This window comes from Streptomyces siamensis, assembly GCF_039543605.1.
Classification (GTDB): Bacteria; Actinomycetota; Actinomycetes; order Streptomycetales; family Streptomycetaceae; genus Streptomyces; species Streptomyces siamensis.
Window position 1 is genome coordinate 1 of the sequence record NZ_BAABKB010000019.1, and the last position, 113277, is coordinate 113277.

104 protein-coding genes, 1 tRNA gene and 1 pseudogene (1 of these 106 only partly in view) are annotated in these 113277 nt (G+C 71.4%); 67 read left to right on the plus strand and 39 right to left on the minus strand.

Annotated elements, in window-relative coordinates; all coding sequences use genetic code 11:
* Together ABEB03_RS23920 and ABEB03_RS23925 are read left to right on the plus strand one after the other, a co-directional pair.
* A pseudogene (locus tag ABEB03_RS23920) lies at window positions 1–382 on the plus strand (glucose-6-phosphate isomerase); the annotation flags it as partial.
* A gap of 96 nt (window positions 383–478) precedes the next feature.
* A complete protein-coding gene (locus ABEB03_RS23925; RefSeq protein ID WP_345653042.1) occupies window positions 479–1468 on the plus strand; it encodes a hypothetical protein in 990 nt (329 codons plus the stop codon).
* Window positions 1469–1474: 6 nt separating this feature from the next.
* Here ABEB03_RS23925 and ABEB03_RS23930 read toward each other — a convergent pair whose 3' ends face one another.
* Genes ABEB03_RS23930 through ABEB03_RS23940 form a run of 3 tightly spaced genes read right to left on the minus strand, consistent with a single transcriptional unit; the run spans window position 1475 to window position 5052 of the window.
* Window positions 1475–3760 (minus strand): ABC transporter permease, encoded by a 2286-nt coding sequence (locus ABEB03_RS23930; protein WP_345653044.1) that lies wholly within the window; start codon window positions 3758–3760, stop codon window positions 1475–1477.
* A 6-nt stretch (window positions 3761–3766) separates the two neighbouring features.
* Complete coding sequence (locus ABEB03_RS23935) at window positions 3767–4549, minus strand: ABC transporter ATP-binding protein (RefSeq protein WP_345653046.1); 783 nt, start codon at window positions 4547–4549, stop codon at window positions 3767–3769.
* A complete protein-coding gene (locus ABEB03_RS23940; RefSeq protein ID WP_028803429.1) occupies window positions 4546–5052 on the minus strand; it encodes a PadR family transcriptional regulator in 507 nt (168 codons plus the stop codon). The genes ABEB03_RS23935 and ABEB03_RS23940 overlap by 4 nt, the downstream gene beginning before the upstream one ends.
* 124 nt (window positions 5053–5176) lie before the next feature.
* On the opposite strand from ABEB03_RS23940, the gene ABEB03_RS23945 reads away from it, so the two are divergent.
* The 5 genes from ABEB03_RS23945 to ABEB03_RS23965 all read left to right on the plus strand — a co-directional run bounded on the left by ABEB03_RS23945 (window position 5177) and on the right by ABEB03_RS23965 (window position 11830).
* A complete protein-coding gene (locus ABEB03_RS23945) occupies window positions 5177–6448 on the plus strand; it encodes an ABC transporter substrate-binding protein (RefSeq protein ID WP_345653049.1) in 1272 nt (423 codons plus the stop codon).
* A gap of 130 nt (window positions 6449–6578) precedes the next feature.
* Window positions 6579–8252, plus strand: a complete 1674-nt coding sequence (locus tag ABEB03_RS23950; RefSeq protein ID WP_345653052.1) for a glycoside hydrolase family 13 protein — start codon at window positions 6579–6581, stop codon at window positions 8250–8252.
* Window positions 8253–8307: 55 nt separating this feature from the next.
* Window positions 8308–9630 carry an ABC transporter substrate-binding protein gene (locus ABEB03_RS23955; RefSeq protein ID WP_345653055.1) on the plus strand — a complete coding sequence of 441 codons (1323 nt, stop codon included), beginning with the start codon at window positions 8308–8310 and terminating at the stop codon, window positions 9628–9630.
* A gap of 5 nt (window positions 9631–9635) precedes the next feature.
* Window positions 9636–10994, plus strand: a complete 1359-nt coding sequence (locus ABEB03_RS23960) for an ABC transporter permease subunit (protein ID WP_345653057.1) — start codon at window positions 9636–9638, stop codon at window positions 10992–10994.
* Complete coding sequence (locus ABEB03_RS23965; RefSeq protein WP_095933532.1) at window positions 10991–11830, plus strand: carbohydrate ABC transporter permease; 840 nt, start codon at window positions 10991–10993, stop codon at window positions 11828–11830. Before ABEB03_RS23960 ends, ABEB03_RS23965 begins: the two co-directional genes overlap by 4 nt.
* Before the next feature lie 66 nt (window positions 11831–11896).
* Here ABEB03_RS23965 and pgl read toward each other — a convergent pair whose 3' ends face one another.
* Genes pgl through tkt form a run of 5 tightly spaced genes read right to left on the minus strand, consistent with a single transcriptional unit; the run spans window position 11897 to window position 18529 of the window.
* Window positions 11897–12679: a 6-phosphogluconolactonase gene (gene pgl / locus ABEB03_RS23970; RefSeq protein WP_028803423.1), complete on the minus strand. Its 783-nt coding sequence runs from the start codon at window positions 12677–12679 to the stop codon at window positions 11897–11899.
* Window positions 12676–13764 carry a glucose-6-phosphate dehydrogenase assembly protein OpcA gene (gene opcA, locus ABEB03_RS23975; RefSeq protein ID WP_345653062.1) on the minus strand — a complete coding sequence of 363 codons (1089 nt, stop codon included), beginning with the start codon at window positions 13762–13764 and terminating at the stop codon, window positions 12676–12678. The genes pgl and opcA overlap by 4 nt, the downstream gene beginning before the upstream one ends.
* On the minus strand, window positions 13761–15284 hold the full coding sequence (gene zwf, locus ABEB03_RS23980; protein ID WP_345653065.1) for a glucose-6-phosphate dehydrogenase: 1524 nt from the start codon (window positions 15282–15284) through the stop codon (window positions 13761–13763). Before zwf ends, opcA begins: the two co-directional genes overlap by 4 nt.
* A gap of 4 nt (window positions 15285–15288) precedes the next feature.
* Window positions 15289–16407, minus strand: a complete 1119-nt coding sequence (gene tal, locus ABEB03_RS23985) for a transaldolase (RefSeq protein ID WP_345653068.1) — start codon at window positions 16405–16407, stop codon at window positions 15289–15291.
* 34 nt (window positions 16408–16441) lie between these two features.
* On the minus strand, window positions 16442–18529 hold the full coding sequence (tkt, locus tag ABEB03_RS23990) for a transketolase (protein WP_345653071.1): 2088 nt from the start codon (window positions 18527–18529) through the stop codon (window positions 16442–16444).
* Between the two features lie 355 nt (window positions 18530–18884).
* On the opposite strand from tkt, the gene ABEB03_RS23995 reads away from it, so the two are divergent.
* The 4 genes from ABEB03_RS23995 to ABEB03_RS24010 all read left to right on the plus strand — a co-directional run bounded on the left by ABEB03_RS23995 (window position 18885) and on the right by ABEB03_RS24010 (window position 22343).
* On the plus strand, window positions 18885–19871 hold the full coding sequence (locus ABEB03_RS23995) for a heme o synthase (protein WP_345653300.1): 987 nt from the start codon (window positions 18885–18887) through the stop codon (window positions 19869–19871).
* A 95-nt stretch (window positions 19872–19966) separates the two neighbouring features.
* Window positions 19967–20323, plus strand: a complete 357-nt coding sequence (locus ABEB03_RS24000) for a hypothetical protein (protein WP_095933526.1) — start codon at window positions 19967–19969, stop codon at window positions 20321–20323.
* Window positions 20324–20422: 99 nt separating this feature from the next.
* Entirely contained in the window at window positions 20423–21529 is a 1107-nt protein-coding gene (locus tag ABEB03_RS24005; protein ID WP_345653075.1) for an amidohydrolase family protein, read from the plus strand.
* A gap of 46 nt (window positions 21530–21575) precedes the next feature.
* Window positions 21576–22343 carry a nucleotidyltransferase domain-containing protein gene (locus ABEB03_RS24010; protein ID WP_345653077.1) on the plus strand — a complete coding sequence of 256 codons (768 nt, stop codon included), beginning with the start codon at window positions 21576–21578 and terminating at the stop codon, window positions 22341–22343.
* Window positions 22344–22403: 60 nt separating this feature from the next.
* Here the strand turns inward: ABEB03_RS24010 and ABEB03_RS24015 are convergent, their stop codons facing one another.
* The 4 genes from ABEB03_RS24015 to ABEB03_RS24030 form a co-directional block, all read right to left on the minus strand.
* Complete coding sequence (locus ABEB03_RS24015) at window positions 22404–23411, minus strand: COX15/CtaA family protein (RefSeq protein ID WP_345653079.1); 1008 nt, start codon at window positions 23409–23411, stop codon at window positions 22404–22406.
* Window positions 23412–23465: 54 nt separating this feature from the next.
* A complete protein-coding gene (locus ABEB03_RS24020) occupies window positions 23466–24182 on the minus strand; it encodes an ABC transporter permease (RefSeq protein ID WP_257004661.1) in 717 nt (238 codons plus the stop codon).
* Window positions 24183–24324: 142 nt separating this feature from the next.
* Window positions 24325–25248: an ABC transporter ATP-binding protein gene (locus ABEB03_RS24025; RefSeq protein ID WP_345653083.1), complete on the minus strand. Its 924-nt coding sequence runs from the start codon at window positions 25246–25248 to the stop codon at window positions 24325–24327.
* Between the two features lie 11 nt (window positions 25249–25259).
* On the minus strand, window positions 25260–26096 hold the full coding sequence (locus ABEB03_RS24030; protein WP_345653086.1) for an AAC(3) family N-acetyltransferase: 837 nt from the start codon (window positions 26094–26096) through the stop codon (window positions 25260–25262).
* A gap of 161 nt (window positions 26097–26257) precedes the next feature.
* Here ABEB03_RS24030 and ABEB03_RS24035 point away from each other — a divergent pair, with 161 nt between their 5' ends.
* The 9 genes from ABEB03_RS24035 to ABEB03_RS24075 all read left to right on the plus strand — a co-directional run bounded on the left by ABEB03_RS24035 (window position 26258) and on the right by ABEB03_RS24075 (window position 34023).
* A complete protein-coding gene (locus ABEB03_RS24035; RefSeq protein ID WP_345653089.1) occupies window positions 26258–26986 on the plus strand; it encodes a helix-turn-helix transcriptional regulator in 729 nt (242 codons plus the stop codon).
* Window positions 26983–28404, plus strand: a complete 1422-nt coding sequence (sufB, locus tag ABEB03_RS24040; RefSeq protein ID WP_028803409.1) for a Fe-S cluster assembly protein SufB — start codon at window positions 26983–26985, stop codon at window positions 28402–28404. The genes ABEB03_RS24035 and sufB overlap by 4 nt, the downstream gene beginning before the upstream one ends.
* 55 nt (window positions 28405–28459) lie before the next feature.
* Window positions 28460–29677 carry a Fe-S cluster assembly protein SufD gene (gene sufD, locus ABEB03_RS24045; RefSeq protein ID WP_345653093.1) on the plus strand — a complete coding sequence of 406 codons (1218 nt, stop codon included), beginning with the start codon at window positions 28460–28462 and terminating at the stop codon, window positions 29675–29677.
* Window positions 29677–30000, plus strand: a complete 324-nt coding sequence (locus ABEB03_RS24050; RefSeq protein ID WP_095933518.1) for a non-heme iron oxygenase ferredoxin subunit — start codon at window positions 29677–29679, stop codon at window positions 29998–30000. The genes sufD and ABEB03_RS24050 overlap by 1 nt, the downstream gene beginning before the upstream one ends.
* 7 nt (window positions 30001–30007) lie before the next feature.
* Complete coding sequence (gene sufC / locus ABEB03_RS24055) at window positions 30008–30772, plus strand: Fe-S cluster assembly ATPase SufC (RefSeq protein ID WP_028803406.1); 765 nt, start codon at window positions 30008–30010, stop codon at window positions 30770–30772.
* Window positions 30769–32025 carry a cysteine desulfurase gene (locus ABEB03_RS24060; protein ID WP_095933516.1) on the plus strand — a complete coding sequence of 419 codons (1257 nt, stop codon included), beginning with the start codon at window positions 30769–30771 and terminating at the stop codon, window positions 32023–32025. Before sufC ends, ABEB03_RS24060 begins: the two co-directional genes overlap by 4 nt.
* A gap of 15 nt (window positions 32026–32040) precedes the next feature.
* Window positions 32041–32514 carry a Fe-S cluster assembly sulfur transfer protein SufU gene (sufU, locus tag ABEB03_RS24065; protein ID WP_028803404.1) on the plus strand — a complete coding sequence of 158 codons (474 nt, stop codon included), beginning with the start codon at window positions 32041–32043 and terminating at the stop codon, window positions 32512–32514.
* Window positions 32511–32849, plus strand: coding sequence for a metal-sulfur cluster assembly factor (locus tag ABEB03_RS24070; RefSeq protein ID WP_028803403.1), 339 nt, complete (start codon window positions 32511–32513; stop codon window positions 32847–32849). Before sufU ends, ABEB03_RS24070 begins: the two co-directional genes overlap by 4 nt.
* Window positions 32850–33009: 160 nt before the next feature.
* Window positions 33010–34023, plus strand: coding sequence for a sulfotransferase family protein (locus ABEB03_RS24075; protein WP_345653101.1), 1014 nt, complete (start codon window positions 33010–33012; stop codon window positions 34021–34023).
* 12 nt (window positions 34024–34035) lie between these two features.
* Here ABEB03_RS24075 and ABEB03_RS24080 read toward each other — a convergent pair whose 3' ends face one another.
* A complete protein-coding gene (locus ABEB03_RS24080; protein ID WP_345653104.1) occupies window positions 34036–35019 on the minus strand; it encodes a DUF7847 domain-containing protein in 984 nt (327 codons plus the stop codon).
* Window positions 35020–35264: 245 nt separating this feature from the next.
* Here ABEB03_RS24080 and ABEB03_RS24085 point away from each other — a divergent pair, with 245 nt between their 5' ends.
* From ABEB03_RS24085 to dapD, 3 genes are all read left to right on the plus strand, one after another.
* Window positions 35265–35585, plus strand: a complete 321-nt coding sequence (locus tag ABEB03_RS24085) for a DMT family transporter (RefSeq protein ID WP_095933513.1) — start codon at window positions 35265–35267, stop codon at window positions 35583–35585.
* Window positions 35585–36121 (plus strand): TetR/AcrR family transcriptional regulator, encoded by a 537-nt coding sequence (locus tag ABEB03_RS24090; RefSeq protein WP_345653107.1) that lies wholly within the window; start codon window positions 35585–35587, stop codon window positions 36119–36121. The genes ABEB03_RS24085 and ABEB03_RS24090 overlap by 1 nt, the downstream gene beginning before the upstream one ends.
* A gap of 257 nt (window positions 36122–36378) precedes the next feature.
* Window positions 36379–37368 carry a 2,3,4,5-tetrahydropyridine-2,6-dicarboxylate N-succinyltransferase gene (gene dapD, locus ABEB03_RS24095; protein WP_095933511.1) on the plus strand — a complete coding sequence of 330 codons (990 nt, stop codon included), beginning with the start codon at window positions 36379–36381 and terminating at the stop codon, window positions 37366–37368.
* Window positions 37369–37417: 49 nt separating this feature from the next.
* Here dapD and ABEB03_RS24100 read toward each other — a convergent pair whose 3' ends face one another.
* Entirely contained in the window at window positions 37418–37921 is a 504-nt protein-coding gene (locus ABEB03_RS24100; RefSeq protein WP_345653111.1) for a hypothetical protein, read from the minus strand.
* 136 nt (window positions 37922–38057) lie between these two features.
* On the opposite strand from ABEB03_RS24100, the gene ABEB03_RS24105 reads away from it, so the two are divergent.
* Window positions 38058–38615, plus strand: a complete 558-nt coding sequence (locus ABEB03_RS24105; RefSeq protein WP_345653304.1) for a SigE family RNA polymerase sigma factor — start codon at window positions 38058–38060, stop codon at window positions 38613–38615.
* On the plus strand, window positions 38612–39814 hold the full coding sequence (locus ABEB03_RS24110; protein WP_345653114.1) for a WD40 repeat domain-containing protein: 1203 nt from the start codon (window positions 38612–38614) through the stop codon (window positions 39812–39814). Before ABEB03_RS24105 ends, ABEB03_RS24110 begins: the two co-directional genes overlap by 4 nt.
* Here the strand turns inward: ABEB03_RS24110 and dapA are convergent.
* Window positions 39801–40751 carry a 4-hydroxy-tetrahydrodipicolinate synthase gene (dapA, locus tag ABEB03_RS24115; RefSeq protein ID WP_345653117.1) on the minus strand — a complete coding sequence of 317 codons (951 nt, stop codon included), beginning with the start codon at window positions 40749–40751 and terminating at the stop codon, window positions 39801–39803. The two genes, ABEB03_RS24110 and dapA, sit on opposite strands and share 14 nt — an antisense overlap.
* A 193-nt stretch (window positions 40752–40944) precedes the next feature.
* On the opposite strand from dapA, the gene ABEB03_RS24120 reads away from it, so the two are divergent.
* The 5 genes from ABEB03_RS24120 (at window position 40945) to ABEB03_RS24140 (ending at window position 44167) form a co-directional block, all read left to right on the plus strand.
* The gene (locus tag ABEB03_RS24120; protein ID WP_345653120.1) at window positions 40945–41079 is read left to right on the plus strand and encodes a hypothetical protein; all 135 of its coding nucleotides are present in this window, start codon (window positions 40945–40947) and stop codon (window positions 41077–41079) included.
* Complete coding sequence (locus tag ABEB03_RS24125) at window positions 41076–41753, plus strand: hypothetical protein (RefSeq protein WP_345653123.1); 678 nt, start codon at window positions 41076–41078, stop codon at window positions 41751–41753. Before ABEB03_RS24120 ends, ABEB03_RS24125 begins: the two co-directional genes overlap by 4 nt.
* A gap of 89 nt (window positions 41754–41842) precedes the next feature.
* Window positions 41843–42547 (plus strand): antibiotic biosynthesis monooxygenase, encoded by a 705-nt coding sequence (locus ABEB03_RS24130; protein WP_345653126.1) that lies wholly within the window; start codon window positions 41843–41845, stop codon window positions 42545–42547.
* Window positions 42548–42700: 153 nt separating this feature from the next.
* Window positions 42701–43423: an ArsR/SmtB family transcription factor gene (locus ABEB03_RS24135; RefSeq protein WP_345653129.1), complete on the plus strand. Its 723-nt coding sequence runs from the start codon at window positions 42701–42703 to the stop codon at window positions 43421–43423.
* A 12-nt stretch (window positions 43424–43435) separates the two neighbouring features.
* Window positions 43436–44167 carry an SRPBCC family protein gene (locus ABEB03_RS24140; protein WP_345653132.1) on the plus strand — a complete coding sequence of 244 codons (732 nt, stop codon included), beginning with the start codon at window positions 43436–43438 and terminating at the stop codon, window positions 44165–44167.
* A 118-nt stretch (window positions 44168–44285) separates the two neighbouring features.
* On the opposite strand, the gene ABEB03_RS24145 is transcribed toward ABEB03_RS24140, so the two are convergent.
* A complete protein-coding gene (locus ABEB03_RS24145) occupies window positions 44286–46112 on the minus strand; it encodes an endonuclease/exonuclease/phosphatase family protein (RefSeq protein ID WP_345653135.1) in 1827 nt (608 codons plus the stop codon).
* A gap of 418 nt (window positions 46113–46530) precedes the next feature.
* Here ABEB03_RS24145 and ABEB03_RS24150 point away from each other — a divergent pair, with 418 nt between their 5' ends.
* The 6 genes from ABEB03_RS24150 (at window position 46531) to ABEB03_RS24175 (ending at window position 53557) form a co-directional block, all read left to right on the plus strand.
* Complete coding sequence (locus tag ABEB03_RS24150) at window positions 46531–47952, plus strand: hypothetical protein (RefSeq protein ID WP_345653138.1); 1422 nt, start codon at window positions 46531–46533, stop codon at window positions 47950–47952.
* A gap of 270 nt (window positions 47953–48222) precedes the next feature.
* Window positions 48223–49674, plus strand: a complete 1452-nt coding sequence (locus tag ABEB03_RS24155; protein ID WP_345653141.1) for an alkaline phosphatase PhoX — start codon at window positions 48223–48225, stop codon at window positions 49672–49674.
* A gap of 71 nt (window positions 49675–49745) precedes the next feature.
* Window positions 49746–49815: transfer RNA gene (locus ABEB03_RS24160), tRNA-Met, on the plus strand.
* A 371-nt stretch (window positions 49816–50186) separates the two neighbouring features.
* The gene (locus ABEB03_RS24165; RefSeq protein WP_345653144.1) at window positions 50187–51770 is read left to right on the plus strand and encodes a TROVE domain-containing protein; all 1584 of its coding nucleotides are present in this window, start codon (window positions 50187–50189) and stop codon (window positions 51768–51770) included.
* 103 nt (window positions 51771–51873) lie between these two features.
* Entirely contained in the window at window positions 51874–52527 is a 654-nt protein-coding gene (locus tag ABEB03_RS24170) for a GntR family transcriptional regulator (RefSeq protein WP_345653147.1), read from the plus strand.
* A gap of 13 nt (window positions 52528–52540) precedes the next feature.
* The gene (locus ABEB03_RS24175; protein WP_345653150.1) at window positions 52541–53557 is read left to right on the plus strand and encodes a 1-aminocyclopropane-1-carboxylate deaminase; all 1017 of its coding nucleotides are present in this window, start codon (window positions 52541–52543) and stop codon (window positions 53555–53557) included.
* Here the strand turns inward: ABEB03_RS24175 and ABEB03_RS24180 are convergent.
* A complete protein-coding gene (locus ABEB03_RS24180; protein WP_345653152.1) occupies window positions 53554–54990 on the minus strand; it encodes an MFS transporter in 1437 nt (478 codons plus the stop codon). The two genes, ABEB03_RS24175 and ABEB03_RS24180, sit on opposite strands and share 4 nt — an antisense overlap.
* A 134-nt stretch (window positions 54991–55124) precedes the next feature.
* Between ABEB03_RS24180 and ABEB03_RS24185 the strand changes: the two genes are divergently transcribed.
* Entirely contained in the window at window positions 55125–55691 is a 567-nt protein-coding gene (locus ABEB03_RS24185; RefSeq protein WP_345653155.1) for a TetR/AcrR family transcriptional regulator, read from the plus strand.
* On the opposite strand, the gene ABEB03_RS24190 is transcribed toward ABEB03_RS24185, so the two are convergent.
* The 8 genes from ABEB03_RS24190 to ABEB03_RS24225 all read right to left on the minus strand — a co-directional run bounded on the left by ABEB03_RS24190 (window position 55688) and on the right by ABEB03_RS24225 (window position 66055).
* Window positions 55688–58315 (minus strand): NACHT domain-containing protein, encoded by a 2628-nt coding sequence (locus ABEB03_RS24190; RefSeq protein ID WP_425589293.1) that lies wholly within the window; start codon window positions 58313–58315, stop codon window positions 55688–55690. The two genes, ABEB03_RS24185 and ABEB03_RS24190, sit on opposite strands and share 4 nt — an antisense overlap.
* 220 nt (window positions 58316–58535) lie before the next feature.
* Window positions 58536–59750, minus strand: a complete 1215-nt coding sequence (locus ABEB03_RS24195; protein WP_345653307.1) for a TerD family protein — start codon at window positions 59748–59750, stop codon at window positions 58536–58538.
* Window positions 59751–59871: 121 nt separating this feature from the next.
* Window positions 59872–60861, minus strand: coding sequence for a zinc-dependent alcohol dehydrogenase family protein (locus ABEB03_RS24200; RefSeq protein WP_345653159.1), 990 nt, complete (start codon window positions 60859–60861; stop codon window positions 59872–59874).
* The gene (locus ABEB03_RS24205) at window positions 60858–61736 is read right to left on the minus strand and encodes a carbohydrate ABC transporter permease (RefSeq protein WP_345653161.1); all 879 of its coding nucleotides are present in this window, start codon (window positions 61734–61736) and stop codon (window positions 60858–60860) included. Before ABEB03_RS24205 ends, ABEB03_RS24200 begins: the two co-directional genes overlap by 4 nt.
* Window positions 61733–62671 (minus strand): carbohydrate ABC transporter permease, encoded by a 939-nt coding sequence (locus ABEB03_RS24210; RefSeq protein ID WP_345653163.1) that lies wholly within the window; start codon window positions 62669–62671, stop codon window positions 61733–61735. Before ABEB03_RS24210 ends, ABEB03_RS24205 begins: the two co-directional genes overlap by 4 nt.
* Complete coding sequence (locus tag ABEB03_RS24215) at window positions 62668–64038, minus strand: ABC transporter substrate-binding protein (RefSeq protein WP_345653166.1); 1371 nt, start codon at window positions 64036–64038, stop codon at window positions 62668–62670. Before ABEB03_RS24215 ends, ABEB03_RS24210 begins: the two co-directional genes overlap by 4 nt.
* A 141-nt stretch (window positions 64039–64179) precedes the next feature.
* Window positions 64180–64950 (minus strand): DeoR/GlpR family DNA-binding transcription regulator, encoded by a 771-nt coding sequence (locus ABEB03_RS24220; RefSeq protein WP_095933490.1) that lies wholly within the window; start codon window positions 64948–64950, stop codon window positions 64180–64182.
* A gap of 295 nt (window positions 64951–65245) precedes the next feature.
* Window positions 65246–66055: an NAD-dependent epimerase/dehydratase family protein gene (locus ABEB03_RS24225; protein ID WP_345653171.1), complete on the minus strand. Its 810-nt coding sequence runs from the start codon at window positions 66053–66055 to the stop codon at window positions 65246–65248.
* 253 nt (window positions 66056–66308) lie between these two features.
* Between ABEB03_RS24225 and ABEB03_RS24230 the strand changes: the two genes are divergently transcribed.
* Both ABEB03_RS24230 and ABEB03_RS24235 read left to right on the plus strand, forming a co-directional pair.
* Window positions 66309–67250, plus strand: a complete 942-nt coding sequence (locus tag ABEB03_RS24230) for a 5-dehydro-4-deoxyglucarate dehydratase (protein ID WP_345653174.1) — start codon at window positions 66309–66311, stop codon at window positions 67248–67250.
* Window positions 67247–68422 carry a hypothetical protein gene (locus tag ABEB03_RS24235; RefSeq protein WP_345653177.1) on the plus strand — a complete coding sequence of 392 codons (1176 nt, stop codon included), beginning with the start codon at window positions 67247–67249 and terminating at the stop codon, window positions 68420–68422. Before ABEB03_RS24230 ends, ABEB03_RS24235 begins: the two co-directional genes overlap by 4 nt.
* Before the next feature lie 171 nt (window positions 68423–68593).
* Here ABEB03_RS24235 and ABEB03_RS24240 read toward each other — a convergent pair whose 3' ends face one another.
* Entirely contained in the window at window positions 68594–69790 is a 1197-nt protein-coding gene (locus ABEB03_RS24240; protein WP_345653180.1) for an MFS transporter, read from the minus strand.
* 151 nt (window positions 69791–69941) lie between these two features.
* On the opposite strand from ABEB03_RS24240, the gene ABEB03_RS24245 reads away from it, so the two are divergent.
* The 15 genes from ABEB03_RS24245 (at window position 69942) to ABEB03_RS24315 (ending at window position 86508) form a co-directional block, all read left to right on the plus strand.
* On the plus strand, window positions 69942–70529 hold the full coding sequence (locus tag ABEB03_RS24245; protein ID WP_345653183.1) for a TIGR03086 family metal-binding protein: 588 nt from the start codon (window positions 69942–69944) through the stop codon (window positions 70527–70529).
* A gap of 178 nt (window positions 70530–70707) precedes the next feature.
* Entirely contained in the window at window positions 70708–71463 is a 756-nt protein-coding gene (locus ABEB03_RS24250) for an MBL fold metallo-hydrolase (protein ID WP_345653186.1), read from the plus strand.
* Between the two features lie 327 nt (window positions 71464–71790).
* Window positions 71791–72447 (plus strand): GntR family transcriptional regulator, encoded by a 657-nt coding sequence (locus tag ABEB03_RS24255; RefSeq protein WP_345653189.1) that lies wholly within the window; start codon window positions 71791–71793, stop codon window positions 72445–72447.
* Window positions 72444–73352 carry a dihydrodipicolinate synthase family protein gene (locus ABEB03_RS24260; RefSeq protein WP_345653192.1) on the plus strand — a complete coding sequence of 303 codons (909 nt, stop codon included), beginning with the start codon at window positions 72444–72446 and terminating at the stop codon, window positions 73350–73352. The genes ABEB03_RS24255 and ABEB03_RS24260 overlap by 4 nt, the downstream gene beginning before the upstream one ends.
* Window positions 73349–75070, plus strand: coding sequence for an L-arabinonate dehydratase (araD, locus tag ABEB03_RS24265; RefSeq protein ID WP_345653195.1), 1722 nt, complete (start codon window positions 73349–73351; stop codon window positions 75068–75070). The genes ABEB03_RS24260 and araD overlap by 4 nt, the downstream gene beginning before the upstream one ends.
* Window positions 75071–75280: 210 nt before the next feature.
* Window positions 75281–76216, plus strand: a complete 936-nt coding sequence (locus ABEB03_RS24270) for a carbohydrate ABC transporter permease (protein WP_345653198.1) — start codon at window positions 75281–75283, stop codon at window positions 76214–76216.
* Window positions 76213–77115, plus strand: coding sequence for a carbohydrate ABC transporter permease (locus ABEB03_RS24275; protein WP_345653201.1), 903 nt, complete (start codon window positions 76213–76215; stop codon window positions 77113–77115). Before ABEB03_RS24270 ends, ABEB03_RS24275 begins: the two co-directional genes overlap by 4 nt.
* Window positions 77112–78308: a Gfo/Idh/MocA family protein gene (locus ABEB03_RS24280; RefSeq protein ID WP_345653203.1), complete on the plus strand. Its 1197-nt coding sequence runs from the start codon at window positions 77112–77114 to the stop codon at window positions 78306–78308. The genes ABEB03_RS24275 and ABEB03_RS24280 overlap by 4 nt, the downstream gene beginning before the upstream one ends.
* Entirely contained in the window at window positions 78305–79147 is an 843-nt protein-coding gene (locus ABEB03_RS24285) for a DUF6807 domain-containing protein (protein WP_345653205.1), read from the plus strand. Before ABEB03_RS24280 ends, ABEB03_RS24285 begins: the two co-directional genes overlap by 4 nt.
* On the plus strand, window positions 79147–80697 hold the full coding sequence (locus ABEB03_RS24290; protein WP_345653208.1) for a glycoside hydrolase family 43 protein: 1551 nt from the start codon (window positions 79147–79149) through the stop codon (window positions 80695–80697). Before ABEB03_RS24285 ends, ABEB03_RS24290 begins: the two co-directional genes overlap by 1 nt.
* A 102-nt stretch (window positions 80698–80799) precedes the next feature.
* The gene (locus ABEB03_RS24295) at window positions 80800–82140 is read left to right on the plus strand and encodes an ABC transporter substrate-binding protein (protein WP_345653210.1); all 1341 of its coding nucleotides are present in this window, start codon (window positions 80800–80802) and stop codon (window positions 82138–82140) included.
* A 125-nt stretch (window positions 82141–82265) separates the two neighbouring features.
* A complete protein-coding gene (locus tag ABEB03_RS24300) occupies window positions 82266–83054 on the plus strand; it encodes a rhamnogalacturonan acetylesterase (protein WP_345653213.1) in 789 nt (262 codons plus the stop codon).
* Window positions 83055–83099: 45 nt separating this feature from the next.
* Window positions 83100–84434 carry a pectate lyase family protein gene (locus ABEB03_RS24305; RefSeq protein ID WP_345653216.1) on the plus strand — a complete coding sequence of 445 codons (1335 nt, stop codon included), beginning with the start codon at window positions 83100–83102 and terminating at the stop codon, window positions 84432–84434.
* A gap of 1 nt (window position 84435) precedes the next feature.
* A complete protein-coding gene (locus ABEB03_RS24310; RefSeq protein ID WP_345653218.1) occupies window positions 84436–85599 on the plus strand; it encodes a pectinesterase family protein in 1164 nt (387 codons plus the stop codon).
* A 117-nt stretch (window positions 85600–85716) separates the two neighbouring features.
* Window positions 85717–86508 carry an HAD family acid phosphatase gene (locus tag ABEB03_RS24315; RefSeq protein ID WP_345653221.1) on the plus strand — a complete coding sequence of 264 codons (792 nt, stop codon included), beginning with the start codon at window positions 85717–85719 and terminating at the stop codon, window positions 86506–86508.
* Between the two features lie 165 nt (window positions 86509–86673).
* Here the strand turns inward: ABEB03_RS24315 and ABEB03_RS24320 are convergent, their stop codons facing one another.
* Both ABEB03_RS24320 and ABEB03_RS24325 read right to left on the minus strand, forming a co-directional pair.
* Window positions 86674–87432 (minus strand): hypothetical protein, encoded by a 759-nt coding sequence (locus tag ABEB03_RS24320; RefSeq protein ID WP_345653224.1) that lies wholly within the window; start codon window positions 87430–87432, stop codon window positions 86674–86676.
* Window positions 87429–87995 (minus strand): SigE family RNA polymerase sigma factor, encoded by a 567-nt coding sequence (locus ABEB03_RS24325; RefSeq protein ID WP_345653227.1) that lies wholly within the window; start codon window positions 87993–87995, stop codon window positions 87429–87431. The genes ABEB03_RS24320 and ABEB03_RS24325 overlap by 4 nt, the downstream gene beginning before the upstream one ends.
* 255 nt (window positions 87996–88250) lie before the next feature.
* Here ABEB03_RS24325 and ABEB03_RS24330 point away from each other — a divergent pair, with 255 nt between their 5' ends.
* Window positions 88251–89702 carry an NCS2 family permease gene (locus ABEB03_RS24330; RefSeq protein ID WP_345653230.1) on the plus strand — a complete coding sequence of 484 codons (1452 nt, stop codon included), beginning with the start codon at window positions 88251–88253 and terminating at the stop codon, window positions 89700–89702.
* A gap of 52 nt (window positions 89703–89754) precedes the next feature.
* Here the strand turns inward: ABEB03_RS24330 and ABEB03_RS24335 are convergent, their stop codons facing one another.
* From ABEB03_RS24335 to ABEB03_RS24355, 5 genes are all read right to left on the minus strand, one after another.
* The gene (locus ABEB03_RS24335; protein ID WP_345653233.1) at window positions 89755–91206 is read right to left on the minus strand and encodes a peptidoglycan D,D-transpeptidase FtsI family protein; all 1452 of its coding nucleotides are present in this window, start codon (window positions 91204–91206) and stop codon (window positions 89755–89757) included.
* A gap of 55 nt (window positions 91207–91261) precedes the next feature.
* Window positions 91262–91936 carry a response regulator transcription factor gene (locus ABEB03_RS24340; protein ID WP_345653236.1) on the minus strand — a complete coding sequence of 225 codons (675 nt, stop codon included), beginning with the start codon at window positions 91934–91936 and terminating at the stop codon, window positions 91262–91264.
* The gene (locus tag ABEB03_RS24345) at window positions 91933–93261 is read right to left on the minus strand and encodes a sensor histidine kinase (RefSeq protein WP_345653239.1); all 1329 of its coding nucleotides are present in this window, start codon (window positions 93259–93261) and stop codon (window positions 91933–91935) included. Before ABEB03_RS24345 ends, ABEB03_RS24340 begins: the two co-directional genes overlap by 4 nt.
* Before the next feature lie 10 nt (window positions 93262–93271).
* The gene (locus tag ABEB03_RS24350) at window positions 93272–94306 is read right to left on the minus strand and encodes a hypothetical protein (protein ID WP_345653242.1); all 1035 of its coding nucleotides are present in this window, start codon (window positions 94304–94306) and stop codon (window positions 93272–93274) included.
* An 88-nt stretch (window positions 94307–94394) separates the two neighbouring features.
* Window positions 94395–95168: an IclR family transcriptional regulator gene (locus tag ABEB03_RS24355; RefSeq protein ID WP_028803360.1), complete on the minus strand. Its 774-nt coding sequence runs from the start codon at window positions 95166–95168 to the stop codon at window positions 94395–94397.
* 131 nt (window positions 95169–95299) lie between these two features.
* On the opposite strand from ABEB03_RS24355, the gene ABEB03_RS24360 reads away from it, so the two are divergent.
* Entirely contained in the window at window positions 95300–96829 is a 1530-nt protein-coding gene (locus ABEB03_RS24360) for an aldehyde dehydrogenase (NADP(+)) (RefSeq protein WP_345653247.1), read from the plus strand.
* 74 nt (window positions 96830–96903) lie between these two features.
* Window positions 96904–97512, plus strand: a complete 609-nt coding sequence (locus ABEB03_RS24365; protein WP_345653250.1) for a DUF1349 domain-containing protein — start codon at window positions 96904–96906, stop codon at window positions 97510–97512.
* A gap of 95 nt (window positions 97513–97607) precedes the next feature.
* Here ABEB03_RS24365 and ABEB03_RS24370 read toward each other — a convergent pair whose 3' ends face one another.
* Window positions 97608–98990: an MFS transporter gene (locus tag ABEB03_RS24370; RefSeq protein ID WP_345653253.1), complete on the minus strand. Its 1383-nt coding sequence runs from the start codon at window positions 98988–98990 to the stop codon at window positions 97608–97610.
* Between the two features lie 70 nt (window positions 98991–99060).
* Here ABEB03_RS24370 and ABEB03_RS24375 point away from each other — a divergent pair, with 70 nt between their 5' ends.
* The 6 genes from ABEB03_RS24375 (at window position 99061) to ABEB03_RS24400 (ending at window position 104504) form a co-directional block, all read left to right on the plus strand.
* The gene (locus ABEB03_RS24375; protein ID WP_345653256.1) at window positions 99061–100035 is read left to right on the plus strand and encodes a GlxA family transcriptional regulator; all 975 of its coding nucleotides are present in this window, start codon (window positions 99061–99063) and stop codon (window positions 100033–100035) included.
* Between the two features lie 20 nt (window positions 100036–100055).
* Window positions 100056–100562 (plus strand): GNAT family N-acetyltransferase, encoded by a 507-nt coding sequence (locus tag ABEB03_RS24380; protein WP_345653259.1) that lies wholly within the window; start codon window positions 100056–100058, stop codon window positions 100560–100562.
* Window positions 100563–100717: 155 nt separating this feature from the next.
* The gene (locus ABEB03_RS24385; protein ID WP_345653262.1) at window positions 100718–101437 is read left to right on the plus strand and encodes a DsbA family oxidoreductase; all 720 of its coding nucleotides are present in this window, start codon (window positions 100718–100720) and stop codon (window positions 101435–101437) included.
* A gap of 95 nt (window positions 101438–101532) precedes the next feature.
* Window positions 101533–102582 (plus strand): aminotransferase class V-fold PLP-dependent enzyme, encoded by a 1050-nt coding sequence (locus ABEB03_RS24390; protein WP_345653265.1) that lies wholly within the window; start codon window positions 101533–101535, stop codon window positions 102580–102582.
* 67 nt (window positions 102583–102649) lie between these two features.
* Window positions 102650–103246, plus strand: a complete 597-nt coding sequence (locus ABEB03_RS24395; protein WP_345653268.1) for an RNA polymerase sigma factor — start codon at window positions 102650–102652, stop codon at window positions 103244–103246.
* 103 nt (window positions 103247–103349) lie between these two features.
* Complete coding sequence (locus ABEB03_RS24400) at window positions 103350–104504, plus strand: maleylpyruvate isomerase N-terminal domain-containing protein (protein WP_345653271.1); 1155 nt, start codon at window positions 103350–103352, stop codon at window positions 104502–104504.
* Window positions 104505–104642: 138 nt separating this feature from the next.
* Here ABEB03_RS24400 and thpD read toward each other — a convergent pair whose 3' ends face one another.
* The 5 genes from thpD to ABEB03_RS24425 form a co-directional block, all read right to left on the minus strand.
* Window positions 104643–105539, minus strand: a complete 897-nt coding sequence (gene thpD, locus ABEB03_RS24405) for an ectoine hydroxylase (protein WP_345653274.1) — start codon at window positions 105537–105539, stop codon at window positions 104643–104645.
* A 5-nt stretch (window positions 105540–105544) separates the two neighbouring features.
* Window positions 105545–105943 (minus strand): ectoine synthase, encoded by a 399-nt coding sequence (locus ABEB03_RS24410; RefSeq protein WP_095933457.1) that lies wholly within the window; start codon window positions 105941–105943, stop codon window positions 105545–105547.
* A 103-nt stretch (window positions 105944–106046) separates the two neighbouring features.
* On the minus strand, window positions 106047–107321 hold the full coding sequence (gene ectB / locus ABEB03_RS24415; RefSeq protein ID WP_345653280.1) for a diaminobutyrate--2-oxoglutarate transaminase: 1275 nt from the start codon (window positions 107319–107321) through the stop codon (window positions 106047–106049).
* A gap of 67 nt (window positions 107322–107388) precedes the next feature.
* Window positions 107389–107934 (minus strand): diaminobutyrate acetyltransferase, encoded by a 546-nt coding sequence (gene ectA / locus ABEB03_RS24420; protein ID WP_345653283.1) that lies wholly within the window; start codon window positions 107932–107934, stop codon window positions 107389–107391.
* Window positions 107935–108374: 440 nt separating this feature from the next.
* Window positions 108375–109475, minus strand: a complete 1101-nt coding sequence (locus tag ABEB03_RS24425; protein ID WP_345653310.1) for a pyridoxal-phosphate-dependent aminotransferase family protein — start codon at window positions 109473–109475, stop codon at window positions 108375–108377.
* 303 nt (window positions 109476–109778) lie between these two features.
* On the opposite strand from ABEB03_RS24425, the gene ABEB03_RS24430 reads away from it, so the two are divergent.
* The 4 genes in view from ABEB03_RS24430 to ABEB03_RS24445 are tightly spaced (at most 35 nt apart) and all read left to right on the plus strand, a layout consistent with a single transcriptional unit that may run on beyond the window.
* Window positions 109779–110624, plus strand: coding sequence for a transporter substrate-binding domain-containing protein (locus tag ABEB03_RS24430; RefSeq protein WP_345653286.1), 846 nt, complete (start codon window positions 109779–109781; stop codon window positions 110622–110624).
* On the plus strand, window positions 110621–111454 hold the full coding sequence (locus ABEB03_RS24435) for an amino acid ABC transporter permease (RefSeq protein WP_345653289.1): 834 nt from the start codon (window positions 110621–110623) through the stop codon (window positions 111452–111454). Before ABEB03_RS24430 ends, ABEB03_RS24435 begins: the two co-directional genes overlap by 4 nt.
* Window positions 111451–112251, plus strand: a complete 801-nt coding sequence (locus ABEB03_RS24440) for an amino acid ABC transporter ATP-binding protein (RefSeq protein WP_345653292.1) — start codon at window positions 111451–111453, stop codon at window positions 112249–112251. Before ABEB03_RS24435 ends, ABEB03_RS24440 begins: the two co-directional genes overlap by 4 nt.
* A gap of 35 nt (window positions 112252–112286) precedes the next feature.
* Window positions 112287–113277, plus strand: the 5' portion of a protein-coding gene (locus ABEB03_RS24445; RefSeq protein ID WP_345653295.1) for an amidohydrolase family protein. The gene runs 101 nt beyond the window's last position; 991 of the gene's 1092 nt are visible here — the first part of the coding sequence; it begins with the start codon at window positions 112287–112289; the stop codon falls past the right edge of the window.

The window sequence follows — 113277 nt, forward strand, 5'->3', positions numbered from 1 at the left end:
CCCCGGCACCAACGGCCAGCACGCCTACTACCAGCTCATCCACCAGGGCACCAAGCTCATCCCCGCCGACTTCATCGGCTTCGCCGACCCGGTGGAGGACCTTCAGCCCGGTCTGGTCGCCCAGCACGACCTGTTGATGGCGAACTTCTTCGCGCAGACCCAGGCGCTCGCCTTCGGCAAGACGCCCGACGAGGTCCGCGCCGAGGGCGTGCCCGAGGAGTTGGTGCCGCACAAGACGTTCCGCGGCAACCACCCCACCACCACCATCCTCGCGCGGGAACTCACCCCCTCCGTCCTGGGCCAGTTGATCGCCCTCTACGAACACANGGACGCGTCGACGCAGGCTCTCGTCGCCAAGTACCGCGAGCTGCGCGGACGGTAGGGCACACCGGATCGCGGGAAGCGGGCGGCGGGAGTCCGTCCGCTTCCCGTAGAATCCCCGGGCGATCATGCAGGCGACGACTCGGGGGAGCAGAAGTTGGCCGGCACGCGTGCACGTTGGACGAGCGAGCGGCTGTCGGCCAGGTCGGTCCTCCAGCCCAAGCAGGTGGCGAAGGCGCTGTTCCACCCGGCGTGGATCCCGGAGTCCCTCGACCCGTCCGTGGACCGGCTCAAGCGCGTACGCGTCATCGCGGGAGCGATCGCCGCCTTCGGTGTGTACACCTTCGTGCAGGGCAGGTTCGACTTCACGGAAGTGCTGGAGAACATGCTCACGGCGTCCGCCGTGCTGCTGTTCATCACGCCTCTGACCGTGGGCGTGATGCTCTTCGTGTGGCGGCGCACGGGAACCGTGCGCCAGCTCAGGACCCCCTTGTTCAACTCGCTCAAGCTGCTGTTGTTCTTCATCGGCACGGTGGTCTTCACGGTCTTCCTGTGGCAGCTGTCCACCTCGCTCGGCATGGCCGCGCTGCTCGTGGTCGGCCTGTCGGCCATGTGGCTGACCGGCGTCGTGGCGTACGGCGCGGTGCAGGTGTCGGGGAACTTCTTCGGCTCCGCCGCCGTGCACCGCTGTCTGCCGCCGCTGCTGGCCACGGTGACGACCTGGCTGATGGCCATCCCCGACCTGGTCACCGGTGATCTGCACGGGCTCAGCCTCACGATGGGCATCGTCTTCATCCTGGGCGCGCCGGTGACGGTCACGGCCATCGCGGTGCTGGAGATGAGCCGGCTGCGCCGCCGGTACGGGATCCGGCTGGGCGCGCATCCCGCGACGCTGCCGACGCCGCGCCCCGCGCAGCCGCCCGCGTACCCACCGCCCGGCGGGTTCGCACCGCCGCCCGGCCGGCCGTACGCGCCGCATCCGCCTCACGGGTCCCCTTACGTGCCGTTCCCGCCTCAGGGACACCCGTACGTGCCGAACCCGCAGGGCAGCCCCTACACGCCGAACCCGCAGGGCAACCCCTACACGCCGGGGACGCCGCACAACCCGCACCCGTATCCCTACGGCCCTGGGGCGTCCGGGTCCTGACCGTGCTCAGGACACCGCGCTCAGCGTGTCCGCCAGCCGTCTGCGGGCGGCGCGGGCGGCGGGCAGGGCGGCGAGGGCCGCGGCGCCCAGGACGGCGGCCACGCCGAACAGCACCAGCAGGACGGGGGACGGTCCCCGCGCGATGCCGGCGCCGATACCGCTGGACCTGCCCTGGGCGTCGATCAGCCAGTGCGCGAGAGGCAGCCCCAGCGCCGTGCCGACGACGACGGCGGCCAGTGCGGTGCATCCGGTGGCCGTCACCGTGACCGCGGTGATCTGCCGCGGGGTCAGCCCGATCGCCTTCAGCGCCAGCAGATCCCGCTCGCCCTCGCGCACGGTCCCGCCGATGGCGGTGAGCAGTTCGATGAGACCGATCAGCGCCAGTACGGCGATCAGCCCCGCGACGACCGCACGCAGCGGCGACAGCCCGTCGGCCGGGTTCGTCACCGCGTGCACGTCGATGTGCCCGTGCCCGGACGCGGTCAGCGCGGCGGCGACACGGTGCTGGTCGGCGCCCTGACGCAGCTGGAGCAGATAGAGGCTCGGCCGCAGCTCCGGGTCGTTCTCGCGCAGCGAGTCCATCGAGGTGGAGATGACCCGTCCGCTGTTCTCCGGCTCGATGCTGCGCCCCACGATGTGCAGGATCTGCGGGCGGTCGCCCACCATCATCCGGATCCAGACACCGACCCGCACGTCCAGCAGATCCAGCAGCCCCTGGCCCGCCACGGCCTCGTCGGGGCCGCTCGGGAGGCGCCCCTCCGCGAGGGAGAACGGGTAGGGGTGCTCATGCGTGCCGAGCCCGCGCAGCGCGATCGTGCCCGTCTGGCCGGGGGCCAGTGCGGCCACCTCGACGCCCGGGTGGACGGCGGTGACCTGCGGATTGCGGGCCAGCAGGGCCCGGACACCGGGCTCGCTCAGACTGTCGTCGGCCCGCACGGTGAGACCGGCGGCGAGACCGATCTGCTCGGGATCGCTGTGGAAGCGGTCCATGGTCGTCCAGGCGCTCATGGCCACCACGATGAGCAGCAGTGGCAGCGCCAGCCGGGCGACGGTGGCCAGCGAGCGGAGCCGCCGGGTGAACGCCTTGTGCCAGCCCAGGACCAGGGCCGACGGCAGCCGCAGCCCGAGCGCCCCGCGTGCCAGTCCCGAGAGCCGCCCGCCGAGCGGTGCCGCGGCGCGCAGTCCCGGAACCGGAGGCACCCGGCCGGCCCGCCATGCCGCGAGCCCGGTCGTCGCGGCGATGAACAACACAGCGGCGACCGGCACCGCGAACAGCGCCGCCGTGTATCCCGGCAGTCCCTGCCACACGCCGACCGCGTCCCCGAGGCGTCCGGGGATCCGGCTGCCCAGGCCCTCGGTGAGCGCCGCCGCGAGCACGGCGCCCAGCAGGGCGAACGCCACGTGCTGGAGCAGGAAGATCCGCACCACCTGGCCGGGGGTGAACCCGATGGCCTTCAGGACCGATATGTCGCGGAGGTGGCCGCGCACCCGGGTGCCGATCGCGCCGTGCACGGCGAGACCGGCGGCGACCAGGGCACCCAGCCCGAACAGGCCGAGGACCTGGCCGAGCAGCCGGTTGTCGCCCTGCGCCTCGGCCCGCGCCTGCTGCCAGGCGGAGACCTCGGTGACCGCTCCGGTGCCGAGCAGGGTGACGGCGCGCTGGACGGCGTAGTCCGTGTCCTCGGGATCGGTCAGCCGCAGCCCTGTCACCTGGCCGCCGGTGGTGCGCGGCAGCGCCGAGGGGAGCGCCCAGACGAGACCCGGTCGTTCCCCGGGGCTGTAGCGGGGCTCGGCGCTGTCGGCGACGCCCCGGACGGTCAGGGTCCGCGACGTGCCGGGCAGGGTGAGGACGTCGCCGGGCTCCGCCCACAGCGCCCGGGCGAGGCTGCTCTCCAGCACCACGCCGTCCGGCGCGCCGACGTCGAGCCAGCGGCCCGCGGTGAGCAGCGGTCGGCCGACGGCGGGAGGCTCGACGGTGCCGCGCAGCTCCACGGAGGCGCGGGTGCCGCGCGACTCAAGGGTGGCGCCGGCCGTCGGATAGGGGCCCGCCACGGACGTGACGCCGTCCACCTCCGCGAGTCTGCGCGGGTCGGCGGAGGGACCGGTGTGGATCCACACGTGCGCGCCCTGCGACTGGGTGAAGACGCGCTGCCACGGGTTGGTCGCGTATCCGAAGAGGGCGGCGGCCAGCAGCAGGGAGGCGACGATGCCCGCGGTGGCGAGGACGATGAACAGCGCCTCGCCGCGATGTGTGCGCAGATCGGCGTGAGCCCAGCGCAGGGTGGCTCGCACGACGGCTCAGTCCTTCAGTTCCAGCACGCCGGATATGCCCGGCGCGCGCGAGGGAGCGCCGCCGAGCTCCGCGTCGTCGGCGATGCGGCCGTCGAAGAAACTGATCACCCGGTCCGCGGCGCTCGCGAGGCGGGCGTCATGGGTGACGAGCACGATGGTCTGGCCCCGCTGGTGGAAGCGGGAAAGCAGCCGGGTCACCTCGCGGGTGCCCTTGCTGTCGAGGCTGCCGGCCGGCTCGTCGGCGAGCAGCAGCGGCGGATGGTTGACCAGGGCGCGGGCGAGTGCCACGCGCTGCTGCTCGCCGCCGGACAGCTCGCCCGGCATGCTGCGTTCCTTGTCCTCGAGGCCCAGCTCGTCCAGCAGCAGCTCGCGTTCGGCGCGGGCCTGCCGGGGGGAGACCCCGGCGAGCAGGGCGGGCAGTTCCACGTTGTCGGCGACCGACAGGTTGGAGACGAGGTTGAAGAACTGGAAGACGATGCCGATGCGGCGTCGGCGCTCCACGGCCCAGCGGGCCTCGCCGTACCCGTCGGCGCACTCGCCGTCCAGCCAGATGCTGCCGGCGTCCGGGCGCTGGAGCCCGCCGAGCAGATGCAGCAGGGTCGACTTCCCGGCGCCGGACGGGCCGGTGACCGCCACGAACTCGCCCTTGCGCACGGCGAGGTCCACACCGCGCACGGCATGGGCGGGGGCGCCCTCGCCGTAGTGCGTCTTGACCAGGCCCTCGGCCCGCAGCAGCGGAACCGGGTCGCTCGTGGTGCGCGGCCCGGGAACGGGATCGGCGGCGTTCATTCCAGCTCCTCCTGGCAGCGCTCCAGCCAGTCGAGGTCGGCCTGCAGATGGAGCATGGCCCCCTCGATGAGCAACTGGGAGATGCGGTTGTCCCGGTTCTCGGCCGCGGCGAGCTTCGACAGATTGCGCATGGTGTTCAGGTACTGGCGCCGCTGCTTGTTGATCAGGGCGATCTGGTCGGCGAGACCGGTCTGCGGTGCGAGCGCGAGCTTCATGAAGAACTCGTCCCGGACGCGCGGCTCGTCCGCCGTCTCCTCGTACCAGGCGCGCAGCGCCTCACGCCCGGCGTCGGTGAGGTGATAGATCTTCTTGTTCGGCCGGCTCGACTGCTCGACTTCCTCGCCCTCGATCAGGCCCGACTTCTCCAGGCGGCCGAGAGTCACATAGACCTGGCCGACGTTCGGCTGAGGGTACGCGGAGCCCAGCAGTTGCTCAAGGTCCTGCTTGAGCTCATAGCCGTGCGCCGGGCCACGCGCCAGCAGGGCCAGGAGGGGCAGCCGCACTCGTGCTCTCCTCCTCGGATCCTTGTAATGTGCCGCAGGCCCTAGTATCGCCCATACCTAACAGGTATACATGGCCTCTGACTCCGGGCGAAGGTGCCCGGCGCCGGTGTACAGGGAGGAACCTATGCGGTGGATGCATGCCGCCGGTAGGGGCCTCCTGGTGATGGCTGTCGTCCTGACCGGTTACGTCGCCTCCGGGGCGCGGGCCGACGGAGGTCGCGGCCCGGGTCGCGGCCCGCTCACCCTGGCCACCGCGGGGGACCTCACCGGCTACCTGGGGCCGCTGCTCGACGGCTGGAACCGCACCCACCCCGGTGAGAAGGTCACCCTCGTCGAGCTGCCGGACTCCGCGGACGAGACCCACGCGCAGATGACCACCGACCTGCGCGGCGGCGACCGCAGCCGCTTCGACGTCCTCAACATCGACGTCAGCTGGACCTCCGAGTTCGCGGCGGCGGGCTGGATCCGGCCGCTGCCGCGCGACCGCTTCCCGCTGAAGACCTTCCTGGACCCGGTGACCGACACGGCCACCTACGACGGGCAGTTGTACGCCGTCCCGTACGTCACCAACGCCGGGCTGCTCCTGTACCGCAAGGACGTGCTGGCCAAGGAGGGAGTCCCGCCGCCGCGCACCTGGGCCGAACTGGAGCGGGACGCGAAAACCATCGCACCGAAGTACGGACTCGACGGCTACGCGGGCCAGTTCCTGCCCTACGAGGGCCTCACCGTCAACGCGGCCGAGGCGGTGTACTCGGCGGGCGGCACGATCCTCGGGGGCGAGGGCACCCGGGTCACGGTGAACTCCGACGCGGCCCGCGAGGGCATCGGCTTCCTCGCGCGCGGGGTGCGCGAGGGCTGGATCCCGCAGCGGGCGCTGACGTACAAGGAGGAGGAGTCCAAGCAGGCCTTCCAGGACGGCCGGCTGCTCTTCCTGCGGAACTGGCCCTACGCGTACGTCGCCGCCTCGGCCAAGGGCTCCGAGGTGGCCGGCAAGGTCGGCGCCGTACCGCTGCCCGGACCGGACGGTCCCGGCAGGAGTGTTCTCGGCGGGTCCAACCTGGCCGTCAACACCCATGCCCGGCATCCCGACTCGGCCGCACGGCTGATCGCGTACCTGACCGGTGAGCGCGTCCAGCGCCAGGTCCTGACCCGCGGCGCGCTGCCGCCCGTCCGCGCCTCGCTCTACGACGACCCCGAACTGATCCGGCGGTTCCCCTACCTGCCGACGCTGCGCGCCGCCGTGGAGACGGCCTCCCCGCGCCCCAAGAGCCCGCACTACGACCAGGTCAGCCTGGTGGTGCAGGCCGTCGTGCAGGACGCGCTGACCGGGCACCAGACCCCCGAGAGCGCGGTGCGCCGGCTGGCGCGGGAGCTGGCCGCCATCTCCCAGCGCTAGTTACTTGTTAAGTAACGCCAAGGTCTCAACCTGTCTCCGGATGCCCGAATAAGTCCGCATATCCAGGGCCAACTTCTCAGTAGCTTGCGCCTCTTCGTTGACACCCTCGCGACACGCCTACTTAACATGCATGCATAACCGTAGGCACGCACAGACAGGTCAACGGGTGACGCTCAACACGCACCGCTGGTGGCGCGACGCAGTGATCTACCAGGTGTACGTCCGGAGCTTCCTGGACAGCACCGGGGACGGCATAGGCGATCTCGCCGGGGTCCGGGCCGGACTTCCCTACCTGAAGAAGCTCGGGGTCGACGGCATCTGGCTGAGCCCCTTCTACCCCTCGCCGCAGCACGACCACGGCTACGACGTCGCCGACTACTGCGACGTGGACCCGCTGTTCGGCGACCTCGCCGAGTTCGACCTGCTGATGACGGACGCCCGGCGGCTCGGCGTCAAGGTCCTCCTCGACATCGTCCCCAACCACTGCTCCAGCGAACACCCGTGGTTCCGGCAGGCGCTGGACGCGGCGCCCGGCAGCCGGGCGCGCGCCCGCTTCCACTTCGCCGAGGGCCGCGGACCGGACGGGGCCGAACCGCCCAACAACTGGCACGCCATGTTCGGCGGTCCCGCCTGGACCCGGACCACCGAGCGGGACGGCACCCCGGGCCAGTGGTACCTGCACATGTTCACGCCCGAACAGCCCGACCTGAACTGGCGCAACCCCGAGGTCGGCGCCCACTTCGAGCACGTCCTGCGGTTCTGGCTCGACCGGGGTGTCGACGGGTTCCGCATCGACGTCGCCGCCGGTCTCTTCAAGCACCCCGATCTGCCCGACTCGCCCGACCCCGAGGCCGACGCCCGTACCCGCGACTCGGTCAACCCGCTCGCCTGGAACCAGCCCGAGGTGCACGACGTATGGCGCCACTGGCGGTCGGTGTGCGAGGAGTACACCGCCCGCGACGGCCACGAGCGGCTGCTGGTCGGCGAGGTCTCCGTGCCGACGGCCCGTGAGCACGCCGAGTACGTGCGCCACGACGAGCTGCACCAGGCCTTCTTCTTCGACCTGCTCAGCGCCCCCTGGAACGCCGACGCCTTCCGCAAGGTCGTCTCCGAGGCCATGCAGGACATCGCCGGCACCGGTTCCACGGTCACCTGGGTGCTCAACAACCACGACCAGGTCCGCACGGTCACCCGCTACGGCGAACCCACCACCGAGGGGAGCGGCCTGGGCGCCGCCCGGGCCCGCGCCGCCGCGCTGCTGATGCTGGCCCTGCCCGGAGCCGCGTACATCTACCAGGGCGAGGAACTCGGGCTCCCCGAGGTCGTCGACCTGCCGGACGACGTGCTCACCGACCCGATCTACCGCCGCACCGGGAGCCGCGCCCGCATCCGCGACGGCTGCCGTGTGCCCCTGCCCTGGTCGGGCGCCGCCTCGCCCTTCGGCTTCACCTCCGGTGTCGAGGGCGCCAAGCCCTGGCTGCCGCAGCCCGCCTACTTCGCCGAGTACGCCACCGACCGCGCCCTCGCCGACACCCGCTCCTTCTGGCACCTCTATCGCGACGGTCTCCAACTGCGCGCCGGACTGCCCCAGTTGGGCGAGGGCACGCTGCGCTGGCTGGAGACACCGCCCGGCGTCCTCGGCTTCGTCCGCGGCGACGGCCTCGTCTGCGCCGTCAACTTCGGTACGGCGCCCACCTCCGCGCCGGTCTCCGGCACCCCCCTGTTGTCCAGCGGTCCCTGCGCGCCCGGCGTCCTGCCCGGTTCGACGGCCGCCTGGTGGATCAGCGACTGCACCAACCCCTGAGTCGCCTGCTCTTTGCACGCACGTCAATCCTCCTGCCCTCGAAGGGACATCAACGATGATGCGACGACGTACGACCCTGCTCGCGAGCTGCACCACCCTCGCCCTGGCCCTCGGCGCGACCGCGTGCGGCGGCGGCCCCGTCTCCGCCGGCGGCGGCAAGTCGCTGAGCGGACAGACGATCTCCGTGGCCGGTGTCTGGTCCGGCAGCGAACAGAAGAACTTCCAGAAGGTCCTCGACGCCTTCAGCGAGAAGACCGGCGCCAAGACCCAGTTCACCTCCACCGGCGACAACGTCTCCACCGTCGTCGGCAGCAAGATCGAGGGCGGCAACGCCCCGGACGTGGTCATGGTCCCGCAGGTCGGTGTGCTCCAGCAGTTCGCGAAGAAGGGCTGGCTCAGGCCGCTGTCCCAGAAGACCGAGCAGGCCGTGGACGCCAACTACGCGAGCGTGTGGAAGAACTACGGCAGCGTCGACGGCACTCTGTACGGGCTGTACTTCAAGGCCGCGCACAAGTCGACCGTCTGGTACAGCCCCGACGCCCTCGACCAGGCCGGCGTCAAGCCGCCGACGACGTACGACGCGATGCTGAAGGCCGGGCACACCGTCTCCGAGTCGGGCCTCGCGGCCTTCTCCGTCGCCGGACAGGACGGCTGGACCCTCACCGACTGGTTCGAGAACATCTACCTCTCGCAGGCCGGACCCGAGAAGTACGACGCGCTGGCCGCGCACAAGATCAAGTGGACCGATCCGACCGTCGTCGAGGCGCTCACCACCCTCGGCAAGCTGTTCAAGGACAAGCAGCTCATAGCCGGGGGCCAGAAGGAGGCGCTGAACACCGACTTCCCCGGCTCCGTGGAGAAGGTCTTCGGACCCAAGCCCGCGGCGGGCATGGTGTACGAGGGCGACTTCGTGGCCGGCGTCGCGAAGGACCAGTTCGGCAAGAAGATCGGCGAGGACGCCGACTTCTTCCCCTTCCCCGCGGTCGGCGGCGGCAAGGCGCCCGTGGTCAGCGGTGGCGACGCGGCCGTCGTGCTCAAGGACGGCAAGAACCAGAAGGCAGCCCAGAAGTTCCTGGAGTACCTGGCGACCCCCGAGGCGTCCGCCGTCTGGGCCGAGGCGGGCGGCTTCCTCTCCCCGAACAAGAAGCTCGACCTCGCCTCCTACGGCGACGACGTCACCCGTGAGACCGCCAAGTCGCTGGTCACCGCGGGGGATTCGGTCCGCTTCGACATGTCCGACCAGGCCCCCGCCGCGTTCGGCGGCACCAAGGGCACGGGTGAGTGGAAGATCCTCCAGGACTTCCTGCGCGACCCGTCCGACCCCAAGGGCACCGCGGCCGCTCTGGAGAGCGCGGCGGCCAAGGCGTACCAGGGCTGATCGACGTGACCGCCACGCTCCTGAAAGAGGCGAGCCCCCCGCCCGTCGGCATGGCCGACCGCAGGCGCCGGGCCCGCCGTCGCGGCCGGATCATCGCGATCGCGTTCGTCTTCCCGGCGCTGCTCATGCTCGGCGCCCTGGTCGTCTACCCGGTGCTGTTCTCCGTGGGGCGCAGCTTCTTCGACGCCTCGGGCACCCGGTTCGTGGGTGGCCACAACTACAGCGCGATGTTCCACGACCCCGCCACGATCAAGGCCATCCGCAACACCACCATCTGGGTGGTCGTGGCGCCGGCGCTGCTGACGGCCCTCGGCCTGATCCTCGCCGTGCTGGTCGAGAAGGTCCGCTGGGCCACGGCCTTCAAGCTGCTGCTCTTCATGCCGATGGCGGTCTCCTTCCTCGCCGCGGGCATCATCTTCCGGCTCGCCTACGACGAGGACCCCGACAAGGGCGTCCTGAACGCGGCCGTCGTCTCGGTGCACGACGCCTTCAAGGGCACCTCGTCGTACCCGACCGCCCGTGCCCGCGACGGCCAGGGCCTGACCAAGGGGGCCGACGGCTCCTACCGCACGACCGCCGCAGCGTCGCCCGGTCACGCGGTCGACCTCGGACTGGTCGGGGTCCTCGCCGACGACCTGCCCGGGGACGCACGGCCCGCCTATCCGGCGGCCGCGCGGAAGGCCGCTCCGGACGAACTGCGCGGCGTCGTCTACCTGGACTTCACGCGCGGCGGGGGAGGGGAGCAGGGCAAGGTCGACCGGCAGGAGAGCGGACTGCCCGGCATCGAGGTCGAGGCCGTGCGCGACGGGAGGACGGTCGCGAGCGCCACCACGGCGGCCGACGGCTCCTTCCGCTTCGGCGGCCTGGACTCCGGCTCGTACGCCCTGCGGCTGCCGGCGTCGAACTTCGCCCCGCCGTACGACGGGATCTCCTGGCTGGGTCCCGCGCTCGTCACCCCCGCCATCATCGGCGCCTACCTGTGGATCTGGACCGGATTCGCCATGGTGCTGATCGGCGCGGGCCTCGCCTCGCTGCCGCGCGACGCGCTGGAGGCGGCGCGGATGGACGGCGCGAACGAGTGGCAGGTCTTCCGCCGGATCACCGTGCCGCTCCTCGGGCCCGTCCTCACCGTGGTCTTCGTGACCCTCGTGATCAATGTGATGAAGGTCTTCGACCTCGTCTACATCATCGCGCCGGGCCCGGTGCAGGAGGACGCCACCGTGCTCGCGACCCAGATGTGGCTGGTGTCCTTCGGCGGGGGCAACGACCAGGGGCTGGGCAGCGCGCTCGGCGTGCTGCTCCTGCTCCTCGTCATCCCCGCCATGGTCTTCAACGTCCGCCGCTTCCGAGGGAGTCAACGATGAACGCGCTCAGGCGAGGGCTCGGCAACAGCCTGGTGCAGGCGTTCCTCGTGGTGGTGGGGCTGATCTGGCTCACCCCGCTCGCCGGGCTGTTCCTGTCCTCGCTGCGATCCGCCCAGGACACCGCGAAGGGCGGCTGGTGGACCGCACTGGCCGAACCGGGCCGGCTGTCCTTCGACAACTACTCGGCGCTGCTCGGCAACGCGGGCATGACGCAGGCCTTCTGGAACACGGTACTGATCTCGGTCCCGGCCACGTTCCTCGTCGTCGTCATCGCCGCACTCGCCGGATACGCCTTCGCCTGGCTGGAGTTCCCCGGCCGCGAGCCGCTCTTCCTGCTCGTGGTGGCCCTGCTGGTGGTGCCGGTGCAGATCGGTCTGCTGCCGGTGGCCAAACTCTTCGGCCAGCTGGGGCTGTTCGGCACGATCCCCGGAGTCGTCCTCTTCCACGTCTCCTACGGGCTGCCGTTCGCCATCTTCCTGCTGCGGAACTACTTCGCCGAGATGCCGCGGGAGATGCTGGAGGCGGCTCGCATGGACGGCGGCACCGAGTGGCGCATCTTCACGCGGCTCGTCCTGCCGGTCGGCCGCCCGGCGATCGCCAGCCTGGCGATCTTCCAGTTCCTGTGGGTGTGGAACGACATGCTCGTCGCGCTGCTCTTCGCCGACAGCTCCTCGCAGCCACTGACTGTGGAACTCCAGTCCCAGATAAGGCAGTTCGGCAGCAACATCGATGTGCTCGCGCCCGGCGCGTTCCTGTCGCTGGTGGTGCCGGTGGTCGTGTTCTTCGCCTTCCAGCGGCACTTCGTGCAGGGGGTGATGGCCGGGTCGGTCAAGTGACCCGGTCGCGGGTCACTCGACCGACGGGGGCGGCGGAGGGGTTCGAACCCCTCCGCCGCCCCCGTGTCACGCCGAAGCCGGCGGGTACAGCGAGCGCGGCAGCTGCGAGGCGGCCGCCGCGTCCAGGAGCCACAGCGTGCGGGAGCGGCCGTGAGCCCCGGCGGCCGGGGCCTGGATCTCACCCGCTCCCGAGAGCGCGATGGCAGCGGCCTGCGCCTTGTCCTCGCCGGCGGCCAGCAGCCACACCTCGCGCGCGGACCTGATCGCGGGCAGGGTCAGCGAGATCCGGGTCGGTGGCGGCTTGGGCGCGCCGTGCACGCCGACCACCGTCCGCTCCGTCTCCCGCACCGCGGGCAGCTCAGGGAAGAGCGAGGCCACATGGGTGTCGGGCCCGACGCCCAGCATGAGGACGTCGAACGTCGGCACCGCACCGTGGTTCTCCGGCCCCGCCGCCTTGGCGAGCTCGGCGGCGTACGCCTCCGCCGCCGCGTCCGCGTCGGCGCCGTACGGGCCGTCCGACGTGGGCATCGGGTGCACCCGGGCCGGGTCCAGCGGCACCGAGTCGAGGAGCGCCGCACGGGCCTGGGTGTCGTTGCGGTCCGGGTCGCCCTCGGGCAGGAACCGCTCGTCGCCCCACCACAGGTCGATGCGGCCCCAGTCGACGGCGTCCCGGGCGGGCGCGGCGGCGAGCGCCGCGAGCAGCCCGTTGCCGTTGCGGCCGCCCGTGAGCACCACCGACGCGTAGCCGCGGGAGGCCTGCGCGTCCACCACCTTCGTGATCAGCCGGGCCGCGGCGGCCTGGGCCATCAGCTCCTTGTCGCGGTGCACGACGAGCTGGGGAGTACTCACTCGGCTGCCGCCTTCTTCGCCGGGGCCTTCTTGGCGGTGGCCTTCTTCGCCGCGGCCGAGCCGGGCTTCCTGGCCGGAGCCTTGGCCGCCGGCGCCTTGGCGGCGGGCGCCTTCGTGGTGGTCCCGGCCGCGGCAGGGACTCCCTCGTCGGCCGCGCCGTCCACGTTCAGCCGGTCCACCCCGTAGCGGAGCGCCGCGGCGTACGTGTCGTCCGGGTCGAGACGGCGCAGCTCCTCCGCGATCAGCTCGGAGGTGTCGCGGCGCTTGAGCGCCACCGCTCGGTCGGGCTGCCCGTGGATGGACAGGGTCGCCAGGGTGCCGTCGGCGCGGTCCAGGACGATCGGGCCGCAACTCGTGCCCAGCCGGACGCCGGTGAGGCCGGGACCGGAGGACAGGGAGCGCGTGACGGGCACGTCGAGGCGGTTGGCCAGCCACATGGCGAGCAGCTCGCAGCTCGGGTTGAACTCCTCGCCCTCCACCTCCACGGCCTCCACCTCGCAGGTGACCTGGTCCAGGGCCGCGGCCAGCATCGAGCGCCAGGGCGTGATGCGGGTCCACGACAGGTCCGTGTCGCCGGGGGTGTACGCGTCGGCGCGGGCGCTCAGCTCCCGTACCGGCGACTCGGCCGCGTAGGTGTCCGTCACCCGGCGCTGGCCGAGCGCGCCCAACGGGTCCTTGGCCGGGTCCAGCGGCGCGTTGACCGGCCACCACACGACGACCGGCGCGTCCGGCAGCAGCAGCGGCAGGACCACGGAGTCGGCGTGGTCGGCGACCTCGCCGTACAGGCGCAGCACCACCGTCTCACCGGTCCCCGCCTCCGCCCCGAGCCGCACCTCGGCGTCGAGCCGTGACTTGGTGCGGTCGCGGGGGGAGCGCGAGACCCGCTTGATGACGACCAGGGTGCGCGAGGGGTGCTCGCGCGAGGCGTCGTTCGCGGCCTTCAGAGCGTCGTAGGCGTTCTCCTCGTCGGTGACGATGACGAGGGTGAGCACCATGCCGACGGCCGGCGTGCCGATGGCACGGCGACCCTGCACCAGCGCCTTGTTGATCTTGCTGGCCGTGGTGTCCGTGAGGTCCGTCTTCATGGCCGGCGCCAGCTCCGTCCGTCTCGTGCGAGCATCTCGTCGGCCTCGGACGGACCCCAGGTGCCCGACGGGTACTGCGCGGGCTTGCCGTGCCGGTCCCAGTACTCCTCGATCGGGTCGAGGATCTTCCAGGACAGCTCGACCTCCTCGGTGCGCGGGAAGAGGTTCGAGTCGCCGAGCAGCACGTCCAGGATCAGACGCTCGTAGGCCTCCGGGCTGGACTCCGTGAACGACTCGCCGTAGGCGAAGTCCATGGACACGTCCCGGATCTCCATCGAGGTGCCGGGGACCTTCGAGCCGAAGCGGACCGTGACGCCCTCGTCCGGCTGCACGCGGATGACGATCGCGTTCTGCCCGAGTTCCTCGGTGGCCGTGGTGTCGAAGGGCGAGTGCGGGGCGCGCTGGAAGACGACCGCGATCTCGGTGACGCGACGGCCCAGACGCTTGCCGGTGCGCAGGTAGAAGGGGACGCCCGCCCAGCGGCGGTTGTCCACGCCCAGCTTGACCGCCGCGTACGTGTCGGTCTTCGACTTGGCGTCGATGCCGTCTTCCTGGAGGTAGCCGATGACCTTCTCGCCACCCTGCCAGCCGCCCGCGTACTGCCCGCGCACGGTGTGCTTCCCCAGGTCCTTGGGCAGCCGCACCGCGCCGAGGACCTTGGTCTTCTCCGCGGCCAGCGCGTCGGCGTCGAAGGAGGCGGGTTCCTCCATGGCGGTCAGCGCCATCAGCTGGAGCAGATGGTTCTGGATGACGTCCCGGGCCGCGCCGATGCCGTCGTAGTAGCCGGCCCGGCCGCCGATGCCGATGTCCTCGGCCATCGTGATCTGCACGTGGTCGACGAAGGACCGGTTCCAGATCGGCTCGAACATCGTGTTGGCGAACCGCAGCGCCAGGATGTTCTGGACCGTCTCCTTGCCCAGGTAGTGGTCGATACGGAAGACCTGGTCCGGGGCGAAGACCTCGTGGACGACCTTGTTGAGCTCCTCGGCCGACTTGAGGTCGTGGCCGAAGGGCTTCTCGATGACCGCGCGTCGCCAGGAACCGTTCTCCTGGTCGGCGAGCCGGTGCTTCTTCAGCTGCTGGATCACCACGGGGAACGACTTCGGCGGCACCGACAGGTAGAAGGCGAAGTTGCCGCCCGTGCCCTGTGCCTTGTCGAGCTCCTCGATCGTGGAGCGCAGCCGTTCGAAGGCGTCGTCGTCGTCGAAGGTGCCCTGCACGAAGCGCATGCCCTGGACCAGCTGCTGCCAGACCTCCTCGCGGAAGGGCGTGCGGGCGTGCTCCTTGACGGCGTCGTGGACCTCCTGGGCGAAGTCCTCGTGGGCCCACTCGCGGCGTGCGAAGCCGACGAGCGAGAAGCCCGGCGGCAGCAGACCCCGGTTGGCGAGGTCGTACACCGCGGGCATCAGCTTTTTGCGTGACAAATCGCCCGTGACGCCGAAGATGACCAGGCCCGACGGCCCCGCGATACGCGGGAGCCGTCGGTCTGCGGGGTCACGCAGCGGATTGCTGCTCGACAAGGTTTCAGCCCTCCGACGGGGCGAGGCGCTCAAGCTCCGCCTCGGTCGACTTGAGCAGGTCGTTCCAGGACGCCTCGAACTTCTCGACGCCCTCGTCCTCCAGGAGCTGGACCACGTCGTCGTACGAGATCCCGAGCTTCTCGACCGCGTCGAGTTCGGCGCGGGCCTGCTCGTACGTGCCGGCGATCGCGTTGCCCCTGATCTGCCCGTGGTCCTCGGTGGCCAGCAAAGTGGCCTCCGGCATGGTGTTCACCGTGTTCGGCGCCACCAGCTCGTCCACGTACAGGGTGTCCTTGTACGCCTTGTCCTTGACGCCGGTGGAGGCCCACAGCGGACGCTGCTTGTTGGCCTGCGCCTTGTCCAGGGCAGCCCAGCGGTCGGAGGAGAAGACCTCCTCGTACGCCTGGTAGGCGAGCCGCGCGTTGGCGACGCCGGCCTTGCCGCGCGCGGCCTTGGCCTCGTCGGTGCCCAGCGCGTCGATGCGCTTGTCGATCTCGGTGTCCACGCGGGACACGAAGAAGGACGCCACGGAGTGGATCTTCGACAGGTCCAGACCCCGCTCGCGGGCCTTCTCCAGGCCGGCGATGTAGGCGTCCATCACCTCGCGGTAGCGCTCCAGCGAGAAGATCAGCGTGACGTTGACGCTGATGCCCCGGCCGATCGTCTCGGTGATCGCCGGGAGGCCCGCCTTGGTGGCCGGGATCTTGATCAGGGTGTTGGGACGGTCCACCAGCCAGGCCAGCTGCTTGGCCTCGGCGACGGTCGCCTTCGTGTTGTGCGCCAGACGCGGGTCGACCTCGATCGACACCCGGCCGTCCTGGCCGCCCGTCGCGTCGAAGACCGGGCGCAGGATGTCGGCGGCGTCGCGGACGTCCGCCGTCGTGATCATGCGGATCGCTTCTTCGACGGTCACCTTGCGGGCGGCGAGGTCCGCGAGCTGCTGCTCGTAACCGTCGCCGCTGCTGATCGCCTTCTGGAAGATCGACGGGTTGGTGGTGACGCCCACGACGTGCTGCTGGTCGATCAGTTCGGCGAGATTGCCGGACGTGATCCGCTTGCGCGACAGGTCGTCCAGCCAGATCGCGACGCCTTCCTCGGAGAGGCGCTTGAGTGCGTCTGTCATGGAAATTGCATCTCCTACGTGTCGTATTTCAGCGTCAGCGCTGGACTGCGGCGATCGATTCCCGTGCTGCGGAGGCGACGTTCTCGGCAGTGAAACCGTATTCGCGGAAGAGCACCTTGCCGTCGGCCGAAGCACCGAAGTGCTCCAGCGAAACAATGCGGCCGGCGTCCCCGACGAACCGGTGCCACGTCAGACCGATACCCGCCTCGATCGCGACCCGCGCCTTCACCGACGGCGGCAGGACGCTGTCCCGGTACCCCTGGTCCTGCTCGTCGAACCACTCCACCGACGGCATGGACACGACCCGCGTCGGCACGCCCGCGGCCTGGAGCTGCTCGCGCGCCTCCACCGCGACGTGCACCTCGGAACCGGTGGCGATCAGGATGACCTCGGGCGTGCCGCCCTCGGCCTCGAACAGCACGTAACCGCCCTTGGCGGCACCCTCGTTCGGCTCGTACGTCGGCACGCCCTGGCGGGTCAGCACCAGGCCGTGCGGGGCGCCCTTGCCGAACACCTTCGTGTAGCGCTTGAGGATCTCGCGCCACGCGATCGCGGTCTCGTTCGCGTCCGCGGGACGGACGACGTTCAGACCCGGGATGGCGCGCAGCGAGGCGATGTGCTCGACCGGCTGGTGGGTCGGGCCGTCCTCGCCCAGACCGATCGAGTCGTGCGTCCACACGTACGTGACCGGCAGGTGCATCAGCGCGGAAAGGCGCACCGAGTTGCGCATGTAGTCGGAGAAGGTGAGGAACGTACCGCCGTACACACGGGTATTGCCGTGCAGCGTGATTCCGTTCATCTCCGCGGCCATCGAATGCTCACGAATACCGAAGTGGATCGTGCGGCCGTACGGGTTCGCCTCCGGCAGCGGATTGTCCGCCGGCAGGAACGACGACGTCTTGTCGATGGTCGTGTTGTTCGAGCCGGCGAGGTCGGCGGAGCCGCCCCACAGCTCGGGGATGACGGCGCCGAGCGCCTGGAGGACCTTGCCGGACGCGGCACGCGTGGCCAGACCCTTGCCCGCCTCGAAGACCGGGAGCTTCTCCTCCCAGCCCGCCGGCAGCTCGGCCGCGGAGATGCGGTCGAACTCGGCCGCGCGCTCCGGGCTGGCGGTACGCCAGGCGGCGAAGCCCTTCTCCCACTCGGCCTTGGCCTCACGGCCCCGGTCGAGCGCCCCGCGCGTGTGGGCGAGGACCTCCTCGGAGACGTCGAACGACTTCTCCGGGTCGAAGCCCAGGACGCGCTTGGTGGCCGCGACCTCGTCGGCGCCGAGCGCCGAGCCGTGCGCCGCCTCGGTGTTCTGCGCGTTCGGGGCGGGCCAGGCGATGATCGAGCGCATCGCGATGAACGACGGCCTGTCGGTGACCTTCTTCGCGGCCTCGATGGCGTTGTAGATCGCGTGCGGGTCCAGGTCGCCGTCCGGCTTCGGGGCCACGCGCTGCACGTGCCAGCCGTACGCCTCGTACCGCTTGACCGTGTCCTCGGAGACCGCGGTCTCCGTGTCGCCCTCGATCGAGATGTGGTTGTCGTCCCACAGCAGGATCAGGTTGCCGAGCTCCTGGTGGCCGGCCATCGAGGACGCCTCGGCGGAGATGCCCTCCTGAAGGCAGCCGTCACCGGCGATGCAGTAGATGAAGTGGTCGAAGGGCGACTCGCCCTGCGCGGCGTCAGGGTCGAACAGGCCGCGCTCGTAGCGGGAGGCCATCGCCATGCCCACGGCGTTGGCGACACCCTGGCCGAGCGGACCGGTCGTCGTCTCGACGCCCTTCGTGTGCCCGTACTCCGGGTGGCCGGGGGTCTTGGAGCCCCAGGTGCGGAAGGACTCCAGGTCCTCCAGCTCGAGGCCGAAGCCGGCCAGGTACAGCTGCGTGTAGAGCGTCAGGGACGAGTGGCCCGCGGACAGCACGAACCGGTCTCGCCCGACCCACTCGGGGTCCGCGGGGTCGTGTCGCATCACCTTCTGGAAGAGGGTGTACGCGGCCGGAGCCAGGCTCATCGCCGTACCGGGATGGCCGTTGCCGACCTTCTGTACGGCATCGGCGGCCAGGACGCGGGCGGTGTCCACGGCCCGCTGGTCCAGCTCGGTCCAGTCCAGGTCTGTGGTGGTCGGCTTGGTGCTCACCCTGGGTCAGGGCTCCTCTCCACATGTCACGCATGTCGAATACCGGTGCACTGGGCGCCCACCGGCGTTGTCGAGCCTACCCCCGTAAGTACGTGCGTTTTTTCGAGTCATTCCAGACTGCCGGGACTCTTCGGGATCCGCCTCCCGACTGGTCCGATCCGTGTCAGGCAACTGAATACGGAGCCGCTCGTCCGAGTGCTCAATCGAGTGCCGCTCGGCTCTTCCAGCGGCGCCGCCCAACACGACCCCACCCCCGCGAATGTCGGGGTCTGGGCAACGTCTACAGTGGCGTGGTACGCGCGAGCCTTTACCGGGACTTCACACGGGGAGGCTTGCTGGGATGTCTCTGTCAGGGGTGTGCGTGACGGCCGTCGAATCCCGTCCAGCGGGTGTGGGCACCTCCCGCGCCCTCAAGGCCGTGGGGGAGCTCGAGTCGAGCAGCAGCCGAGGCCGGCGGCCGTTCGGGGCCCGCGTGAAAGCGTTCGTGGCGCTGACCAAGCCGCGCATCATCGAACTGCTGCTGATCACCACCGTTCCGGTGATGTTCTTGGCCCAGCAGGGTGTGCCCGACCTGAAGCTGGTGCTCCTCACCTGCCTCGGCGGCTATCTCTCCGCGGGCGGCGCCAACGCGCTGAACATGTACATCGACCGTGACATCGACGCCCTGATGGAGCGCACCTCGCAGCGCCCGCTGGTCACCGGCATGGTCAGCCCCCGCGAGTGCCTGGCCTTCGGCATCACGCTGGCGGTCGTCTCGACGCTCCTGTTCGGCCTGACCGTCAACTGGCTGTCGGCATGGCTGTCGCTCGGCGCGCTCCTCTTCTACGTCGTCGTCTACACGATGATCCTCAAGCGCCGTACGTCGCAGAACATCGTGTGGGGCGGCATCGCGGGCTGTCTGCCGGTGCTCATCGGCTGGTCGTCCGTCACGAACTCCATGTCGTGGGCGCCGGTCATCCTCTTCCTCGTCATGTTCTTCTGGACGCCGCCGCACTACTGGCCGCTGTCCATGAAGGTCAAGGAGGACTACGCGCGCGTGGGCGTGCCGATGCTGCCGGTCGTCGCCAGCAACAAGGTGGTCGCCCGCCAGATCGTCATCTACAGCTGGGTGATGGTCGTGGTCTCCCTGCTCCTGACCCCGCTCGGCTACACCGGCTGGTTCTACACCGCGGTGGCCCTCGCCGCCGGCGGTTTCTGGCTCTGGGAGGCGCACGGTCTGCAGAACCGTGCCAAGGCCGAGGTGACGGGCGCGAAGCTCAAGGAGATGCGCCTGTTCCACTGGTCCATCACCTACGTCTCGATCCTCTTCGTCGCCGTCGCGGTCGACCCCTTCCTGCGCTGATTCCCCACTGACGACACACCATGGGTGGGGTGCGTGGCCAAGGCCACGCACCCCACCCGTCGCTGTTTGATCTACCCGTCGGTAGCATCCTGGCCATGGCAGACACGCAGCAGGTTGACGAGAGCACCGGCGCCGCCCAGGACGCCAAGGCCGAGCGCAAGGCGGCCAAGCTCGCCCAGCGGATCTCCGCGTTCTCCAAGGAGCACGGCGGGGCCGAGGGACAGGTCGCGTACATCGGGCAGAAGGGCGCCCGGATCGTCCTCGTCGGCGAGGACGGCAACTGGGGCGACCTCGTGGCACCCACCTACGCCATCGCCGAGCAGGCCGTGCAGAAGGCCGGGATCACCGTCCACGAGGAGTTCGACGGGGAGTTCGCCGCCAAGGTGAGGACCGGCCGGTACGAGTGGACGCGGATGGCGGGCATCCAGGTCGGCGGACCGAGTAACGGCTGACAACCGTCGACCGTTCGTACGGGGTGTGCGAGAGCAACACCTGACACCCGGTTCACCCGTTAGGACCTGAGAAGACACGGTCCAGTCGCGGGAGTCCGGATGATCGAAACGCCGTCCCTCGTGGACCAGTACTGCCACGGCGTACTGCGGACGGAGCTGGGCCTCGGCACGTTCGAGGCCCACCTTGCCCGGACCGAGGGGCCGCCGGCCCCCGGCACCACCTTCTTCGACACCCAGACGGGCTTCGCCGTACGCCGCTGGTGTCCACCGCTACTGGGCCTGGAACCGCACTGCCCGCCGGCCCGCTATCTCGCGCGGCGGCGCGAGCTCGGCGTGCTGGAGTCGGGCCGCAGACTGCTGCGCGGCAGCGGCATCACGACCTATCTCGTGGACACCGGACTGCCCGGCGACCTCACCGGGCCCGGCGAGATGGCCTCCGCGGGCGCCGCCCGGGCGCACGAGATCGTCCGGCTCGAGCTGCTCGCCGAGCAGGTCGCCGACACCTCCGGCACCGTCGAGTCCTTTCTCGCCAATCTCGCCGAGTCCGTCCACGGCGCCGCCGGGAACGCGGTGGCCTTCACCTCCGTGGCCGGAGTGCGGCACGGTCTGTCGCTCGCGCCGGAACCGCCCGGCCCCGGGGAGGTGCGGGGCGCCGCGGGACGCTGGCTGGCCGGCCGCCGCGTGGGCGGGACGCTCAGCGATCCGGTGCTGCTGCGCCATCTGCTGTGGATCGCGGTCGCCTCGGGCCTGCCCCTGCAACTCCACGCCGGCCTCGGCGAACCGGGCCTGCGCATCGACCGTACGGACCCGGTCCTGCTCACGGACTTCGTGCGCGCCACGGCCGGCCTGGGCACCGATCTCGTCCTGCTGCACGGCTACCCGTACCACCGGCACGCGGCCCATCTCGCGGGTGTCTTCCCGCACGTGTACGCGGACCTCGGCGCCGCCCTGGTCCGTACCGGGGCGCGGGCGGCGGCCGTCCTGTCCGAGATCCTGGAGCTGGCGCCCTTCGGCAAGCTCCTGTTCTCCAGCGGCGCGCACGGTCTGCCCGAGCTGCACGTGGTGGGCGCCCGGTTGTTCCGTGACGCGCTGGCGCGGGTGCTCGGCACCTGGGTCGCCGAGGGCGCGTGGTCCCTGGCAGACGCGCAGCGGGTGGCCGGCCTGATCGCCGCGGGCAACGCGCAGCGGGTCTACGGGGTCGAATAGCGCCACGCCCTTTCACCGGTCGGTGCGGGCACTCCAGACTGTGCGGATGACCGACGACGCCACCACCACCCGGTTACTGGACCGCTTCCGCACGGATCTGCGCCCCTTCGCCCCGGTCGCCCTCTGGGCGCACGGCTCGCTGGCCGGGGGCGACTACCAGGAAGGGCACAGCGACCTCGACCTGATCGCGGTCCTGGAAGGGCCCGTCACGCTGCGCACGCTGCGCGGACTGACCCGGCTGCACCGGCGTCTGCGCACCGCCGAACCGCTCGCCGTGAAGCTGCACTGCAGCTATCTGACCCCCGGCAGCACGGCCGGCGCGGGACTGTCGCACGTCACCTGGGCGCACAACGGGCTGATGAGGCGGCCGGTCACCCCGGTCACGCGCCGCGAACTCCAGGCGTTCGGTCTCGTCCTGCACGGTGAGCCGCCCGAAAAACTGCTGCCGCCCGTGCCGGACGCGGAGCTGCGTTCCTTCGTCGTGCGCGACCAGAAGGAGTTCTGGCGGCCCGCGCTCGACAAGGCCAGGCGGTGGGAGCAGGACGTGTGGGTCGACCTCGGCATGGTCACCTTCGCGCGGGCGACGGTCACGCTGCAGGACGGGCGTCTGATCTCCAAGCGCGAGGCCCTGGAGCTGCTGCCGGACCTCGGCGCGCCCGGCGTCGTCGTCGACGACATCCGGCGGCGGCGCTACGGCGACCCGGCGCCGCAGGCCGACGGGTGGGCGGCACGGCGGGCCGGCCTGACACGGAGTTTTCTGGGCCCGGCGATCGACGGTCTGGTGGCCGCGCACGAGCCCGTCACGGGCGGCTGACGGCCCACGCCCGTCGACGAGAGGCCGCGGCCCACGCGCGCGTGGGCCGCGGCGCGGGGCTCACGCGCGGGTGAGTGCCGACTCCGCCGAGGGGCCGGGCAGGTCGCAGGCGACGTCCGGGCGTTCCCGCAGCGAGAGCAGGACGCGCAGCACCGCGATCCAGACCAGGCAGGACCCGAGCATGTGGAGGCCCACCAACGCCTCGGGCAGGTCCGTGAAGTACTGGACATAGCCGATGACGCCCTGGGCGAGCAGGACGAGGAAGAGGTCGCGGGTCCGGTGCAGCGGGCCCTTGGGGGCGTCGACCGCCTTGAGCACGAACCACAGGGCGAAGGTGAGCGTCACCACGATCCAGGCCAGCACGGCGTGCAGCTTGGCCACGTTCTCCCAGCCGACGTGCATGCGGTCGACCTCGCTCGAGTCGCCGGCGTGCGGGCCCGCACCGGTGACGACCGTGCCGATCGCGATCAGCAGGACCGCGGCGGCGACCAGGAACCACACGAGCTGCTGCACCGACTTGCCGACGAGCGGACGCGCCTCGGCGTCGCCCTCGCGGGTGCGCTGCCACATGAGGGCCGCGACGGTGATGAGCGCGGTGGAGAGCAGGAAGTGGGCGGCGACCGTGTACGGGTTGAGGCCGACCAGGACGACGATGCCGCCGAGGATCGCGTTGCTCATGACGATCCAGAACTGCGCCCAGCCGAGCCGGGTGAGGCTGCGCCGCCACGGCTTCTGCGAGCGGGCGGCGATGATCGCCCAGCCGACGGCCGCGCACAGCACGTACGTCAGCATGCGGTTGCCGAACTCGATGGCGCCGTGGAAGCCCATCGCGCTCGTGGCGGTGAGCGAGTCGTCGGTGCACTTCGGCCAGGTCGGGCAGCCGAGGCCGGAGCCGGTGAGCCGTACGGCGCCACCGGTGACCACGATGACGACCGCCATCACGAGCGCGGCGAGGGCCGCGCGCCGAACGGTCCGGGACGTCGGGGTCCAACGTCCGGCGATGAAGGCGAGGGGGTTGCGCACCGCGCTGATCGCGTCGGCTCGGGTCACGTTTGGCACGCACACCATCGTAGGGGGCCGCTTGTGCACGTCTTCACGAGGGCCCCGCACCCGGGCATATCGCTACTCCCAGCGGAAGAACCGGCCCGCCGCGGCGAGGCCCACGACGGCCCAGCCGGCGAGGATGCCGAGGTCGCCCCACGGCATGCCCGCCCCGTGCTGGAGCACGTCGCGCAGCCCGTCGGAGAGCGCGGAGATCGGCAGCAGGCCGAGGACGTCCTGGGCGCCGGACGGGAACTTGTCGAGCGGCACGACGACCCCGCCGCCGACCAGCAGGAGCAGGAAGACGAGGTTGGCGGCGGCCAGTGTCGCCTCCGCCTTCAGGGTGCCCGCCATGAGGAGGCCGAGCCCGGAGAAGGCGGCCGTGCCCAGCACGAGCAGGAGCAGCACGGCGAGGGGGTTGCCGTGCGGCGACCAGCCCAGCGCGAAGGCGATCACCGTGAGCAGCACGACCTGGAGGACCTCGGTGACCAGGACCGACACGGTCTTCGCGGCCATCAGGCCCCAGCGGGGGAGCGGGGAGGAGGCGAGCCGCTTGAGGACGCCGTAGCGCCGCTCGAAGCCGGTGGCGATGGCCTGCCCGGTGAACGCGGTGGACATCACGGCGAGCGCAAGGATGCCCGGCGCGAGGAAGTCGACCGCCTCGCCCTTGCCGGTGTCGACGACGTCGACCGAGCTGAACAGCACCAGCAGGAGCGTCGGGATGACGACCGTCAGCAGGAGCTGCTCGCCGTTGCGGAGCAGCATCTTCGTCTCCAGCGCCGCCTGCGTGCCGATCATGCGGGGCAGGGGTGCGGCGCCGGGCTTGGGCGTGTAGGTGCCGGCGGTGGTCACGAACGCAGCTCCTTGCCGGTCAGTTCGAGACGGTGTCCTCCCGGGGGGCGACCCCCGGACCCCCGGCCGACGTAGAGGCGAACCCGGGTCATGCGCGCAGCTCCTTGCCGGTCAGTTCGAGGAAGACGTCTTCGAGGGTGTGGCGCTCGACGGAGATCTTCTCCGGCAGCACTCCGTGCTGGGCGCACCACGAGGTCACGGTCGCCAGCAGCTGGGGGTCCACCTTGCCGGTGACCCGGTAGGCGCCGGGTGTCAGCTCGGCGGCCGTGCAGTCCGCGGGCAGGGCCTTCAGCAGGGAGGCCACGTCGAGTCCGGGGCGGCCGGTGAACCGCAGGGTGTTCTCGGCGCCGCCCCGGCACAGCTCGTCGGGGGTGCCGTGGGCGATGACCCTGCCGGTGTCGATGATCGCGACGTCGTCGGCGAGCTGCTCCGCCTCGTCCATGTGGTGGGTGGTGAGGATGACGGAGACGCCGTCGTCGCGCAGGTCGCGGACCAGGTCCCAGGTCGCGTGGCGGGCCTGGGGGTCGAGGCCGGCGGTCGGCTCGTCGAGGAAGACGAGCTCGGGGCGGCCGACCACGGCCATGGCGAGGGCGAGCCGCTGCTGCTGGCCGCCGGACAGGCGCCGGTAGCTGGTACGGCCGCAGCTGCCGAGGCCGAGCCGCTCGATGAGGGTGTCCACGTCGAGGGGGTGGGCGTGCAGCCGGGCCACGTGGCGGAGCATCTCGTCGGCACGGGCGCCGGAGTAGACGCCGCCGGACTGGAGCATGACGCCGATGCGGGGGCGCAGCGCGGCGGCCTCCCGGACCGGGTCGAGGCCGAGGACGCGCACGGTGCCCGAGTCGGGTCTGCGGTAGCCCTCGCAGGTCTCGACGGTGGTGGTCTTGCCGGCGCCGTTGGGGCCGAGTACGGCGGTGATGCCCGCCTCGGCCACCAGGTCGAGGCCGTCCACCGCGGTCTTCGTGCCGTACCGCTTCACCAGGGCCTGGACCTGGACGACGGGCTCGCTTCGCATGAGGCGCAATTCTAAGGACGTCGTCGGGGTGCCGGGGCGCCGGGGGCCGTATCGACCGCGAGCTCGCGCGGGCGGTGCAGCGCCAGCCAGCGCTCCGCGTACGCCACGGCGTCGGCGACCGGGAAGAGCCGGGCGTCGGCGGCGCCCACGGTGCCCCGGACGACGGGGCGGTCCCGTTCGTAGTCGGAGCCGAGCGCGTCGAACCCGTCCGAGGTGATCGACACCTCACGGACGGTCCGCCAGCCCTGCGGGGACGGCCGCCCCACGTCGACGACGGGCGACGCGATGCGGTACTCGGCCAGATGGAAGCTGGTGCAGGTGTCGTAGCCGGCACCCAGCAGCAGGACGCGGGCGCCGTCGGCCTCCAGGCGGGCCAGCGGGCTCCGCTCGCCGAGCCGGCAGTCGGGCGCGTGGCCGTCGAGGATCGCCGCGGCGCGTGGACCGAGCGCCGCGAACGAGGTCTCCGGGTGCGCGCTGCGCAGGGCGCCCGGCCAGTTGCGCACGGTCTCCGGGATCACACCGACACCACGGGTGGGGGTCACCCGCGGGTCGTACACGGGCATGGTGGCGCGGATGGTCGCCCACCACTCCTCGGGTACGGGCGGATTGCCCCACAGCGCCGGATCGGACAGGTCGCCGGACTGCGTGGGGACCACCAGGGTGCCGTCGGGACCGAGCGTGTCGAGCAGTGCCTGGACGGCGGCGACCGGGCCTCCGTTCACCCAGCCGAGGGCGCTGAGCGAGGAGTGCACGAGAAGTGTCTCCCCGGGCCGCACCCCGAGCGCGCGAAGGCCCGCGGCGAGGGTGTCCCGAGTGACGAGTGGGCCGGTCGGAGGGGGTGTGGGCATGGTTCGGGAGTCTCCCGGACGGTCTGTCCCCGCGCCACCGAATTGATCGATCAAAGATCGTTTCCGCAGGTCACCTTAGGTATACCTAAGTGATGCACGGCACCGTCGGCCCGTCGGGGCGCGGCTTGTCAGGCTCTGAGGAATTACGCAACAATGGCGTTGTGAAAAACGTTGGCGAGGCTCCGCGAGAGGATCTCGCGGCCGGGTTGCCCACACGCAACCGGGTCGCGCGGTCCATCCTGGATCACGGCCCGTCGACCGTGGCCGACCTCGCCGGGCGGCTGGAGCTGACCCAGGCCGCCGTGCGCCGTCACCTCGACGCACTCGTCGCCGACGACGTGGTGGTCGCGCGCGAGCAGCGGGTCTACGGAGCGCGTACCCGTGGCCGTCCCGCCAAGGTGTTCGCCCTGACGGACTGCGGCCGGGACGCCTTCGACCAGTCCTACGACAAGCTCGCCGCCGACGCCCTGAGCTGGATCGCGGCCCGCGAGGGCGGGGACGATGCGATCCTCTCCTTCGCCCGCGCCCGGATCGCCGCGCAGGCCCGCGCCTACCGCGAGGCCCTCGACGCCGCGGACCCCGAGGAGCGCACCGAAGCGCTGGCCAAGGCCTTGAGCGCCGACGGGTACGCTGCTACGGCGCGCAGCGCGCCGCACCCCCAGCGGGGCGAGCAGCTCTGCCAGCACCACTGCCCCGTCGCCCACGTCGCCGAGCAGTTCCCGCAGCTGTGCGAGGCGGAGACCGAGTTCTTCTCCCAGTTGCTCGGCACGCACGTCCAGCGGCTGGCGACCATCGCCCACGGCGACGGGGTGTGCACCACGTTCATCCCCAAGATTTCCAAGAACACCGACAACGCATCTGCAAGCACGGCCGGGAGGAACCCCGCATGACTCTCCCCACGGAGACTGCCCACCCCGAACTCGAGGGTCTGGGCAAGTACGAATACGGCTGGGCCGACTCCGACGAGGCCGGCGCCTCTGCCAAGCGCGGTCTGAGCGAGGAAGTCGTCCGGGACATCTCGGCCAAGAAGAACGAGCCGGAGTGGATGACCAAGCTCCGCCTCAAGGGCCTGCGTCTCTTCGACAAGAAGCCCATGCCCAACTGGGGCTCGGACCTGTCGGGCATCGACTTCGACAACATCAAGTACTTCGTACGTTCCACGGAGAAGCAGGCGGAGTCCTGGGAGGACCTGCCCGAGGACATCAAGAACACGTACGACAAACTCGGCATCCCGGAGGCGGAGAAGCAGCGCCTCGTCGCCGGTGTCGCGGCCCAGTACGAGTCCGAGGTCGTCTACCACCAGATCCGCGAGGACCTGGAGGAGCAGGGCGTCATCTTCCTGGACACCGACACGGCGCTGAAGGAGCACCCGGAGCTCTTCAAGGAGTACTTCGGCACCGTCATCCCCGTCGGTGACAACAAGTTCGCCTCGCTGAACACCGCCGTGTGGTCGGGCGGCTCGTTCATCTACGTGCCGAAGGGCGTGCACGTCGAGATCCCGCTCCAGGCCTACTTCCGTATCAACACGGAGAACATGGGCCAGTTCGAGCGGACGCTGATCATCGTCGACGAGGACGCCTACGTCCACTACGTCGAGGGTTGTACGGCGCCGATCTACAAGTCGGACTCCCTGCACTCCGCGGTGGTCGAGATCATCGTGAAGAAGGGCGCCCGCTGCCGCTACACGACCATCCAGAACTGGTCGAACAACGTCTACAACCTGGTCACCAAGCGCGCCGTGGCGTACGAGGGCGCGACCATGGAGTGGATCGACGGCAACATCGGCTCCAAGGTCACCATGAAGTACCCGGCCGTCTACCTGATGGGCGAGCACGCCAAGGGCGAGACCCTGTCCATCGCCTTCGCGGGCGAGGGCCAGCACCAGGACGCCGGCTCCAAGATGGTCCACATGGCGCCGAACACCTCGTCGAACATCGTGTCGAAGTCCGTGGCGCGCGGTGGCGGTCGTACGTCCTACCGCGGTCTGGTCGAGATCGGCGAGGGCGCGGCCGGATCCAAGTCGAACGTGCTGTGCGACGCACTGCTCGTCGACACCATCTCCCGCTCCGACACGTACCCGTACGTCGACGTCCGTGAGGACGACGTGTCCATGGGCCACGAGGCGACCGTCTCCAAGGTCTCCGAGGACCAGCTCTTCTACCTGATGAGCCGTGGCCTGACCGAGTTCGAGGCGATGGCGATGATCGTGCGCGGCTTCGTCGAGCCGATCGCCAAGGAACTGCCCATGGAGTACGCCCTCGAGCTCAACCGGCTGATCGAGCTGCAGATGGAAGGCGCGGTCGGCTAACCCCGCCCCATCGGTCAGCACACGTCTTACTCAGAAAGCGAGCACTACGACAGCCATGGCTGAGGCTCAGAACTCCCCCACTCTCGGCTCCGCTCGAGCGGGGGGGCCCCCACCGCTGGGATCCACCACCGCCGGCCAGATCGCGGTGGCCGCCGAGTCGACCGTCGCCACGCGCATGAGCGCGCCTCCGTCCTTCGACGTGGCGGACTTCCCCGTCCCCCACGGCCGCGAGGAGGAATGGCGGTTCACGCCGCTGGAGCGGCTGCGCGGGCTGCACGACGGCACCGCCGTCGCGACCGGCGACGGCGTGAAGGTCGACGTCGAGGCGCCCGAGGGCGTCGTCGTCGAGACCGTCGGCCGTGACGACGCGCGGCTGGGCAGGGCCGGCACCCCCGTGGACCGCATCGCCGCCCAGGCGTACTCGGCGTTCGAGAAGGCCGGTGTCGTCACCGTCCCCAAGGAGACGGTGCTCACCGAGCCGATCCGCATCGCCGTGCGCGGCGAGGGCGGAGTCGCCTACGGCCACCAGGTCATCGAGCTCGGTGCCTTCGCCGAGGCCGTCGTGGTCATCGACCACACCGGTGACGCGGTGCTCGCCGCCAACGTCGACTACATCCTCGGCGACGGCGCCAAGCTCACCGTGGTCTCCGTCCAGGACTGGGACGACAAGGCCGTCCACGTCGGCCAGCACAACGCGCTGATCGGCCGGGACGCCGGTTTCAAGTCGTTCGTCGTCACCTTCGGCGGTGACGTGGTCCGGCTGCACCCGCGCGTCGCCTACGCCGGCACCGGCGGCGAGGCCGAGCTGTTCGGCCTGTACTTCACGGACTCGGGCCAGCACCAGGAGCACCGTCTCCTCGTCGACCACAACACCCCGCACTGCAAGTCCAACGTCGCCTACAAGGGCGCGCTCCAGGGCGACGGCGCGCACGCGGTGTGGATCGGTGACGTGCTCATCGAGGCCAAGGCCGAGGGCACCGACACCTACGAGATGAACCGCAACCTCGTCCTCACGGACGGCGCCCGGGTCGACTCCGTGCCGAACCTGGAGATCGAGACCGGCGAGATCGTCGGCGCGGGCCACGCCTCCGCCACCGGCCGCTTCGACGACGAGCAGCTGTTCTACCTGATGGCCCGCGGCATCCCGGCCGGTGAGGCCCGCCGCCTGGTCGTCCGTGGATTCTTCGCCGAACTGGTCCAGCAGATCGGCGTCGACGACATCGAAGAGCGCCTTCTCGTGAAGATCGACGAGGAGCTGGAGGCGTCGGTCTGATGACCACCACCTTCGTACGCGCCTGTGGACTGAGCGAGCTGGAGGACGACACCCCGAAGCGGGTGGAGCTCGACGGCACGCCGGTCTCGGTCGTCCGCACCGAGGGCGAGGTGTTCGCGATCCACGACATCTGCTCGCACGCGAACGTCTCCCTCTCCGAGGGCGAGGTGGAGGACTGTCAGATCGAGTGCTGGCTGCACGGCTCCAGCTTCGACCTCCGTACCGGCAAGCCGTCCGGCCTTCCCGCGACGCGCCCCGTCCCCGTATACCCCGTAAAGATCGAAGGGGACGACGTGCTCGTCTCCCTCACCCAGGAGTCCTGAGGAACCCATGGCAACGCTTGAAATCCACGACCTGCACGTCACCGTCGAGGCCGACAACGCCACGAAGGAGATCCTCAAGGGCGTCGACCTCACCGTGAAGCAGGGCGAGACCCACGCCATCATGGGCCCCAACGGCTCCGGCAAGTCGACTCTCGCCTACTCGCTCGCGGGCCACCCGAAGTACACCATCACCGGCGGCACCGTCACCCTCGACGGTGAGGACGTCCTGGAGATGTCCGTCGACGAGCGCGCCCGTGCCGGCGTGTTCCTGGCGATGCAGTACCCGGTCGAGGTCCCCGGCGTCTCCGTCTCCAACTTCCTGCGCACCTCCGCCACCGCGATCCGCGGCGAGGCCCCCAAGCTGCGCACCTGGGTGAAGGAGGTCAAGGAGGCCATGGAGCACCTCCACATGGACCCCTCCTTCGCCGAGCGCAACGTGAACGAGGGCTTCTCCGGCGGTGAGAAGAAGCGTCACGAGATCCTCCAGCTGGAGCTCCTCAAGCCGAAGATCGCGATCCTCGACGAGACCGACTCCGGCCTGGACGTCGACGCCCTGCGCATCGTCTCCGAGGGCGTCAACCGCGTCCGCGAGACCGGCGAGGTCGGCACCCTGCTGATCACTCACTACACGCGCATCCTGCGCTACATCAAGCCCGATCACGTCCACGTGTTCGCCGGCGGCAAGATCGTCGAGTCGGGTGGCCCCGAGCTCGCCGACAAGCTGGAGAACGAGGGCTACGAGGCGTACACGAAGGGTGGCGCATCCGCGTGACACAGCTGCCGGGCCTCCTCGACACCGAGGCGATCCGCAAGGACTTCCCCATCCTGGACCGTCAGGTCCACGACGGCCGGAAGATCGTGTACCTGGACAACGCGGCGACCTCGCAGAAGCCGCGCCAGGTGCTGGACGCCCTCGCCGAGTACTACGAGCGGTACAACGCCAACGTCCACCGCGGTGTGCATGTGCTCGCCGAGGAGGCCACGGCGCTGTACGAGGGCGCGCGCGACAAGGTCGCCGCGTTCATCAACGCGCCGAGCCGCGACGAGGTGATCTTCACCAAGAACGCCTCCGAGTCGCTCAACCTCGTGGCCAACATGCTCGGCTGGGCCGACGAGCCCTACCGGGTCGACCACGAGACCGAGATCGTCATCACGGAGATGGAGCACCACTCCAACATCGTGCCGTGGCAGCTGCTGTCGCAGCGCACGGGCGCGAAGCTGAAGTGGTTCGGCCTCACCGACGACGGCCGCCTCGACCTCTCCAACATCGACGAGGTCATCACCGAGAAGACGAAGATCGTCTCCTTCGTGCTGGTGTCGAACATCCTGGGTACCGTGAACCCGGTCGAGGCGATAGTGCGCCGCGCCCAGGAGGTCGGCGCCCTGGTCCTGATCGACGCCTCGCAGGCGGCACCCCACATGCCCCTCGACGTCCAGGCCCTCCAGGCCGACTTCGTGGCCTTCACCGGTCACAAGATGTGCGGGCCCACGGGCATCGGCGTGCTCTGGGGCCGCCAGGAACTGCTCGAGGACCTGCCGCCGTTCCTCGGCGGCGGCGAGATGATCGAGACCGTGTCGATGCACTCGTCGACCTACGCGCCGGCGCCCCACAAGTTCGAGGCGGGCACGCCCCCGATCGCGCAGGCGGTCGGGCTCGGTGCGGCGATCGACTACCTGTCCTCGATCGGCATGGACAAGATCCTCGCCCACGAGCACGCCCTCACCGAGTACGCGGTGAAGCGGCTCGCGGAGGTCCCCGACCTGCGGATCATCGGCCCGACCACGGCCGAGGACCGCGGTGCCGCGATCTCGTTCACGCTGGGTGACATCCACCCGCACGACGTGGGCCAGGTCCTGGACGAGCAGGGCATCGCCGTCCGCGTGGGGCACCACTGCGCACGTCCGGTCTGCCTGCGGTACGGAATTCCTGCGACCACGCGAGCGTCGTTCTATCTGTACTCCACGCCGGCCGAGATCGACGCGCTGGTGGACGGCCTGGAGCACGTCCGGAACTTCTTCGGCTGAGGGGCTGGCTGAAACGTGAAGCTTGATTCGATGTACCAGGAAGTCATCCTGGACCACTACAAGCACCCGCACGGGCGGGGCTTGCGGGATGGCGATGCCGAGGTGCACCACGTCAACCCGACGTGCGGCGACGAGATCACGCTGCGCGTGAAGTACGACGGCGAGCGGATCGAGGACATCTCGTACGAGGGCCAGGGCTGCTCGATCAGCCAGGCCTCGGCCTCCGTACTGAACGAACTGCTCGTCGGCAAGGACGTGTCCGAGGCGCAGAAGGTCCAGGAGACTTTCCTGGAACTGATGCAGTCCAAGGGCAGGGTCGAGCCCGACGACGCGATGGAGGAGGTGCTGGAGGACGCGGTCGCGTTCGCCGGTGTCTCCAAGTACCCGGCCCGGGTCAAGTGCGCCCTGCTGAGCTGGATGGCGTGGAAGGACGCGACGGCCCAGGCACTGGGTGACGAGCCCGACAAGGCTGCGAGGAAGACGGCATGAGCGAGAACGAGACCCTGACGACGAAGCCGGCCTCCGAGGAGGAACTCCGCGAGGCGCTGTACGACGTCGTCGACCCCGAGTTGGGCATCGACGTCGTCAACCTCGGTCTGATCTACGGGATCCACATCGACGACGCGAACATCGCGACGATCGACATGACCCTGACGTCGGCGGCCTGTCCGCTCACCGACGTCATCGAGGACCAGGCCAAGTCCGCCACGGACGGCCTCGTCAACGAACTGCGCATCAACTGGGTCTGGATGCCGCCGTGGGGCCCGGACAAGATCACGGACGACGGCCGCGAGCAGCTTCGCGCCCTCGGCTTCAACGTCTGAGCAACCCCCGCGTCCGACGCGCGAGTCGACGACGGCCCCCGGCAACCGTGCCGGGGGCCGTCGTCGTGTCGTGCCCCTCCCGCTCCGCGCGGCCGGCGTTCACACGGCTTTCTCAGTGGCCTCCCAGGGCGGGCTCATCGGGGCGCGACAGCGTGGGGCCGTGCCAGAATCCGTGCGCCCCGTCTTCGTCCTCGGCTGTCCCCGCTCCGGGACCACCCTTCTCCAGCTGATGCTGCACGCGCATCCACGGATCGCGCTGCCGCCCGAGACGCGGTTCGTCCTGCCGGCCTACGAGGGGAGGCTGGGTTTCGGCGACCTCCGGGAACGCGAGAACCGGGCCGGTCTGGCGCGGTGGATCACCGGGCGCCGACAGACCCGGTTCCACGAACTGGGCGTGGACGCCGGGCAGGTCGCGCGGCGCATCAGCGACGGTCCCCCGACGCTCGGATCGGCACTCGGCATCACCTTGAAGGCGTACGCCGAGGAACACGGGAAGGTCCGCTGGGGCGACAAGCGGCCCGCGTACGCCCTGCATGTCGCCGAGCTGCTGCGGCTGTTCCCCGACGCCCAGTTCGTCCATCTCGTCCGCGACGGACGTGACTGCGTCGCCTCGCTGCTCGGCATGCCCTGGTGGCACCGCGGCTTCCACGAGGCCGTGGCGACCTGGTCGCAGGTCATGGACACCACCCGCGGGCACGCCGGGACACTCGGCCCCGGCAGCTGGCACGAGCTGCGCTTCGAGGACCTGGTCGCCGATCCCGAGGGCCGGCTGCGGGAGGTGTGCGGCTTCCTGGGGGAGGAGTACCACCCCGTGATGAGCGAGCCGCACCGGATGGCCGGGGTGGCGGTGCCCGCGCGCAAGACCTGGCACCGGCGCACCCACGGCAAGCTCGACGTCTCGCGCGCGGGCAGCTGGACGACCCGGCTGACACCCGCTCAGATCGCGCTGTGCGACGACGTGCTGGGCGACCGCCTCGTCTCCCGGGGGTACCCGCTCGCCGGCGCCGTCCGGCCCGACCCCGCCGAGCTGCTGCGCTACCGGCGCGTGGAGTTCTCGCGACGGGCCGCCCACGCCAAGCGGAGGCTGCTCGACCGCGTGGCGCGGGTGCGGGAACCGAATCCCGTCGCCTGCAGTCCGGCCGCCCTGTCCGGGGCGGCGCGGAGCGCTTCGTGACCCGGCAGTCCCTCAGACGCGCGGGTTGGCCTCCGCCGCCCGCAGCAGGACGTCGGCGAGACCTTCGCGGCGGATGCGCCGGTCGATGTAGAGCAGGGTGGTGATCAGCGGCATGAACACCATCGTGAACGCCTGGGCGACGACGCTGAGGACCGTCGAGAGCGTGAACGACAGGCCCAGGTGCGGCAGGCTCTGCGCGAACGCGTCCGACATGCTCGTGGGCTGCGGCGACGAGGGGTCGTAGGGCTGGGGGCTGGGCGTCGTGAACACCGTGGGGATGCGCAGCACCAGCGAGACGATCAGCACGGTCAGTCCGCCGAGCAGCGTGATCCCGAACGTGCGCCACCAGGCGCCCCGGATCAGCCGCATCGACCGCCGCAGCGCCTCGACCGGCCGGGCGGCCTCCAGCACGGCGGCGGCCGGGGCGAAGGAGAAGAGCACCCAGAGCCAGACCGTCAGCGGCATGGCCAGCAGCAGGAGCAGGAAGAAGATCCCGAACAGGCTGTCGCTGCCGGCGAGCAGCGCCGCGAAGAGCGAGACGGCCATCGCGGCGAACAGCAGCATGGGGATCAGCAGGATCAGCCCCATGAGCAGGTTCACGCCGAGCACGGACAGCGTGCGCGGCCAGGAACGCCGCCACACCTGGCCGATGCCGGCCCGCCGGCCGAGGACCGCGTCGTGCAGGGTGGCGACACAGGACGCCTGTACGAAGGCGCTCGCGACCAGCACGGCGATCATCGCGAAGGCCCAGACGCCGCCGAAGGCGACCAGGACGGGCTGGACGTCGCTCCAGCGCGGGCGCCGGTCGCTGTCGTACAGGACGTCCAGCCGGTCACTCACCGAGAAGTACGCGAGGACGGCCGCGCCCCCGATCAGCACCACCAGGGCCAGCTGGGCCAGCGCCGCGAGCCCGAACAGCGGCTTGGCGTACCGGCGCATCGTCGTGAAGGCACCGCCGAAGACATGGTCCACGCCGAGCGGGGCGAGGGGTATCACCCCCGGCTTGGGCGGCGGGGGCGGCGGTGTCCAGCCCCAGCCCGCCGGAGGGCCTCCGTACGGCCCCGCTGGTCCCCACCCCGATGTGTCCGACATTCTTCTTGCGCTCCCATGCTCCGGGAGTCCGACGACTCCGCCCCCACTGTGATGATCGCGAACGATATCCGGTGCGCCGCCCGGTGCCCATGGGGGAGGGGGGAGCAGTTTGTGTACGGGCGTACGCATCGATAAGTACACTCGTACGCATGGGATATGTGCTGCTCGGCGGAGCCATCGCCGCGGAGGTGGCCGCGACCACCGCCATGAAGTACAGCGAGGGTTTCAGCAGGCTGTGGCCGTCGCTGGTGACCCTCCTCGGGTACGTCGTCGCGTTCGCGCTGCTCGCCCAGACGCTGAAGACCGTCTCGGTCGGCACGGCCTACGCGATCTGGGCGGGTGTCGGCACCGCGGTCATCGCCGCGATCGGCATGGTCTTCCTCGGGGAGGGGATCGGCGCGGCCAAGCTCGCCGGGATCGCCCTGATCATCGGCGGGGTCGTGCTGCTGAACCTCGGCGGTGCGCACTGATGGCCCGCCGGTACGACCCCGAGCGACGGCAGCGGATCATCGACGCGGCGATCCGCGTCGTGGGCGCCAGGGGAATCGCCGGGCTGAGCCACCGGACCGTCGCGGCCGAGGCCGATGTGCCGCTCGGCTCCACCACCTACCACTTCAGGACGCTCGACGAGCTGATGGTCGCCGCCCTGCGCCAGGCCAACGAGGGCTTCGCCAAGGTCGTCGCCGCGCGCGGCGCGCTGGAGGACCCACGGACCGACCTCGCCTCCGACCTCGCCGGTCTGATGGGCGAGTGGCTCGCGGGCGATCCGACCGGCGTGGAGCTGGAGTACGAGCTCTACCTCGCCGCTCTGCGCCGCCCGGCCCTGCGTCCCGTCGCGGCCGAGTGGGTCCAGAGCCTCGTGGACCCGCTCGCCCGGCGCACCGACCCCGTGACGGCGCGGGCGCTGGTCGCCCTGATGGACGGGATCTGTCTCCAGGTGCTGCTGACCGGCACGCCGTACGACGAGGCGTACGCCCGCGAGGCGCTGCGCCGGCTCATCGGCTGACCGCACACTCCGTGCACGGGCCTGCGGTCCGGCGGCGTGCGGCCGGCGCTTCGGTCCGGCGGCGTGCGGCCGGCCGTTGAAGGGACCGCACCCGGACGTCCGTCGCCGACATGGACGACGCGGCGGTCCCCGAAGTCGCCCTGGTCGGCAAGGAGCGAGCGGCCCCGACGCGGAGCCGGGCGGACCGTGCGCCCGCACGCTGAGACGCCGGGCACACCGGTTCGCCCGCGCGGCCCCCGCCAAGTTAGGTTTCACCCATGACCGACACGACTGCTACTCGCACCACCGGCGCCGTCGCCGCCGGGCTTGCCACCGTCACCGCCGACGGCACCGTCCTCGACACCTGGTTCCCCGCTCCCGAACTGTCCGCCGAGCCCGGCCCGGCCGGCACCGAGCGGCTGTCCGCCGAGCGCGCCGTGGAGCTGCTCGGCGAGGGTGCGGCCAAGGCCGTCGGCCCGGACGCCCGTCGTGGCGTCGAGGTGGTCGCGGTCCGTACGGTCATCGCCTCCCTGGACGACAAGCCGCTCGACGCGCACGACACCTACCTGCGGCTGCACCTGCTCTCGCACCGCCTGGTGAAGCCGCACGGCCAGAGCCTGGACGGCATCTTCGGCCACCTCGCCAACGTCGCCTGGACCTCGCTCGGTCCGGTCGCCGTCGACGACGTCGAGAAGGTCCGGCTGAACGCCCGCGCGGAGGGGCTGCACCTCCAGGTGACGTCGATCGACAAGTTCCCGCGCATGACGGACTACGTCGCCCCGAAGGGCGTCCGCATCGCCGACGCCGACCGGGTCCGCCTCGGCGCGCACCTCGCCGAGGGCACGACGGTCATGCACGAGGGCTTCGTGAACTTCAACGCGGGCACTCTCGGCACCTCCATGGTCGAGGGCCGTATCTCCGCGGGTGTCGTGGTCGGCGACGGTTCCGACATCGGTGGTGGCGCCTCCACGATGGGCACCCTCTCCGGCGGCGGCAACGTCCGCATCACCATCGGCGAGCGCTGCCTGGTCGGCGCCGAGGCGGGCGTCGGCATCGCGCTCGGCGACGAGTGCGTGGTCGAGGCCGGCCTGTACGTCACCGCGGGCACCCGCGTGACGATGCCCGACGGCCAGATCGTCAAGGCCCGCGAGCTCTCCGGCGCCTCCAACATCCTCTTCCGCCGCAACTCGGTCACCGGCACGGTCGAGGCCCGGCCGAACAACGCCGTGTGGGGCGGACTCAACGAGGTCCTGCACAGCCACAACTAGCTCGGCCCGCGCCGTGTGCCCTCCCGCCGTCCGCGGGAGGGCACACGCGTCATCGGGGCAGGCCCGCGGTGAACTCGGCCAGCGCCGTGAAGTCGTCCTCACCGAGACCGAGCCGGGGATCGACGTGGCGCAGCAGCGCGGGCGCGGGGTGGCGGGCGGCGACGTACGCGTCGTCGGCCGGGCTCTGTTCGTCGTCCACCCAGGCGAAGGGGCGGTCCTGCGCGTACGCGACGATCCGCTCCGTCTTCCAGTGCACTCCGTCGGGCCGCTCGGCGAACAGGGCGCCGGTGAAGTCGACGTACGGGATCTCGGGCAGCCCGATGACGGGACCGATCCAGCGGTTCGCCGCGTCCATCCAGGTGGTCGCCCAGCACAGGTCGTAGTCGAGGGCGAGGAGCGCCCGGCCGTGGTCGGGGTGCAGCCACACCCGCAGCGGCCTGCCCGGCGTCAGCGCCACCCGGATCGTCGTGTAGCCCGCCGGACGGCGCTCCGGCTGGGCCGCGTACGGGTTGAGAGGCCCGTCGACGTCGAGGAACAGCAGCGGTCGGCTCACCTCGTCACCGTAAGGGACGCCCGCCGGGACCTGCTCCGAAATTCTTCCCGGGGCCAGGCATAGCGGCGGCCGGGCGGGGGCGTCACAAGGGGCACAGGGGCGGTTCACCGGAGCCGCCGGGGAAGAGAAGGTGACGATGGATGCCGAGGCGCAGGAGAGCTTCCGACAGTTCGTGGCCAACCGGTCGTCGGCTCTGCTGAAGACCGCGGTGCTGCTCAGCGGCGGCGACCGGCACGCGGCCGAGGACCTGCTGCAGAACGCCCTGATCAAGGCCGCCGGACGCTGGCACCAGATCGACGAACCCGAGGCGTACGTACGGCAGATCCTGTACCGGCAGCAGGTGGGCCGGTGGCGGCTGAAGTGGCCGCGACGCGAACTGAGCGTCGCGGAGCCGCCCGAGACCGCGCCCGGCGCGGACCTCTCCGCCGCCGCCGAACTGCGCGTCGTGATGCGTGGGGCGCTGGCCCGGCTGACCGCACGGCAGCGCACCGTGCTGGTGCTGCGCTACTTCGAGGACCTGCCCGAGGCCGATGTGGCCCGGCTCCTCGGCTGCTCCGTCGGAACCGTGCGTTCCACGACCCATCGCTCGCTCGCCCGGCTGCGGAGACTCGCTCCCGAACTGGCCGCGCTCGGCCAGGGGCGCGAGCCGCAGCCGCCGTCCCGTGACTTCTCGCCCGTGGAGGTACACCGGTGAACGTCGAAGAACTGATCCGCGACACGTTCCGGGAGCAGGCCGAGGACGATCCGCGCACTCCGCCGGGATTCGCCGACCGTGTGCTCGCCGTCCGCCGGCGCCGCAGGGCTCGTACGATCGCCGGCGCCGCGCTGGCGACCGTGGCGGCCATCGCCGTGACGGTGGGCGTCCCGCGGCTCGACGGCGGCGGGCAGGACGTGCGTCCGGCGGGCCCGGTCGACCGGAGCGCTGACATCGTCGCCCGGCCCGATCAGTATCCGCCGCGCGACATGGTCGCCGCGGGCGGCACCGTGCTCGCCGCGTTCAGCGTCCAGTCGCTGGTGAAGCAGCCGGACAAGGACGAGGTTCTCACCCGCACCTACCAACGGCTGGACCGGAAGACCGGACGGTATGTGAAGGACACCCGGTGGTCCGTCATCGACACCGCGCCGAGCTCACGGACCGCGGCCGTGCTGGAACGCACGCTCCCCGCCCGGCGCGTCGGACTGCTCGACCTGACGACCGGTGAGATCCGCCGCTGGATCCCGGTCCCGCAGGGCGTCGCCGGTGTCGCGCTCTCGCCCGACGGCAGGAAGATCGTCGCGACGACGTACTCCAGCGATCCGGACCGGCGCTACTGGAGCCACAGGATCGAGACCTCCGGTCCCGACGGTGAGAAGGGCTGGATGCTGAAGGGCGTGGCCTGCCGTACCGGTTTCAGCATCATCGACGTGGCCTCCGGGCGCACGGAATGGCACCGGGCGCCGGACTGGAAGGACGAGTGGGGACGCTCGCAGGGCGGCCGCTGGGACTTCCGCTTCAGCGCCGACAGCACCCTGCTCTACGAGCACATCGTCACCCAGCCCCACCGCCAGTACCACGATCTTTCGGGCAGGAGCGTGGCCACGCCCGTGAACGAGAGGAAGTTCGAGCTCGATCTGGCCGGATACTCGCCCGACAAGAAGTTCCTGGTCCATCCGTCGGGAGTGCGGGACATGACGACCGGCAAGGACGTGCCGAAGGTGTCCGACTACATGGCGCTTCTTGCCTGGGCCGACAACAAGAGGCTCATCGTCTTCGAGAACAGCCGGCACGGCGACCATCCCCACCGGCTCGCCCTGCTCACCCTCGGCTCGTCCAAGGTCGTACCGCTCACCGCCTACGGGCCGCAGATGATGAACGAAATGGGCTCCTGGGAGCCCTTGTTCAGCGCCCGCTGACCGCCGTTCCGCCCACGCCGGTCGCCTCCCGGTGAGCCGCCAGCAGCCCGTCGACCGCCTCCCGGCCGGCGGGCCGCAGCGGCGCCCGCACCGGACCGGCGGGCAGCCCGAGCGAGTTGAGCAACGCCTTCGCCGTGACCGCTCCGGGCAGACCGGCGGACATCATCGACTCCACCAGCGGGAGCACCTGCCGCTGGCCCTGGGCGGCCATGGCGGTGTCGCCGGCGTCGAACGCGTCGACGATGGAACGGAACTGACGAGGCACCACATTGGCCACCGTGCTGACGTAACCGGCCGCGCCGATCGCGTACAGCGCGAGGACGTACTCGTCGCAGCCCGCGTAGTACGCCAACTCGGTGCGGGCCAGCACCTTCTGGGTGCCCAGCAGGTCGTACGCGCAGTCCTTGACCGCCACGATCCTCGGGTGCCGGGCGAGCCGGATCATGGTCTCCGGCTCGATGCGGGTGCCGGTGCGTCCCGGGATGTCGTAGAGCGCGAGAGGCAGCCCGACGGCGTCCGCGATGTCCAGGAAGTGGGCCTCCAGCGCGTCCTGCGGGGGCCTGCTGTAGTAGGGGGAGACCACCAACAGGCCGTCCGCTCCTGCCTTTTCGGCCTGAAGCGACAGGTCGACCGTGTGCCGCGTGTCGGCGGTGCCCACCCCCGCCACGAGCGCCGCCCGGTCGCCCACCGCCTCGCGCACCGCCCGCACCAGCGAGGCCTTCTCCGCATCCGTCGTGGTCGGGGACTCACCGGTGGTGCCGGACAGCACCAGGCCGTCGCAGCCCTCGGTGACCAGCCGGTCGGCGAGCCGCTGGGCACCGTCGAGGTCGAGTGTGCCGCTGTCCGTGAAGGGCGTGATCATGGCGCACAGGGCGCGGCCGAACGGTGCGGCGTGCGCCGGCGCCGGCGTCGTGGAGTCGGTCGTGGCAGTGGTCATGACGGTAGTCTCGGCACCTCGACCGTGAAGCTCCACTTAATTCTTCTACGAAGTGCAAGCAACAGATGCTAAGCAGTGCCGGCTCCGTCCGCCGGGCGTGCGCCCGCGAGAAGCGGCGGCCCTGGTGCCAACTCGCCCTGTTGTGGGTCACTATGGCCCGGACGACAGTCGTCGGCAGATCGCGGGAGGCGTCATGAGGCTGGGCAAGGCACTCGCCACCGGAGTCGCGGAAGAACAGGACCGGACGCAGGAGGACGGACTTCGACTGCCCGAGGCGGTCGAGGAGCCGGAGACGTCCGTGCCCGAAGAGGTCGCGGCCGGCCGATGAGGCTGCGGCTCCCCGAGGAACGCCCGACGGAGCCGCCGACCGGATACAAGATCGCCCACCCGATGCTGTCCCAGGACGGCACCCGGGCCGGGTTCACCGGTGTGTCGCTGGGCGGTGCGCTGCCGTACGGAGTGCTGGACGAGGCGCGCTGCGTCTACGGACGGCGGCATCGGGCGCCGCACCGCCGCTGCGACTGCGGCTTCCACTGTGTGCACGACCGGGCCACCGCCGAGGCGCTGTTGTGCACCGCGGAGCACCGGGCGGCCGTGCTTCTCGAAGTCACCGTCCTGGGTGCCTACATCCGCTTCGAGCGGGGTTTCCGGTACGCCCGCCAGCGGGTACGGACCGCGACCGTCGGCCCGTGCTCCTGCGGTGCCGTGGCCGGTGCCCTCGCCGACGCCGGCTGGGGGAGGCCAGGGTGGCGCGCGCTCGCGGCGGCGTGCGCGGGCTGTGTGCGCGGGCGTACGTCCGTGTCGCTCGCCGCGTTCGCCCGGCTGGCCGGAGACGGACTGCGGGTCGTGGCGGGCCGCGGTGCGCAGCCCGCCACGGAGCTGCCCGAGGGGCTCGGTGTCCCCGAACTCGTCGCGGAGGCCGCCCTGTTGCAGGCCCGGCTCGACTGGTTCCAGACGCAGCTGACCCGGCTCGACGAACGGCCGGCCGGCGGGGAGGAGTGAGGGAGGCGCCGGGACGGGCTTGACCTCGACCACGGTCGAGGTCGAAGGGTGGTCGGTACGTCCTTGACGGCCGACCACCGGAGGCCCGTATGACCCGCCGTACCCACGCGCACCCCGACCCCGCCGACCCGCGCGTCGGCGCGCCCTTCTTCAGCGTCTGGAGGCTGGGCACACCGCTGCGCCGGCAGCAGGCGGCCGAAGCCGTCGCCCGGGCCTGGGAGCGCCGCCCCTGGCCCGCCGACGGGCTGCTCGGCCACCATGTGTACGCCGGGCACGACGCCTCCCGTCTGCTGCACTACGCGCAGTGGACGAGCGAACAGGCCCACGAGGCCTACGTGAAGACGCACCGTCAGGAGCGCGCCGACGAGATCGACACCGCCGTCCCCGGCATCGAGCGACTGGGGCCCGGCCGTTTCCGGCGCTACCGCGGCGTCGGTCCGGCGGATCGCGACGGACGTGTCCCCGGCTGCGTCGTGATCGTCGACGTGGAGTTCGAGAGCCCGGACCCCGGCCGGCAGCGTGCCTGGGTCGACGCCGTCCTCGAAGCGCTGGACGGCGAGCCGAACCCGCATCCCGGCGGCATCGGCGCCCACTTCCACCTCGGCACCGACGGCACCCGGGTCCTCAACTACGCCGAGTGGGAGAGCGCCGAGGCCCACCTCGAGGCCCTCGCCGCGCCCGGCGACGGGATCGGCTCGGCCACGGCCCTGTGGGAGCGGGTCCGGAGCTGGCCGGGGCTGAAGAGCAGCACGGTCACCCGGTACGAGCACCTCTACGGCCTCGTACCCGACTGACCCCCCGCACCGGCGGCCCACGGCTCGACCGGCCGTGCCGGTGAGGCGCGTCCCCGGAGGCCCACGGCTCGCCCCGCCCACGCGGCCGCCGCCCGACTCGCCGAACATTTCATCCGTCTGGACAAAAAAAGTTTTCGGTGAGACGGTGGGGTCATGTTGGACGTGACCGTGATCGAGGACGCAGAGGCCGCCGCCGTCTCGCTGGACCCCGTGCGGGCCCGGCTGCTGGCCGAGCTGGCCGCCGGGCCCGCGTCGGCCGCCATGCTGGCCGGCAAGGTCGGACTGCCCCGGCAGAAGGTGAACTACCACCTCAAGGCGCTGGAGCGGCACGGCCTGGTCGAGCTGGCGGGGGAGCGCCGCAAGGGCAACGTGACCGAGCGGCTCATGCGCGCGACCGCCGCCTCGTACGTCATCTCACCGCTCGCCCTGTCCGCCGTGCAGCCCGATCCGGACCGCTTCCGCGACCAGCTGTCCGCCCGCTGGCTGCTCGCCCTCGGCGCCCGGCTGGTCCGGGACGTCGGCTCACTGGTCACCGGTGCGGCGAAGGCCCGCAAACGGCTGGCGACCTACGCGCTGGACGGCGAGGTCCGCTTCGCCTCGGCCGCCGACCGTGCGGCCTTCGTCCAGGAGCTGACGGCCGGAGTGAGCGCCCTGATCCGCAAGTTCGACGCTCCCGGCGCCGACGGCGGACGGGACCACCGGATCGTCGTCGCCCTCCATCCCACGGTCAAGGACCCCGCCGGGACCGGCACCGCCACGACGGACCCCGCGGTGACGGAGAGGGCGGTGACGGAGGCGGCCGGCGCGGAGACCGCGATCGCCGAGGCCGCCGACACCGGCCGGCCCACCCCTGAGAACGACCCCGAGACCCACTGAGCAGGAGCCCCCATGTCCAAGGAATTCGAGATCGCCCGCGAGTACGAGGTCGACGCCACGCCCGAACAGGTGTGGGACGCCCTCACCACCGGTACCGGGGGCTGGCTGTGGCCCATGGAGTTCGACGGCGAGCGTCGTGTGGGCCCCTTCGGATCCACCCTCACCAACTGGGACCCGCCGCACCGGCTGACCTCACGCAGCGAGGACGTCGGGTTCCCCACCCAGAGCCTCAACCAGCTGGACAACACCATCGAGCCGCGCGACGAGGGCCGCCGTGCCTGGGTGCGCTACGTGCACAGCGGGATCTTCACCGACGACTGGGACAACCAGTACGACGGCGCGAGCAAGCACACCGACTTCTATCTGCACACCCTGCGCCAGTACCTCACGCACTTCGCGCCCCGGCCGGTCGCGTTCACGACGCTCAACGGGCCCGCGGCCTCGCAGGCGCCCGACGCGTTCACCGCCGTCGGCCGGGCCCTGGGGCTGTCCGACGACACGGCCGAGGGGGCCAAGGTGACCGCCCGGGGGCCCGGCGGCGGGACCCTGGACGCGGTGGTCGACTACCGCAACCCGTACTTCATCGGCCTGCGCACCGACGACGCCCTCATCCGCTTCTTCGGGCGCAACCACTGGGGCGCGCCGGTCGGCATCAGCGTCCACGACTTCGCGGCGGACGCCGACGCCGGGCGTGACGAAGCCGCCTGGCAGGGCTGGCTGAACGGCGTGTTCGACACCCCGTAGACGCGCCGGGGCCGGCCCCCGCGGGGAACCGGCCCGTGCCGCGGTGTCGCCACCGCGAGCGGACAGGGCAGGAGCCCGGCCCCCCGGACGACGGGGCCGGGCTCCTGCCCGCGCCGGACTACGGCCTGAACCGCAGCACCTGCGGGTCGTGGTCGCTGATCTGGTCGTGGAACTCCGAGTTGATGTGCACGCTGTCGTACTCGAAGTCGCAGTCCCGGCGGATCGAGGGGCTGACCAGGATCTGGTCGAGGACCTGGCTGTTGCCCTGGTAGTCGTAGGTGTAACGCTCGCTCTTCGGCAGCGACTTGATCGCCGACCAGAGCTCGCCGTCACCCTCCAGGATCTTCACGGTGTCCGAGAACTCGAAGTCGTTCATGTCGCCGAGGGCGATGACGTCCGCGTTCTTCTGCGCCTTCAGGATCTCGTCCACGAAGGTGTTCACCAGCGTCGCCTGCGCGTGACGCTGGGTCTCCGAGCTGCGTGTCGGCGGCTGGTACTGCGAGGTCAGACCCTGGTCGCCGCCCTTGGAGTTGAGGTGGTTGGCGATCACGAAGACGGTCCTGCCGCGGAAGACGAACTCACCGGCGAGCGGCTTGCGGCTGCTCTTCCACGCCTCGTCGGCCGGGGCGATCCGGCCCGGGGACGCGGTCAGCTGCGCCTTGCCGTGCACCTTGGTGACGCCCACCGCGGTCGTCGAGTCGCCGCCCGCGCGGTCGGTGAAGGACACCCGCTCGGGGTTGAAGAGGAAGACCTGGCGGATGTTGCCGCCGGGCTCGCCGCCGTCCTGGTCGTTGACCGGGACTATGGAGCGCCAGTCGTACCGGGGGCCGCCCGCCGCGACGATCGCGTCGATCAGCTTGTTCACCGTCTGGTCGGCCGCGACCGTGCCGTCGTCCGTCGCGCCGTTGTTGTCCTGGATCTCCTCCAGGGACACGATGTCGGGCGACCGGAGGTTGTTCACGATCGCGGACGCGTGGGCGGCGAAGGTGGCGTCGCCCGGGTCCAGGTTCTCGACGTTGTACGTCGCGACCGCCAGCTCGCCGCGCGCCTGCTTCTTCGTCGTCTCGCGCTCCAGGCCGCCCTGCTCCAGGGTGCCGAGCTGCCCGGCGACGAGCGTGTAGCCGCCGAACTGGTTGAAGTCGAGCGGGCCCGTGGTGTCGCCGGTGAGCTCGTCGCCCACATTCGCGACCGGGAAGTCGGCCGTCGAGCCCAGGGACTGGATCTGGATCCGGCCCGTGTTCTGCGAGGTGTACGAGCCGTACACCGAGCCACCTCGGTGGCTGGCGTGCTCGCGCGGCTTCACCGTGACCCACAGCTCGCTGTACGGGTCGGTGGCGGTGACCACGCGGGCGTCGCTGACCTGGACGTTCATGCCCTCGAGGGACTCGTAGTAGTCCAGGGCGTACTTCGCCGGCTCCAGGGTCAGGGCGTTGATCGAACCGCTCGCGGCGGTGTCGCCCGCGGGCGCGTAGGTGTCCGGCACGGACCGGGCGTCGACGACCGTCGCGGCCGGGACGGCGTTGCCGCTGGAGACGACGGTCACCGTCGGCTTGGTGATCTCCGTCAGCGACTGGTTGCCGCTGGAGGCACCGCCCGGGACGTACTCCGAGACCGTGCCCGTCACCGTGACCGAGTCGCCGACCGCGACCTTCGGGGTGGAACTGGTGAAGACGAACACGCCCTCACTGGTCGCCGGGTCGTCGTCCGGGGTGGCGTCCTGGATCCAGAAGCCCTTGGACGAGCCGTAGGTACGCACACCGGTGACGATGCCGGCCACGTCCGTGACCTTCTGGCCCGCGAGCGGGGAGATCCGGGTGGTTCCCTGGATGTCGTGGATGTGGACGGTGTCCGCGTGAGCGGGCGTGGTGAGCACCACGGCGGAAAGGGTGGAACAGACCGCGGCGACGGTCAGCGCGCCTGTGCGCGCGGTTCTCCTGCTCGGCAAGGGAATCCCTCCGGGGACGTACGTGAGCGCCGGGACGAGGGTGGAGCTGTGGTCGAACGCGTCCTGCGTGCGGGCCGGTGACGCGCGTAGAAGCCGGCGGATCGCTGACCCGTTCGACTTCTACGCGCGTCAATCTCGTGTGTGGCGAGGGGAGTTGTCAAGGTTTCCGTGGTGTACGGGGGTTGTCGGGGACATGAACCAGGCGGCATGGGTGGAAATCCGTCTAGGCTGAGCGGTCGGCACGGACTCCCCGGCGACCCTCGGATCCTCGCGTCCGGGGACACCTCCTCGGGTCCGGTGCCGCGACAGGGAGGCGCTCCGTGCCCGTTTTCGGGCGCTCTGCGGCTTCTTGTCACCGCTTGCCGCTGCTTTTACGATTGCCCTGCTTGTCCTGGTTGTTCGGAGGAGAACCCAGCCGATGTCAGACAGCTCCCCCCTGCCGCCGGTGCGGCTGCACTCCGAAGCGGAGCTGGCGAGGGACGCGCTCGCCACCCCGCTGCTCTCCCGCGCCGCCCGGCTGGCCCGCTGGGCGGGTCCGGACACACGGGTCGGCGCGGGGGGCGAGCTCGTCGAGGAGCAGCTGCCCGAGGCCGCCGCCCTCCTCGGACTCTCCGGGGACGACGCGGCGGCCTTCGCCGCCACGGCCTGGGGAATGGCCGTCGACACCGGGCTCGTCGAGATCGTGGACGAGGAGGAGGGCACCGTCGCTCCGGGCGAGGACCTCGCCCTTCTCACCTCCGGCGCCCCGCAGGACGTCCTCGGCGTGTGGCTGGCCCTGCTCGACACGGTGCTCGCCGACGCGAGCGTGCCCGACCTCGACGACCTGGTCGACGCGATGGGGGAGAGCGGCGAACTCGACCTCTCCTCCCTGGACTGGGACCCCGAGGCGGAGGCCGAGTTCCTCGAAGGGGTGCTCGGCAACCTGTACCTGCTCACCGTGGGCGACGAAGGCGCCGGCGACGGGACGGTGCCGCTGCCCGCGCTCGCCGCGTCGGTGATCGTGCCCGACGACATGGGAGAGCCCAGCAACGACGTCCTGGAACAGGTGTCGGACGCGATGATGCGGCTCGACGACCAGTTCCGGCTGCTGGAGCCCGCCGGGCTCGTCGACTTCCAGCCCGTCGACGAGGCGCTCATGGCGGACGCCGAGGACCCGGCCGCCGACGACGACACGGACGTGTCCCGGTACGGGATGGTCCGGCTGACCCCGCTCGGCCTGTACGGCCTGCGCGCCCGGCTCCTCGAAGCGGGCCTCGACGCCCCCGCGGTCGGCGACCTCGCGGACAAGGGGGCGGACGCGCTGCTGGACGGCACGGCCGTGTTCCCGCCGACGGCGGCGCAGGCCGAGACCGAACAGTGGCTCGCCCGCCGCGAACCACTGCCCGCCGCACGCGAGTTGCTCGCCGCTGCCCGTGGCGGCGACGCCGGTGGGCCGCTGCGGCGGCTGCGCTGTCAGCAGGCGCTCTCCCTGGTCGGCCCGGAGGCCGAGCCCGCGCTGCGGGAGGTCCTCGACGATCCCGAGCTCGGAGGCCTCGCCCGGGTCTGGCTCTCCGAACACGGTGTGCCCGACGTGCCCCCGCCGTCCGAGGCGATGGTCTTCTGGCTCACCGTCGACACGGTGGCGGCCCAGCTCGCAGCCGAGGGCAACTCCGCGGAACTCCAGGCCCTCGTGGAGGGACTGGCCCAGCAGCACAGCGGTTTCTTCGCCACGGCGTGGCGGGTCGACCATCCGGCCACCGCGGACGTCCTGGAGGCCATGGGGCGCCTGCACCCCGACAAGAAGGTCGCCAAGGAGGCCCGCAAGGCCGCCTTCAAGGCACGCTCGCAGCAGGGCGGTTAGCGGCACGCGCGGTACGCCGGGCGCGACCCCGCCGAGGGGACGCCCGGCGCGGGCGCCGTCGTGGGCGTGGTCGGCCGGCGGACCGGGTGCCCGGTGAGGGTGCGGAGGGGGCGGCGTGCGTCCGGGGTCGTGGTGGATTCATGGAAGCGGGACCGGTGAAGTCGGCCGGTGTTCAACTCCCGTTCAGGCGCGGGCGGGAGCGTGTGGCCGCAACCGAGGTCGCCACCGCCCCCCACGACAGTCCCCCTCCACCGTCACAGGAGACACCACATGTCGCTCACCCGCAGGGACTTCGCCAGACGATCCGCGATCACCGGTGCCGGAGTCGCCCTGGCCGGCAGCGTAGGCGCGCTGGCCACCGCTCCGAACGCCCTCGCCTCCACGGAGACGGACACCGACGGCGCGGGCGAGGCTTCGGGGGCGAAGCACGGCGGCGTCGGCTACGGTCCGCTGCTCCCCGACCCCGACGGCCTGCTCGCCCTGCCCGCCGGGTTCTCCTACCGCGTGATCACCTACAGCGGCAGGACCAAGCTGGAGTCCGGCGAGTTCACGCCCTCCAACCACGACGGCACGTCCACCTTCCGCGGTCCGCGCGGCGCCACCCTCCTGGTCAACAACCACGAGCTCAAGGGCCCCCGCGCCGACTGGCCGCACCCCGTTCCGCTCACCGAGGGCCTGGTCTACGACCCGGCGGCGTCCGGCGGCTGCACGGTCGTCGAGGTGCGGCACGACAAGGTCGCCGAGTGGGTCGGCATCGCGGGCACCTCCACCAACTGCGCCGGCGGAAACACCCCTTGGGGCACCTGGCTCACCTGCGAGGAGACCGAGGACAAGGCCGGCCAGAACGGCATGACCAAGGACCACGGGTACGTCTTCGAGGTGGACCCCGTCGACCGGCGCCGCAACCACGCCCCCAAGCCGATCAAGGCGCTGGGCCGCTACGCCCACGAGGCCGTCGTCGTCGACCCCAAGCGCGGTCGCCTCTACCTCACCGAGGACGCCGCGGGCCCGAACGGCCTCCTCTACCGCTGGACCCCGCCGCAGGGCTTCGAGCACGGCCACGGGCAGCTCGCCACCCTCGCCGACGACGCCGGCTCGCTCCAGGCCTTCAAGTGCTTCGACTCCGGTGGCAAGTTCGTCGACGACCTCTCCCGCGCCACGAAGATCGGCACGGTCTACGGCGTGGACTGGGTGGACGTGCCCGACCGTGACGCGAAGACCACCTCGGTGCGCAAGCAGTTCACCGACGGCCAGGTCACCCGCGCCCGCAAGCTCGAAGGCATGTGGTGGGGCGACGGCGGCGTCTACATCGTCTCCTCGTACGCCCGCAGCGAGAGCCCCGTCCAGCACGACGGCGCCGTCTGGTTCTACGACCCCAAGCGCCGGACCCTGACGCTGAAGGTCCTCATCGGCGTCAACCCCGACCCGTCGGTCGACGGCGCCTTCGACGGCCCCGACAACATCACCGTCTCCCCGTACGGCGGCCTCGTCATCGCCGAGGACGGCGAGGGCATCCAGCACCTCTTCGGCGCCACGGACAGCGGCCGTACGTACCCGATCGCCCGCAACGAGCTGAACATCGGCAGCGAGGAGGAGCCCGAGTACAGCGAGTTCACCGGCGTCACCTTCTCGCCCGACGGCAGCACCCTTTTCGCCAACATCCAGGACCCGGGCATCATGCTCGCCATCACCGGCCCCTGGAAGCGCCAGAAGCGCGGCTGAACTCCCTCGGACGACAGCCCGTATTAATTCGCTCGCCCGGCCCGCGGTCGCCCTCCTAAAGTGATGCACGTCCAGGTGCGAAGGCGGGACCTACTTCCACTCATAATGGGGCGGCCGCGGGTTCGAGTCCCGCCACCGGTACAACGCGCCGGTGTAGCTCAGGGGTCAGAGCACCTTGTCGGTTCCGCCGACCTCGATCTCTGGACACCACAACTTCATGCACCTCCCGGTGCGCGGGCTGCGGCTACTTCTTCTTCCAAAAGAATCCAGAGCCGCCGCCGACTTGATCTCGGGAGGCGCAGCACAAGGTGGGTGCCCGGTGCGCAGGCAGCGGATACTTCAGGGACCTGGTCAAGGAATTGGTGCGGGTTCGAGTCCCGTCATCGGTTCAGGGCCGGTGTGGCGGAAATGGCAGACGCGCCAGGTTACAGCCCGTCGCCGATCTCGACCTCGGTCACCTTCCTTTTGTTGTGCCTCCCTCCGAAACATCCACGAATTCGGGGGAATTCATCATGGCGCGATTCAATCGCAAGGGCGTGCGGGCTCAGCCCGTCTCGCGGGTCACCTCCACGGGCCGCGTGCTCCGTACGTACGAGGGTGGCCGGGGCCGCGAGCGTGACGCGCGCTCCGAGCTCTTTCTGCTGGCCGTCGCCAACTTCGTGTCCCAGCAGACCTTCTACGAGACCGGTGCCGGCCGTGACGACCGCTTCGCCGCGCTCGTCCGCGACCTCGCGGTGGCTGACCCGGCGTGGACCGCCGGTCTGCTCGGCTGGCTGCGCGGCGAGGGCAACCTGCGGACCGCCTCGATCGTGGGCGCCGCCGAGTACGTGAAGGCACGGCTGGACGCGGACGCCGCCGACGGCCCCTCGAACCGCCAGGTCGTGGCCTCCGTGCTGCGCCGGCCGGACGAGCCGGGCGAGCTGCTCGCCTACTGGACCGCCACCTACGGCCGCAACGTGCCGAAGCCCGTGAAGCGCGGTGTCGCCGACGCCGTACGCCGTCTCTACAGCGGCAAGTCGCTGCTGAAGTACGACACGCCGTCCAAGGGCTACCGCTTCGGCGACATCCTCAACCTGGTGCACGCGGCGCCGGACCCGGACAAGCCGTGGCAGGGCGAGCTGTTCCGTTACGCCCTGGACCGGCGGCACAACCCGGACGCGGCGGTGCCGCCCGCGTCCGACCGTGTGCTGACCGCGCACCGCGAGCTGATGGCGCTGCCCGTCGCCGAGCGGCGTGCCGTCGTGACGGCGCCCGACGGCGCCGAGCGGCTCGCGGCCGCCGGCATCACGTGGGAGGCGCTGGCCGGCTGGCTCCAGGGGCCGATGGACAAGGCGGCCTGGGAGGCCGTGATCCCGTCCATGGGTGTGATGGCGCTGGTGCGCAACCTGCGCAACTTCGACGAGGCCGGTGTGTCCGACGAGGTGGCCGGGCAGGTCGCCGCGCGGATCAGCGACCCGGCGGAGGTGGCGCGTTCGCGGCAGTTCCCGTTCCGCTACCTCGCCGCGTACCGGCACGCGCCCTCGCTGCGCTGGTCGTACCCGCTGGAGCGGGCGCTCGGTCACTCGCTGGCCAACGTGCCCGCGCTGCCCGGTCGGACGCTCGTGCTCGTGGACCGCTCGGGTTCGATGTTCTACTCGCGGATGTCCGACCGCTCCGAGCTCAACAGGGCCGACGCGGCGGCGATCTTCGGTACGGCGCTCGCGCTGCGGGCGGCCGACGCGGACCTGGTCGAGTTCGGCACCACGAGCGGCCGGGTGAAGTACCGCAGGGGCGAGTCGGTGCTCAAGGTGCTGGAGCGCTTCGGCGACCTCGGCGGCACCGACACGAGCGCGGCGGTGCGCAAGCACTACCGCAAGCACGACCGGGTGCTGATCGTCACCGACGAGCAGGCCGCGTACAGCCACTACGGCGACCCGACCGAGCAGGTCCCGGCGGACGTGCCGGTCTACACCTGGAACCTCGCCGGATACCGGCCGGGTCACGGCCCCTCCGGGCTCCCCGGCCGGCACACCTTCGGAGGCCTGTCGGACGCGGCCTTCCGGATGGTGCCGCTGCTGGAGAGCGCCCGGGACGCCGACTGGCCGTGGGCGGTGTGACGGCCGGGGTGTCTGCCTGACGGCATGAGGGGAGCGGGGTCCGCACATCGGTGCGGGCCCCGCTCTTGTCGGTCCGGCAGATTGACATCTAACATTTCAGTTCATGGAGGCCATGCGACCCGTGCGGCGGACCCTGCTGAGGGACCGCGCCTACGAAGCGATCCGCGACGCCATCGTGGCCGGGGAGATCGAGCCGGGCGCGGTGGTCCGCGACGCCGAACTCGCCGAGCGGCTCGGGCTGTCCCGGGCTCCTGTGCGGGAGGCCTTCGCGCGGCTGGTCGACGAAGGCCTGCTGGAGACCAAGCCGCAGAGCTACACACGGGTGACTCCGGTCGTGGCCGCCGACGTGCGGGACGCGGCGGCAGTGGTCGGCGCCATGCACGAGCTGGTGACCCGGGTCGCCGTGCCCAGGCTGCGGGACGCCGACGTGGACGCCATGCGCGCGGCCAACGACCGGTTCGCCGCCGCTGTGCGCGCGGGTGACGTGGACGCGGCCCTGGGCGCCGACGACGCACTGCACGACGTCCTCGTCCGGGTGAGCGGCAACCGTGCCGCGGCCGCCACCGTCACCCGCTACACCCCGCTCATCCGCCGTCTGGAGCGCCGGCGCTTCGGGGAGGGCGGCAGCTGCCGCTCGGCGGGACTGCACGAGCGGCTGATCGAAGCCTGCGCGGCCGGCGACGCGGAGGGCGCGGTCCGTGTGACGGCGGAGATCTGGCGGGGCCTGGAGGAGCTCGCCGACGAAGACACCCACTGATCCGGGAGGTTCCATGTCCCTTTCCTCGTACGCCCGTTATCCGCTGCTTTTCGGCCCTTCCCCGGTGCACCGGCTGGAGCGGCTGACCGGGCACCTCGGCGGGGCCGAGCTGTGGGCCAAGCGAGAGGACTGCAACTCCGGTGTCGCGTACGGCGGGAACAAGACCCGCAAGCTGGAGTACCTCGTCGCCGACGCGCTGGCCGAGGGCTGCGACACGCTCGTGTCGATCGGCGGGGTGCAGTCCAACCACACCCGCCAGGTCGCCGCCTGCGCCGCCCGTGCCGGACTCAAGTGCGTGCTGGTCCAGGAGAGTTGGGTGCAGTGGCCGGACTCCGTGTACGACAAGGTCGGCAACATCCTGATCAGCCGGCTCGCCGGGGCCGACGTGCGGCTCGTGCGGGCCGGGTTCGGGATCGGCTTCAAGGAGAGCTGGGAGCAGGCACTGCGCGAGGTCGAGGAGTCGGGCGGGAAGCCCTACGCCGTTCCCGCCGGCGCCTCGGACCACCGTCTCGGCGGGCTGGGCTTCGCGAACTGGGCGTACGAAGTCGCGGAGCAGGAGCGGGAGCTGGGGACCTTCTTCGACACCGTGGTGGTGTGCTCGGTGACCGGGTCGACCCAGGCGGGCATGATCGCCGGGTTCGCCGCCCTGGAGGAGGCGGGCGGAAGGCCGCGGCGCGTCCTCGGGATCGACGCGTCGGCAGAGCCCGCCCGCACCCGGGAGCAGATCGCGAGGATCGCGCGCGACACCGCCCGGCTCATCGGCGTACGGAGGGAACTCACCGAGGCGGACGTCGAGCTCGACGAGCGCTACCACGCGGGTACGTACGGGATCCCCGACGAGAGGACGCTGGAGGCGATGCGGCTCGCCGCGCGGACCGAGGGCATGGTCACCGACCCCGTCTACGAGGGGAAGTCGATGGCCGGGATGATCGACCTCGTCGCGCGCGGCGAGCTGGACCGGGACTCCACCGTGCTCTACGCCCATCTCGGCGGGCAGCCGGCCCTGAACGCGTACAGCGCCCTCTTCTAGACGGCGCGCCGCCGCCCCTTGATCACGATCGCCGACACCAGCAACGCGGCCAGCGCGATCAGCGAGCCGATGCCGAACGCGCGGGCCGCACCCGCGGTGAGGATCTCGGCCGGGGAGCCGGTCGCGTGCCGGGTCGCCGTGCCGAACACCGTGACCAGGACGGAGAGCCCGAGGGTGCCGCCGAGCCACTGAAGGGTCTGCAGCAGGCCGGAGGCGGCACCCGCCTCGCGCGGCTCGACGCGCGCGAGGATGGTCGCGTTCAGGGGCATGAAGCTCAGACCGACACCCACGCCGAGCAGCAGCAGCGGGCCGAGCAGCCCCGCCAGGTAGCCGTCGCCCGGTGCCAGCCGCCACAGCCAGGCTCCCGCGGCGACGAGCAGGGCCATGCCGGTGAGCAGCACCGGCTTGGCGCCGAGGCGCTGGAGCAGTCGCGGCACGCACCGCACGGTCGTGAACATCGCCAGTGTCATGGGCAGGAAGGCGAAGCCCGCGCGCAGCGGGCTGTACTCCAGCACCCGCTGGCTGAACAGGGTGAGGAAGTAGAACGCGCCGAACATGCCCGCGGGCAGCAGCAGGACGCCCGCGTAGCCGCCCGCCCGGTCGCGGTCGGCGAACAGGCGCAGCGGCATGATGGGCTGCCGCGCGCGCGACTCGATCAGGGCGAAGCCCGCGAGCAGGGCCGCCGCGGCGCCGAAGCCGAGCTGTGCCTGCGCGTCGCTCCAGCCCTGGTCCGACACCCGGATGAACGCGTAGACGAGGGAGGTCGTCCCGGCCGTGCCGGTGAGCGCTCCCGCGGCGTCGAACCGGCCCGCGTGGCGCGGGGTCTCGGCCGCGAAGCGGGGGAGGGCGAGGGCCACCGCGAGGCCGATGGGCACATTGATGAGCAGGGCCCAGCGCCAGGACGCCCAGGAGGTGAGCATGCCGCCGAGGACCAGCCCGACCGAGGCGCCGATGCCCGCCATGGAGGAGTAGACGCCGAGGGCGTGGTGCCGGCGGGGGCCGTCCGGGAAGTTCGTGGTGATCAGGGCGAGGGTGCTCGGAGCGATGAGGGCGGCGCCGACGCCCTGGAGCCCCCGGGCGGCGAGCAGCCAGTCGCTCTCGGTGGCGAGTCCGCCGAGCAGGGAGGAGGCGGCGAAGAGGAGTACGCCGGTGGTGAGTGTGCGGCGGCGTCCCGCGATGTCGCCGACCCGGCCGCCGAGGAGGAGCAGGCCGCCGAAGGCGAGGGTGTAGGCGTTCAGGACCCAGGACAGGCCGGTCGGGGTGAAGCGCAGGTCCGTCTGGATGTCGGGCAGGGCGACGTTGACGACGGTGGAGTCGACGCCGACCATCAGATACGCGGTGACGATGACGAACAGGGCGGGGCCGAGCCCGGCGGTTCCGGTCGACGCGGAGGGTGCGCCGGCAGTGGTGGACGGTGCGGACGGGGTGGACATGGGATGCTCCCTGTCTCTTGTCCCCGATGGATGCGTGCGGGCAGCACCGACCGCCCGCGAGGTAAGCGGGGACTGTCTCCGTTTAGTCCTCGTTAAGATACGGAGACGGTCCCCGGTTGGCAAGGAGTATCTGAATGGCGCAGGTCAAGCCGATGCGGGCGGACGCGCGGCGGAACTACGAGCGACTGCTGAAGGAGGCCGCGCTCGCCTTCGCCGAGCACGGGGAGAACGCGTCCCTCGACGACATCGCCAAACGCGCCGGCGTCGGGTCCGGGACGCTGTACCGGCACTTCCCCAACCGGCAGGCGCTGTTGGAGGCCGTGTACGTCGACCGCATCGAGGAGATCGCGGCCCGCGCCGACGCTCTCGCCGCCGAACTCCCGCCCGGCGCCGCGCTGGTGGAGTGGCTGAACGAGCTGAGCGAAGGCATGATCCAGGTCCGCGGCCTCAAGGCACTCCTCGGATCGGCGGTCACCGACGGCAGCTCCGCCGTGGTCACGGCATGCGGCAACTCGGTGAAAGGGGCCGCGGCCCGCCTGGTCGGCGCGGCCCAGCGGGAGGGCACCCTGCGCGCCGACGTGGAGCCGATCGACATCCTGCGCCTGGCCCACGGCGTCGCCACGGCGTCGGAACTGGCGAACGGCGAGGGCAAGCACATCCGGCGCTACCTGTCCCTGCTGACGGAGGGCCTGCGTCCCTAGAGCCCCGAAGCCGGACGCGGCCGACCGACCCACGGCTGCGCGCCACCGTCGCCCGCTGCCGACGGGTCGGGTGGCGGTCCGAGCGGTTCGTCGAGAACTCGTACGGACCGTGGAAGCGTCTCCGTGCCGGAGACCGGCACCTCGAAGAACACGGTGGTCAGGCGGGGCAACTCGCCCAGCCACTCCCAGGTGCACCCCGGATCGACCTCCACCCACAGGTCGCGGAGGCTGCCCGGATCGCACGCGCGCAGGAACGCCTCCGGGGTGAACGGGCCCGAGATCTTGATGTGGGGCCGTCCGCCGAAGCTCCGCAGCGCCCGCAGTTCGGCGGGGCTGGAGACGGGAAAGTACAGGTACTCGTCACTCAGGTGCGCGATGACCTCCTCGCCGTAGCGGTCGCAGTCGAACCGGCTCCAGACCCGGGCCAGTTCGGCGCGGACCCGGATGTCGAGCAGCTCCCCGTACGCGGCCAGCACCGGGATCGCGGGGTCCGTGCCGATCCGTGTAGCCGTCAGAACGGTGAAGTACGCCTCGTCCGGCGTCAGTCCCTCCGGTCCGGGCAGCAGATCCAGGACCACCGGGCCGACGTCGGCGAGGGCGCGCGCCTGTTCAGCCGACTGCGGCGGGATCAGGTCCGCCGCGCGTCGCTGCACCTCGGCCCGTACCGCCGGGTCCAGCTCCGTCGCGTGCTCCAGACAGGCCGCGGCCAGCAGATGCAGTCGGCGGCCCTCCGCCTCCGAGCCGTCGCCGCGCTCCACGAGCCCCGTGAGCAGACGCGCGCGCTCCGACATCCTTGCGTGGGCGACCGACATCCGGATGACGTCCTCCCACTGGTCGAGATGGGCGTGCTGGATCAGGAAATCGAAGTCGAGGCCCTCCACCGCGGCCTTGGCACCCAGGTAGTCCTGGAACGTGCGGTGGATGAAGTCCATCGAGCCCTCGGTCGGCTCGCGCAGCAGGCCACTGCGGATCAGCAGGTGGCGGTAGATGTCGTCAGCGGTGCCCTGCCCGGCGATCTGCGGCATCGACGGCAGGGCGTGCGCCAGAAGACGGACAGCATCGGACCGGTCCATCTCCGATCGCCCGTTGCGGATCATCCAGTAGGCCAGTTTCTGGAGCAGCTGGACGTGATGGGCCTCGCCGATGCGTATGGTGCCGGGCTTGTAGATCCCCCGTTCACGGTCGCGACGGGCCAGCAGCATGGACAGGGCGGCGTCGTAGATCTCCTTGCGGCCGTCAGGCAGATAGCCGCGCCGATCCTGATGCAGGGCACAGATCAGCGCGCACATCAGAGGGTTGGTGGCGAGCCGCCCCAGATCCTGTTTCGCGCGGATCGCACGCAGCAGGTCCTGTGCGTACTGGTCGCCGGTACCGGCGGCCTTGTGCCAGCGTTTGACGAACTCGATCACGTTGTCCCGGCTCATCGAGGCCAGGTCCAGCTCGGCGAAGTCGTCCCCGACCAGCCAGTCTTCGCGCACCGCCGACGGCCTGGACGTGACCAGCCACCGGTTGCTGGGATAGGAGCCGACCAGGTCCTGGAGCCAGCGGCGCGCTTCTTGGCGTTCACTCTCCGGGATCTCGTCGATACCGTCGACGAGGATGAGCCCGCGCCCCGACCGCAGCACGCGGTCGAACCACCCCGTCGGCTGGAGGCTCGCGATCGGGCAGCCCACCTCGGACAGGAACTCGTCGGGTGTGGGCAGGGCCTGACCGCCCCGGGTCAGCGTGCGCAGTGGCAGGACGAAGGGCACGAGTCCGTACAGGTACAGCAGTCGTTCGTCGAGGTCCTTCTGCGCGGTGGACACGGCCAGCCACTGCACCAGCGTCGTCTTGCCGGAACCGGCCACCCCGCGCAGCAGGACCCGGTTGCGGCCCGCGAGCACCTGGTCGGCGGGGAGGAGCATCGGGTTGGTCGTGTCACCCACCGCGTCCAGGCTCAGGTACGCGGCATCCAGCGGCCAGGTGCCCGGTGACTCGGACAGATCGAGGCCGAAGATGGTGAGCTTGCCGTGCTTGGAGGCGATGTACTGGGCGTAGCGTTCCTCGAACGGGGCGTCGGCGGGCGACGGGGTCCGCGCGATCAAGACATCGATCTTGGCCGACAGTTCGTCGATCCGCCGGCTCTGCTCCACCAGGGTGCGGGCGACGAAGGCCGACCTCTGGGTGAAGAAGTGCACGATGTGCAGACAGGCCGTGTCGAGCACGCTCACATAGAGATAGACCGCGTCGCTCGACAGGCCGAGCGTGGCGGACGGGCTCTGCGCCCGCAGATGCTGCGCCAGCGCCGTGTGGCCGAGCTGGACGGCCTGCACGTCGTCCATGTCGATGCTGTCCATGGCGCGCAGTGAATCGGCGACCGCGTGGGCCACGGCCCGTAGTTCGTACGAGGGCAGTCGCTCCGCCACGCCTGTCGACTGCGCCGCGCGTCCGACCAGCTCCTTGGCGATCTTGTGCAGGTCGACTTCGGACAGGACGCGCTTCTCGCCGGTGAACGAGACGAGGCCGGAGATGCGCACCGGTCTGTCGACCAGCCCCGCTCCGGGTCCCTCGGCCACGAACAGTTTCCTGATCAGCGGTGCGACAACGCTTGACGCGAGACGAGCGCCGATGGCAGCGGGATCCATCTACCCCCCCCGTCCGGTGCCTGCGGCGGTTGTCACCACGGTGGTGACTCCGTGGAGCGCACGGACTGAAGCAGACTAGGACAAGGAAGGGCATTGCGCAGGACGAACTGTCCGGGATGTGAAGCACGGCGGTGGTGACCCGAAGTCACCACCGCCGTCTGCGACTTGTGTTCCCGGATGTGCCCGTGCGCTGCCTTCGCGGGCGTGGCCGGGGTGTGGGTCAGAGCGCCTGGGCCGCCGGCTTCACCATGCCGCGGACCGTGCGGGACTTGACGAAGTCGCCCATGGCCGTCATCTCCCACTCGCCGGAGAACTGCTTGATCAGCTTGGCCATCATGACGCCGGTCTGGGCCTCGGCGTTGGTGAGGTCGAAGCGGACCAGTTCCTCGCCGGTGGCGGCGTCGAGAAGACGGCAGTAGGCCTTGGCGACCTCGGTGAACTTCTGGCCGGAGAAGGAGTTCACCGTGAAGACCAGGCCGGTGACCTCCTGGGGCAGGCGGCCGAGGTCCACGACGATCACCTCGTCGTCGCCCCCGCCCTCGCCCGTGAGGTTGTCACCGGAGTGCTTGATCGCGCCGTTCACGATGGAGAGCTTGCCGAAGTAGCAGCTGTCGATGTGGTTGCGCTGGGGGCCGTAGGCGATGACCGAGGCGTCCAGGTCGATGTCCTTGCCGCGGTACGCGGGCTCCCAGCCGAGGCCCATCTTCACCTGGGACAGGAGCGGACGGCCGCCCTTGACCAGGGAGACGGTCTGGTTCTTCTGGAGGCTGACCCGGCCCTTGTCGAGATTGATCTTCCCGGTGCCGGGCGCGGCGGCGGGCGGAGCCGGGGGAGCGGCCGGGGCGGGCGGGACAGCGGCCGTCCGGGGGTCCAGCGGCGGGGCCGGCGGGGTGACGGGCGGCGCGGGCGGCGGGGCGAGGGGCTGTGCGGGGGCCGGTGCCGGTTCCTCCACGGTCACGCCGAAGTCGGTGGCGATGCCCGCCAGGCCGTTCGCATAGCCCTGGCCGACCGCCCGGGCCTTCCAGGCGCCGTTGCGCAGGTAGATCTCCATGACCACCAGGGCCGTCTCCGTGCCCAGGCGGGGCGGGGTGAAGGTGGCCAGGACCGCGTTGTCGTCCGCATTGCGCACGGTGGCGGTGGGCTCGATGCCCTGGAAGGTCTGGCCCGCCGCGTCCGGGCTGGCCGTGACGACGATCTTCTCGATGCCCGGGGGGACCGCGGTCGTGTCGACCGTGATCGCGTCCGGGGCGGTGCCGCCGCCGGAGCGGTAGGTCACACCGGGGCCCGCGGGCTGGTTGTAGAAGATGAAGTCGTCGTCGGAGCGCACCTTGCCGTCGGCGGTGAGCAGCAGGCCCGAAACGTCGAGCCGCACCGGGGCGGTGACGTCCACCGTCACGCGGGAGACGGGGAGAGGGATGTTCGAGCCGGGGGTCATAGCTGTCATGCCGGGGATAACGAGCGGGGCCGCTTTACCGTTCCCTTACCCAAGGAATGATTCCAGCGACCCCGTCGGTCCCATGAGTCCCGTCGGTCCCGTCGGCCCCGCAGGAGGGCGGCTACGGAACCACGACGATCTTGCGTCCCACTCCCTTCGCGAACTGCTCCAGCGCCTGCGGGTAGCTCGTCAGCGGCAGCCGGTCGCTGATGAACACGTCCGGGTCGAGCACCCCCGTGGCGAACAGTTCCGCGGCCCGTTCGAAGCTGTGCAGCACCGCCATCGACCCGGTGATGGTGATCTCCTGGTTGTAGATGCGGTAGGGGTCGATGGTGACCCGGGTCGCGTAGTCGGCCACGCCGAACTGGAGGAAGGTGCCCGCCTTCGCCACCCGGTCCAGGCCGTCCTGGATCGCGGCCGCGTTGCCCGTCGCGTCGATCACCACGTCCCAGCCCTGTGGGCGGTCCAGTTCGTCGGCCCCCGCCGCGGCCGCCGACACGCCCAGGTGCCGGGCCGTGGCCAGCCGTTGCGGGTTCACGTCCACCACGTCCACGCTCGCCGCCCCCGTGCGCTTGGCGAGCTCCAGCATCATCAGGCCCATCGTGCCGGAGCCGTAGACGAGCACATGGGCGCCGAGACGGGCGTTCAGCACGTCGTAGCCGCGGACCGCGCAGGAGAGCGGCTCGACGAGGGCGGCGTCCTCGGTGCGGACGTGCTCGGGCAGCTTCACGCAGTTGGCCACGGGTGCCACCGCGTACTGGGCGGCGCCGCCCGCGGTCGTGACACCGATCGCCGCCCACCGCTCGCACAGGTTGTTGTGGCCCGTGCGGCAGTACCGGCACTCGTAGCAGTACAGGGAGGGGTCCACCGCCACCCGGTCGCCGACCGCGAGCTCCGTGACCCGGTTGCCCACACCGACCACCTCGCCCGCGAACTCGTGGCCGGGCACGATGGGCAGTTCGGGCGCGAACTCGCCCTGGAGGATGTGCAGGTCGGTGCCGCACAGGCCGCAGGCGGCGACCTCGACGACGACCTCGCGGGGGCCCGGCGTCGGGTCCGGGACCTCGGCGACGACGGCCTTGCCCACGGACTCGATGACGGCGGCCTTCATTTCACGGCTCCCAACGACAGGCCCTGGACCAGCTTGTCCTGGGCGGCGAACCCCGCGGCGAGCACCGGCAGGGAGATGACGAGCGACGCGGCGCACACCTTCGCCAGGAACAGCCCCTGGCTGGTGATGAAGCCGGTCAGGAAGACGGGCGCGGTCTCCGCGACCACCCCCGTGAGCACCCGGGCGAAGAGCAGCTCGTTCCAGCTGAAGATGAAGCAGATGAGCGCCGTCGCGGCGATGCCGGGCAGGGCGATCGGGGCGACCACGCGGGCCAGGACCGTCGGCAGCCTGGCGCCGTCGATCTGCGCGGCCTCGATCACCGCGACCGGCACCTCGGCGAGGAAGGACTGCATCATCCACACCGCGATCGGCAGGTTCATGGAGGTGTAGAGGATCACCAGGAGCCAGATGTTGTCCAGCATCCCGGTGTTCTTCGCGAAGAGGTAGATCGGCAGGAGGCCCGCGACCACCGGCAGCATCTTCGTCGACAGGAAGAAGAACAGGACGTCGGTCCACTTCCGCACCGGCCGGACGGACAGCGCGTACGCGGCCGGCAGGGCCAGCAGCAGGACGCAGAGGGTGGAGACCACCGACGCCACCGTGGAGTTGACCAGCGCGGGCCACGGGCTCGCGCCGCCTCCGGTTCCGAAGAACTCGCGGTAGCCGTCCAGGGTGAGTGCGGCGCCCAGGGAGGGCGGGTTGGTCGCGGCGTCCGACTCCGAGTGGAAGGACGTCAGGGCCATCCAGGCGATGGGCAGGAAGAAGACGACTCCGGCCAGCCAGGCCACCAGGCCCAGGCCCGCACCGCGGGCGCGGACGGTGCGGCGGGGACCGCGGGTGCGGCGGGATCGTACGGGTACGGCGGTGGCGCTCATGCGCGGGACACCTCCTCGCGGAACAGGGACGACACCACGCGCAGGGCGAAGGTCGCGATGATGATCGAGCCGATGACGACCAGGACGCCCGCGGCCGACGCGAGGCCGTTCTCGTGGGCCTGGTAGAAGCTCTGGTAGACGGTGTAGGGCAGGTTCGCGGTGCCCAGGCCGCCGGAGGTGAGGGTGAAGACCGCGTCGAAGTTCTGCACGATGTAGATCGACCCCAGGAGCGCGCCCAGTTCCAGATAGCGGCGCAGGTGGGGGAGGGTGAGGTGGCGGAAGATCTGCCAGTCGCTCGCGCCGTCCACCCGCGCGGCCTCGATCTGCTGATGGTCGCGGCTCTGCAGCCCGGCCAGCAGGATCAGCATCATGAACGGCGTCCACTGCCAGACCAGGGAGGCCTCGACCGCCGGCAGCGGGGTGTCCGAGATCCAGTCCGGCTGGGGGCCGCCCACGATGTGCAGGAGCCCGTTGAGCAGGCCGTACTCGGGGTTGTAGAGCACGTGCTTCCAGAGCAGCGCCGCCGCCACCGGGACCACCAGGAAGGGCGCGATCAACAGGGTGCGGACGATGCCGCGGCCCCGGAACCTGCGGTCCAGCAGCAGGGCGAGGCCCAGGCCGACGACCAGGCTGACCAGTACCACGGTGACGGTCAGCACGATCGTCGTCCAGACCGAGTGCCGCAGGTCGGCGTCGGTCAGGACGTCGGAGTAGTTGCCGAGGCCGGTGAAGTGCCGGGCCTTCGGGTAGAGGGCGTTCCAGTCGAAGAAGGAGATCACCAGCGTGGCCACGAAGGGCAGCTGGGTCACGGCGATCATGAAGATCAGGGCGGGCAGCAGCGGGGCGCGGGTGGCCCAGGCGCGCAGCCGTGAGGACGGCCTGCGCAGGGTGCGTACGGGAGTCGCGGCCACGGGGGCCGTCGTCGTGGCGGTCATCGTCCCTCGTACTCCTTGGAGATCTTCTCGGCGAGCTTCTGGGACTTGCTCAGGGCCGAGTCGACGGACTGGCGTCCGGCGATGGCCGCGCTGATCTCCTGCGAGACCTTGGTGCCGAGGTCGGTGAACTCGGGGATGCCGACGAACTGGATGCCGGGCGCGGGACGCGGCTGCACCCCGGGGTCGCGCGGCCGGGCCCCTTCGATGGCCTCGCGGGTCATGTCCTGGAAGGCGGCGGCCTCCTCGCGGTAGGCGGCGTTCGTGTAGGTCGAGGCGCGCTTGCCCGCCGGGACGTTGGACCAGCCGGTGGTGTCCCCGACCAGCTGCTCGTACTGCTTGCTGGACGCCCAGGAGATGAACTTCCAGGCCTTGTCGGAGTTGTGGGAGGCCTTCTGCATGCCCCAGGCCCAGGTGTAGAGCCAGCCCGAGGAGTCGGTCTTCTCGACCGGCGCCGGGACGTAGCCGAGCTTGCCCTTGACCGGGGAGTCGGCCGCCTCCAGCAGGCCGGCGGCCGACGTGGCGTCGTACCACATGGCCGTCTTGCCCTGCGTCATGTTGTTGAGGCACTCGGCGAATCCGGACTGGGCCGCGCCCGACTCGCCGTGCTCGCGGACGAGGTTCACATAGAACTCGGTCGCCTTCTCGAACTCGGGGGAGTCGAGGCGCGCCTTCCAGTCCTTGTCGAACCAGGTGCCGCCGAAGGTGTTCACGACGGTGGTGAGGGGAGCCATCAGCTCGCCCCAGCCGGGCAGGCCGCGCAGACAGATGCCCTTCATGCCGGACTCCGCGCCGTCGGCCCGTGCGGCCAGTTCGCCCACCTGTTCCCAGGTGGGGTGCGCGGGCATGGTGAGCCCCTTCTTCGCGAACACGTCCTTGCGGTACATCAGGAAGGACGACTCGCCGTAGAACGGCTGCCCGTAGAGCTTGCCGTCGTCGGCCGTCAGGGACTGCCGCATCGGCTTCAGGATGTCCTGCTCGTCGTACGCGCCGTCGTCGCGCACGTACGAGTCCATCTCGTGCAGCCAGCCGTTCCTGGCATAGATCGGTATCTCGTAGTTGCTCAGCGTGGCGACGTCGTACTGGCCCGCCTGGTTGGCGAAGTCCTGGCTGATCTTGTCGCGCACGTCGTTCTCCGGCAGCACGGTGAAGTTCACCTTGATGCCGGTCTCTTCGGTGAAGTGCGCCTTGGTGAGCTTCTGGAGCTCCACCATCTGAGGGTTGTTGACCATCAGGACGTTGATGGAGTTGCCTCCGGAGCCCGCGCCGCCAGCTCCGGTCCAGCAGCCGGAGAGCAGCGGGGTGAGCAGCGTCCCTGCGGCGACCGCGGCGAGCAGCGCGCGCGGCCTCCGTCGGCTCGGGGTTCGCATGGATCACTCCTGGACGTATGGGGAGATAAAGGGCGCGACCGGGCACGGACGGGCCCCTGGGGAGGGTCGGTTGGGTTTCTGGATGTGATGAGGGGAGGGGACGAGAGGGGAGGAGAGAGGGAGAGCGGGCGGGTTGGGTTCTCAGACTCGGATGACCTGGGGGCCTTGCAGGGAGTAGCGGTGCGCCTCGGACGCCGGGAGCAGCGTGCTGGTGACGATCGCCTCCAGGGCGGTGACGTCGGCGAACCGGCAGAAGCTGACCGCGCCGAACTTGGTGTGCACACCCGCGAAGACGGTGCGCCGGGAGGCGCGGATCGCCTGCGCCTTGACCTCGCTGACCGCCGGGTCGGGGGTGGTGAGGCCGTGCTCGCGGGAGATGCCGTTCGCGCCGATGTAGGCGAGGTCGATGACGAAGCCGGCGAGCATCTTCGTCGTCCAGTGGTCCACGGTCGCGAGCGTCCCGGGACGGACCCGGCCGCCGAGCAGCAGGACGCTGGTGTGGTCCGCCTCGGCGAGCGCGCCGGCCGTGGCCAGGGACGCGGTGACCACCGTCAGCGGCCGGTCCCTGGGCAGCGCCTCGGCGATGAGCTGCGGGGTGAAGCCCTCGTCAACGAACACGGTCTCGGCGTCCCCGAGCAGCTCGGCCGCCGCGGCTGCGATCCTGCGCTTCTCGGGCACATGGCTCGTGGTGCGGAAGGCGAGCGTGGTCTCGAAGCCGGCGCTCTCCACGGGATAGGCGCCGCCGTGGGTGCGGCGCACCAGGCCGTGGTCCTCCAGGGTGCGCAGATCGCGCCGGACGGTCTCCTTGGCGACGCCCAGTTCGGCGGCGAGCGCGGTGACGTCGACCGAGCCCGCGCGGCGTGCGGCCCGGACGATCTCGCGCTGCCGCTCCTCCGCCGTCATCGCCGTCATGGCCGTCACCCGCTCCCTCGCGCTCCGTCGCACACTGCCCGTTCGGGCCCGGCGGGCCCTTGAGGGAAGTTCTACAGCGGGTTTTCGCCACTGACCAGGCCTGTTGCGTGCCCGATGGTGCCCGGTCGTGCCCGTTTCGCACGGCGGCTGCCCGCGGCGGACCTGGGGCGGAGCGGGGGCCGAGGGGAGATCGGGCAGGGTCCGTGCCCGAACGCGGGAGCGGGCGGGCCCGTTCGGTGCCCGCCCGCTCCCGGGTCGTCGTCCTGTGCCGCCGTGTCGCTGTGCCGAGCCGCCGTCAGTGCGGCCAGATCGGCGGGCGGGTGGTGAAGTGGCCGCCCAGGTGGGCGTGGTCCGGGTTGTCCGGGTCGAGCTCGCCCTGCTCGGCGATCAGCTTCTCCGCGTACGGCTCGGAGTCGTCCCGCGGCTCGTAGCCCAGTGCCCGCGCGGTCGACAGGTCCCACCACAGGCGGGTGTTGGCGGACGAGCCGTAGACGACGGTGTGCCGCACGTCCTCGGCGGTCAGTGCGGCGTGGAAGAGGCGGGCCCCGTCCTCGGGGCTCATCCAGACGGAGAGCATGCGCACGCTCGTCGGCTCGGCGAAGCAGGAGCCGATCCGCACCGAGACGGTCTCCAGACCGTGCTTGTCCCAGTAGAACTGCGCGAGGTCCTCGCCGAACGACTTGGACAGTCCGTAGAAGGTGTCGGGGCGGCGCGGTGTGTCGACGGGGATGAGGGGGTCCTGGCCCTGCGGGCGCGGGGTGAATCCCACCGCGTGGTTGGAGGAGGCGAACACGATCCGGCGTACGCCCTCCTCGCGCGCCGCCTCGTACAGGTTGTACGTCCCCTCGATGTTCGCCTTGAGGATCTTGTCGAAGGAGGCTTCCAGGGAGATGCCCGCGAGGTGGATGATCGCGTCGACGCCACGGACCGCCTCGCGCAGCGCCGCCCGGTCGGAGAGGTCCGCGGTGATCGCGTCCGGCTCGCCCTCGACGGGCAACAGGTCGAGGAGGCGCAGCTCGTAGCCGTACTCCGGCAGCAGTCCCCGCATCAGGGTGCCGAGTCCGCCGGCGGCGCCGGTGAGCAGAACGGTGCGGGGAGCGGGCATGCGGGTGTCTCCTCGGTGCGGGGCGATGTGCCACGACGGGCGGCCGTATTCATGTACGACATTCACATCCGTGGACACGCTAGGGAGTGCCGACCTGCCCCGTCAAGTGTCGCGCGGAGGTGGCGAATCCGCTGCGGTGTTGCGGGTTTGCGCGCTTGACCCGCCCTGAGGTCGCGAATTAGCGTGGGCGCGTTCAGAAATATAGACGTGGATCAGAAACGTGCACCGGTGAGCACCTGTCTAGGGAGAGCCCGTGACCTCAGCCCCTCTCGCCGCTCGACTGAGTATCCCGAGCGGGCCGTTGTTCTTCCCCGTCACCGCGTACGGCCCCGACGGCTCCGTCGACCTCGACGTCTACCGCGAACACGTGCGGCGCGGTGTCGAGGCCGGAGCCGCGGCCGTCTTCGCCTGCTGCGGCACGGGTGAGTTCCACGCGCTCACGCCGGAGGAGTTCGAGGCGTGCGTGCGGGCGGCGGTGGAGGCGGCCGCGGGACGTGTGCCCGTCGTCGCGGGCGCCGGATACGGAACCGCGCTGGCCGTCCGCTACGCGCGGCTGGCGGAGGCCGCCGGGGCCGACGGGCTGCTCGCCATGCCGCCGTACCTCGTCGTGGCCGGCCAGGAGGGACTGCTGCGGCACTATCGGGAGATCGCCGCCGCCACCTCGCTGGACATCGTCGTCTACCAGCGCGACAACGCCGTCTTCACGCCGGAGACCGTGGTCGAACTGGCCCGCACGGACGGCATCATCGGCTTCAAGGACGGGCTGGGCGACCTCGACCTGATGCAGCGCATCGTGAGTGCCGTGCGCAGCGAGGCCCCGGGGGACTTCCTGTACTTCAACGGACTGCCGACGGCGGAGCTGACCGGACTCGCCTACCGGGGCGTGGGCATCACGCTCTACTCGTCCGCGGTGTTCTGCTTCGCCCCCGAGATCGCGCAGGCCTTCCACCACGCGCTGAACACAGGGGACGACGAGACGGTGAACCGGCTGCTCGACGGCTTCTATCGCCCCTTCGTCGACCTGCGGGCCCTGGGCCGCGGCTACGCCGTCGCACTCGTCAAGGCGGGCGTACGGCTGCGGGGCCTGGACGTGGGCGAGGTACGGCCGCCGCTGCACGAACCGGCCGAGGACCACGTCAAGCAGCTGGCACAGCTGATCGAGCGCGGCCACGCGCTGCTGGAGGAGGGCCTGTGAAGACGTCCGCGTTCCTCTACCCGTGGGACGTCAACGGAGACCCGGAGGCCGCCGCGCGCACGGCCGGACTCGGCGTCCGGCAGGTCACGCTCGCCTCCGCCTACCACTCCACGCGGGCCCTGACGCCCCGGCATCCCCGGCACCGCGTCGTCACCGCCTCGCACGCGGCCGTGCTGTACCCGGCGGACGACGCGCGCTGGCAGGGGCGCACCCCGCGGCCGTACGCGGCCGGCGACTGGGCGCCCGGGGACGCGTTCGGGACGGCCGCCGCCGAGCTCGCCGGCGCCGGCCTGGAGGTCCACACCTGGGTGGTCCTCGCACACAACTCCCGTATGGGAGCGGACCATCCCTCGACGTCCGTGGTCAACGCATACGGCGACCGCTATCCCTGGGCGCCGTGCATCGCGCAGCCCGCGACGCGGGCCTACCTCGTCGACCTCGCCGCGGAGGCCGCCGTGCGCCCCGGAGCGCACGGTACGGAGCTGGAGTCGCTCGGCTGGTACGGGTTGGCCCACCTGCACGCGCACGACAAGATCGGCGGGGTGGCGCTCGACGACGCCGGCCAGTACCTGATGTCGCTGTGCTTCTGCCCGGCGTGCCTCGACGGCTACGCCGGACAGGGCCTCGACGCACGACGGCTGCCGACGGCCGTACGGGAGGCGCTGGACGCGGTGTGGCGCGGCGCGCCGTCGGACGGCGGCTGGGCCGGGGTCGAGAAGCTGCTCGGAGCTCAGACGGCGGCGGGCACGCGCGCGTGGCGCGACGCGGTCGCCGGGGAACTCCAGGAGGCGGCGGTCGCGGCGGTGCGGGCCGCGGCGCCGGACGGGTTCCAGGTGTTGTTGCACGCGGACCCGGTGTCCTACCACTGCGGCGCGAACGCCGGTGTCGATCCCGCACGGATCCTGTCCGTGGCGGACGGGGTGGTCGTCCCGTGCACCGGCGGCGCGGGGCTGCTCACCCCCTTCGCCGAGGCCCGCCCGGCCGGCCGGGAGAGCGTGCTGGCCGCCAACTTCACCGTCGTGTCGGGGATGGGCGGACACCCGGGGACGCTCGCCGCGGACGCGGAGCGGGCGGCGGCGCTGGGCGCGACCGAACTCCGCCTCTACCACGCCGGGCTGGCGTCGGACGCGGACCTGGCCGCGGTACGGGAGGCCCTGGCGGGGCTGAGTTAGCGGGCAGCGCCGCAGTGCCGCAGCGGCTCCGGCGTCCGAGGGCGGGCCGGCGCGTCTCAGCCGGTCCGGCGCTCGAGGGCGAGGCCGTTCAGGCCGATGCGAGGGGCCGGGGCGACAACCCCTCCCGGGGAGGCGGGACGGGCAGAGGCGGCGGGGGCGAGCCACCCGGTGCTACCCCGGCACCGGCGCCCCGGACCGCCGCAGCAACGGCCCCACCGTGACCAGACGGGCGACCCCCAGCGTCACCAGCAGCACCCGATGGTCGACCAGTTCGACCAGCCCCGCACCGACGGCCAGCCCCACGGCGTTGGGCGCGTACAGCAGCGTGCCCGCCGTCGCGGTGACACGGCCGAGCAGATGACCGGGCGTCTCCCGCTGGATCGCGGTGTACGCCGCGACCAGGACGCAGGGCAGTCCGACACCGGCGGCGAGGCACGAGCCGAGCACCACGACGTCGGAGTGGACCGCGCGCAGCGCGACCGCGACGGCGGTGAGGGCGATCCCGTACCCGGCGAACCGCCTTTCGCCCAGGCGGCGCAGGAGCGGCCCGGAGGCCAGCCCGACGGCGACGGAACCGACGCCCTGGGCGACGTACAGCACGCCCACGTACGCGGGGGAGTGCCCCAGCCCCTCGGCCACGGCGTAGACCGTCGCGCCGTTCAGGCCCGCGAAGAGCATGGTCGTGCCCCCGGCCACGACCAGGGTCCGCAGATCGCCGTGACGCCACAGGGCACGCGCGCCCGTCGCGGTGCGGGCCCGCCACCCCTCCGTCGTCGCCCTGGGCGGCGGGGTCTCACGGACGCGCAGCAGCGCGAACACGCCCGCCGCCGAGGCGAAGGTCACCGCGTCCAGCAGCGCGACCGGTGCGCCCCCGTACGCCGCGTACAGGCCGGCCCCGGTGAGCGGGGCGACCAGCTTCATGCCCTCGTTGACCGCCATGCGCAGACCGTTGAAGTCGCCGAGGAGCGGGGTGCCGACCGCGGAGGCGAGCAGGGCGGACTCGGCCGCGTCGTGCACGACCCCCGTCGCGCCGTAGACCAGGAGCACCGCGAACAGGACCCACAGGCGGTCCGGCGTGTCCACGGTGAGCAGCAGGGGCAGCAGCGCGGCGAGGGCCAGGTTCGAGGCGATCAGGAGCGGTCTGCGGCGGGTGCGGTCGGCGAGGGTGCCGAGCGCGGGACCGATCAGTGTCGGGGCCCACAGCGTGAAGACGCACAGGGCCGCCAGGCCGTCCGAGCCTGTCAGGTCCTTTACCCAGATGCCGCAGACCAGCCACATCGCCGACGATCCGAAACCGGAGATCAACGCTCCGGTGAGGTACAGCGCCGCGTTGCGGTCGCTCAGCACTCGGGTCACTGTCCATGTCATGGCCGGTGATCGTGGCTCTAAGGCGGCTGCCCGGGGATCGGGCGATCGCCCTAGGGTCCGGCCCGCGCGGGCCGGACCGGCGCGCCGCCGATGAGTTCTGGGCGTGACTGCGGTCCACCCGTCAGTGGACACGAATGCTGAGGAGAAGTGGATGAGCGTCGAGATGTTCGACCTCGGGCCGCAGGCCCTGATCGTGGCGCGGCTCGCGGAGGGCGTGATGGACGGGCAGCTCGACAACGAGACGCCCTGTCCGAGGTACCCGGTGCACACCATGCTGGGACATCTGGCCGGACTGTCCGTGGCCTTCCGCGACGCCGGCCGCAAGGACCTGGGCCCCACGACGGACACCAGCCCCGACACCTCGCTGCCGGACATCGCGGCCGGCTGGCGGGAGACCCTGCCGAAGGCGCTGGACGAGCTCGCCGGGGCCTGGCGGGACCCGGCGGCCTGGGCGGGCGAGACCCGGGCGGGCGGAGTGCCGCTGCCGGGCGCCGTGGCCGCCGCCGTCGTCGCCGACGAACTGGTGGTGCACGGCTGGGACCTCGCCCGCGCCACCGGCCAGGCGTACGAGCCGGACCCCGTCGCCCTCCAGGCGTCGTACGGGTTCCTCGTCGCCGCTGCCGAGGACCCGAGCAGGGGCGGGGGCATCTTCGGCCCCGTGGTGCCGGTGCCCGACGACGCGCCGCTGCTCGACCGGGTGCTCGGGCTGAGCGGCCGCGACCCCGGCTGGAAGGCGTAGCGCGCCCGCGCGGCTCGTCCGCGCCCCCCGGTGGCCGGTGCCCGGTGTCCGGCGTCCGGGGGGACGCCGGGCTGCACCGTCGGCCCCGGCGCGTGCCCGCGAAGGTGCGGCCCCGCGTGCGGCGGTCCCGGTGGAAATGCGCGGGCCCCGCGACGCGGCCCGCGCGTACGCTCCCCGCATGGCCATCGCCCTCACGGTCCTCGGCACCGCCTCTCCGCACCCGCAGCCCGGCCGTCCCTGTTCCGGCCATCTGCTGCGGGGCGGGGGCGCCGAGGTGTGGGTCGACGCGGGGCCCGGGACCTTCGCCGCATTGCAGAGGCACACGGATCCGACGCGGCTGGACGCGATATGGGTCTCGCATCTGCACGCCGATCACTACGCCGACCTGACGGCCGCCCTGTACGGGTTCGCCTACGGCGGGCTCACGCTTCCCGCACCCCTGCCCGTGTACGGGCCGCCGGAGCTCGCACGGCGGCTCGCCGGCTTCTTCGGGCAGCCCGATCCCGGCTTCATGGCCGAGGTGTTCGACTTCAGGCCCCTGTACGACGGTCACGAGGAGCGCGTCGGCGAACTGGTGCTGCGGACCAGGGCCGTCGTGCACGACGTCGAGGCCTACGGGCTGCGGGCCGAGTGCGGCGGCAGCGTCCTCGCCTATTCCGGAGACAGCGGGCCGTGCCCCGCGCTCGACGAACTCGCGTCCGGAGCGGACCTGTTCCTGTGCGAGGCGGACATCGATCGGCATGGCGAATGCGAACGCCCGGTACACCTGACGCCGGAGGACGCCGGCGCGGTCGCCCGGCGGGCCGGGGTCGGTGAGTTGCTCGTCACCCACGTGGGGCCGACGCTGACGCCGCAGACGGCGACCGCGCGCGCCGCGGACGCTTTCGGCGGCCGGACCGCGACGGCCCGCGAGGGCGGCACCCGAGCCTTCTGACCGTACACCGGCCGTTCCGCCTCGAAGGCGCACCCCTGAACACCTCGTGCGCCCGGGCGAGTCCGGCCGGTACCCACCCCTGAACACCTCGTGCGCACGGGCGAGTCCGGCCGGGATGTGCACCCCTGAAGGGCCCGTGCGCCGCGCCCCCGACCCCCGGGCACCGCTCACCGGCCCGCCGGTCACCCCAACTTCTTTTGTCCGAAGCGTTGACGAAACACGGCACCGCTCTTACCTTCATCGCGTCGTACTTCGTACGTCATATATGAGACGCGATACGCGAGATCCGATACACGCGATCCGACACGTGAGATCCGAGAGGCGCGCATGACCTCTGTGCCCACCCCGATCCCGTCCCGCACGCAATTCGTGCTGGAGGGGATCAAACACCGCATTCTCACCGGGCAGTTGACGCCCGGACAGGCCCTGGTCGAGACCGAGCTCGCCGCGCAGTTCGGGGTGTCGAAGACACCGGTGCGCGAGGCGCTCAAGACACTGGCCGGTACCGGTCTTGTCGTGATGAACCAGTACAAGGGCGTCACGGTGCGCATGGTGGATGCGGACATGGCGCGCGAGGTGTACGACGTGCGGCTGCTCCTCGAACCGGAGGCGCTGCGCCGGGCGGTGCGCCGCGGAGCCTCCCTCGACGCCGCACGGGACGCGCTGACCCGCGCCGACGGGGCCGCCGACACCGCCGAACGCTCGCTCGCCAACCGGGAGTTCCACCGCGCCCTGTACGTACCCTGCGGCAATCCGCTGCTCGGCCGGATGCTCGACGAGGTGCGCGACCAGGCAGCCCTGGTCTCCACGGTCGCCTGGGCCGCGAACCCGTCCTGGGAACGCGAGGCCAGCGAACACCGGGAGATCCTGCGGCTCGCCCTCGACGGTGACGCCGACGGCGCGGCCGGGGCGCTGCACGCCCACATCGCGTCGTTCGTGCAACGGGCCTTCCCCCAGGGCCAGGAAGAGGACGGACAGGAATGACAGCGACGTACGAGACCCAGCGGGCGGCGCTCGCCGAGGTCGTGGCGATCCCCGTGACCCCGTTCGCCGAGGACGGCACGATCGACCGCGACACTCACCGGGCCCTGCTGCGCCGGCTGCTCGACGGCGGAGTCAGAACCCTGACACCGAACGGCAACACGGGGGAGTTCTACGCGCTGACGCCCGAGGAGCGGCAACTCGTCACCGAGCTGACCGTCGAGGAGGCGGGGGACCGGGCCGCCGTCCTCGTCGGCGTCGGACACGACGTGCCCACCGCGATCGCCTCGGCGCGGCACGCGCGGGAGCTCGGCGCACAGATGGTGATGGTCCATCAGCCGGTGCACCCGTACGTCTCGGAGGGCGGCTGGGTCGACTACCACCGGGCCATCGCCGAGGCCGTGCCCGAGCTCGGTGTCGTCCCCTACCTCCGCAACCCGCTGCTGGAGGGTGCGCGCCTGGCCGAACTCGCCGACGTCTGCCCGAACGTCGTCGGGGTGAAGTACGCGGTGCCGGACGCGGCGCGCTTCGCCGCCTTCGCACGGGACGCCGGACTCGAACGCTTCGTCTGGGTGGCCGGACTCGCCGAGCCCTATGCGCCCTCGTACTTCTCGGCCGGTGCCACCGGCTTCACCTCGGGGCTCGTCAACGTCGCCCCGGCAGTCTCCCTGAACATGATCGAAGCGCTTCGATCCGGCGACTATCCGGCCGCCATGAAGGTCTGGGAACAGATCCGCCGCTTCGAGGAGCTGCGCGCGGCCAACGGCTCGGCGAACAACGTCACCGTGGTCAAGGAGGCGCTGGCCTCGCTCGGCCTGTGCCGTCGTGACGTCCGCCCGCCGAGCAAGCCGCTGCCCGGACCCGAGCGCGCGGAAGTGGCGGCCATCGCCGCGGGGTGGTCCATATGAAGCGCCCGGAAGACCTCAGAAGCCACCAGTGGTACGGCACGGACGGGCTCCGCTCGTTCAGCCACCGGGCCCGGACGCGACAGCTCGGCTATCTGCCCGAGGAGCACCTCGGCAAGCCCGTCGTCGCCATCCTCAACACCTGGAGCGACATCAACCCCTGCCACGTGCACCTGCGCGACCGCGCGCAGGCCGTGAAGCGCGGAGTGTGGCAGGCAGGCGGGTTCCCGCTCGAATTCCCGGTGTCGACGCTCAGCGAGACCTTCCAGAAGCCGACCCCGATGCTCTACCGCAACATGCTCGCGATGGAGACCGAGGAACTGCTGCGGTCGTACCCGGTCGACGGCGCGGTGCTGATGGGCGGCTGCGACAAGTCGACTCCCGCCCTGCTGATGGGCGCGGCCTCCGTCGACCTGCCGACCGTGTTCGTGCCCGCCGGGCCGATGCTCCCCGGGCACTGGCGCGACGAGGTCCTCGGCTCCGGCACGGACATGTGGAAGTACTGGGACGACAAGCGCGCCGGGCTCATCGGGGACTGTGAGATGAGCGAACTGGAGAGCGGGCTCGCCAGGTCGCCGGGGCACTGCATGACGATGGGGACGGCGTCCACGCTCACCGCTGCCGCCGAGGCCCTCGGCGTCACCGTGCCCGGCGCGTCGAGCATCCCCGCCGTCGACTCCGGACACGACCGGATGGCCGCCGCGTCCGGGCTCAGGATCGTCGAACTCGTCCGCAAGGACCGCAAGTTGTCCGACATCTTGACCGCCGACGCCTTCGCGGACGCGGTGACCTGCGTCCTCGGCCTCGGCGGTTCCACCAACGCCGTGATCCATCTGATCGCCATGGCCGGTCGGGCCGGCGTTCCCCTCACCCTCGACGACTTCGACCGCATCGCGCGGACCGTGCCGGTGCTCGCCGACGTCCGGCCCGGCGGACAGAAGTACCTGATGGAGGACTTCCACTTCGCCGGTGGCCTGCCCGGGTTCCTGTCGCGGATCACCGACCTGCTGCACCTCGACCGGCCGACCGTGTCGTACGACAGCATGCGCGAACAGCTCGACGGGGCACGCGTGCACAACGACGACGTCATCCGCACCCGCGACAACCCGGTCGCTCCGGAGGGCGGGGTCGCCGTGCTGCGCGGCAACCTCTGCCCCGACGGCGCCGTCATCAAGCACATCGCCGCCGAACCGCACCTGCTCAAGCACACCGGTCCCGCGGTCGTGTTCGACGACTACCGGACCATGCAGCGCACCATCAACGACCCCGGGCTCGGCATCACGGCCGACAGCGTGCTGGTGCTGCGCAACGCCGGCCCCAAGGGCGGCCCCGGCATGCCCGAGTACGGGATGCTGCCCATCCCCGACCACCTGCTGAAGCAGGGCGTCCGGGACATGGTGCGGATCTCCGACGCCCGGATGAGCGGCACCAGTTACGGCGCGTGCGTGCTGCACGTGGCGCCCGAGTCGTACGTCGGCGGGCCGCTCGCCCTGGTGCGCAGCGGGGACACGATCACCCTCGACGTCGAGGCCCGCACCCTTCGGCTCCACGTGGACGACGAGGAGCTGGAGAACCGCAGGGCGCGGTGGACGCCGCCGCCCGCCCGGTACGAGCGCGGCTACGGCGCGCTCTACAACGAGCAGATCACGCAGGCCGACACCGGCTGCGACTTCGAGTTCCTGGCCAGGCCGGGGAAGGTGCCGGACCCGTACGCCGGGTGACCCCGATCGGGGGCGGGGATGCCCGCCCCGCACCCGGGGACCCCGATCCGCACCCGGGGTCCCCGGACCGCACGTCCGCACGGCCGACATCCCGAACGAGATCCGCGAAGCGCTTCAACCAGATGCATTTAGCAAGCGCTTCCTGCACAGTCCGTGAACGAACGGTCGCACCCACCGAACAGACCCACCGCAAGCGAACGGAGAACAGTCATGGCCCAAGCCGCAGCCGTGGCGAAACCGCCCGCGCCGGCCCGGCGACGCCGTGCCTCCGCGACGCCACGCAGGCTCCCGTATCTGCTGATCGCCCCGGCGGCGCTGCTGATGCTGGGCTTCATCGCCTACCCCGTCATCAGCGTCTTCTACTACAGCCTGCAGAACTACAACCCCACCAAGCCCTGGCGCAACGGCTACGCGGGCTTCGACAACTTCGTGCACGCCTTCACCGACGACCCGCAGTTCTGGGACACGCTGACCTTCAGCGCCAAGTGGGTCGTCGTCGAGGTGGGCCTCCAGCTGCTGTTCGGTCTGGCGCTCGCGCTGATCGTCAACCAGACCTTCGTGGGACGGGCGGTCGGCCGCGCGCTGGTCTTCTCGCCGTGGGCCGTCTCGGGCGTGCTGACCTCCGCGATCTGGGTGCTGCTCTACAACTCCCAGACGGGCATCACCCGTTACCTCGCCGACGCGGGCATCGGACAGTACGGCACCAGCTGGCTCTCCGACACCTCCACCGTGTTCCCGGCCGCGGTGGTCGCCGATCTGTGGCGCGGCGTGCCGTTCTTCGCGATCCTCATCCTCGCCGACCTCCAGTCCGTCTCCAAGGATCTGTACGAGGCGGCCGAGGTCGACGGCGCGAGCCGGGTCCGGCAGTTCCTGCACATCACACTGCCGCACCTCAAGGACGCCATCGTCCTGTCCACACTGCTGCGCGTGGTGTGGGAGTTCAACAATGTCGACCTGCTCTACACGCTGACCGGCGGAGGCCCCGCGGGCGAGACGACGACACTGCCGCTCTACATCGCGAACACCAGTGTCGACGCCCACAACTTCGGCTACGCGTCGGCCCTGACCACGGTCGCGTTCGTGATTCTGCTCTTCTGCTCGATCGTCTACCTGCGGCTGAGCAAGTTCGGAGGCGGGGACAAGTGATCACCAAGGACGCCGGGACGATCGCTCCGGCCGCACCCGCACCGGCGGCCGAGGAACCCCGGCCGACCGTCGCGAAGAACAGGCGGGCCTGGGACGAGGTGCCCCGCTGGCAGATCTACCTCCCGCTGTCGGTCTACCTGCTCTTCACCCTGGTCCCCTTCTACTGGATCCTGCTGTTCGCGCTCCGCCCGGCCGGCTCCACCTCGCTCGTGCCGTGGCCCATGACCTTCGACCACTTCGACAAGGTGTGGACCGAGCGCAGCTTCGGGACCTACTTCCAGAACAGCGTGCTCATCGCGCTCGCCACCCTGGTGCTGACCACCGTCGTCGCCCTCGCCGGCGGCTACGCCCTCGCCCGCTTCGACTTCAGGATCAAGCGCGGCTTCATGCTGGCGCTGCTGTGCTCCCAGTTCGTGCCGGGGGCGCTGCTCCTCGTGCCGCTCTTCCAGATCTTCGCCAAGCTCCAGATGATCAACTCGCTGGGCAGTGTCATCATCGCCGAGACGGTCTTCCAGCTGCCGCTGTCGATGATCCTCATCAGCGGGTTCATCAGGAACGTGCCGTACTCCCTGGAGGAGGCCGCCTGGGTCGACGGCTGCGACCGCTTCAAGGCCTTCCGGATCGTCGTGCTCCCGCTGCTGCGGCCCGGCCTGATCGCGGTCGGCTCCTTCGCCTTCGTGCACGCCTGGAACCACTTCCTGTTCGCCCTGATGTTCCTCAGCGACCAGGGCAAGCAGACCATCCCGGTCGGCCTCAACACCCTGATGAGCTCGGACAGTGTCGACCTCGGCGCGCTCGCCGCCGGCGGAATCATCGCCGCCGTCCCCGTCGTCATCGTCTTCGCGTTCATCCAGAAGTGGCTGATCACGGGATTCAGCGCCGGGGCGGTGAAGGGATGAGCCACCAGCCTTCGGCGTCCGCCGCCGGCGGGCCGACGAGCCCGCCCGCCCGGGACCTGCCGCTGCCCGTCGTCCTCGCGGGCGCCCGCGGCCACGGCGACTGGCACCTGCGCAACATCCGCCGCCTCCAGGACAAGGGCCTCGTACGGCTCGCCGGGATCTGCGAGCTGACCCCGCTCACGGACGCGGAGCTGGACGGCCGCCAGGTCCAGCAGTCCGCCGACTTCGGCGCCCTCCTCGACTCCACCCGCGCGGCGATCGCCGTGATCTGCACCCCCATCCCCACCCACACCGACCTGGCGCTGACCGCCGCCGGCAAGGGCGTGCACCTGCTGCTGGAGAAGCCGCCCGCCCCCTCGTACGCGGACTTCCGCAGGATGGCCGACGGGGTCGCAGCGGCCGGCGTCGCCTGCCAGATCGGCTTCCAGTCGCTCGGCTCGCACGCCGTGCCCGCCGTCCGGGAACTGATCGCCGAGGGTGCGATCGGCCGGGTGCTCGGGATCGGCGGGGCCGGAGCGTGGGCACGGGACGAGGCGTACTACCGGCGTGCGCCGTGGGCGGGCAAGCGCCGCCTGAACGGCGTGGACGTCGTCGACGGCGTGCTGACGAACCCCCTCGCCCACGCCGTCGCCACGGCGCTCGCCCTGGACGGTGCCACCCGCGCCGAGGACGTCGCCGGGATCGAGACCGAGTTGCTGCGCGCCAACGACATCGAGTCCGACGACACCTCGTGCGTGCGCGTCACCACGGCCGGCGGCCGGATCACCGTGGCCGCGACCCTGTGCGCCGAACGCCCCGACGAGCCGTACGTCGTGGTGCACGGCAGCGCCGGGCGGATCACCTTCTGGTACAAGCAGGACCGCGTTCTCGTGCAGCGCTCCGGGCACGGTCCCGAGGAGACCGACTTCGGCCGGACCGACCTGCTGGAGAACCTGGTCGCCCATCTGACGGACGGCACGGACCTGCTGGTCACACCCGAGTCGACGGGCGCCTTCATGAAGGTCGTTGAAGCGATTCGACAGGCGCCCGATCCCCGCGCCCTGCCCGCGGACAGCTGGACCCGGGTGCCCGGCGAGAACCGCCGGGTCGTGCGCGGCGTCGACGGCCTGGTCGCGGCTGCCGCCGACACCCTCGCCCTCTACTCCGAGCTGGGCGCCGTCTGGGCGCCGCCGAAGGAGGTGAGCGCCGGATGAACGAGGAGTCGCTGGTCCTGCGCGTGGCGGGCCGCCCCGTCGGCCGCTATCTCACCCGGCCCGCACTGCCGGCCCGGCTGTCGCCGCGCCCCTACCTGCACCCCGTGACCACGCTGGCGGGCACCGCCGTCACCGAGCTGAGCCCCGCCGACCACGTACACCACCTCGGCGTCGGTGTGGCCGTACCCGACGTCGAGGGGCACAACTTCTGGGGCGGGCGCACCTATGTCCGCGACGAGGGCCCCACCGAACTCGACAACCACGGCGCCCAGCGGCACACCGCCTTCCAGCTGCGCGACCCCGACGGCTTCGTGGAGGAGCTGCGCTGGGTGGCCGCGGGCGGCGAACTGCTGCGCGAGCGGCGCACGGTGGCGACCACCGCGCTGACCGGGTCCGCCTGGGCGCTGGACTTCACCTTCTCGCTGACGAACACCACCCGCGGCACGCTGTCCATCGGCAGCCCGGCCACCAACGGGCGGCCCGGCGCGGCCTACGGAGGCTTCTTCTGGCGCGCCCGCAAGGAGGCCGAGGCACCACGGGTGTTCACCGCCGACGCCGAGGACGTGACCGCGGTGCACGGCCGGCGCGCCGACTGGCTCGCCCTCGCGGGCGCCACCTGGACGCTCGTCTTCGCCGGCGCCACCGCGGCGACGCGCCACGACCCGTGGTTCGTGCGCACCGCCGAGTACCCGGGGGTGGGTTCCTCGCTCGCCCACGAGGAGCGGCTGCCCGTCGCCGCCGGCGGCACCGTCGTGCGGCGGATCGTCACCGTCGTCGCCGACGGCCGGCTCGACCGGGCCGAGGCCGCCGCGCTCGTCCGCAAGGCGGTGAGTCCCTGATGGCCCTGCCCTCCGCCGACCTCGGCGACGGGACCTACCGCAACCCCGTCCTGGACGCCGACTGGTCCGACCCCGACATCCTGCGGGTCGGCGGCGACTTCTACCTCACCGCCTCCAGCTTCGGCCGTGCTCCCGGGCTGCCGCTGCTGCACTCCCGCGACCTGGTCAACTGGACGCTCGTCGGACACGCCCTGCCCCGCCTGGAGCCCGCGGCGGGCTTTCGCACCCCCCGGCACGACTGCGGGGTGTGGGCCCCGTCGCTGCGGCACCACGACGACCGCTTCTGGATCTTCTGGGGTGACCCCGATCACGGTGTCTTCCAGGTCAACGCCCCCGAGATCCGGGGTCCTTGGACCCGTCCGCACCTGGTCAAGGAGGGCAAGGGGCTCATCGACGCCTGTCCGCTGTGGGACGAGGAGACCGGCCAGGCCTATCTCGTGCACGCGTGGGCCAAGTCCCGTTCGGGCATCAGGAACAGGCTCACGGGTCACCGTATGCGCCCCGACGGCACGGGCCTGCTCGACGAGGGGAAGGTCGTCGTCGACGCGGACCGGATCCCCGGCTGGTTCACCCTCGAAGGCCCGAAGCTCTACCGGCACGACGGCTGGTTCTGGATCTTCGCGCCCGCCGGGGGAGTGGAGACCGGCTGGCAGGGCGTCTTCCGCTCACGCGGCTTCTTCGGGCCGTACGAGGAGCGAGTCGTCCTGGAGCAGGGCGACACCGACGTCAACGGCCCGCACCAGGGCGGCTGGGTGCGCACCGGCGGTGGCGAGGACTGGTTCGTGCACTTCCAGCAGCGCGGCCCCTACGGGCGGGTCGTCCACCTCCAGCCGATGCGCTGGGAGGAGGACGGCACCCCGGCCGGCGGAGCCTGGCCGGTGATCGGCGACAGGGGAGCGCCGGTCGAGGTGCACCGGAAGCCCGCTCTGCCGCCGCAGCCGCCGTCCGCGCCCGCCACGGACGACGACTTCCCCGGGGGCCGCTTCGGGCGCCAGTGGCAGTGGACGGCCAACCCGCAGGACGGCTGGGCCACCCAGCACTCCGGGGACGGGCTGCGGCTGAGCTGTGTGCGCACGGCCGACGCGCACGACCTGCGCCGACTGCCGCACGTGCTCACCCAGCGGCTGCCCGGCGGCGCCACCTGCGTCGAGGTCGGGCTGCGGCTCGACAGCGAGGAGCCGGGCGCCCGGGCCGGACTCGCCGTGCTCGGGGACGCGTTCGGCTGGATCGGGCTCCAGCGGGAGGCCGACGGATCGGTGCGGCTCGTGCACCGGTTCGCCGAGTCGGCCGCCGAGTACGAGCGCGACGCCGCGCACTCCCGGGCGGCACCCGACGGGCGGGCCCGGCTGTGGATCGAGATCGGCGCGGGCGCGCGCTGCCGCTTCTCGTACGACGTGGGCGACGGCCGGGAGTCCTCGGGACAGGTCTTCGCCGCCACACCCTGGCGCTGGGTCGGGGCCCTGCTCGGGCTCTTCGCGCTCGCCCCGGCGGGCGCGGGTCATGCCGGCGCCGCCACGTTCACGCAGTTCCGCGTCACCGAGGCCCCCTGAGGGCCGCGCCCGACGCACGCACACCGGTGCGGCGACACCGCAGTCGCCGCACACCCACAGGACCCCACAACCCCGTTGAATCCAGAAGAAGAGAGCCGACCAATGAAGATCAGCATCCGTAGAAGCAGGCGTGCCGCGACGGCCGTCGCCCTGGGTTCCGTGCTCGCGCTGACCGCCAGCGCCTGCGGCGACGACGGCAGTGGTTCGGCCGGAGACAAGGGCGGCGAGGGCTCCGGCAAGGGCGAGATCACCTTCTGGGACAACAACGGCGGTGTCCGCACCGACATCTGGAAGCAGATCATCGCCGACTTCGAGAAGAAGTACCCGGACATCAAGGTGAACTACGTCGGCATCCCCGCGGCGAGCGCCCAGTCCAAGTACGACACCGCCATCCAGGGCGGCGGTCTGCCCGATGTCGGCGGTGTGGGCACGGCGATGCTCGCCGAGGTCGCGGTCCAGGGCGCGCTGGAGCCGCTGGACAGCCGGGTCGAGAAGAGCCCGCTGAACGGCAGGCTCAGCAAGAACCTGCTCGACAGCAGCCGGGCCGCGGGCGGTGGCGACACGCTCTACCAGGTGCCGACCTCCGCCAACAACGGCACGCTGTGGTACCGCACCGACCTGTTCGAGAAGGCCGGTCTGGACGCCCCGACGACCTGGTCGAAGTTCTACTCGGCGGCCGACAAGCTCACCGCCAAGGGCAAGAACGCCTTCGGCTTCACCATCCGGGGCGGCGAGGGCGCGATCGCGCCGGCCCTGGACGCGGTGTACGGCCAGACCGGCATCACCTCGTTCTGGAACGGCGACAAGACCACCGTCAACGATCCGAAGAACGTGGCCGCGCTGGAGAAGTACGTGGCCCTGTACAAGAAGGACACCCCGTCCGCGGACGTCAACAACGACTTCACCAAGATGGTCGCCCAGTGGGACAGCGGCACCATCGGCATGCTCAGCCACAACCTCGGGTCCTACCAGGACCACCTGAAGGCCCTCGGCGCGGACAAGTTCCGCGGCATCCCGAACCCGACGCAGGACGACGGCACGCGCGTCCAGGTGTCCAACCCCGTCGACGGGCTGAGCCTGTTCAAGTCGAGCAAGAACAAGGCCGCCGCCTGGAAGTTCATCGAGTTCGCGCTCTCGGCCGAGGAGAACTCCAAGTTCAACGAGTCCGCGGGCCAGGTGCCGGCGAACACCGACGCGGCCAAGGACGGATGGATCCAGCAGGCCGAGCCGACCAAGCTGGCGGCCGAGGCGCTCAACGGGACCGGCACCAAGATCGTGCAGCTGCCGTACTACCTGCCGGACTGGAACACCATCTCCAAGGCCGACAACGAGCCGAACTTCCAGAAGCTGCTGCTCGGCAAGATGACCGCGAAGCAGTTCCTGGACACGCTGGCCGACCAGCTCAACGCCGCGCAGGCGGACTGGAAGAAGAACCACGGATGACCCGCCCGAACGCGCGGTGAAGCGACTGCGCGGCCGTCGTCCGGCCGTCGGGCCGGCCGGTCGCGCAGTGCCCCGCGCCCCTGTCGGGGGCGGGGTTCCCACCCCCTGTTGAAAGGCACGACGAGATGTCCCTCAGCCGAAGACAGGTCACCTCGGCGGCGCTCGCCGCCGTCCCGCTCGCCCTCGCGGCCACCGGCACCGCCCGCGCCGCGCACCGGCGCCGCACCCTCTACATCGCAGGCGACTCCACCGCCGCCCAGAAGTACGCCGACGCGGCGCCCGAGACCGGCTGGGGCACGGCCCTGCCGTTCTTCCTGCACGACGGTCTCGCCGTAGCCAACCACGCGGTGAACGGCCGCAGTTCCAAGAGCTTCATCGACGAGGGCCGGCTGGACGTCATCCTCGACGCGATCGGCCCCGGCGACCTCCTCGTCGTCCAGTTCGGCCACAACGACGAGAAGAGTGCCGACCCCACCCGCTACACCGAGCCCTGGACGACGTACCAGGACCATCTGCGTCAGTACCTCGACGGCGCGCGGGCCCGGGGCGCGCGTCCGGTGCTCGCGACGCCCGTCGAACGCAGGAGGTTCGACGCGGACGGCAACGCCGTGCCGACCCACGGCGACTACCCGGCGTCGATGCGCGCGCTCGCCGCGGACGAGCACGTCGCGCTGCTCGACATCCAGGCGCTGTCCCTCGCCCTGTGGCAGCGCCTCGGCGCCGAGGAGACGAAGAAGTACTTCAACTGGACCGCGACCGAACAGGACAACACGCACTTCAACCCGCCCGGCGCGATCGCCGTGGCCCGTCTCGTCGCCGCCGCGCTGCTGCGCCGCGGGGTGCTCGCGCCCCGGGACGTGTGCCGCCTCGACGACGAGATCCCCGAGTCCTGGATCACCTGGCCGACGGCCTGACCGAGCACCATCCGCCACCCGACCCGACGGGAAGAGAGCCGCACCATGAACGCACAGGAATGGCATGGGCATGCCACAGTTCGACGTTCGGCGACACGCGCCGCGGCGCTGATCGGCTGCACCGCCCTCGTCCTCGCCGTCACCGGCACCACCGCCGAGGCCCGCTCCGCCGACCCCGCCCGCCAGACCCTCGCGGCCCGTGACGGATGGGCCTCCGCGGGCACCGGCACCACCGGCGGATCCACCGCCGACGCCGCGCACGTCTACACCGTCACCACCTGGGACGGATTCAAGGCCGCCCTGGCCGCCGGCGGCACCGCCCCGAAGATCATCAAGGTGAAGGGCACCATCGACGCCAACGCCGACGGCTGCGACTCCTTCGCCGCCGACGGCTACGACTTCGACGCCTACCTGCAGAAGTACGCGCCGGAGAACTGGGATTACGACACCGACCTGTCGGCCGAACCCGACGACAGCCCCGAGGGACTGCGCCGCGCCTCCGCCGCCCGCCAGGACACCGCCATCAAGGCCTTCGTCCCCGCCAACACGACACTGATCGGCATCGGCAAGCACGCGGGATTCAAGGGCGCCAGCCTCCAGATCACGGACGTCGACAACGTCATCGTGCGCAACCTCGCCTTCGAGAGCCCCCTCGACTGCTTCCCGCAGTGGGACCCCACCGACGGCGACACCGGGAACTGGAACTCCGAGTACGACAGCGCCGTGGTGTACGGCTCCACACACGTCTGGCTGGACCACAACACGTTCACCGACGGGGAACACCCGGACAGCACCCTGCCGACGTACTACGGCCGGATCTACGAACAGCACGACGGAGAACTCGACATCGTCAAGGGCGCCGACTACGTGACCGCCTCCTGGAACGTGTTCGCCGACCACGACAAGACGATCCTGATCGGCAACAGCGACAGCGCGGCGACCGCCGCCGTCGACCGGGGACACCTGAAGGCCACGTTCCACCACAACCTGTTCACCGGTCTCGTCGAGCGCGCGCCCCGCGTCCGCTTCGGCCAGGTCGACTCCTACAACAACCACTTCGTCGCCGACTCCACGTTCTCCTACAGCTTCGGCATCGGCATGGAGTCCCAGCTCGTCGCCGAGCACAACGCGTTCACGCTGCCCGAGCAGATCAGCGCCGCGACGATCCTGAAGAAGTGGAAGGAGGCGCCGCTCACCGCCGCCGACAACTACGTCAACGGCAAAAAGACCGACCTGATCGCCGTGCACAACGCGGAGATCCCGGCCGAGACGCTCCAGTCCGGGGCCGGCTGGACTCCCACCCTGCGCACGAAGGTCGACCCGCCGAAGGCCGTCCCGGGCCTCGTCGACCACCGGGCGGGCGCCGGAAGGATCTGCTGACATGGCCGGGCACCCGCTCAGCAGACGGGCGTTCGTCGCCGCGAGCACCGGAGCCGCGCTGGCTCCGCTGCTCGCGGCCCCCGCGACCGCCGCGCACCTGCCGTCGTCACGGCGTCACGGCAGGCCCTTCGGGCGGTACGGATCGCCGTCCGCGCGGCTCACCGAGCGGACCCTGTACGTCCATCCCGGCGGCCTCGGCGACCACACCGCCGTCCAGGCCGCGGTGAACGCCGCGACCGGCGCCGGACACACGCTGGTCATCGCACCCGGTGTGTACCGCGAGACCGTCTCGGTCGGGGTCACCGACCCGGCCACCGGCCTGCCCGGCGTCGCGGGCACCGGGATGACATGGATCGGCGCCTCCGAGGACCCGCACGACGTCGTCGTCGTGTACGACAACGCGGGCGGCACACCGAAGCCGGCCGGTTCGGGCACCTACGGCACCTCCGGCTCGGCCACGACCACCGTGCGCACCGACGGCTTCACGGCCCGCTGGATCACCTTCGCCAACGACTGGCTGCGCGCGGACCACCCCGGCATCACCGGCACCCAGGCCGTCGCGGTCAAGGTCCAGGGCGACCGTTCGGCATTCCACCACTGCCGGTTCCTCGGCCATCAGGACACGCTGTACGCCGACTCGATCGCGCTCGGCACCTTCGCCCGCCAGTACTACCGCGACTGCTACGTCGAGGGTGACGTCGACTTCGTCTTCGGCCGGGCCACAGCGGTGTACGAGCACTGTCACTTCCACACGCTCGACCGCACCGACCTGGCGTCCGCCCCGTACGGCTTCGTCTTCGCGCCGTCCACCGCGGTCGCCGCTCCGCACGGCTACCTGGTCGTCCGCAGCCGGATCACCAGCGCGGCCCCCGACGGGTACTACGAGCTGGCCCGCCCCTGGGTGCCCAGCTCGGACACCACCGCCCGGCCGATGCTGACGGTGCGCGAGACCCGTCTGGACGCGGGGACCGACGCGGTCGCGCCCTACGCCGACATGTCGTCCGCCCACCCGTGGCAGAACCAGCGCTTCGCCGAGTACCGCAACACGGGACCGGGCGCGGCCGTCACGGTCCCCGCCAACCGGCCCCAACTCACCCCCGAGGAGGCCGAGTCCGCCACCCGCGAGACACATCTCGGCGACTGGGCGCCTTGGAAGGACCGCTGATCCGCCGACCGCCCGCGCCGGGTTCTCCGGTGCCGCCGGGGCCCGTTGCCTGTGGAGTATGTATCGATCGGGCAACGGGCCTCGCGTTCCCCTGGGTGACGCGCGTAGAAACCTGTCATGCATAAGCCACGCATCGCGGCCATCGCCGCCGCCTGTGCCGTCGCCGGCGCCGCCCTGTACGGCGCCGGTGCGGCCACCGCCGGTCAGTCGACCGCGAACTCGACCCACGAGCCCTACAACATCGGGGTCCTGGTCAAGGACATCGACACCTACTACGGCACGACGCTCGACGGCAACGGCGTGTACCAGGCCTCCCCGGACAGCCGGTACGCCAAGGACCTCGCTCGCATCGAGTCCGACGCCGAGCGCTACATCGACAAGGCGGCGCACAAGGCCCGCCACCACGGCGAGAAGCCCGCGGTCGTCTTCGACATCGACGACACGCTGCTGCTCTCCCTCGACTACGAGAAGAAGACCAACTACACGTACAACTCGGCCTCCTGGGCCGCGTACGTCGCCCAGGCCGACCGCCCGGCCGTCTTCGGCACCCCGGCCCTCGTCGAGTACGCGCGGTCCAAGGGCGTCGAGGTCTTCTACAACTCGGGCCTGAAGGAGTCGCAGCGCGCCGACGCCGTCAAGAACCTCAAGAAGGTCGGCGCCGACGTCAACCTCGACGCCGACCACATGTTCCTCAAGGACGCGGCCAACCCGCCCGCCTACCTGAGCGACTGCGCCACGGCCACCGCCTGGAACTGCACGACCGTGCAGTACAAGTCCGGCACCCGCAAGCACATCGAGTCCCTCGGGTACGAGATCGTCGCCAACTTCGGCGACCAGTACTCCGACCTCGACGGCGGCTACGCCGACAGGACGTACAAGCTCCCGAACCCGACGTACTTCGTGAGCTGAGCCCTGCCGGGAGACGAACGCCCCCGCCGGTCGTCACCGGCGGGGGCGTTCTCTGCTGACCGAGGGGGGCTCAGGCCAGCAGGTCCGTGCAAGGGAAAGGACGCCGGAATCGAACGTCCGGTTGTTTCCCGCGGCGGTCCATTCGCAAGTGATGTGCGGGCCGGTTCACGAAGTGCCCTCGGACGGCGCGCCGTCGTCCGCGTGAACCGCGAAGCCACCGGCGACGGCCGACCGTTCACCGCCCGACACGGCCGCGGCCGTGTACCGGTCGCCCTTCGCGTCCCGGCCGCCGCGCTCGTGGTCGTACTGTCCCGCGAAGACCCACTCGCCGGGCCAGACCGTACGCCCCGGCTTCAGCACCCAGGTGTAGACGAGGAAGCCGTCCCGTTCCCGGACCGTGGTCGTGAAGTCGTCCTCGGGCAGTGACCGCCAGGCGCCCGTGCAGCTCACCCCGCCGGTCTGCCGGATCCTCAACCGGACCGTGAGCGCCGTCAGTTGCCGGCTCGTCCTCACCGTCACACTGCTCTGCGCCCAGAAGTCGTTGCTGTGCGGGTCGACCGAGCCGTCGGACCGCAGCGGACCGTCCTCGCTGCCGGTGGCCGGCGGACGGACCGTCGTGTCCGGCGACGGTTCGGGGGGCGGAGAGACCGCGACGGTCCGCTGCGGCGCCTCGTCCCGCACCGCCCGGGCGACCGCGTAACCGCCCGCCGCGAGGACTCCGGCGACGGCCGCCGTGGCACCCACGACCCGGACCCAGCCGAGCAGAGGCGTAGCTGCGCCGCGCCGCGCGGGCCGCCGCTCCCGAACGCCCGCCATGCCGCGCTCCACCCGGGCCAGGATGTGCGCGCGGTCAGGCTCGTGCGCCTCGGCGGCATCCCGCAGCCCGGCACGCAGCTCGTCGTGCACGTCCCGCGCCCTCCTCATCGGTCCGATCCTCCGCCGTCACCCGCGGGCAGCGCTCCCGCATGCACCCGCACCGGCGTCCCGTCGGTGCCGAGGAGCCGCTTCAGTTCCGCCATGCCCTTCGAGGTCTGGCTCTTCACCGTACCCACGGACACGCCGAGGGCGAGGGCCGTGTCCTTCTCCGAAAGGTCGAACGCGTGCCGCAGCACGACGCACGCCCGCTTGCGGAACGGCAGTCCGCGCAGCGCCTCCTGGACGTCGATGGCACCCGGCACATCGGGGTTCTCGGCACTGTCCTCACGACTCGACCAGAAGAGCGTGATCCGCCGCCGCTCGCGCACCGCGCTGCGGATGCGGCTGCGGGCGAGATTGGCGACCACACCGCGCGCGTACGCCACCGGGTGGTCCGCCGCGCGCACCCGGTCCCAGCGGTGCCACAGGGCGAGCAGCGCGTCCGCCGCCAGATCGTCCGCGACGTCCGGTTCGCCCGTCAACAGGGCGGCCAGGCGGGAGAGTTCGGCGTAGTGCCGCTCGAAGAAGGCGTGGAACTCCACGGAGGCGCTGTCGTCGAGGACCGTGCCCACGGGTGACCTCTCCTCGCTGCGGCTCCGGGCACCGGTGCAGGTGCGTGGTCATGGGCCCCGTGCGCCACCCGCGACGAAGTGGCGTGTCCGTGGGGCGGGATGCGAGAGCGTATCAGCGTCCGTACGGAGCTTCGAACGTCGTATGGCGGGCCGAACTCGATTCCGTAACACGGAGAAAACCTGAAACCGGTGCGACGCGGGAACAATCCAGCCAGCATCCGCACACCCGGCACGCAGGCATCGAGGAGCAACGCCATGTCCGAATCCCAGAAGGTGGCCGACCGGCCAAGTGCCGCACCCCCCGCGGCGAACAGCGTCGACGGGTTCTTCAAGATATCCGCCAGGGGCTCCACCTTCGGCCGGGAGATACGCGGCGGCTTCGCCACGTTCTTCACCATGGCCTACATCCTTGTCCTGAACCCGATCATTCTGGGCAGCGCCAAGGACAAGTTCGGCCACCAGCTCGACGCCGTCCAACTGACCACCGCCACCGCCCTGGTGGCCGCCGTGATGACCGTCGTCATGGGCCTCGGCGGCAACCTCCCGCTCGCACTCGCCGCGGGCCTCGGCCTCAACGCGGTCGTCGCCTTCCAGATCGCCCCGCTGATGAGCTGGGACGACGCGATGGGCCTGATCGTCCTGGAGGGCCTGCTGATCTGCGTACTGGTGGTGACAGGCCTGCGTGAAGCGGTCATGCACGCCATCCCGCAACCGCTGAAGCAGGCGATCAGCGTCGGCATCGGTCTGTTCATCGCCTTCATCGGCTTCGTCGACGCCGGGTTCGTCACCCGCATCCCGGACGTCGCGAGCACCACGGTCCCGGTGCAGCTCGGCGGCACCGGCACGCTGACCGGCTGGCCGGTCCTCGTCTTCTGTCTCGGCGTGCTGCTGACCATCGGACTGCTCGCCCGCAAGGTCAAGGGCGCGATCCTGATCAGCATCGTGACCATGACGATCGTGGCGATCGTCATCAACGCCGCGGCCGACATCAAGAGCTGGGGCCTGACCACGCCGAAGCTCCCCGACGACGTGGTGGCCTCACCGGACTTCGGACTGCTCGGTCACTTCAGCCTGTTCGGTGCCTTCGGCGAGACCGGCGCGATCACGGTCGTCCTGCTGATCTTCACGCTCGTCCTGTCCGACTTCTTCGACACGATGGGCACCGTCGTCGGCATCAGCGCCGAGGCCGGCCTGCTGGACGAGGAGGGCAAGGTGCCGAACCTCGGCCGGGTCCTGCTCATCGACGGCGCCGCCGCGGTGGCCGGCGGTGCCGCCTCGGCCTCCTCCTCGACCTCGTACATCGAGTCGGCGGCGGGCGTCGGCGAGGGAGCCCGCACCGGCTTCGCGAACTTGATCACCGGCGGGCTCTTCGCGCTCGCGCTGTTCCTGACCCCGCTGCTCACCATCGTCCCGCTGCAGGCCGCCGCGCCCGCGCTCGTCGCGGTCGGCTTCCTGATGATGACCCAGGTCAAGCACATCGACTGGGACAGGTACGAGATCGCCATCCCCGCCTTCCTGACCATCGCCGTGATGCCGTTCACCTACTCGATCACGAACGGCATCGGCGCGGGCTTCCTGGCCTACGTCCTGATCAGGACGGTCCTCGGCAAGGCGAAGGAGATCCACTGGCTGCTGTGGGCCTCCTCGGCCCTGTTCCTCGTGTACTTCGCGATCGACCCGATCGAGCAGATCCTGGGCGTGAAGTGACGACGAGGGCCCCGCACCCGGACGGGGGTGCGGGGCCCTTCGCCGGTGGCGCTCAGCCCTTGAGCGCGGCCCGCATCGCGGCCTTCGCGACCGGCGCCGCCAGGCCGTTGCCGCTGACCTCGGAACGGGCCGCGTCGGACTGCTCGACCATCACCGCGACGGCGACCTCCTTGCCGGTGGAGTCGGACTTCGCGTACGACGTGAACCAGGCGTAGGGCGTCTCGCTGTTGTTCTCGCCGTGCTGGGCCGTGCCGGTCTTGCCGCCCACGGTCGCGCCGGAGATCCTGGCGTTCGTGCCCGTGCCGTCCTCGACGACCGTCTGCATCGCCGACCGGAGCTGCCGCGCCGTGGACGAGCTGACGATCTCCTTCGTCCGCGTGTCGTCGTCGTAGTTCTTCAGGACGTCTCCGTCGGCGTCGCTGGTCTGCGCCACCATGTGCGGCGAGACCAGCTTGCCGTCGTTGGCGATCGCGGCGGACACCATGGCCATCTGGAGCGGCGTCGCCGTCACGTCGAACTGGCCGATGCCGGTCAGCGCCGTCGAGGACCTGTCCATGCCCGAGGGGTACACGCTGGCGTAGGCCCGCACCGGCACGTCCTGCTCCTCGTCGTTGAAGCCGAACTTCTCCGCCATCGCCCTGACCTTGTCCTGGCCCAGGTCGACGGCCATCTTCGCGAAGACGTTGTTGCAGGAGTACTGGAGCGCGACGCGGATGGAGGCGTTCTCGCAGGGGGCCGAGCTGTTCTCGTTCTTCAGGACGCGGCTCGTGCCCGGCAGCGTGTACGGGTCGGGGCTGTCCGTCTTCGCGTCCACGTCCGAGTACAGCCCGTCCTCCAGCGCGGCGGCCGCGACGACCAGCTTGAACGTCGAGCCCGGCGGCAGCGGCTGCCGGAGCGCTCGGTTGACCAGCGGCTTGTCGGCGTCCTTCTTCAGCTTCTGCCAGACGCTGTCGTTGCCCGCGGAGATCGTCGTCGGGTCGTACGACGGTGTGGAGACGGCCGCGAGGATCCTGCCCGTCTTCGGGTCGATCACGACGGCGCCGCCCTTCTTGTCGCCGAGCGCGTCGTACACCGCCTTCTGCACGTCCGGGTCGATCGTCGTGATCACGTCACCCGGGTCGGCGTGCTTGTTGGTGAGCGCGTCCAGCGGGTTCTTCAGCTGGGTGTCCGTGCCGTCCAGCAGATCACGGTAGATGCCCTCCAGCTGGGTCGCCCCGTACACCTGGGAGCTGTACCCGGTGACCGCCGCGTACAGGCTGCCGTCCTTGTACGTCCGCTTGTACTTGAGGTCGCCGCCCTTCGTCGGCGCGGAACCGGTGATCGCGTCGCCGGCCACGATGATGTTCCCGAGCGGGTTCGCGTACAGCGAGATCGCGTTCCGCCGGTTGTTCTTGTCTTCCGCGAGCGCCTTGCCGTCGTAGAACTGCACCCAGGTCGCCCTGACCAGCAGGGCGAGCACGAGCAGCAGAGAGAAGACGGCAGCCCGCCTGATCGTCTTGTTCATCCCGCCCAGAAGGACGAGTGAGAGAGGGCGGATCGTTCCCTTCCGCCCCCGTTTCTCATCCGCCCTTCATGAAGCCGGCCTCATAGGCGGCGATCACCGCCTGGGTGCGGTCCCGCGTCCCCGTCTTCGCCAGCACCGCCGCCACGTGCGACTTCACCGTGGCCGGGCCCACTCCCATGCGCGCGGCGATCTCGGCGTTGGTGAGCCCCGTCGCCATCAGCCGCAGCACGTCCCCCTCCCGCGCGGTGAGCTTCGCCACCCACGGCGGTGGCGCGGGACGGGACCGGGCGTGCCCGGCGGCCAGCGCGCGCACCGCCGACGGGAACAGCAGCGTGTCGCTGCGCGCCACCAGCCGCACGGCCTGCACGAGCGCGTCCGCGTCGGCCCGCTTGAGCAGGAACCCCGCGGCTCCGGCGCGCAGCGCCTCGTACACGTGGGCGTCGTTCTCGAAGGTGGTCACGACGACGATGCGCGGGGGGTCCGGCAGGGTCGTGAGGATCTGCTCGGTGGCGCGGATGCCGTCGACCTCGGGCATCCGCACGTCCATGAGCACGACGTCCGGTGCCAGCTCCCGCACGACCGACACGGCCTCGGCGCCGGTGGCCGCCTCGCCGACCACCTCCAGGCCGGGCTCGGCGTCGATGATCACACGCAGGGCGGTGCGCACCATGCGCTCGTCGTCGGCGACGACGACGCGCAGGGGAGCGGTGCCGGGGGACGGGCCGGTCATGCGGGCTCCTCGCTCGTCTGGGCGGGCGGTGGTACGGGCAGGCGCACGGCCAGGCGCCACAGCCCGTCGACGGGGCCCGCCTCGGTCGTGCCGCCGAGGAGGCGGGCACGGTCCGCGATGCCGCGCAGACCGTGCCCGCCACCGGGACGGGGCGCGGGGACCGCCGCGGACACCGGGTTCTCGACGGTCATGCACAGCGCGGAGCACGGCCCGTGGCCGGTGAGCTCGATCCGCAGCGTGACACGGGTGCCGGGACCGGAGTGCTTCAGCGCGTTGCTCAGTGCCTCCTGCGCGATGCGGTACGCCTCGCGGGACACCAGCGGCGGCAGGGTCTCCGGGCGCACCTCGACGGCGGCCGTGACGCACAGGCCACCGGCGCGGGTGCGGCGCAGCAGGCCGTCGAGGTCGGCGTCGAGCGTGGGGGTGGCCGGCTCCCCGGGGCCGGGCCCCGCCGCCGTGTCCGGGCCGGGCCACCGTTCCCGGTCGTCGCCCTCCCGCAGCATCCCGAGGACCGCGTCCAGTTCACCCACCGTGCGCCGCGTGGTGTCCTCGATGGCGGTGAGCGCCTCCCGGACGAAGTCCGGGTCGGTGTCGAGGACCCTGCGGGCGGCGCTCGCCTGGAGGGTGACCGCGCTGAGGGCATGGCCGACCGAGTCGTGCAGCTCACGGGCGAGGCGGTTGCGTACGGCGAGGTCGGCGGCCCGGCGTTCGGCCGCCGCGAGCCGGTCCTCGGGCGTGGGGCCGAGCAGCAGGGGCGCCCAGCGGGCCAGCAGCCCTCCGGCCCCGGCGGCGCAGCCCGCGAGCGCGATCAGCGTGGCGAACCCGGCGACCGGGGAGAGCGCCAACGCCCAGCCGTGGTCGAGGACTTCGGGCAGTCCCAGGCGGGAATCGCGCAGCAGGGAGACGGCGGGCAGCGCGATGAGGACGGCCGCGAACGGCGGTACGGCCAGCGACATCCCGCTGATGATCCCGCCGAACCCGAGATGCAGGGTGAACCAGGCCGCCGCCCGCCGACGGGCCGCCCAGGTCCGCGCGGGTCCTTCGGCGAGCACGTCGCCGTCGATGCCGCACAGGGCGCGCACCGCGGCCACCGACATCGGCCGGGTCAGGGGGAACGGCGCGGTGATCGCGGCGAGCGGCAACCCGACGGCGAACGAGAGGAGTTGGAGCGGCAGCGAGTCGAACACGTGCCGCGCTCCGGTGGCGGGCCCGACGATCACCTCGCCGACCAGCACGTACGGCATGGCGAGCGCGCCGCCGAGGATCAGGTGGACCCATCGCCGACGGGCCCGCCGGCCGAACAGGAAGCGGGCGGCCCCCCTCACACGGCCCCCCTCACGCGGTACGCCGCGGTGGCCCGGCGGCAGCGGACCGCTCCGCGAAGAAGTACGCGCCGAGGGTGACCACGAGCACGCCGACGATCATCTGCACAGAGTAGGTGAGGTTCATCAGGCCCGTCGGGCGATCGGCGACGTCGTCCCCACCACCCAGGCCCGCCAGCGACATCCAGCCGCCCCAGCACGCCACCGCGCCGGAACCGGCCCAGCCGAGGGCGAGCGGCACGGCCACGGGCAGGTCCCGGCCGCGCCGGAAGGCGAGCATCCAGGCGCCCGCGACGGTGCACAGCAGATAGACCACGTACATCGCCTCCAGCACCCGGAAGTCGCCGGACCGGTCGGCGATGCGCCCGGCGCTCAGCCCCGCCGTGCCGCCGCAGGCCCACACCAGGTGCGTGGTGAGCGGGAACAGCGTGAGCACGGCGGCGGCGACCGCCGTGGCCCGCTGGGCGGCACCGACGGGACCGGCGGACAGCTCCCGGACCCGGCCCCGCCACAGGTGGGCCCAGCGGTCCCGCGCGTACAGCACGAACAGCGTGCCCAGTGCGAGGCCCTGCACGATGAACCCGGTGTAGACGACGCCGAAGACCCATTCGTCCAGGAACGGTTCGCGGCCCGCGCCGGCCGCCTCGGGCTCCGCACCACCGAGGAGCCGTACGAGGAGCTGCATCGGGTAGCCGGTCATGATCGGCGTGAGCAGGCCGGTCGCCACCCACATGGGGAAGGCGAGCAGCCAGGCGGGGACGCGCAGGCCCCACGGCCGGGTCAGCAGCAGCGCGAGCACGATCACCGCGCTGTCGAGCAGCACGCTCAGACCGTTGGCGACGGCCATGCCGACGCGGTGGTCCAGCAGTGAGCTGCCTTCAGGGATGCCGATACGGCTTCCCGCCACCCAGGCGATCTTGAGGGACAGGTAGGGCACGCAGGATACGACGGTGACGGTGCGAAGGGCCCGGCGTGCCCGGCCGGGGCCTCCCCAGGACGGTTCCGACTGCGACGGCGTGTCCGGCCCGGCGGTGGATGTCTGCGTCATGCCCTCCACGCTGCCGTGACGGGTCCCACCGCACGTCGTGCCCGGCGACGATCCGCCTCCGCCGTGCGGGGGAGGCGCGCCTCCCCCGTCAGAGCCGGCGCGTCGCCAGGGTCAGCCGGTCGCGCGCGTCGAACAGCGCGTCCTTGACCATCTGTTCGTGCGCGGGGGTGAGCCGGGCCACCGGTACCGAGCAGCTGATCGCGTCGCGGGCCGGCGTGCGGTAGGGGATGGCGACGCCGAAGCAGCGCAGCCCCAGCGTGTTCTCCTCGCGGTCCACCGCGAAGCCCTGCTCCCGTACCTGGTGCAGCTCCTCGATGAGCTTCTCCCGGTCGGTGATCGTGTGCTCGGTCAGTGCGGGCAGGGTCTCCGGGAGCATCTTGCGGACCTGCTCGTCGGTGTGCGTGGCGAGCAGCGCCTTGCCCAGCGACGTGGAGTGCGCGGGGAGCCGGCGGCCCACCCGCGTGAACGGGCGCAGGTAGTGCTGGGACTGGCGGGTGGCGAGGTAGACCACGTTCGTGCCGTCCAGGCGCGCGAGGTGGATGGTCTCCGTGGTGTCGTCGGACAGCCGGTCGAGTGTGGGCCGGGCCGCGGCCACCACCTCGTCGCCGTCGATGTACGACGTGCCGACGAGCAGTGCGCGCACCCCGATGCCGTATCGCGTGCCCGTCGCGTCGGTCTCCACCCAGCCGAGCTCCACGAGCGTGCGCAGCAGCATGTACAGGCTGGACTTGGGATAGCCGACGGCCTCCTGGACCGCGGCCAGGGAGTGCATTCCGGGCCGGCCGGCGAAGTACTCGAGCAATTCCACGGTCCGCACCGCGGACTTGACCTGCGCCCCGCCGCCTGTCTCGCCTGCCGACATCGCCCTTGACCCCTTCGTTGGACGGGAAATAGTCTCCGACAGCATATTCATCATCAGAGACAGCGTTCAGTATATCGAACGCCCTGGTGAGTGACACAAGAACTGCGGCATCACATCTGGAGGGACCCGCGGTGGCAGCAGCACCAGTCTGGAGTGTCGACCCCCGTACCGGGAAGCAGCGTGAACAGGTTGCGGTGGAGGCCACAACCCAGGAAGTGGACGACGCCGTCCGCGCCGCCCACGCCGCCCGCCCGGCCCTCGCCGACCGCGCCGTGCGCGCCGCGTTCCTGCGCACCGCCGCGGACCACCTCGAAGGCGCCCGCGAGCAGCTCGTCGAGGCCGCCGACGCGGAGAGCGCGCTCGGCCCGGTCCGGCTCACCGGGGAACTCGCCCGCACCTGCTACCAGTTGCGGGCCTTCGCGGACATCGTCGACGAGGGCGCCTTCCTCGACGTGATCATCAACCACCCCGACGACACGGCGACCCCGCCCGTCCCTGATCTGCGCCGCTACAAGGTGCCGCTCGGCGTCGTCGCCGTCTACTCCGCCTCCAACTTCCCCTTCGCGTTCTCGGTCGCGGGCGGCGACACCGCGAGCGCGCTGGCGGCCGGCTGCCCGGTCGTCGTCAAGGCCCACCCGGACCACCCCGCCCTCTCCGAGCTGGTCGCTGCCGTCCTGCGCCGCGCCGCCGCCCGCCATGACGTCCCCGAGGGCGTCATCGGCCTGCTGCACGGCTTCCAGGCCGGCGTCGACCTGGTCAAGCACCCGCTGATCGCCGCCGCCGGGTTCACCGGTTCGGTCCGCGGCGGCCGGGCCCTCTTCGACGCCGCCGCCGCACGCCCCGTGCCGATCCCCTTCCACGGCGAACTCGGCTCGCTCAATCCCGTGGTCGTGACCGAGGCCGCCGCCGCCGAGCGCGCCGAGGCGATCGGCGCCGGCCTCGCGGGCTCGATGACGCTGGGCGTCGGCCAGTTCTGCGTGAAGCCCGGCCTCGTGCTCGCGCCCGCCGGAGCCGCCGGCGACCGGCTGGTGAAGTCCCTGACCGACGCCGTCAGCGACACCGACGCCGGTGTCCTGCTCGACCACCGCATGCGCGACAACTTCATCGCCGGGGTCGCCGAGCGCGCCGAACTCCCCGAGGTGGAGACCCCGGTGACCCCGGGCGCCGGCAGCGAGCACACGGTGAGCCCCGGCTTCCTGACCGTGCCCGCGCACCGGCTCGCCACCGAGGGCGAGCACGACCTGCTCCTGGAGGAGTGCTTCGGACCCCTCACGGTGGTCGCCCGCTACGAGGACGAGTCCGAGGCGAGCGCGGTCCTCTCCCGGCTGCCCGGCAACCTCACCGCGACCGTCCAGCTCTCCACCGAGGAGGCCGCGGGCGAGGGCCGCGGCGCCGAGATCCTCGCCGAGCTGACCCCGCTCGCCGGACGCGTCCTGGTCAACGGCTGGCCGACCGGTGTCGCGGTCGCCCCGGCACAGCACCACGGCGGCCCGTACCCGGCGACGACGTCCACCTCGACCTCCGTCGGCGGCACGGCCGTCGAGCGGTGGCTGCGGCCGGTGGCGTACCAGAACGCCCCCGAGGCGCTGCTGCCGCCGGAACTGCGCGACGACAACCCGCTGGGGCTGCCGCGCCGCTTCGACGGGCGCCTGGAGCGGTAGCCGGGCCGGAGCCTCGCCTGCCACTTTCCCGCGCCCCCTCCGGGGCGCGGGGACGGACCTGAGAGACTCGCGCAATGGACGTCGAACTCCCCGAACTTCCCTTCTCCCTGCGCACGTACGGACCCGACGGTCACTGGTCCTACGAGGACGGGGTGCTCGCCGGCTGGGCGGGCCCCCGCCAGGACCGGTTCGTGCCGCCCACCGATGAGGGGCTCGACCCCGCCTCCGACGCGCCCCGGCTGCTGGGCGCGCCCGAGGGGGACTTCCAGCTGATCGCCAGGGTCACGGTCGGCTTCGGGGCGGCCTTCGACGCGGGTGTCCTCTACGTCCACGTGGGCGAGCGGGCCTGGGCGAAGCTCTGCCTGGAGTACTCGCCGGACGTGCCGACGGTGTGCACCGTGGTCACCCGTGGGCACTCCGACGACGCCAACTCCTTCACGGTGGAGGGCAGTTCCGTCTGGTTCCGGGTCAGCCGGACCGGGCGGGCCTTCGCCTTCCACGCCTCGCGCGACGGCAAGCGGTGGACCTTCGTCCGGCTCTTCACGCTCGGCGAGGAGAAGGAGACCGGGGCGGCCCTCGTCGGCTTCATGACCCAGTCGCCCATGGGTGAGGGCTGCGTCGTCACCTACGACGGCATCGAGTACCGCCCGCACTGGCCGAAGGACCTGCGCGACGGCAGCTGACCCGCGGGCGGCGGCCGACAGGCCGCCCGCGGGAAAGCAGCCGGAAGCAGGGGCCCGCCGGGACCGGGCGTGGACGACGCGCCCGCGGGCACCGGCTAGCGAGGCGTCCGCAGGCCGACCGTCGCCGCGGCCGTCAGGGCGAGCAACCCCGCGCTCAGCGCCAGACTCACCCGCATCCCGGACTCGAAGTCCCCGGCCACCAGAGAGCCGAAGGCGGCGACCGCGAGTCCGCCCGACACCTGGCGTGCCGAGTTGAGGACGCCCGCCGCCAGCCCCGCCCGCGCGGACGGCACCGCGTCCATCATCGCGGCCGTCAGCGGCGGGACGGTCAGGGCGCACCCCAGGGCCATCGGCACCAGCAGCAGCGCCACCGCCCAGGGGCGCGTCGCCGGACCGACGACCAGCAGGAGCAGCAGTCCCGCGGCGGCCAGCGACTGCCCCAGCAGCATCGGCAGCCGCGGCCCGAACCGGCCCGCCAGCTTGCCCGCCACGACGTTCGTGACCGCGATCAGACCGGTCATCGGCAGGAACATCAGCCCCGCGTACAGCGGGGAGCGGCCCTGGACCTGCTGGAAGAACAGGGAGAACACGAACACCACGCCGTAGAAGGCCACACTGCACGCGGCGCCCGCCGCGACCGCGACGGTCACCTGCCGGCTGCGGAACAGGCCGGGCGGGACCACCGGATGCGGCTGCCGCGCCTCGACGCGGACGAAGAGCACCCCGGCGACGACGGCCACCGCCAGGGCGACGAGCCCGGTCCCGCCGCCCTCGATGACCGCGAAGGTCAGCGCGGCGAGCGCCACGACGGCCGTCAACTGGCCGGGCAGATCGAGCGGCGCGGGCCGGGGACGGGACCGCGGCGCCCGCACCAGCAGGGCCGACGCCAGCGCGCCGAGCGGCACGTTGATGAAGAAGATGCCGCGCCAGTCCCACAGCGTGGTCAGCGCACCGCCCGCCACCGGGCCGAGCGCCACCGCGACCGAGCCGCCCGCGGCCCACAGGGACACCGCCCGCGCCCGACGGGCCGCGTCCGGATACGCCTGGCGCACCAGGGCGAGCGAGGCGGGCAGGACCACGGACGCCGCGACGCCCTGCGCGACCCGCGCGCCGACCAGTACCGGCAGGTTCGGTGCCAGCCCGCAGGCCACGGAGGCCAGGGTGAACACCGCGATCCCGATGCCGTAGGCGCGGCTCGCCCCGACCCGGTCGGAGAACGCCCCGGTGGACAGCATCAGCGCCGCGAACGCCAGCGTGTACGCGTCGACGACCCACTGCAGGCCCGACATCCCGCCGCCGAGATCGGCCCGGATCGACGGGAGCGCCACGTTCACGACGGACGCGTCGAGGGTGATGAGCGCGAAGCCGAGCAGGGCGGCGACGAGGGTGAGCGAGGCGGACTGCCCGGGCGACCGGCCCGGTACGGACGGGAGTCGGGTGCCGGGCGGGGGCGCCTCGGTGGCCGGGTTCGTTGACATGCCCTCATGCTGCGGAAGAGCGTCGGCCTACAGTAGTGGCCCGAATGCCATACGTCCGGAGGTTCTGGCCATGCCCGTCACGCAGGGGACACCGCACCGCATCGCCGTCATCGCCCCGTCCCCCGTGTCGATGTTCAACCTCGCCATCCCCGAGCTCCTCTTCGGGAAGGTCGAGGTCGGCGGCCGGCCGGGCTACGAACTGGCGGTGTGCACCCCGCGGCCGGGCCCGATCGCCACCACCGGCGGACTCGACCTGCACGTCGGACGCGGTCTGGACGCGGTGGCCGACGCGGACACGGTGATCGTCGCGGGCACCGGGCAGCGGTACGCGCCCGATCCGGCCACCGTGACCGCCGTGCGCGAGGCGGACGCCGCCGGCAAGCGGATCGCCTCCATCTGCAGCGGCGCCTTCGTGCTCGCCGAGGCGGGACTCCTCGACGGCCGCAGCGCCACCACGTACTGGCAACTCGCGGACGAGCTGCGCGAGCGCTACCCGGCCCTCGACCTCAAGGGCGACGTCCTGTACGTCCAGGACGACCGGATCATGACCTCGTCCGGATACGCCGCCGGCATCGACCTCTGTCTGCACATCGTCCGCACCGACTACGGTGCCGCGGTGGCCAACCGGGTGGCGCGGCTCGCCCTCGTCGCCCCCGTACGGCCCGGCGGACAGACCCAGTTCACCCAGACCCCGCTGCCGCCCGAACGCGGCGAGGCCTGCGCCGACACCCGCGGCTGGGCGATGCGCAACCTCGACAGGCCGCTCACGCTCACCGATCTCGCCCGGCACGCGGGCGTGAGCGTGCGCACGCTCACCCGTCGCTTCCACGCGGAGAGCGGAGTGAGCCCCTTGCAGTGGCTCCTGCACCAGCGCGTCGAGCGGGCCAAGGAACTCCTGGAGACGACCGCCCTTCCCATGGACCAGGTGGCCCGCGCCTGCGGTCTGGGCACGGCCGACTCGCTGCGCGGACACCTGGTGCGGCGCACCGGACTCACCCCGAGCGCCTACCGCGCCCAGTTCAGCAGGCTGGGAACCGCGGCCTGACCGGGAGCGTCCTGGCCTGCATGATCGAAGACCGTGTCAGCTGTGTGAGGCGTGTGATCAGAACCGCGCTGCCCGCCGAGGCCGACGTCGTCACGGCACTGCACGCCCGTGCGCGGGCCACCTACTACCCGGACGGCGTACCGCAGGACGGCACGGACTGGATCGCCGCCTGGCGCGGCGCCATCGAGCGGCCGGACGGCCACGTGCTCTGCGTCGTCGACGGCGGCCGGATCACCGGCGTCGCCTCCTTCCGCACCGCCGAAGGCGCCGCGGCCGACACCGTCAAGCTGTTCCAGTTCCACGTGGACCCCGACCACTGGCGGGCCGGGATCGGCACCGAGCTGCACAGGGCGTGCGTCGAGGAGTGGAGCGCCGACGGGAAGCGCACGGCCACCCTGGACGTGCACGTCGACAACCGGCGCGCGCAGGCCTTCTACGCCCGCCAGGGCTGGGTCCCCGACCCGGAGAACGCGCCGGCCGAGGGGGACCACCACCTCTTCCTGCGGTACGCGGTGCCGGGGAAGTGACCGGGCGCCCCTCGGGAAGAGCCCGGGGAGCGGTCCCGCGACGCCCCGGGGTGCGGACCGGCCGGCACGGAATAGAACGAGCCGCTTGAACGTTCACACACACCGACCCGCCCGAGGGTCCACCGGTACCCGCACGACCTGGAGAGAGCCGAGACATGCGCGTCGAGATCTGGAGCGACATCGCCTGCCCGTGGTGCTACGTGGGCAAGGCCCGCTTCGAGAAGGCGCTGGAGGCCTTCCCGCACCGCGACGGCGTCGAGGTCGTGCACCGCTCGTTCGAGCTGGACCCGGGCCGTGCCAAGGGCGACATCCAGCCCGTGCTCACGATGCTCACCAAGAAGTACGGCATGAGCGAGGCACAGGCGCAGGCCGGCGAGGAGAACCTGGGCGCGCAGGCCGCCGCCGAGGGCCTGGAGTACCGCACCCGGGGCCGCGACCACGGCAACACCTTCGACATGCACCGCCTGTTGCACCTCGCCAAGGAGCAGGGCCGCCAGGACGAGCTGATCGGCCTGCTCTACAAGGCGAACTTCGCGGAGGAGCGGACCGTCTTCGACGACGACGAGCGGCTCGTGGAGCTGGCCGTCGCCGCCGGGCTCGACGCCGACGCCGCCCGCGCGGTGCTCGCCGACCCGGCCGCGTACGCCGACGACGTCCGTGCCGACGAGCGCGAGGCGGCGGAGCTGGGCGCCAACGGCGTCCCCTTCTTCGTCCTCGACCGCAAGTACGGCGTCTCCGGCGCCCAGCCCGCCGAGGTCTTCACCCAGGCACTCACCCAGGCGTGGGGCGAGCGCGAGCCGCTGAAGCTGATCCAGCAGGGCTCCGCCGACGCGGAGGCCTGCGGGCCCGACGGCTGCGCCGTGCCCGGGCACTGAAACCGCAGGTCGGGGCGGACGTATAAGGGTTTCTTGGCAGAACCACGCAGAAATCCGCAATGGACGGGGAGTTCCCGGGGCCGCAGAGTGGACCCATGGAGACCTTCGAGACCCTCGTCCGAGCCGAGTTCGCCCCGAAGAACACCTATCTGAACACCGCGAGCACCGGGCTCGTGCCGGCCCGCACGGTGACCGCCATGCGTTCCGCCGTCGAGTCCGTCGCCGCCGGGCAGCCCTCCGACATGTTCGCCGACGTGGAGGCCGCCCGCGCGTCGTTCGCGCGGCTCGTCGGGGTTCCGGCGAGCCGGGTGGCCGCCGGGGCCTCCGTCGCCGTGTACAGCGGCCTGATCGCCGCCTCACTGCCGCCGGGCGCCGAAGTCCTCACCGCCGAGGCGGACTTCAGCTCCGTCGTCACCCCCTTCCACGTCCGCGGCGATCTCAAGGTCCGCTCCGTACCGCTGGAGCGGATCGCCGAGTCCGTCCGTCCCGGCACGGCGCTCGTCGCCGTCAGCGCCGCGCAGTCCGCCGACGGCCGGATCGCCGACCTGGAGGCGATCCGCGACGCCGCGCGGACGCACGGGGCGCGTACGTACATCGACGCGTCCCAGGCCGCCGGATGGCTGCCTCTGCGGGCGGACGCCCACGACTACGTCTCCTCCGTCGCCTTCAAGTGGCTCGTCTGCCCGCGCGGCGTGGCCTTCCTCGTCGTCCCGGAGGACCTCGGCGGGCTCACCCCGGTGTTCGCGGGCTGGGTCGCGGGCGAGGCCCCCTGGGACAGCTGTTACGGCCCGGTCGAGGAACTGGCGCACTCCGCACGGCGGTTCGACGAGAGCCCCGCGCTCTTCTCCTACGCGGGCGCGCGACGGTCGCTGGAACTCGTCGAGGAGCTGGGCGTGGAGCGCGTGCACGCCCACGACCTCGCCCTCGCCGACCGCTTCCGCGCGGGCCTGCTCACGCTGGGCAGGCAACCGGTCGAGGCCCCCGCATCGCCCATCGTCTCCGTCCCCGGGCTCGGCCACCGGCAGCCCGATCTGAGCCGTGCCGGGGTCGAGGTCTCCGACCGCGCGGGCAACCTGAGGGCGGCCTTCCACCTGTACAACACGGCCGCGGACGTCGACCGGCTGCTGGACGTGCTGTCCGGCTGAGCGACCGTGCGCCCGCCCCGGCCCCCTGGCGCGGGGTCCGGCGGGGCGCTAGGAAGGGCACCACGAGGTGGTGGTGCCGGTGGAACCTACGCTCGTCGACGCCGAGTTGCATCGGCGGCTGGTGTACGGGGACGAGTCCGCGCTGGGCGAGGCGTATGCCGCCTACGGCGGGCTGGTCCGGCGGGTCGCCCTGCGTGTCACGCGCAGCCAGGCCGCGGCCGAGGACGTGGCGCAGGAGGTCTTCGCCCACCTGTGGAGCCGCCCCTACGCCTTCGACGCGCGCCGGGGCTCGCTGCGCACCTGGCTGTCCATGCTCGCCCATCGCAGGGCCGTGGACTGGGTGCGCAGCGAGGCCCGGCACCGCAAGGACGCCCGCGCCGACGACTCCGCGCTGCACGCCATCCCCGACTCCGGGCCCGGTCCCGACGAGACCGTCGTCGACCGCGAGCGCGCCCTGCTGCTGCACAGCGCGCTCGCCGAACTCCCGCTGCCCCAGCGGGAGGTGGTCCATCTCGCCTACTTCGCGGGCCGCACCTACCGCCAGGCGGCGGTGGAACTGGGCATCCCGGAGGGCACCGCGAAGACCCGGCTGCGATCGGCCCTGCGCAAGCTCGCCGCGTCACTGGCCGATCCACCGGACCCGGCCCTGGAAAGGGGCGCGTGATGGCGGCGCGGACGGTCCCGGCCGGGCCGGGCGTGCGTATCGTGGCCCCAGCGGGGCGGGGCCGGGCCGCGCTGCCGGCCGTGCCCCGGAAGGACGGTGGACGATGAGCGGCGAGCACGAGGCGGTACGGGACCTGCTGGCGGCCTGGGCCGTCGGCGCACTGACCCCCGCCGACGAGAGGACCGTCCCCCGGCACCTCGCCGCGTGCGAGTCCTGCGCGGCGGAGGCGGAACGCCTGCGCGAGACGGTACGGCTCCTGGACGGCCCGCGCGTCACATCCACCGGCCCGGCGACCGGCCCGGTGAACGGAGCGGGGACCGGTCGCGCGGCACGGAGCACCCGGGACAAGGAACCGGCCGGACGGGGCCGGCCCACGGGAGGGGACGATCCGGGTGACCGGTCGGCCGGACCGGACGGGGCGGCCGGCCTCCCGTCCGCCCTGCTCGCCGCGGCCCGGCGCGCCCGTCCCGCCGCTCCCCGCGTCGCCGCGCACGCCGCCCCGTACGCGGCGGCCGTCGCCGGGCTCGGAGCGTTGCTGCGGGAGCCGGACGCCCCGCGACGCTGGTCGACGCCGGTCGTGCACGACTGGGACGTGCAGGCCACGGTCGCCCATCTGATCGCGGCGGACGAGCCGTTGGCACGACGGCTGGGGCTCGCGCCGCGGGTACCCGGGTCCGGTGGTTCCGAGAAGCCGGGATGGGAAGCGGCCTGGGCCGCGCGGACCGCCGAGGTGATCGCGTACGAGCGGGTCCGGACCCCCGCCGAGACCGTCGCCGTCTGGTCCGCGCAGGCAGCCGCGCTGCTGGCCACACCGGAGGCGGAGGACGCCGGACGGGCAGCGCACGCGACCACGCTGATGGGCGTACGGCTTCCCGTCGCCGACCACTTCGTCGTGCGGGCCTTCGAGGCGTGGATCCACACCGACGACATCGGACGGGCCCTCGGACTCGCCGTGCCCCCGCCGCCGGAGCCCCACCTGTGGCAGCTTGTCCGGCTGGCGGTGCGCATCCTCGGCAGGGCGCTCGGCCCCACGGCGGCGCCGGTCCTTTTCGCGCCGGCCGGCGGCGGGCCCGACGCGCAGTGGGTGCTCGGCTCCGAGGACGAGCCCGTGGCCGCGGAACTGGTGCTGGACCCGGTCGACTTCTGCCTGCTGATCGGCGGACGGTACGCGCCCGGCGAGGTGCCCCGGGGCGCGGTGGGGGACGCCGCCGCCGTCACGGCCGTGCTGGAGCGCGCCGCGTCACTGGCGTGGCTGTAGCACCCGGACCGCTGGTGGGCCGCGACCGACTCCCCGGCTCACCCGTGGGCTCCAACTCCCGCCACCACGAAGGTTCTTGCGCGGACACGCAGGTGGCCGGTGCCTCCCCACCCGGGAGACACCGGCCACCTGCGGACATCACTTCACCGGTGTGAAGTCCCGTGCCCCGATGAACTCGGGCCTGCGCACCGGCGCCGCGAAGGGCTCCACCGCCGCGTTCTCCACGCTGTTGAACACGATGAAGACGTTGCTGCGCGGGAACGGGGTGATGTTGTCGCCCGAGCCGTGCATGCAGTTGCAGTCGAACCAGGTCGCCGAACCGGCCCTGCCGGTGAACAGCTTGATGCCGTGCCGCGAGGCGAAACGGGTGAGCGCCTCGTCGGACGGCGTGCCCGCGTCCTGCATCTGCAGCGACTTCTTGTAGTTGTCCTTCGGCGTGGCCCCCGCGCACCCGAGGAACGTCTTGTGCGACCCCGGCATGATCATGAGTCCGCCGTTGGTGTCGTGGTTCTCGGTCAGCGCGATCGACACGGACACCGTCCGCATGTTCGGCAGACCGTCCTCGGCGTGCCACGTCTCGAAGTCCGAGTGCCAGTAGAAGCCGCTGGCCCCGAAGCCCGGCTTCACGTTGATCCGCGACTGGTGGACGTACACGTCCGAGCCGAGGATCTGGCGGGCCCGTCCGACCACGCGCTCGTCGCGCACGAGCCGGGCGAAGACCTCGCTGATGCGGTGCACCTCGAAGACGGAGCGGATCTCCTGGGACTGCGGCTCCACGATCGACCGCTCGTCGGCGCGGATCGCCGGATCGGCGACCAGACGCTCCAGCTCCTGCCGGTAGACGGCGACCTCGTCGTCGGCGAGCAGCTCCCCGACGGGCAGGAAGCCGTCGCGCTCGTAGCACTGGAGCTCGTGCACCGTGATCGGGCCGGGCTCTCCCGGCGCGCTCCACACGACCGGGTCCTTGCGGGGTACGGACACCTCCGTGGCGCCGCGGCTGGGGTAAAGATCGGTGACTTCGGCGACGGTGGTCATCTGTCTCACACCTCCTCGGTGATCAGCGGGTAGACGCCGTTCTCGTCGTGGTCCTCCCGTCCGGTGACGGGCGGATTGAAGACGCAGACGCACCGGAAGTCGGTCTTCGGGCGCATGGTGTGGCGCTCGTGACCGTCCAGGAGATACATGGTCCCCGGGGTGATCCAGTGCTTCTCGCCGGTCTCGTCGTTGGTCAGTTCGGCCTCGCCCTCCACGCAGAGCACGGCCTCGATGTGGTTCGCGTACCACATCGACGTCTCGGTACCCGCGTAGAGAGTCGTCTCGTGGAGGGAGAAGCCGACCCGCTCCTTGGCGAGCACGATGCGCTTGCTCTCCCAGGTGCCGGACTTCGCCTTCACATGACGGTCGGTTCCCTCGATGTCCTTGAACGATCGGACGATCACGGTGCGTTGCTGCCTTTCTGCTCTGCTGGTGCGGGTTGCGCACGGCCGCCGTACGCGGGGGCGTACGGCGGCCGTGGGCGCTTCGTACGGCTGCCGTACGCGGTCAGGCGGCCGTCTCGTGGACGGCGCGGGCGAGGGTGCGCAGCCCCTCGTCCAACTCGTCGGGGGTGATGGTGAGCGCCGGGAGGAGTTTCACGACCTCGCTCTCCGGACCGGACGTCTCGATGAGCAGCCCGAGTTCGAAGGCGCGCTGCGCGACGCGGCCCGCACGCGCCTTGTCCTTGAACTCCAGGCCCCACACGAGTCCCCGGCCCCGGTACTCATTGACGTCGGCCAGGTTCTCCTCGGTGATGGAGATGAGTGTCTGCTCGATCTGCTCGCCGCGGGCGCGGGTCTGCTTCTCCATGGCGGAGCCGTCCGTCCAGTACGACTCCAGGGCCGCGGCGGCGGTGACGAACGCCGGGTTGTTGCCGCGGAAGGTGCCGTTGTGCTCGCCCGGCTCCCAGATGTCCAGCTCGGGCTTGAACAGGCACAGGGACATGGGCAGGCCGTATCCGCTGATGGACTTCGAGACGGTGACGATGTCGGGCACGACCCCCGCCTCCTCGAAGGAGAAGAAGGCGCCGGTGCGGCCGCAGCCCATCTGGATGTCGTCGACGATGAGCAGCATGTCGCGGCGGGCGCAGAGGTCGGCGAGGGCGCGCAGCCACTCGGGGCGCGCGACGTTGATGCCGCCCTCGCCCTGCACGGTCTCGACGATCACCGCGGCGGGCTGGTTGAGGCCGGAGCCCTGGTCCTCCAGGAGCCGCTCGAACCACAGGAAGTCCGGGACCTGGCCGTCGAAGTAGTTGTCGAAGGGCATCGGGGTGCCGTGCACGAGCGGGATGCCCGCGCCGGCCCGCTTGAACGCGTTGCCGGTCACGGCGAGCGACCCGAGGGACATGCCGTGGAAGGCGTTGGTGAAGGACACGATGGCCTCGCGCCCCTTCACCTTCCGCGCCAGTTTCAGCGCGGACTCGACGGCGTTGGTGCCCGTCGGCCCGGGGAACATGACCTTGTAGGGCAGATCGCGCGGGCGCAGGATCAGGTTCTGGAAGGTCTCCAGGAAGCCGCGCTTGGCCGTCGTCGACATGTCGAGGCCGTGCGTGACGCCGTCGCGCTCCAGGTAGTCGATCAACGCCCGTTTCAGTACAGGGTTGTTGTGGCCGTAGTTCAGGGATCCCGCGCCGGCGAAGAAGTCGAGGTACTCGTGGCCGTCCTCGTCGTACATCCGGCTGCCCCGGGCCCGGTCGAAGACGGTGGGCCAGCCGCGGCAGTAGCTGCGCACCTCGGACTCCAGGGTCTCGAAGACGCTCAGGTCGGGCTGGGTGATGGTCACAGCGAATCGCTCCTCGGAACGTGGGGGGAGGGGGATCGGCGAAGTCTCGGGGGGAGGTCGGCGAGGGTCACAGGGAGAGCGGACCGATGCGGTGCAGCACTTCCGGCTCGTGCGGTCCGTCGGGGAAGTGGGCCGTCCCGAACAGCACTTCGCGCTCGACGGTCGCGCCGCGGCGTCGGGCGTACGACGCGAACAGGCGCTCGGAGGCGGTGTTGCCGGGCGTGATGGTGGTCTCCAGGGCGGTCGGCGCCTGGACGCTCTCCTCGGCGAGCCGGGCGGTCAGGCCGTCGAGCAGAGCCGCGGCCAGCCCGCGTCCGCGATGCGCCTCGTCGACGGCCACCTGCCAGATGAACAGGGTGCGGGGGCGCTCGGGGCGGACGTACCCGGTGACGAAGCCGACCGGCGTTCCTTGCGCGCCGCGTGCCACCGCGGACGTGCGGGCGAAGTCACGGCACCAGAGGAGATAGCTGTACGAGGAGTTCAGGTCGAGGGTTCCGGAGTTCTTGGCGAGATGCCAGAGCACGGCTCCGTCGGCCACCTCGGGACGGTCGATCCGAAGGCCCTCCGGCATTTCCCTGAATTCCGCTTGCAGGTCTGCTTGTGCGGCGGTCATGCGAATTGAATTTACCGAGGGAAAGCTGAAATTGCATCGCCGTGAGGGGTTACGGGAGGCGCGCCTGTGTGTTATCACGCGCCTGCGTGTGAGCGCGCGAAGAGGCGGCGTTAGATGCCGTTCTGTCCGTAAAATACCGCACAAAAGGGATGCTCTGTGGAGTGCGTCACAGGGGCGTAATGCGTAAGAGACCCGTCCGAATTACGACGGTTGGCGTTCGCGAAATCTTTGCGTTTAGTGCCAGGAAAAGCGGGCAGAAGAATACGGGAAGCTGTGCTTGATTAATATATGGATAAGCGGACGGAGTGGCCCTGAAATTCTTTTCGGAGAGCGTTCCGTCCGATTCGTTCCCGGAGCCGTCCCGGAGAACCGCGGGTCGCTCCGGGCGGGACGGCGTCCGGCGGAGGTGCTCCGCCGGACGCCGGGGAACCGGCGGGAGCTCAGTCCCAGGCCTGCGCCACGGCCCGGCGTGCCGCCTCGAGATCCACCGGGAAGCCGGACTCGGCCAGCGCGGCCCCCAGTCCCGCGAGGCTGGAGTGGACGACGCCCCGCGTCGCGTCGGGCCCGTAGTGGTTCACCCGGATCATCTCCTTGGCGAGCGCGCCGCCGCCCGCGACCAGCGGCAGCACCGGGTCGGCGGCCAGCGCCTTCGCGACCAGCGCGGACGCGTCGGCCCCGGCGGGCACCCGCAGCGTGGTGGCGACCGGCGCCGCGTCGGAGGCCGCGTACACGTACGGCTCGAGGCCGCCGCCCAGGGCGAGCGCCCCGGCCCGGGTCGCCGCCGCGGCCGAGGCGTGGCGGTCCATCACCGCGCCCAGTCCCTCGCTCTCGATGCGCTCGACACAGGCCTCCAGCGCCAGCATCTCCAACTGCGCCGGCGCGTGCAGCAGCGCCTTGCGGCCGCCGTCGACCCACCGCTGCTTCCAGTCCAGCAGCGACAGGTACGACCGGCGCGGCGCCGCCGGGTTGGCGGCCATCCGGGCCCACGCCCGCTCGCTCACCGAGACCGCCGACACACCCGCGGGGCCGCCCATCGCCTTCTGCGCCCCGATCACGCACAGGTCGACGCCCCAGGTGTCCGGCAGCACCGGCTCGGCGCCGATCGACGCGACCGCGTCCAGATAGAACAGTGCGCCGTGCTCCCGGACGACCTCTCCGATCTCCGCGACGGGGTTGGTGTTGCCGGTGGCCGCCTCCGCGTGCACGAGCGAGACGAAGTCGATCGACGGGTGCTCGGCGAAGGCCTCGCGGATCTGCTCGGCGGTGACCGCCGTGTGGAAGGGCACCGCCAGGTCGATCACCCTCGCGCCGCAGTCCCGCAGCCAGTCGCCGAAGGTCTGCCCGTACGGGCCGGTGATCACGTTGAGCGCGGTCGTGCCGGGACCGGCGGTCGCGCGGATGGCCCCCTCCAGCGGGAGCAGCGCCTCGCCCTGCATGATCACGACGTCCTGCGCGGTGGAGAGCAGCCCGGCCACGCGGTCCTCGATCGAGGCGAAGTGCGCGGCGCTCAGCGGCGCCAGGTCCAGGAAGGGGTGGGTCACGGCGGTGCTCTCTTCGCTCACGGGTCCGGTACGCGGGTGCGTGCCTCCCGTGCGGGTGCGCGGGGGGACTCGTCCGTGAGCGTAACCGGAGGTCTCCCCGACGGCCGGACCGCCCGTCGCCGCCTGCGCCGGACGCGGGACCGGAGGCCCGGCGGCCCTCCGCGGGGGCGGGAACCGAGGCCGGATGGCCCTCCACGAGCGCGGGATCCGAGGCCGGACGGCCGCGTGACCATCGGATTGATTTGAGCAACCCAAACCTTTCCTTATAATCGGAACCCACAGTTCCCCCACAGGAGGTCCCCCGTGAACTCGGTCCTCGGACGCCGGACGCGCATTCTGGCCGCCACCACCGCCACGGCCGGGCTGCTGCTCGTGGCCGGTTGTTCCTCGGACGGCAACGACGGCGGCACCGCCAAGGGCGTCCCCGTGGTCAAGGCGGGCAAGCTCACGACCTGCACCCACCTCCCGTACCCGCCGTTCCAGTCGGAGATCGACGGCAAGGTGCAGGGCTTCGACGTCTCTCTCATCGACCTGGTCGCCAAGGACCTGGGCGTGAAGCAGACCATCGTCGACACCCCCTTCGAGAACTTCAAGACGGGCGCGTTCCTCAACTCCGGCCAGTGCGACCTCGCGGCGGCCGGCATGACGATCACCGAGGAGCGCAAGAAGAACGTCGACTTCTCCGACCCGTACTTCGACGCCACCCAGGCCGTCCTCGTCGACAAGAAGAGCGGCATCGACTCGCTCGCCGACGTGAAGGCCAAGGGCAAGAAGCTCGGCGCCCAGGCGCAGACCACCGGCGAGGAGTACGCGAAGAAGCAGGGCTTCGACCCGGTCTCCTTCGAGTCCTCCGACGCCGTCATCAACGGCCTGCGCACCGGCCAGGTCCAGGCCGTCGTCATCGACTACCCGGTCGTGCAGGGCTGGCTGAAGGACAAGGCCAACGCCGACGCCTTCAAGGTCGTCGACAACCTGAACACCGGTGAGCAGTACGGCTTCACGGTGAAGAAGGGCAACACCGAGCTCGTCGACGCCATCAACAAGGCGATCAAGGACGCGAAGGCCGACGGCACGTACAAGAAGCTGTACGAGAAGTGGATCGGCCCGTACGACGCGTCCGCGGCCACCGCCTCCCCGTCCGCCTCATGAGCGGTGCCGACACACAGGTCCAGTCCCGCAGGTCCGGCCTGACCCGACGGCAGAAGCGCGCGCTGTCGCGCGGCGTCCAGTACGCCGTCTTCATCGCCGCCGTGGCCGTCCTCGCGGCCACGGCGGACTGGGCACGCCTGAAGAACCAGTTCGCCCAGTGGGACCTCGTCCAGCAGATGTTCCCGGACGTCATCACGCTGGCGCTGAAGAACACCGTGCTCTACACGATGTCCGGCTTCGTGTTCGGTCTCGTGCTGGGCATGATCATCGCTCTGATGCGGCTCTCCCCGGTGGGCCCCTACCGCTGGCTCGCCGGCATCTACATCGAGATCTTCCGCGGCCTGCCCGCCCTGCTGATCTTCGTCTTCGTCGGCGTCGCGGTGCCGCTGGCCTTCCCGGGCACGGAGATCCCCGGCGGCACCTACGGCAAGGTCGCCCTCGCGCTCGGCCTGGTCTCGGCCGCGTACATGGCCGAGACGATCCGCGCCGGCATCCAGGCGGTCCCCAAGGGACAGATGGAAGCGGCCCGTTCACTCGGCTTCTCGCACGCGCGGGCCATGGTCTCGATCGTCGTCCCGCAGGCGTTCCGCATCGTGATCCCGCCGCTCACCAACGAACTGGTCCTGCTGTTCAAGGACTCCTCCCTGGTGCTGTTCCTCGGCGTCACGCTGGAGGAGCGCGAACTCACCAAGTTCGGGCGCGACCTGGCCAGCCAGACCGCCAACTCCACACCGATCCTGGTGGCGGGCCTGTGCTACCTGCTGGTCACCGTGCCGCTCGGATTCGTCGTACGACGTCTTGAGGCCAAGGCGGGGGAGGCCACCCGATGAGTGCAAGCGGTACTCCGGAGATCCAGGTCCGCGACCTGCACAAGTCCTTCGGCGACAACGAGGTGCTGCGCGGCATCGACCTGGAGATCCGGCAGGGCGAGGTCGTCTGTGTGATCGGCCCGTCCGGCTCCGGCAAGTCGACGCTGCTGCGCTGCGTCAACCTGCTGGAGGAGCCCACCAAGGGCCAGGTCTTCGTCGGCGGCACCGAGGTCACCGACCCCGATGTCGACATCGACGCCGTACGCCGCCGCATCGGCATGGTCTTCCAGCAGTTCAACCTCTTCCCGCACCTCTCGGTGACCGAGAACCTCACGCTGCCCCAGCGGCGCGTGCTGAAGCGGGACAAGGCCGAGGCCGCCCGGATCGCGGCGGCCAACCTGGACCGCGTGGGCCTGGCCGAGAAGGCGGACGCCTACCCCTCCTCGCTGTCCGGCGGCCAGCAGCAGCGCGTGGCCATCGCCCGCGCGCTCGCCATGGGCCCCGAGGTGATGCTCTTCGACGAGCCGACCTCGGCACTCGACCCCGAGCTCGTCGGCGACGTGCTCGCCGTCATGCGGATGCTCGCCGACGAGGGCATGACCATGATGGTCGTCACCCACGAGATGACGTTCGCCCGCGAGGTGGCCGACCGGGTCGTGTTCATGGACGGCGGCGTGATCGTCGAGGACGGCACCCCGGCCCAGGTCATCGGTGCGCCGAGCCACGAACGCACCCGCCACTTCCTGTCCCGGCTCCTCGACCCCGCGATGGCGGACGTCGAGGAGGAGGCGCCGGACGCGGCCGAAAAGGGCTCGTAGCGCCCGCCCGTACGGCACGAACTAAGGTGCGGTGCATGAGCGATCGCGCGGTGCTGCACGTGAAGGGGCGGGTGCTCGTCGGGCCCGACGACGTCCGGGACGACCTCTGGGTCGTCGGCGGGAGGGTCACGTACGAGCGCCCGGCGGGAGCCCGTGACGTCCGCACCGTCGAGGGCTGGGCGCTGCCCGGCCTGGTGGACGCGCACTGCCACGTCGGGCTCGACGCCCATGGACCCGTCGAGCCGGACGTCGCCGAGAAGCAGGCACTCACCGACCGTGAGGCCGGCACCCTCCTCATCCGGGACGCGGGCTCGCCGTCCGACACCCGCTGGATCGACGACCGCGAGGACCTCCCGAAGATCATCCGCGCGGGCCGTCACATCGCCCGCACCCGCCGCTACATCCGCAACTACGCCCACGAGATCGAACCCGAGGACCTCGTCGCGTACGTCGCCCGGGAGGCCCGGCGCGGCGACGGCTGGGTCAAGCTGGTGGGGGACTGGATCGACCGGGACACCGGCGACCTGAGCGCCTGCTGGCCGCGCGACGCCGTCGAGGCCGCGATCGCGGAGGCGCACCGGCTGGGCGCGCGGGTCACCGCACACTGCTTCGCGGAGGACTCGCTCCGGGACCTCGTCGAGGCGGGCATCGACTGCGTCGAGCACGCGACCGGGCTGACCGAGGACACCGTCCCGCTGTTCGCCGAGCGCGGCGTCGCCATCGTCCCGACCCTCGTGAACATCGCCATTTTCCCGCGCCTGGCGGCCGGCGGCGAGGCCAAGTACCCGCGCTGGGCGGCCCACATGCGACAGCTGCACGCACGGCGCCACGACACCGTGCGCGCCGCCTACGACGCCGGAATCCCCGTGTACGTGGGCACCGACGCGGGCGGCACCCTCGCGCACGGGCTCGTCGCGGCGGAGGTCGCCGAACTCGTCACCGCGGGCATCCCGCCCGTCGAGGCCCTCTCCGCCACCACGTGGGGCGCCCGGCGCTGGCTCGGGCGGCCCGGCCTCGACGAGGGAG

Excerpts from the sequence above, each read along its gene's own strand:
- tal (WP_345653068.1), bottom strand. The coding sequence starts at position 16,407 with ATGACAGACGCACTCAAGCGCCTCTCCGAGGAAGGCGTCGCGATCTGG.
- sufC (WP_028803406.1), top strand. The coding sequence starts at position 30,008 with ATGGCAACGCTTGAAATCCACGACCTGCACGTCACCGTCGAGGCCGAC.
- ABEB03_RS24290 (WP_345653208.1), top strand. The coding sequence starts at position 79,147 with ATGGCCCTGCCCTCCGCCGACCTCGGCGACGGGACCTACCGCAACCCC.
- ABEB03_RS24295 (WP_345653210.1), top strand. The coding sequence starts at position 80,800 with ATGAAGATCAGCATCCGTAGAAGCAGGCGTGCCGCGACGGCCGTCGCC.
- dapA (WP_345653117.1), bottom strand. The coding sequence starts at position 40,751 with ATGACCACTGCCACGACCGACTCCACGACGCCGGCGCCGGCGCACGCC.
- sufB (WP_028803409.1), top strand. The coding sequence starts at position 26,983 with ATGACTCTCCCCACGGAGACTGCCCACCCCGAACTCGAGGGTCTGGGC.
- dapD (WP_095933511.1), top strand. The coding sequence starts at position 36,379 with ATGACCGACACGACTGCTACTCGCACCACCGGCGCCGTCGCCGCCGGG.
- ABEB03_RS24030 (WP_345653086.1), bottom strand. The coding sequence starts at position 26,096 with ATGCCCACACCCCCTCCGACCGGCCCACTCGTCACTCGGGACACCCTC.
- ABEB03_RS24130 (WP_345653126.1), top strand. The coding sequence starts at position 41,843 with ATGACCCGCCGTACCCACGCGCACCCCGACCCCGCCGACCCGCGCGTC.
- ABEB03_RS24375 (WP_345653256.1), top strand. The coding sequence starts at position 99,061 with ATGCCCGTCACGCAGGGGACACCGCACCGCATCGCCGTCATCGCCCCG.
- ABEB03_RS24205 (WP_345653161.1), bottom strand. The coding sequence starts at position 61,736 with ATGAGCGCCACCGCCGTACCCGTACGATCCCGCCGCACCCGCGGTCCC.
- ABEB03_RS24170 (WP_345653147.1), top strand. The coding sequence starts at position 51,874 with ATGGAGGCCATGCGACCCGTGCGGCGGACCCTGCTGAGGGACCGCGCC.
- ABEB03_RS24155 (WP_345653141.1), top strand. The coding sequence starts at position 48,223 with ATGTCGCTCACCCGCAGGGACTTCGCCAGACGATCCGCGATCACCGGT.
- ABEB03_RS23950 (WP_345653052.1), top strand. The coding sequence starts at position 6,579 with ATGCATAACCGTAGGCACGCACAGACAGGTCAACGGGTGACGCTCAAC.
- ABEB03_RS24280 (WP_345653203.1), top strand. The coding sequence starts at position 77,112 with ATGAGCCACCAGCCTTCGGCGTCCGCCGCCGGCGGGCCGACGAGCCCG.
- ABEB03_RS24335 (WP_345653233.1), bottom strand. The coding sequence starts at position 91,206 with ATGAACAAGACGATCAGGCGGGCTGCCGTCTTCTCTCTGCTGCTCGTG.
- ABEB03_RS24300 (WP_345653213.1), top strand. The coding sequence starts at position 82,266 with ATGTCCCTCAGCCGAAGACAGGTCACCTCGGCGGCGCTCGCCGCCGTC.
- ABEB03_RS24050 (WP_095933518.1), top strand. The coding sequence starts at position 29,677 with ATGACCACCACCTTCGTACGCGCCTGTGGACTGAGCGAGCTGGAGGAC.
- ectA (WP_345653283.1), bottom strand. The coding sequence starts at position 107,934 with ATGACCGCCGCACAAGCAGACCTGCAAGCGGAATTCAGGGAAATGCCG.
- ABEB03_RS24135 (WP_345653129.1), top strand. The coding sequence starts at position 42,701 with ATGTTGGACGTGACCGTGATCGAGGACGCAGAGGCCGCCGCCGTCTCG.
- ABEB03_RS24435 (WP_345653289.1), top strand. The coding sequence starts at position 110,621 with ATGAGCGGTGCCGACACACAGGTCCAGTCCCGCAGGTCCGGCCTGACC.
- ABEB03_RS24400 (WP_345653271.1), top strand. The coding sequence starts at position 103,350 with ATGAGCGGCGAGCACGAGGCGGTACGGGACCTGCTGGCGGCCTGGGCC.
- ABEB03_RS24240 (WP_345653180.1), bottom strand. The coding sequence starts at position 69,790 with ATGACATGGACAGTGACCCGAGTGCTGAGCGACCGCAACGCGGCGCTG.
- ABEB03_RS24310 (WP_345653218.1), top strand. The coding sequence starts at position 84,436 with ATGGCCGGGCACCCGCTCAGCAGACGGGCGTTCGTCGCCGCGAGCACC.
- ABEB03_RS24200 (WP_345653159.1), bottom strand. The coding sequence starts at position 60,861 with ATGAAGGCCGCCGTCATCGAGTCCGTGGGCAAGGCCGTCGTCGCCGAG.
- ABEB03_RS24225 (WP_345653171.1), bottom strand. The coding sequence starts at position 66,055 with ATGCCCGCTCCCCGCACCGTTCTGCTCACCGGCGCCGCCGGCGGACTC.
- ABEB03_RS23935 (WP_345653046.1), bottom strand. The coding sequence starts at position 4,549 with ATGAACGCCGCCGATCCCGTTCCCGGGCCGCGCACCACGAGCGACCCG.
- ABEB03_RS24190 (WP_425589293.1), bottom strand. The coding sequence starts at position 58,315 with ATGGATCCCGCTGCCATCGGCGCTCGTCTCGCGTCAAGCGTTGTCGCA.
- ABEB03_RS24320 (WP_345653224.1), bottom strand. The coding sequence starts at position 87,432 with ATGAGGAGGGCGCGGGACGTGCACGACGAGCTGCGTGCCGGGCTGCGG.
- ABEB03_RS24245 (WP_345653183.1), top strand. The coding sequence starts at position 69,942 with ATGAGCGTCGAGATGTTCGACCTCGGGCCGCAGGCCCTGATCGTGGCG.
- ABEB03_RS24085 (WP_095933513.1), top strand. The coding sequence starts at position 35,265 with ATGGGATATGTGCTGCTCGGCGGAGCCATCGCCGCGGAGGTGGCCGCG.
- ABEB03_RS24105 (WP_345653304.1), top strand. The coding sequence starts at position 38,058 with ATGGATGCCGAGGCGCAGGAGAGCTTCCGACAGTTCGTGGCCAACCGG.
- ABEB03_RS24285 (WP_345653205.1), top strand. The coding sequence starts at position 78,305 with ATGAACGAGGAGTCGCTGGTCCTGCGCGTGGCGGGCCGCCCCGTCGGC.
- ABEB03_RS24165 (WP_345653144.1), top strand. The coding sequence starts at position 50,187 with ATGGCGCGATTCAATCGCAAGGGCGTGCGGGCTCAGCCCGTCTCGCGG.
- araD (WP_345653195.1), top strand. The coding sequence starts at position 73,349 with ATGAAGCGCCCGGAAGACCTCAGAAGCCACCAGTGGTACGGCACGGAC.
- ABEB03_RS24385 (WP_345653262.1), top strand. The coding sequence starts at position 100,718 with ATGCGCGTCGAGATCTGGAGCGACATCGCCTGCCCGTGGTGCTACGTG.
- ABEB03_RS24150 (WP_345653138.1), top strand. The coding sequence starts at position 46,531 with ATGTCAGACAGCTCCCCCCTGCCGCCGGTGCGGCTGCACTCCGAAGCG.
- ABEB03_RS24025 (WP_345653083.1), bottom strand. The coding sequence starts at position 25,248 with ATGCGAAGCGAGCCCGTCGTCCAGGTCCAGGCCCTGGTGAAGCGGTAC.
- ABEB03_RS24175 (WP_345653150.1), top strand. The coding sequence starts at position 52,541 with ATGTCCCTTTCCTCGTACGCCCGTTATCCGCTGCTTTTCGGCCCTTCC.
- ABEB03_RS24125 (WP_345653123.1), top strand. The coding sequence starts at position 41,076 with ATGAGGCTGCGGCTCCCCGAGGAACGCCCGACGGAGCCGCCGACCGGA.
- ABEB03_RS24010 (WP_345653077.1), top strand. The coding sequence starts at position 21,576 with ATGACCGACGACGCCACCACCACCCGGTTACTGGACCGCTTCCGCACG.
- ABEB03_RS24185 (WP_345653155.1), top strand. The coding sequence starts at position 55,125 with ATGGCGCAGGTCAAGCCGATGCGGGCGGACGCGCGGCGGAACTACGAG.
- opcA (WP_345653062.1), bottom strand. The coding sequence starts at position 13,764 with ATGAAGACGGACCTCACGGACACCACGGCCAGCAAGATCAACAAGGCG.
- ABEB03_RS24365 (WP_345653250.1), top strand. The coding sequence starts at position 96,904 with ATGGACGTCGAACTCCCCGAACTTCCCTTCTCCCTGCGCACGTACGGA.
- ABEB03_RS24220 (WP_095933490.1), bottom strand. The coding sequence starts at position 64,950 with ATGACGGCGATGACGGCGGAGGAGCGGCAGCGCGAGATCGTCCGGGCC.
- ABEB03_RS24195 (WP_345653307.1), bottom strand. The coding sequence starts at position 59,750 with ATGACCCCCGGCTCGAACATCCCTCTCCCCGTCTCCCGCGTGACGGTG.
- ABEB03_RS24315 (WP_345653221.1), top strand. The coding sequence starts at position 85,717 with ATGCATAAGCCACGCATCGCGGCCATCGCCGCCGCCTGTGCCGTCGCC.
- ABEB03_RS24070 (WP_028803403.1), top strand. The coding sequence starts at position 32,511 with ATGAGCGAGAACGAGACCCTGACGACGAAGCCGGCCTCCGAGGAGGAA.
- ABEB03_RS24355 (WP_028803360.1), bottom strand. The coding sequence starts at position 95,168 with ATGTCGGCAGGCGAGACAGGCGGCGGGGCGCAGGTCAAGTCCGCGGTG.
- ABEB03_RS23945 (WP_345653049.1), top strand. The coding sequence starts at position 5,177 with ATGCGGTGGATGCATGCCGCCGGTAGGGGCCTCCTGGTGATGGCTGTC.
- ABEB03_RS24020 (WP_257004661.1), bottom strand. The coding sequence starts at position 24,182 with ATGATCGGCACGCAGGCGGCGCTGGAGACGAAGATGCTGCTCCGCAAC.
- ABEB03_RS24390 (WP_345653265.1), top strand. The coding sequence starts at position 101,533 with ATGGAGACCTTCGAGACCCTCGTCCGAGCCGAGTTCGCCCCGAAGAAC.
- ABEB03_RS24090 (WP_345653107.1), top strand. The coding sequence starts at position 35,585 with ATGGCCCGCCGGTACGACCCCGAGCGACGGCAGCGGATCATCGACGCG.
- ABEB03_RS24015 (WP_345653079.1), bottom strand. The coding sequence starts at position 23,411 with ATGGTGTGCGTGCCAAACGTGACCCGAGCCGACGCGATCAGCGCGGTG.
- ABEB03_RS24140 (WP_345653132.1), top strand. The coding sequence starts at position 43,436 with ATGTCCAAGGAATTCGAGATCGCCCGCGAGTACGAGGTCGACGCCACG.
- ABEB03_RS24250 (WP_345653186.1), top strand. The coding sequence starts at position 70,708 with ATGGCCATCGCCCTCACGGTCCTCGGCACCGCCTCTCCGCACCCGCAG.
- ABEB03_RS24180 (WP_345653152.1), bottom strand. The coding sequence starts at position 54,990 with ATGTCCACCCCGTCCGCACCGTCCACCACTGCCGGCGCACCCTCCGCG.
- sufD (WP_345653093.1), top strand. The coding sequence starts at position 28,460 with ATGGCTGAGGCTCAGAACTCCCCCACTCTCGGCTCCGCTCGAGCGGGG.
- ABEB03_RS24260 (WP_345653192.1), top strand. The coding sequence starts at position 72,444 with ATGACAGCGACGTACGAGACCCAGCGGGCGGCGCTCGCCGAGGTCGTG.
- ABEB03_RS24120 (WP_345653120.1), top strand. The coding sequence starts at position 40,945 with ATGAGGCTGGGCAAGGCACTCGCCACCGGAGTCGCGGAAGAACAGGAC.
- ABEB03_RS24255 (WP_345653189.1), top strand. The coding sequence starts at position 71,791 with ATGACCTCTGTGCCCACCCCGATCCCGTCCCGCACGCAATTCGTGCTG.
- ABEB03_RS24210 (WP_345653163.1), bottom strand. The coding sequence starts at position 62,671 with ATGACCGCCACGACGACGGCCCCCGTGGCCGCGACTCCCGTACGCACC.
- ABEB03_RS24340 (WP_345653236.1), bottom strand. The coding sequence starts at position 91,936 with ATGACCGGCCCGTCCCCCGGCACCGCTCCCCTGCGCGTCGTCGTCGCC.
- ABEB03_RS24380 (WP_345653259.1), top strand. The coding sequence starts at position 100,056 with ATGATCGAAGACCGTGTCAGCTGTGTGAGGCGTGTGATCAGAACCGCG.
- ABEB03_RS24005 (WP_345653075.1), top strand. The coding sequence starts at position 20,423 with ATGATCGAAACGCCGTCCCTCGTGGACCAGTACTGCCACGGCGTACTG.
- thpD (WP_345653274.1), bottom strand. The coding sequence starts at position 105,539 with ATGACCACCGTCGCCGAAGTCACCGATCTTTACCCCAGCCGCGGCGCC.
- ABEB03_RS23965 (WP_095933532.1), top strand. The coding sequence starts at position 10,991 with ATGAACGCGCTCAGGCGAGGGCTCGGCAACAGCCTGGTGCAGGCGTTC.
- ABEB03_RS24000 (WP_095933526.1), top strand. The coding sequence starts at position 19,967 with ATGGCAGACACGCAGCAGGTTGACGAGAGCACCGGCGCCGCCCAGGAC.
- ABEB03_RS23955 (WP_345653055.1), top strand. The coding sequence starts at position 8,308 with ATGATGCGACGACGTACGACCCTGCTCGCGAGCTGCACCACCCTCGCC.
- ABEB03_RS24215 (WP_345653166.1), bottom strand. The coding sequence starts at position 64,038 with ATGCGAACCCCGAGCCGACGGAGGCCGCGCGCGCTGCTCGCCGCGGTC.
- ABEB03_RS24330 (WP_345653230.1), top strand. The coding sequence starts at position 88,251 with ATGTCCGAATCCCAGAAGGTGGCCGACCGGCCAAGTGCCGCACCCCCC.
- ABEB03_RS24350 (WP_345653242.1), bottom strand. The coding sequence starts at position 94,306 with ATGACGCAGACATCCACCGCCGGGCCGGACACGCCGTCGCAGTCGGAA.
- ABEB03_RS24305 (WP_345653216.1), top strand. The coding sequence starts at position 83,100 with ATGAACGCACAGGAATGGCATGGGCATGCCACAGTTCGACGTTCGGCG.
- ABEB03_RS24370 (WP_345653253.1), bottom strand. The coding sequence starts at position 98,990 with ATGTCAACGAACCCGGCCACCGAGGCGCCCCCGCCCGGCACCCGACTC.
- ABEB03_RS24270 (WP_345653198.1), top strand. The coding sequence starts at position 75,281 with ATGGCCCAAGCCGCAGCCGTGGCGAAACCGCCCGCGCCGGCCCGGCGA.
- ABEB03_RS24440 (WP_345653292.1), top strand. The coding sequence starts at position 111,451 with ATGAGTGCAAGCGGTACTCCGGAGATCCAGGTCCGCGACCTGCACAAG.